Annotated in this window: 96 protein-coding genes and 1 tRNA gene (1 of these 97 running past the window's edge); 50 read left to right on the top strand and 47 right to left on the bottom strand. The window is 56.7% G+C overall.

Annotation, left to right across the window (positions count from 1 at the left end; genetic code table 11):
- Positions 1–35 precede the first annotated feature (35 nt).
- The 6 genes from H6F57_RS20835 to H6F57_RS20860 all read right to left on the bottom strand — a co-directional run bounded on the left by H6F57_RS20835 (position 36) and on the right by H6F57_RS20860 (position 8,199).
- A complete protein-coding gene (locus tag H6F57_RS20835; RefSeq protein ID WP_199289603.1) occupies positions 36–323 on the bottom strand; it encodes an IS1 family transposase in 288 nt (95 codons plus the stop codon).
- A 274-nt stretch (positions 324–597) separates the two neighbouring features.
- Positions 598–1,608, bottom strand: a complete 1,011-nt coding sequence (locus H6F57_RS20840) for a hypothetical protein (RefSeq protein WP_190628200.1) — start codon at positions 1,606–1,608, stop codon at positions 598–600.
- Between the two features lie 67 nt (positions 1,609–1,675).
- A complete protein-coding gene (locus H6F57_RS20845; RefSeq protein ID WP_190628203.1) occupies positions 1,676–3,652 on the bottom strand; it encodes a hypothetical protein in 1,977 nt (658 codons plus the stop codon).
- Between the two features lie 63 nt (positions 3,653–3,715).
- Positions 3,716–6,004, bottom strand: coding sequence for a polysaccharide biosynthesis tyrosine autokinase (locus tag H6F57_RS20850; RefSeq protein WP_190628205.1), 2,289 nt, complete (start codon positions 6,002–6,004; stop codon positions 3,716–3,718).
- Positions 6,005–6,137: 133 nt separating this feature from the next.
- Positions 6,138–7,274, bottom strand: coding sequence for an SLBB domain-containing protein (locus tag H6F57_RS20855; RefSeq protein WP_190628206.1), 1,137 nt, complete (start codon positions 7,272–7,274; stop codon positions 6,138–6,140).
- Between the two features lie 139 nt (positions 7,275–7,413).
- The gene (locus H6F57_RS20860) at positions 7,414–8,199 is read right to left on the bottom strand and encodes a peptidylprolyl isomerase (RefSeq protein ID WP_313933607.1); all 786 of its coding nucleotides are present in this window, start codon (positions 8,197–8,199) and stop codon (positions 7,414–7,416) included.
- A gap of 219 nt (positions 8,200–8,418) precedes the next feature.
- On the opposite strand from H6F57_RS20860, the gene H6F57_RS20865 reads away from it, so the two are divergent.
- On the top strand, positions 8,419–9,351 hold the full coding sequence (locus H6F57_RS20865) for an isopenicillin N synthase family oxygenase (RefSeq protein ID WP_190628209.1): 933 nt from the start codon (positions 8,419–8,421) through the stop codon (positions 9,349–9,351).
- A 78-nt stretch (positions 9,352–9,429) separates the two neighbouring features.
- Here the strand turns inward: H6F57_RS20865 and H6F57_RS20870 are convergent, their stop codons facing one another.
- Entirely contained in the window at positions 9,430–10,911 is a 1,482-nt protein-coding gene (locus tag H6F57_RS20870) for a site-2 protease family protein (protein WP_190628364.1), read from the bottom strand.
- Between the two features lie 249 nt (positions 10,912–11,160).
- Between H6F57_RS20870 and H6F57_RS20875 the strand changes: the two genes are divergently transcribed.
- Positions 11,161–12,456: a pentapeptide repeat-containing protein gene (locus H6F57_RS20875; protein WP_190628211.1), complete on the top strand. Its 1,296-nt coding sequence runs from the start codon at positions 11,161–11,163 to the stop codon at positions 12,454–12,456.
- A gap of 110 nt (positions 12,457–12,566) precedes the next feature.
- On the opposite strand, the gene H6F57_RS20880 is transcribed toward H6F57_RS20875, so the two are convergent.
- The 6 genes from H6F57_RS20880 to tig all read right to left on the bottom strand — a co-directional run bounded on the left by H6F57_RS20880 (position 12,567) and on the right by tig (position 19,579).
- Positions 12,567–13,466: a transglutaminase family protein gene (locus H6F57_RS20880; RefSeq protein ID WP_190628213.1), complete on the bottom strand. Its 900-nt coding sequence runs from the start codon at positions 13,464–13,466 to the stop codon at positions 12,567–12,569.
- Positions 13,467–13,644: 178 nt separating this feature from the next.
- Positions 13,645–14,934 (bottom strand): adenosylmethionine--8-amino-7-oxononanoate transaminase, encoded by a 1,290-nt coding sequence (bioA, locus tag H6F57_RS20885; RefSeq protein WP_190628215.1) that lies wholly within the window; start codon positions 14,932–14,934, stop codon positions 13,645–13,647.
- Positions 14,935–14,998: 64 nt separating this feature from the next.
- Positions 14,999–15,853 carry an alpha/beta hydrolase gene (locus tag H6F57_RS20890; RefSeq protein ID WP_190628218.1) on the bottom strand — a complete coding sequence of 285 codons (855 nt, stop codon included), beginning with the start codon at positions 15,851–15,853 and terminating at the stop codon, positions 14,999–15,001.
- A 2-nt stretch (positions 15,854–15,855) separates the two neighbouring features.
- Entirely contained in the window at positions 15,856–17,196 is a 1,341-nt protein-coding gene (gene clpX / locus H6F57_RS20895; protein ID WP_190628220.1) for an ATP-dependent protease ATP-binding subunit ClpX, read from the bottom strand.
- 12 nt (positions 17,197–17,208) lie between these two features.
- Positions 17,209–17,898 carry an ATP-dependent Clp endopeptidase proteolytic subunit ClpP gene (gene clpP, locus H6F57_RS20900; RefSeq protein WP_190628223.1) on the bottom strand — a complete coding sequence of 230 codons (690 nt, stop codon included), beginning with the start codon at positions 17,896–17,898 and terminating at the stop codon, positions 17,209–17,211.
- Positions 17,899–18,094: 196 nt separating this feature from the next.
- Entirely contained in the window at positions 18,095–19,579 is a 1,485-nt protein-coding gene (gene tig / locus H6F57_RS20905) for a trigger factor (RefSeq protein WP_190628225.1), read from the bottom strand.
- 304 nt (positions 19,580–19,883) lie between these two features.
- Between tig and H6F57_RS20910 the strand changes: the two genes are divergently transcribed.
- The 7 genes from H6F57_RS20910 to H6F57_RS20940 all read left to right on the top strand — a co-directional run bounded on the left by H6F57_RS20910 (position 19,884) and on the right by H6F57_RS20940 (position 29,150).
- Complete coding sequence (locus tag H6F57_RS20910; protein ID WP_190628227.1) at positions 19,884–20,912, top strand: aspartate-semialdehyde dehydrogenase; 1,029 nt, start codon at positions 19,884–19,886, stop codon at positions 20,910–20,912.
- Positions 20,913–21,216: 304 nt separating this feature from the next.
- The gene (gene dapA, locus H6F57_RS20915) at positions 21,217–22,122 is read left to right on the top strand and encodes a 4-hydroxy-tetrahydrodipicolinate synthase (protein ID WP_190628229.1); all 906 of its coding nucleotides are present in this window, start codon (positions 21,217–21,219) and stop codon (positions 22,120–22,122) included.
- A 413-nt stretch (positions 22,123–22,535) separates the two neighbouring features.
- The gene (locus H6F57_RS20920; protein WP_190628231.1) at positions 22,536–24,425 is read left to right on the top strand and encodes a ribonuclease J; all 1,890 of its coding nucleotides are present in this window, start codon (positions 22,536–22,538) and stop codon (positions 24,423–24,425) included.
- Between the two features lie 560 nt (positions 24,426–24,985).
- Positions 24,986–27,139, top strand: a complete 2,154-nt coding sequence (locus H6F57_RS20925; protein ID WP_190628233.1) for an Rne/Rng family ribonuclease — start codon at positions 24,986–24,988, stop codon at positions 27,137–27,139.
- A 3-nt stretch (positions 27,140–27,142) separates the two neighbouring features.
- Complete coding sequence (locus H6F57_RS20930) at positions 27,143–27,739, top strand: ribonuclease HII (protein ID WP_190628235.1); 597 nt, start codon at positions 27,143–27,145, stop codon at positions 27,737–27,739.
- 119 nt (positions 27,740–27,858) lie between these two features.
- Positions 27,859–28,989 (top strand): DUF2235 domain-containing protein, encoded by a 1,131-nt coding sequence (locus H6F57_RS20935; protein ID WP_190628237.1) that lies wholly within the window; start codon positions 27,859–27,861, stop codon positions 28,987–28,989.
- Between the two features lie 79 nt (positions 28,990–29,068).
- A tRNA-Leu gene (locus H6F57_RS20940) sits at positions 29,069–29,150 on the top strand.
- Positions 29,151–29,599: 449 nt separating this feature from the next.
- On the opposite strand, the gene H6F57_RS20945 is transcribed toward H6F57_RS20940, so the two are convergent.
- From H6F57_RS20945 to H6F57_RS20955, 3 genes are read right to left on the bottom strand one after another with little or no spacing between them, the layout of a single operon-like run.
- A complete protein-coding gene (locus H6F57_RS20945; protein WP_190628240.1) occupies positions 29,600–29,872 on the bottom strand; it encodes a DUF3143 domain-containing protein in 273 nt (90 codons plus the stop codon).
- Positions 29,873–29,914: 42 nt separating this feature from the next.
- The gene (locus tag H6F57_RS20950; RefSeq protein ID WP_190628242.1) at positions 29,915–30,523 is read right to left on the bottom strand and encodes a J domain-containing protein; all 609 of its coding nucleotides are present in this window, start codon (positions 30,521–30,523) and stop codon (positions 29,915–29,917) included.
- 47 nt (positions 30,524–30,570) lie between these two features.
- On the bottom strand, positions 30,571–31,422 hold the full coding sequence (locus tag H6F57_RS20955) for a hypothetical protein (protein ID WP_190628245.1): 852 nt from the start codon (positions 31,420–31,422) through the stop codon (positions 30,571–30,573).
- An 85-nt stretch (positions 31,423–31,507) separates the two neighbouring features.
- Here H6F57_RS20955 and H6F57_RS20960 point away from each other — a divergent pair, with 85 nt between their 5' ends.
- The gene (locus H6F57_RS20960; RefSeq protein ID WP_277873727.1) at positions 31,508–32,578 is read left to right on the top strand and encodes an FAD-dependent oxidoreductase; all 1,071 of its coding nucleotides are present in this window, start codon (positions 31,508–31,510) and stop codon (positions 32,576–32,578) included.
- Positions 32,579–32,585: 7 nt separating this feature from the next.
- On the opposite strand, the gene H6F57_RS20965 is transcribed toward H6F57_RS20960, so the two are convergent.
- Both H6F57_RS20965 and gltB read right to left on the bottom strand, forming a co-directional pair.
- Positions 32,586–32,765 (bottom strand): hypothetical protein, encoded by a 180-nt coding sequence (locus tag H6F57_RS20965; protein WP_190628250.1) that lies wholly within the window; start codon positions 32,763–32,765, stop codon positions 32,586–32,588.
- Positions 32,766–33,071: 306 nt separating this feature from the next.
- A complete protein-coding gene (gltB, locus tag H6F57_RS20970; RefSeq protein WP_313933608.1) occupies positions 33,072–37,751 on the bottom strand; it encodes a glutamate synthase large subunit in 4,680 nt (1,559 codons plus the stop codon).
- A gap of 459 nt (positions 37,752–38,210) precedes the next feature.
- Between gltB and H6F57_RS20975 the strand changes: the two genes are divergently transcribed.
- From H6F57_RS20975 to H6F57_RS21015, 9 genes are all read left to right on the top strand, one after another.
- Positions 38,211–40,037, top strand: a complete 1,827-nt coding sequence (locus tag H6F57_RS20975) for a phosphodiester glycosidase family protein (protein WP_190628254.1) — start codon at positions 38,211–38,213, stop codon at positions 40,035–40,037.
- Positions 40,038–40,321: 284 nt separating this feature from the next.
- The gene (locus H6F57_RS20980) at positions 40,322–40,741 is read left to right on the top strand and encodes a cupin domain-containing protein (protein ID WP_190628256.1); all 420 of its coding nucleotides are present in this window, start codon (positions 40,322–40,324) and stop codon (positions 40,739–40,741) included.
- Between the two features lie 92 nt (positions 40,742–40,833).
- Entirely contained in the window at positions 40,834–41,232 is a 399-nt protein-coding gene (locus H6F57_RS20985) for an iron-sulfur cluster assembly accessory protein (RefSeq protein ID WP_190628259.1), read from the top strand.
- A 131-nt stretch (positions 41,233–41,363) separates the two neighbouring features.
- Positions 41,364–41,738: a 30S ribosomal protein S12 gene (rpsL, locus tag H6F57_RS20990; protein WP_073606926.1), complete on the top strand. Its 375-nt coding sequence runs from the start codon at positions 41,364–41,366 to the stop codon at positions 41,736–41,738.
- Positions 41,739–41,929: 191 nt separating this feature from the next.
- Positions 41,930–42,400 carry a 30S ribosomal protein S7 gene (rpsG, locus tag H6F57_RS20995; RefSeq protein WP_190519252.1) on the top strand — a complete coding sequence of 157 codons (471 nt, stop codon included), beginning with the start codon at positions 41,930–41,932 and terminating at the stop codon, positions 42,398–42,400.
- 125 nt (positions 42,401–42,525) lie between these two features.
- Entirely contained in the window at positions 42,526–44,601 is a 2,076-nt protein-coding gene (fusA, locus tag H6F57_RS21000; protein WP_190628261.1) for an elongation factor G, read from the top strand.
- Between the two features lie 23 nt (positions 44,602–44,624).
- The gene (gene tuf / locus H6F57_RS21005; protein ID WP_190628264.1) at positions 44,625–45,854 is read left to right on the top strand and encodes an elongation factor Tu; all 1,230 of its coding nucleotides are present in this window, start codon (positions 44,625–44,627) and stop codon (positions 45,852–45,854) included.
- Between the two features lie 95 nt (positions 45,855–45,949).
- Positions 45,950–46,267: a 30S ribosomal protein S10 gene (rpsJ, locus tag H6F57_RS21010; protein WP_017300626.1), complete on the top strand. Its 318-nt coding sequence runs from the start codon at positions 45,950–45,952 to the stop codon at positions 46,265–46,267.
- Positions 46,268–46,472: 205 nt separating this feature from the next.
- The gene (locus H6F57_RS21015) at positions 46,473–47,114 is read left to right on the top strand and encodes an LON peptidase substrate-binding domain-containing protein (protein ID WP_190628266.1); all 642 of its coding nucleotides are present in this window, start codon (positions 46,473–46,475) and stop codon (positions 47,112–47,114) included.
- Here the strand turns inward: H6F57_RS21015 and pheA are convergent.
- A complete protein-coding gene (gene pheA, locus H6F57_RS21020; protein WP_190628269.1) occupies positions 47,095–48,003 on the bottom strand; it encodes a prephenate dehydratase in 909 nt (302 codons plus the stop codon). The genes H6F57_RS21015 and pheA overlap by 20 nt on opposite strands.
- 198 nt (positions 48,004–48,201) lie before the next feature.
- On the opposite strand from pheA, the gene H6F57_RS21025 reads away from it, so the two are divergent.
- Entirely contained in the window at positions 48,202–50,109 is a 1,908-nt protein-coding gene (locus tag H6F57_RS21025; RefSeq protein WP_190628271.1) for a polysaccharide deacetylase family protein, read from the top strand.
- Positions 50,110–50,323: 214 nt separating this feature from the next.
- On the opposite strand, the gene H6F57_RS21030 is transcribed toward H6F57_RS21025, so the two are convergent.
- Together H6F57_RS21030 and H6F57_RS21035 are read right to left on the bottom strand one after the other, a co-directional pair.
- Positions 50,324–51,064 (bottom strand): TPM domain-containing protein, encoded by a 741-nt coding sequence (locus H6F57_RS21030; RefSeq protein WP_242024920.1) that lies wholly within the window; start codon positions 51,062–51,064, stop codon positions 50,324–50,326.
- 147 nt (positions 51,065–51,211) lie between these two features.
- Positions 51,212–51,484 (bottom strand): Npun_R1517 family heterocyst differentiation transcriptional regulator, encoded by a 273-nt coding sequence (locus H6F57_RS21035; RefSeq protein ID WP_190628273.1) that lies wholly within the window; start codon positions 51,482–51,484, stop codon positions 51,212–51,214.
- Positions 51,485–51,511: 27 nt separating this feature from the next.
- Between H6F57_RS21035 and H6F57_RS21040 the strand changes: the two genes are divergently transcribed.
- The 7 genes from H6F57_RS21040 to hpsU all read left to right on the top strand — a co-directional run bounded on the left by H6F57_RS21040 (position 51,512) and on the right by hpsU (position 59,150).
- Positions 51,512–51,685: a hypothetical protein gene (locus H6F57_RS21040; RefSeq protein WP_190628275.1), complete on the top strand. Its 174-nt coding sequence runs from the start codon at positions 51,512–51,514 to the stop codon at positions 51,683–51,685.
- A 449-nt stretch (positions 51,686–52,134) separates the two neighbouring features.
- A complete protein-coding gene (locus H6F57_RS21045; protein WP_190628277.1) occupies positions 52,135–53,172 on the top strand; it encodes an AEC family transporter in 1,038 nt (345 codons plus the stop codon).
- Between the two features lie 182 nt (positions 53,173–53,354).
- Entirely contained in the window at positions 53,355–54,983 is a 1,629-nt protein-coding gene (locus tag H6F57_RS21050; RefSeq protein ID WP_190628279.1) for an alpha-amylase, read from the top strand.
- Positions 54,984–55,284: 301 nt separating this feature from the next.
- Positions 55,285–56,367 (top strand): fatty acid desaturase, encoded by a 1,083-nt coding sequence (locus H6F57_RS21055; RefSeq protein ID WP_190628282.1) that lies wholly within the window; start codon positions 55,285–55,287, stop codon positions 56,365–56,367.
- A 171-nt stretch (positions 56,368–56,538) separates the two neighbouring features.
- Positions 56,539–57,477 (top strand): glycosyltransferase family 2 protein, encoded by a 939-nt coding sequence (locus tag H6F57_RS21060; protein ID WP_190628284.1) that lies wholly within the window; start codon positions 56,539–56,541, stop codon positions 57,475–57,477.
- Between the two features lie 49 nt (positions 57,478–57,526).
- Complete coding sequence (locus tag H6F57_RS21065) at positions 57,527–58,489, top strand: glycosyltransferase family 2 protein (protein ID WP_190628286.1); 963 nt, start codon at positions 57,527–57,529, stop codon at positions 58,487–58,489.
- A 22-nt stretch (positions 58,490–58,511) separates the two neighbouring features.
- Positions 58,512–59,150, top strand: coding sequence for a hormogonium polysaccharide biosynthesis acetyltransferase HpsU (hpsU, locus tag H6F57_RS21070; RefSeq protein WP_190628289.1), 639 nt, complete (start codon positions 58,512–58,514; stop codon positions 59,148–59,150).
- Positions 59,151–59,226: 76 nt separating this feature from the next.
- On the opposite strand, the gene H6F57_RS21075 is transcribed toward hpsU, so the two are convergent.
- From H6F57_RS21075 to treZ, 5 genes are all read right to left on the bottom strand, one after another.
- Positions 59,227–59,610, bottom strand: a complete 384-nt coding sequence (locus H6F57_RS21075; RefSeq protein ID WP_190628291.1) for a hypothetical protein — start codon at positions 59,608–59,610, stop codon at positions 59,227–59,229.
- A 148-nt stretch (positions 59,611–59,758) separates the two neighbouring features.
- Positions 59,759–60,895 carry a nuclease-related domain-containing protein gene (locus H6F57_RS21080; RefSeq protein WP_190628293.1) on the bottom strand — a complete coding sequence of 379 codons (1,137 nt, stop codon included), beginning with the start codon at positions 60,893–60,895 and terminating at the stop codon, positions 59,759–59,761.
- Between the two features lie 92 nt (positions 60,896–60,987).
- Positions 60,988–62,508 (bottom strand): trehalase family glycosidase, encoded by a 1,521-nt coding sequence (locus H6F57_RS21085; RefSeq protein ID WP_190628295.1) that lies wholly within the window; start codon positions 62,506–62,508, stop codon positions 60,988–60,990.
- A 101-nt stretch (positions 62,509–62,609) separates the two neighbouring features.
- Positions 62,610–65,387, bottom strand: a complete 2,778-nt coding sequence (gene treY / locus H6F57_RS21090) for a malto-oligosyltrehalose synthase (protein ID WP_190628297.1) — start codon at positions 65,385–65,387, stop codon at positions 62,610–62,612.
- 121 nt (positions 65,388–65,508) lie between these two features.
- Positions 65,509–67,344: a malto-oligosyltrehalose trehalohydrolase gene (gene treZ, locus H6F57_RS21095; RefSeq protein ID WP_190628299.1), complete on the bottom strand. Its 1,836-nt coding sequence runs from the start codon at positions 67,342–67,344 to the stop codon at positions 65,509–65,511.
- Positions 67,345–67,530: 186 nt separating this feature from the next.
- Here treZ and H6F57_RS21100 point away from each other — a divergent pair, with 186 nt between their 5' ends.
- Positions 67,531–69,267 carry an RluA family pseudouridine synthase gene (locus H6F57_RS21100; protein WP_206754732.1) on the top strand — a complete coding sequence of 579 codons (1,737 nt, stop codon included), beginning with the start codon at positions 67,531–67,533 and terminating at the stop codon, positions 69,265–69,267.
- 1 nt (position 69,268) lies between these two features.
- Here the strand turns inward: H6F57_RS21100 and H6F57_RS21105 are convergent, their stop codons facing one another.
- Positions 69,269–69,550 (bottom strand): hypothetical protein, encoded by a 282-nt coding sequence (locus tag H6F57_RS21105; RefSeq protein ID WP_190628302.1) that lies wholly within the window; start codon positions 69,548–69,550, stop codon positions 69,269–69,271.
- 261 nt (positions 69,551–69,811) lie between these two features.
- Here H6F57_RS21105 and H6F57_RS21110 point away from each other — a divergent pair, with 261 nt between their 5' ends.
- A complete protein-coding gene (locus H6F57_RS21110) occupies positions 69,812–70,066 on the top strand; it encodes a helix-turn-helix transcriptional regulator (protein WP_190628304.1) in 255 nt (84 codons plus the stop codon).
- Positions 70,020–70,253, top strand: coding sequence for a hypothetical protein (locus tag H6F57_RS21115; protein ID WP_190628384.1), 234 nt, complete (start codon positions 70,020–70,022; stop codon positions 70,251–70,253). The genes H6F57_RS21110 and H6F57_RS21115 overlap by 47 nt, the downstream gene beginning before the upstream one ends.
- A 12-nt stretch (positions 70,254–70,265) precedes the next feature.
- Here the strand turns inward: H6F57_RS21115 and H6F57_RS21120 are convergent, their stop codons facing one another.
- On the bottom strand, positions 70,266–70,592 hold the full coding sequence (locus H6F57_RS21120; protein ID WP_190795042.1) for a hypothetical protein: 327 nt from the start codon (positions 70,590–70,592) through the stop codon (positions 70,266–70,268).
- A gap of 22 nt (positions 70,593–70,614) precedes the next feature.
- On the opposite strand from H6F57_RS21120, the gene H6F57_RS21125 reads away from it, so the two are divergent.
- The 5 genes from H6F57_RS21125 (at position 70,615) to H6F57_RS21140 (ending at position 73,743) form a co-directional block, all read left to right on the top strand.
- Positions 70,615–71,913, top strand: a complete 1,299-nt coding sequence (locus tag H6F57_RS21125) for an NB-ARC domain-containing protein (protein WP_190628306.1) — start codon at positions 70,615–70,617, stop codon at positions 71,911–71,913.
- Positions 71,904–72,470, top strand: coding sequence for a tetratricopeptide repeat protein (locus H6F57_RS27195; protein WP_199294851.1), 567 nt, complete (start codon positions 71,904–71,906; stop codon positions 72,468–72,470). Before H6F57_RS21125 ends, H6F57_RS27195 begins: the two co-directional genes overlap by 10 nt.
- A 12-nt stretch (positions 72,471–72,482) precedes the next feature.
- Entirely contained in the window at positions 72,483–72,737 is a 255-nt protein-coding gene (locus H6F57_RS27200; RefSeq protein ID WP_199294853.1) for a tetratricopeptide repeat protein, read from the top strand.
- 185 nt (positions 72,738–72,922) lie between these two features.
- Entirely contained in the window at positions 72,923–73,141 is a 219-nt protein-coding gene (locus H6F57_RS21135; protein WP_190628307.1) for a DUF2283 domain-containing protein, read from the top strand.
- Between the two features lie 128 nt (positions 73,142–73,269).
- Entirely contained in the window at positions 73,270–73,743 is a 474-nt protein-coding gene (locus H6F57_RS21140) for a hypothetical protein (protein ID WP_190628310.1), read from the top strand.
- A gap of 132 nt (positions 73,744–73,875) precedes the next feature.
- Here the strand turns inward: H6F57_RS21140 and H6F57_RS21145 are convergent, their stop codons facing one another.
- The 3 genes from H6F57_RS21145 to H6F57_RS21155 form a co-directional block, all read right to left on the bottom strand.
- Complete coding sequence (locus H6F57_RS21145) at positions 73,876–74,439, bottom strand: GNAT family protein (protein WP_190628312.1); 564 nt, start codon at positions 74,437–74,439, stop codon at positions 73,876–73,878.
- 98 nt (positions 74,440–74,537) lie between these two features.
- Positions 74,538–76,019, bottom strand: a complete 1,482-nt coding sequence (locus H6F57_RS21150; protein WP_190628314.1) for an MBOAT family protein — start codon at positions 76,017–76,019, stop codon at positions 74,538–74,540.
- Positions 76,016–79,198, bottom strand: a complete 3,183-nt coding sequence (locus H6F57_RS21155) for a DUF1574 domain-containing protein (protein WP_190628316.1) — start codon at positions 79,196–79,198, stop codon at positions 76,016–76,018. Before H6F57_RS21155 ends, H6F57_RS21150 begins: the two co-directional genes overlap by 4 nt.
- Positions 79,199–79,578: 380 nt before the next feature.
- Between H6F57_RS21155 and H6F57_RS21160 the strand changes: the two genes are divergently transcribed.
- The 3 genes from H6F57_RS21160 to H6F57_RS21170 all read left to right on the top strand — a co-directional run bounded on the left by H6F57_RS21160 (position 79,579) and on the right by H6F57_RS21170 (position 83,986).
- Entirely contained in the window at positions 79,579–79,812 is a 234-nt protein-coding gene (locus tag H6F57_RS21160) for a hypothetical protein (RefSeq protein ID WP_199289779.1), read from the top strand.
- 177 nt (positions 79,813–79,989) lie between these two features.
- Entirely contained in the window at positions 79,990–83,100 is a 3,111-nt protein-coding gene (ppc, locus tag H6F57_RS21165; protein ID WP_190628318.1) for a phosphoenolpyruvate carboxylase, read from the top strand.
- Positions 83,101–83,434: 334 nt separating this feature from the next.
- Entirely contained in the window at positions 83,435–83,986 is a 552-nt protein-coding gene (locus H6F57_RS21170) for a GNAT family N-acetyltransferase (RefSeq protein WP_190628371.1), read from the top strand.
- Between the two features lie 168 nt (positions 83,987–84,154).
- Here H6F57_RS21170 and H6F57_RS21175 read toward each other — a convergent pair whose 3' ends face one another.
- A complete protein-coding gene (locus H6F57_RS21175; RefSeq protein ID WP_199289781.1) occupies positions 84,155–84,505 on the bottom strand; it encodes a nucleotidyltransferase domain-containing protein in 351 nt (116 codons plus the stop codon).
- A 199-nt stretch (positions 84,506–84,704) separates the two neighbouring features.
- On the opposite strand from H6F57_RS21175, the gene H6F57_RS21180 reads away from it, so the two are divergent.
- From H6F57_RS21180 to H6F57_RS21190, 3 genes are all read left to right on the top strand, one after another.
- Positions 84,705–85,247, top strand: a complete 543-nt coding sequence (locus H6F57_RS21180) for a hypothetical protein (protein WP_242024921.1) — start codon at positions 84,705–84,707, stop codon at positions 85,245–85,247.
- A 184-nt stretch (positions 85,248–85,431) separates the two neighbouring features.
- Positions 85,432–87,162 carry an ATP-binding protein gene (locus tag H6F57_RS21185; protein ID WP_190628320.1) on the top strand — a complete coding sequence of 577 codons (1,731 nt, stop codon included), beginning with the start codon at positions 85,432–85,434 and terminating at the stop codon, positions 87,160–87,162.
- Between the two features lie 468 nt (positions 87,163–87,630).
- The gene (locus H6F57_RS21190; protein ID WP_190628322.1) at positions 87,631–88,713 is read left to right on the top strand and encodes a serine/threonine-protein kinase; all 1,083 of its coding nucleotides are present in this window, start codon (positions 87,631–87,633) and stop codon (positions 88,711–88,713) included.
- Positions 88,714–88,720: 7 nt separating this feature from the next.
- Here H6F57_RS21190 and H6F57_RS21195 read toward each other — a convergent pair whose 3' ends face one another.
- Positions 88,721–89,662 (bottom strand): alpha/beta fold hydrolase, encoded by a 942-nt coding sequence (locus H6F57_RS21195; protein WP_199289782.1) that lies wholly within the window; start codon positions 89,660–89,662, stop codon positions 88,721–88,723.
- 179 nt (positions 89,663–89,841) lie between these two features.
- On the opposite strand from H6F57_RS21195, the gene rpiA reads away from it, so the two are divergent.
- Positions 89,842–90,549, top strand: a complete 708-nt coding sequence (gene rpiA / locus H6F57_RS21200; protein ID WP_073606954.1) for a ribose-5-phosphate isomerase RpiA — start codon at positions 89,842–89,844, stop codon at positions 90,547–90,549.
- Between the two features lie 502 nt (positions 90,550–91,051).
- Here rpiA and H6F57_RS21205 read toward each other — a convergent pair.
- Positions 91,052–91,906, bottom strand: a complete 855-nt coding sequence (locus tag H6F57_RS21205; RefSeq protein ID WP_190628380.1) for a manganese catalase family protein — start codon at positions 91,904–91,906, stop codon at positions 91,052–91,054.
- Between the two features lie 348 nt (positions 91,907–92,254).
- On the opposite strand from H6F57_RS21205, the gene H6F57_RS21210 reads away from it, so the two are divergent.
- Both H6F57_RS21210 and rpe read left to right on the top strand, forming a co-directional pair.
- Positions 92,255–93,436: an aldo/keto reductase gene (locus H6F57_RS21210; RefSeq protein WP_190628324.1), complete on the top strand. Its 1,182-nt coding sequence runs from the start codon at positions 92,255–92,257 to the stop codon at positions 93,434–93,436.
- Between the two features lie 218 nt (positions 93,437–93,654).
- Complete coding sequence (gene rpe / locus H6F57_RS21215; protein WP_190628327.1) at positions 93,655–94,362, top strand: ribulose-phosphate 3-epimerase; 708 nt, start codon at positions 93,655–93,657, stop codon at positions 94,360–94,362.
- Positions 94,363–94,462: 100 nt separating this feature from the next.
- On the opposite strand, the gene H6F57_RS21220 is transcribed toward rpe, so the two are convergent.
- The 4 genes from H6F57_RS21220 to H6F57_RS21235 all read right to left on the bottom strand — a co-directional run bounded on the left by H6F57_RS21220 (position 94,463) and on the right by H6F57_RS21235 (position 99,667).
- Positions 94,463–96,397 (bottom strand): adenylate/guanylate cyclase domain-containing protein, encoded by a 1,935-nt coding sequence (locus H6F57_RS21220; protein ID WP_190628329.1) that lies wholly within the window; start codon positions 96,395–96,397, stop codon positions 94,463–94,465.
- Positions 96,398–96,511: 114 nt separating this feature from the next.
- Positions 96,512–97,660 (bottom strand): hypothetical protein, encoded by a 1,149-nt coding sequence (locus tag H6F57_RS21225; protein WP_206753721.1) that lies wholly within the window; start codon positions 97,658–97,660, stop codon positions 96,512–96,514.
- A gap of 79 nt (positions 97,661–97,739) precedes the next feature.
- Positions 97,740–98,045 carry a hypothetical protein gene (locus tag H6F57_RS21230; protein ID WP_190628333.1) on the bottom strand — a complete coding sequence of 102 codons (306 nt, stop codon included), beginning with the start codon at positions 98,043–98,045 and terminating at the stop codon, positions 97,740–97,742.
- A gap of 197 nt (positions 98,046–98,242) precedes the next feature.
- On the bottom strand, positions 98,243–99,667 hold the full coding sequence (locus H6F57_RS21235; protein ID WP_190628335.1) for an NAD(P)/FAD-dependent oxidoreductase: 1,425 nt from the start codon (positions 99,665–99,667) through the stop codon (positions 98,243–98,245).
- A gap of 316 nt (positions 99,668–99,983) precedes the next feature.
- Here H6F57_RS21235 and H6F57_RS21240 point away from each other — a divergent pair, with 316 nt between their 5' ends.
- The gene (locus H6F57_RS21240; protein WP_190628337.1) at positions 99,984–101,792 is read left to right on the top strand and encodes an aspartate kinase; all 1,809 of its coding nucleotides are present in this window, start codon (positions 99,984–99,986) and stop codon (positions 101,790–101,792) included.
- 311 nt (positions 101,793–102,103) lie between these two features.
- On the opposite strand, the gene H6F57_RS21245 is transcribed toward H6F57_RS21240, so the two are convergent.
- The 4 genes from H6F57_RS21245 to H6F57_RS21260 form a co-directional block, all read right to left on the bottom strand.
- A complete protein-coding gene (locus H6F57_RS21245; RefSeq protein WP_190628339.1) occupies positions 102,104–102,448 on the bottom strand; it encodes a DUF1815 family protein in 345 nt (114 codons plus the stop codon).
- A 352-nt stretch (positions 102,449–102,800) separates the two neighbouring features.
- Positions 102,801–104,567: an ABC transporter ATP-binding protein/permease gene (locus tag H6F57_RS21250; RefSeq protein ID WP_190628341.1), complete on the bottom strand. Its 1,767-nt coding sequence runs from the start codon at positions 104,565–104,567 to the stop codon at positions 102,801–102,803.
- A gap of 72 nt (positions 104,568–104,639) precedes the next feature.
- Positions 104,640–105,536: a pirin family protein gene (locus H6F57_RS21255; protein ID WP_190628342.1), complete on the bottom strand. Its 897-nt coding sequence runs from the start codon at positions 105,534–105,536 to the stop codon at positions 104,640–104,642.
- Positions 105,537–105,564: 28 nt separating this feature from the next.
- On the bottom strand, positions 105,565–106,137 hold the full coding sequence (locus H6F57_RS21260) for a Uma2 family endonuclease (RefSeq protein WP_190628344.1): 573 nt from the start codon (positions 106,135–106,137) through the stop codon (positions 105,565–105,567).
- A gap of 231 nt (positions 106,138–106,368) precedes the next feature.
- On the opposite strand from H6F57_RS21260, the gene H6F57_RS28435 reads away from it, so the two are divergent.
- The gene (locus H6F57_RS28435) at positions 106,369–106,584 is read left to right on the top strand and encodes a phytochelatin synthase family protein (RefSeq protein WP_347279979.1); all 216 of its coding nucleotides are present in this window, start codon (positions 106,369–106,371) and stop codon (positions 106,582–106,584) included.
- A gap of 12 nt (positions 106,585–106,596) precedes the next feature.
- On the top strand, positions 106,597–107,100 hold the full coding sequence (locus tag H6F57_RS21265; RefSeq protein ID WP_347279980.1) for a phytochelatin synthase family protein: 504 nt from the start codon (positions 106,597–106,599) through the stop codon (positions 107,098–107,100).
- On the opposite strand, the gene H6F57_RS21270 is transcribed toward H6F57_RS21265, so the two are convergent.
- Together H6F57_RS21270 and H6F57_RS21275 are read right to left on the bottom strand one after the other, a co-directional pair.
- Entirely contained in the window at positions 107,097–108,455 is a 1,359-nt protein-coding gene (locus H6F57_RS21270; protein WP_190628346.1) for an 8-oxoguanine deaminase, read from the bottom strand. The two genes, H6F57_RS21265 and H6F57_RS21270, sit on opposite strands and share 4 nt — an antisense overlap.
- Positions 108,456–108,575: 120 nt before the next feature.
- The gene (locus H6F57_RS21275) at positions 108,576–109,964 is read right to left on the bottom strand and encodes an aldehyde dehydrogenase (RefSeq protein ID WP_190628348.1); all 1,389 of its coding nucleotides are present in this window, start codon (positions 109,962–109,964) and stop codon (positions 108,576–108,578) included.
- A gap of 89 nt (positions 109,965–110,053) precedes the next feature.
- On the opposite strand from H6F57_RS21275, the gene H6F57_RS21280 reads away from it, so the two are divergent.
- Positions 110,054–110,590 (top strand): DUF1499 domain-containing protein, encoded by a 537-nt coding sequence (locus H6F57_RS21280; RefSeq protein WP_190628350.1) that lies wholly within the window; start codon positions 110,054–110,056, stop codon positions 110,588–110,590.
- Positions 110,591–110,697: 107 nt separating this feature from the next.
- Here the strand turns inward: H6F57_RS21280 and gmk are convergent, their stop codons facing one another.
- Both gmk and H6F57_RS21290 read right to left on the bottom strand, forming a co-directional pair.
- Positions 110,698–111,330 (bottom strand): guanylate kinase, encoded by a 633-nt coding sequence (gene gmk / locus H6F57_RS21285; RefSeq protein ID WP_190628352.1) that lies wholly within the window; start codon positions 111,328–111,330, stop codon positions 110,698–110,700.
- 76 nt (positions 111,331–111,406) lie between these two features.
- On the bottom strand, positions 111,407–112,132 hold the full coding sequence (locus H6F57_RS21290) for a phycocyanobilin:ferredoxin oxidoreductase (protein ID WP_190628354.1): 726 nt from the start codon (positions 112,130–112,132) through the stop codon (positions 111,407–111,409).
- Positions 112,133–112,268: 136 nt separating this feature from the next.
- Here H6F57_RS21290 and H6F57_RS21295 point away from each other — a divergent pair, with 136 nt between their 5' ends.
- Both H6F57_RS21295 and H6F57_RS21300 read left to right on the top strand, forming a co-directional pair.
- Positions 112,269–113,393, top strand: coding sequence for an AI-2E family transporter (locus H6F57_RS21295; RefSeq protein WP_190628356.1), 1,125 nt, complete (start codon positions 112,269–112,271; stop codon positions 113,391–113,393).
- A 407-nt stretch (positions 113,394–113,800) separates the two neighbouring features.
- The gene (locus H6F57_RS21300; protein WP_190628358.1) at positions 113,801–114,706 is read left to right on the top strand and encodes a glycosyltransferase; all 906 of its coding nucleotides are present in this window, start codon (positions 113,801–113,803) and stop codon (positions 114,704–114,706) included.
- Between the two features lie 67 nt (positions 114,707–114,773).
- Here the strand turns inward: H6F57_RS21300 and H6F57_RS21305 are convergent, their stop codons facing one another.
- A protein-coding gene (locus H6F57_RS21305; protein WP_190628360.1) for a phosphoglycerate kinase crosses the window boundary here: on the bottom strand, positions 114,774–115,343 show its 3' end. The gene runs 651 nt beyond the window's last position; the window shows 570 of its 1,221 coding nt (coding positions 652–1,221); its start codon lies off the right edge, out of view — the gene reads right to left on this strand; its stop codon occupies positions 114,774–114,776.

A 115,343-nucleotide genomic window follows, 5' to 3' on the forward strand; every position in this document is an offset into this window, starting at 1 on the left:
TGGGAGGCGTTGGCGTCTGCTCTAACAGGGCTCGGTTAACCGGCTCCAGATGCCGATGTTTTTTTTAGTTCCTCAATCACGGTCGTCGGACTCACCTTCAGCACCCGAGCGGTGCCCTGAATGCCGCTGCCATTCATGGCCATATCACTGATTTGACGTTTGACCTCAGGCAAGTAGCCTCGGTAGGTGTAGTCGAGAATGAAAGAGGCCCGCGAACACTCGGGGTTGCGGCAGCGATAGCGCTGCTTGCCTTCATCGCTTTTGCCATTTTTGACGACATCAGGGGTGTGACACGTGGGGCAGTAAATGGGTTCGAGAACCATGAGTGGAGAGCGGGTTCGGGACTCTTCGTATTTTGTCCCAATACACAGGTCTAGAACACTACCAAAGAGATGCAGCTAGTCAAATAAGCTGGGGTTGTTTAGCTATTTTTTTGCTCACTCGAACCCAAACCACTGCAATCAAGGCAGCAGTTTAGTGAAGATCTATTCTGAGGAAGTGTAGCTCGATTAAAACTGCTTCCATAACTGAGATTTACTCCTCACAATTTTGAGCGTGGGAATGGATATTTTATGTGCAATTGACGGATTTAAGACACTAACTAACCGCCTCAATGGCAGCCCGCAGCTGTTGCAGCGATCGCCCTAGGGCGACAAAATCGGAGTTTTCGCTCAGGGTTACCAGGGTTTCTGGAGCACTATTATCGACAATGCGGTTGTAGGCCTGGATGGCTTCCTCTAGCTGAGTGGGGTCGATGGCCAAGGCTGTAGAGCGAGGCTGGGGCTGGGGGGGGATTAACCCACTAACGGCGTTGAACAGCAACACTAAATCGCGGTAGTTGCCTCCGACTAGAGCCATTTCGGTGAAGGGAGCCACTTGGTTAGGAGTGAGACCAGTTGCAAAGGCAGCGGCTAAAAAGCCGGTGGTATTAGAAATTTGCGACATGGTGCCCCTCAGGGGTGCCACCATGGGGGTGCCGCCCTGGGCTGTAAATACCGCCGAGGTGACCAGGATAGGATTGCTGCCACTAGCTTGGGCAACGGTTGGGGCGGCAATACCGAGAGTCATTTGACTGCTGGTGAGGGAGACGCTTTCGCCATTGGCGATCGCCGCTGCTGCTGCTGCCGCTAGGTCAGCTACCGTCTCGTAGGCATCTTGGTCCTCACTGGGGCCGCTGGCTCCTACAGGGCTAGGGCTGGTTAAGCTGATTTCTCTGGGTGTGGTCAGGAGAATGGCCAGGACTGGGTTAGTGCCCCTGAGCCCCTGAGCAATCTGATTGGCTGAGGTGTTGAGCGCCTGCTGGGCGGCGACGGTCAGGGTGATATCGCCAGTAACAGGGTCTACTGTGGCGTTGGCAGAGGCCGACTCCAGCCGCTCTTCTTGGCATACGACTGGCTCCACCTCTTGAGCCGCCTCTTGATCCACCTCTTGATAAATGCATAGGGTCGAGGCGCCAATAGGCAACAAATTTGAGCCGCCGACACTGACGCCGCTAGTCAGCCCTGTAGGGACCGAACCACTGTGTCCGGGCAGGGCGATCGCCAAGCCCCCGCCTACCAGAATTAGCATGAGCCATTTTTGCCGCAGCGGGCGCGCCAGTTTGTCCACGAGGATTCTCCTAAAGAGGATGGGGTGCAGTCAATGTCGAAGAAAACGGTAGCAGAATGAAGGAAGCTTAAAATTGGGGGCCGAAGTTAAAACCATAGCCGATGCTTAATACTGCGACGGAACCTGCTCGCGTATTGTTGCCGATGTCGCCGTAGAGCAGATTGAGGGTGAGGGGCAGCGTGGTCACTGGCACAATGGAAGCTCCCACATTTACACCCACACCACTCCAGGCAGTATTGATAGAAAACTGTGGATGCACCTGGAGCCCAACGCCGGCAAACACTCCGACATCGCTACTCTCACCGCTGAAGGCACCACCCCCTAGCCCCAGTGAGGCCGTGATTGGCAACCGGTTGTAGGGGTGTTCTGGCTGGAGGAGATGCGCCGCCGTGACCACACCATAGAGGCTGGATTCGCCGCCGCCGGCATTGGTACCGTAGGACGCAAAATTATTCAGCCCTACGGCCGCTGCCACTTGGGTTTCTTCGCTGCTGTAGACCTGACGATGGACCTTGGCGTCGAAGCCACCGTTCTCGCCAAACCGTCGCACGCTCTGTAGGTTGTAGGCTAGCTCGACCCCCACAGCCCGGCGCGAGTCGCCTAACCCAAAGCCCATGGAGAGGCTGCCATCGGCCTCAGGGCGAATGCGATCGGCTCCAGCTAGCGAGGCGCTAAAAAACACATCTCCCCAGTTGGCTCCAAAGGCGGATGGAATGCCGGCATTAGGCGAGGGAGGAAAGGAACGTGCGGCTTCGGCGGCAGTCGTGAGCGGTGCGACGCGCAGACCGTTCCGTAGTTGGGTTGTATCAGGGGTTGACGGCGTGGTTTGAGCGGTGGTGACAGCCGGAACCGTATCTGCGGAGAGCGGCGCTGCGGCTAGCTCTACCGGTGGCGCGGCGAGGGCGGCCCGCCCCGTCGAGAGGGTGGGCTGGGGGCGCGGCAAGGCTAGAGTGACGTTGGGGCTGCGGTCAGCGAACGACGGTAACTGCGGCTCTGGCCCAACGGTCTGGCGAGCTACCGAGAGGGAAGACAACGGGGCGGCTACGGGAATTTGGTTGGCGACGGTGTTTGCAGCCGCAGCGGTACGGTCAGCTCGCGAGGGCAACGGCGGTAGCTGTGGCCCTCGACTCACGGTTTCAGGTTGGGAGACTTGGCGGGCAGGGGCACTCTGGATCTCTAGGCCGTAGGCGGTACGCAGATCGCGCAGCAAGGCTTGAACCGTTGTTGCCCGCGATCGCAGACCTGCCACATCATCGGTTGCCTGGCGCGGTGCGGCTCCCGATGCCGCGACCCCGGCTGCAGGGGCAGGGTGGGGGGCGATCGCCAAAGTTGAGGTGGCAGCTAAATCCTCTGATGCTGTGGCGGCGATCGCGGCGGGAATTGCGGAGTGGGGTTCTACCTCCGGTAGCTGAAGGGCTTGGGCAGGCTTGCTAGCTGCGGGTTTGGCGCTAATTGCAGTTAAGGTTTCAGCTGGGGTAACGGTTGGTGCGGCCTCGGTGTTGGCATTGAGGTTCTCAGCCACTACCGGGGTAGCAGGTGTGCCGATGGGATGGCTGGCGATCGCAGCCTGGTCACTATCTGCGGTCTCCGCAACCTCTGTCATTTCAGCCTGAATGACCTCTGGCGCAGGCGCAGGGGTTACTGGCAGGGCCAGGGTACTGGCTGGGGGCTCTGGGCTCACCAATGCCGGGTTTGGGGCGACGGCAGGGGCGATCGCGGTGGCCTCTGGCTGAGAGATGTCGACCGTCGCTGCTGCCGTCACCGGTTGCTGGGCAGCAGTCGCCGCCGCTACAACCGGGCGATCTCCATCTGGAGTCCATGCGGGCTGGGGCGCTCCCTGCTCATGGAGCTGGGGTTCAGTGGCCTGGGCCGACGGTTCGGGCACCACCACCGGGTGCGGGTCTACCGCCAGATCCGTGCCTAGACTAGGCTCAGGGACTACCGCTAAGTTCTCAGGGGTGGCCTCAGCCCGCGATGGCAGCAACCCGAGCCCAGCTAGCCCCAATAGTCCGCCGGTGATCAGTGGTCTTGATTTACGCTTCATTACCTATTGCTCCTCACATCCCGTTGTCGTCACCACACCTGCTGTTAACAGGGCAACCACCGGCTAACCATCCTCGATGCCTGCGGTCACTCTGGGGCGACCGTAGTAACCGTAGTAATAGTCGTAGCCACTCTGGCGGCTGTGGGGCACGCCGTTGATTACCAGACCTAGCAGCGGAGCCTGAGCTGTGTTGCCCAGATCGGCCAGCACCCTTTGAATCTCCGTCCGCTCAGACCGGTTGAGCCGCGCCACTAGTAGTAGCCCATCGGCGTGGGCTGCGGCCAGCTTGGCGTCGACCATCCCGCCCGCTAGGGGTGGGGTATCAAAAATCATCAGATCAAAGTGGCGGCGGTACTGCTCAGTAATTTGCTGCATTTTGCGGGATGACAGCAGGCGACCAGGGGCTGGGGGCCGCGCCCCAGCCGTTAGCAAGTGCAGGTTGGGATTGCCCGGTATCACCTGAACCAAATCCATAGGATCATCGAGCGGTTGAGTAATCAGATCGCTCAACCCCTGGCGGTTTGGACGGCCAAAAATTAGGTGCTGACTGGGCTTACGCAGATCGCCATCAATTAACAGCACTCGGCGGCCCATGTTGGCGGCGGCAATGGCTAGGTGGGCACATATGGTTGATTTACCCTCGCCGGGCTCTGAGGATGTCAGCGCTACCACCTGTATAGGGGTATCAGAGCTGAGCATGCGCAGGTTGGCCTCTAGTGAGTAGAATGCCTCGGCAAAGCTGAAGGAAGTGTATAGCTTGTGGGGACTCTGGTTTTGAGTGAGCACATCGGCCATGGTGGCCGATAGGTTGGGCACCATCAGCAGGGGCTGCTTTTGCAGAGCTGGGGCGTTAGGTACCCCAGCCAGGTTGGGCAACTGAGTCGCTTTGACCAGTTCGTCAACGCTGTGAAAAGCTTGGTCGAGGCGATCGCGCAGTAATGCCGCAACCCCTCCCAGCATCAGGCTCAGTACCGTGCTGAGCAGCAGCTTGCGAGGCAGATTGCTGGTTTGGGTAATGCTTGTCTCATTCAGGGGAGAAATCAGCTCCCACGGCGATGCCTGCCGCGCCATCTGAAACCGCAGATCTTGCCGGCTCGCCAAAAGCTGATCGAGGCTAGTCTCCGCTACGGTCAACTCGCGGCTGATCTGTTGATACGATCGAGAGAGATCCGCCAGCCGCTGAATCTCTGCCCGCAGCTGCTGCACAACCTGGCCAATCGCTTGATCTTGAGTTTGCAAGACCTGCATCTGGTTAGCGGTGTCGACCAGCTGCTGCATCAAATCTTGACTTACCGATCCTTGGTAGCCTAGGGTTTCAGCTTCTACTGTCGATCCCACTAGGCGCTGGGCTTCCGCTTCTAGCAGCGGTAAAAGCTGCTGCCGCTGGTCTGTCAGTGCCTCAATCATAGGGGTGTCGGCCTGAAACCGGGCTGACTCGGCGGCAATAGTCTGTTCGATTTCGCGCAAATCTCCCAGCAGCGCTTGGTAGGTCGGTGACTCGTTGAGGTTCGCTACTCGAATGGCGGTATCGGGGTCAAAGCCTACCTGCTCCCGCAGATTTTCGTAGAGGGGGTCTAGGGCACTAAGCTCGACCCGCAGCTGTTCTTGGTCAGCCAGCATCTGGTTAAGCCGTTGGGTAACGCTTTCACTAGTGGCGTTGACATCGACCAAGTCATAGCGCTTTTGAAACTCGCTGAGGTCTCCCTCAATGGCCGCAACTTCCTGCCATTTTTCTTGCAATTGTTCATCTAAAAACGTCAGACCTCGGCGCAGATCTCCCTGACGGTCTTGCACGCTGTAGTTGACAAACCCTTCAACCACCTGGTTTAGAACAAACGCCGCTACTTCTGGGTCAGCGTTGTTGTAGCTGATGCGCAGCACCTTAGATTCGCCTTCTTGAATAATGTTCAGACCACCAAGCAGGGAATTATAGGTAATGTTGGGGTAGCGCTGCTGAATTTTGGCCAAAATGGGATTGATCACCGCTGGGCCGCGCAGCACTCGAATTTGGCTCGTGTAATCAAGCCTAGAAACCGATGGACCCGGCGCTCCGGTAACAGTCTCCAGCCCCGGCGTATTAACGGCAGTAACGGGCTCCACCAGCAAACTAGCACTGCCGCTGTAGGCCGGTGGACGGGTGAGGTTCCAAAGGGTAAACCCTGCCAAGGAGAGGGTTGCCACCCCTAAAAAGACGCCTGCTCGACGCCTAAACACCCCTACGAGCCGGTTAAAGTCTACCTCATCTTTCGGTTCTACCAGGGATGGCGGAGCCATAACAGTCATAAAACCAGGCTTGGCATGGCTATGACCATTGCCATTGGTTTCATGGGTGGAGGAGGGGGGAAAAGGCATAGGGGCTATCTGGGAATGCTCCCAAGAGTTCGTTAACTTATAACTCAAAACTCAAAAATTGACCTAGATTCAAACCTGTTTGAACCTGAACCACAATTTTTTGGGGAGTTGAGACAGTATCCGGGGCGCGAAATTAAAACCCCAGCAGCCTCAAGACAGTAGTCAGAGACGTAAACGGACGCAGAAAGAGTCCTATGGTGTCGCCAGCGGCGGCGGCGATATTGCGATCCACAATCACCACGTCGTTGGGACGCAATATCGGGTTAGTAGTGTCGTTAGCTGCCGCAGATAGATCGACATTCACGGTGCGTTGGTCGACGCTGCCGTCGGGGTTGAGCCGGACTAGTTTTACTGCAGAACTCTGGGCCCGACTACTTTCAAACCCGCCCGCAGCCAGAATGGCTTGGTTGAGGGTGGCGTTGGCGGGCAGCGTCACGCCGCCGGGGCTCGCCACTTCACCCACTACTTGCACCGGTATTTCCGCTGGAGAAAAGTTGGCGCTAGAAATCGCCACTGACTCCTCGGGCACAATCGCTACGGCTTTGGGAATCACAATGGTGTCGCCGTCGCGCAGGCGCACATCTTGGCTAATGTCGCCGGTGCGAATTAGCTCCCACAAACTGGTGGTGAGAACAGCTTCACCCTGGAACTGGGGCCGCCGCACCTGAATATCTTTGATGTTGGCCTGCTGGGTAATGCCCCCCGCTTCCTGAATCACCTGGGTGAGGGTGGGCCACTGGCGACCGGCTCCAGCGCTGCCCCCACTGGCCTCGGCCTCTAGCTCAATGGTGTAGGTGCCAGGGCGGTTAACTTCGCCAGCCACCACCACCCGCACCGGGCGGGCCGACAGCAGCGTAACGGTGAGCTGAGGCGGACGGGTCAGCAATGGGGCATAACTGGCGACTAGGGCCGCTTGGGTTTCGGCTAGGGTTAGCCCTTGCACGGCTACTACCCCAGCCATGGGAAGAGACAGGGTGCCATCGACCAGTACCTCGTGAATACCGTTTTCGGGGCCGCTAAACTCTGGGATGTTAAAAATATCGATGCGGATGCGATCGCCCGGTCCCAGCACATAGGCCTCAGGAAAGCTCCCCTCAGCTGCGCCTAATCCAGGTCGCGGCCTTTGAATAGTTAACGGAGTAGCCTCTTCAGGCTCTGCTGGATTGTTTAGGGGCAGGGTTTCTGCCAGGGCTCTACCAGCTAAACCACTGAAGGTGGCGGTGACCATCAGCACCCCCACTCCCCAGTACATCGGTTGAAAGCGGGCCATCATTGACCTCCTTGGGCTGTCCCGACATATCGTATCAAAATGTTAAGGGTGTACCACGAGTTCATGATGGGCGATCGCCCTAGGTTTGACCTCCGTAGTTCGCAAAGGTTTACCTTCGCCAAGGAAAGATTACGTCGGGCTAGTCGGCTTTTGTTGGCAGAGAATTCGCTACTGAGAGGGCATTGGCCTGAAGCTCCCGCTGCACTTGCTCAGCTAGCCAGGTGTTAAACAGCTCGTCGATCAGACGTTGGCGAGTGGCGTCATCCAGTCGAGCTGGCAAAAATTTCTCCAGGCGCACCACCACAAACCATTCACCGACGCGGGTCGGGGGCCAGAGCTGCTCGGGTTGGCTAATGGAGAGAATCCGGGCCAGGGCGGGATGGGGTACCGATAGCTCTACGGGGCCGATCAGGCCGCCGGTCTGAGCCTCTTGCCCTTCGGAATACTGGCGGGCTAGGTCGGCCAAGGGTTGGCCGTCGTCTTTGATGCGAAAGTAAAGCTCTTGAGCTAGGCCCGCATCGCGGGTGCGAATCAAAGAGTACAGAACTCGATCGAGGTGACCCTTGCGCTGTAAAAAGTGAGACTCGACCTGGTGGCCCCAGGTGTCGAGCTTATACTGCTGAAGCTTTTGAGCCCGCTGAGCTAGCGCTAAAAGATCGCCTTCGGTCAGCCCCCGCTGGGCTAAAAACCCCTGCTGTTGTTCGGGGGTCGTCACCTGATTGGCCTGCAAAAATTGGTCTAGGGCCTGGGCGCTCTGCTCTGAGGTGAGGGCGATCGCCGCGATCGCCTGGTCAATCACCAGTTCTTTGATCAGGGCGGGCAACATGCCGTAACGCTGTAGCCGGGGTACAACATCGGCGGGCGTCAACACTTGGTCGCCGATATGCAGCATTAGACTGGGCTCTTGGTTAGCAGAAGTGTTCACAGGCAATAAAGCGTTAGCAAGCCATGTAGCCCAACTTTATCGCATTATGCCCAGGCATCTCGGGTGATTAAACCGCTTGAGCGTCGAGTTTTGCTAAGTTTGGGGTCGCCATGCGCTGGCAATCGCTCGCTTAGAAACAGCGACTGCGGCCAGCTATTGACCCTTGACTGGGCTGCTACAATCCAGCCAACCTATTTTATCCTCTCCAAGGATCACACCATGACCCGGCCGCCCATTCCTGTGGTGTCTTATGCAGATTTAATTGGCCCTACGGCGGTACGACAGCGGGCGATCGCAACCCTGGGCCAGGCCCTAGAAGAGGTTGGCTTTTTTATTTTGGAACCCCACCCGGTTTCGCCAGAGGTGGTGCGGCGAGCCTACCAAGTGGCTACTGAGTTCTTTGCCCTACCCGATGCCGCCAAAACTCAGTACTCCCTACCCCAGTATCAGGGTGAGGTAGGCTTTTCGAGTTTTGGCAGTGAGCAGGCTAAGGGCCACACCCTACCCGATCTCAAGGAATTTTGGCACGTCAATCGCCACAGCCTCACAGCCACCGACTCGCCCTGGCCCCAGGAGGTGCCCTCCTTTCGCCCGGTGATGACCCGCCTATACGAGCAGCTTATGGCCTGTGCGGAAGTGCTGCTAGCGGCCTGTAGTGACTATCTAGGTCAGCCCAGCGACTGGCTGGTAGCTATGGCCAGCGGTGGCAACACAGTGCTGCGCCTGGCCCACTACCCGCCCGTGGGCCAACCTGCCGCCGGTAGTCTGCGGGCAGCCCCCCACGAAGATATCAATCTCATTACCCTGCTCTGCGAGGCTACCGCCCCAGGACTTGAAATTCTTACCCAGGATGGGCAGTGGCTGCCCGTTAAAACCACCCCCGGCCAGATCGTAGTAGATACCGGCGACATGCTGCAAAATCTCACCAATGGGCTGTTTAGGAGCACTACCCATAGGGTGGTCAATCCCCAACCCAGCAACCAGGCTCGCCTGTCAATGCCGTTTTTTGTGCATCCCCGTCCTGAGATTGACCTGACCCCGGTAGATAGTTTGGTCGATCGCACCGGAGGCATGCCTCAATTTCCCCCAATTACTGCCGCCGCCTACTTGGCTCAGCGGCTGGGGGAGATTCAAGTGGAGCCGGTGGGGTAAGGGCAGGGAGTGGATGGGTGGGTGATGGCCGAACAACCTAAACACTCTTAACCCCCTACCTCCCACTCCCCCACTCCATTACGCTCCAATCCCTAGCCGCCCGGCCAAGCTTGGAGTCAGGGGCAGCAGCACCGTCAGGGCCAAAAACAGGGCCAGCAATCCGAGGGCAGCGCGGGCGTCGTTGGGTTCAGAAATATCGTTCAGGCAGGGGCGCTCTAGGGTGCGCTGCAAGATCACAATTACCCCGGCCCAGTAGAGGGCTAGGGGATTGGCCAACGCCACTAGGGCTAACACCACCAGGGTAAACACCGTCGTGCGGTTGGCGGTTTTGCGGCCATAGATAGCCTGCACCATGCGGCCGCCATCGAGCTGCCCGGCGGGCATCAGGTTGAGGGCGGTGATCACTAGCCCTAGCCAGCCCATGATGGTGAGCGGGTGAATATCCACCAGGGGCTCTTGCAGCGCTGAGCCCAGCACTACCTTGGCCAAGGCCCCGATCAGCACCGACCCCTGAAAGAACCCGGAAGGAATTTGAAAGGCGCTGCCGGGGTGCGACAACAGCAGCCCGCCCACCAGCATTGCTAAGGAAATGATGCCGCCAGCAGCAGGCCCGGCTAGGGAAATGTCAAACAATACGCTGCGGTTGGGCAGCAGTGACTCAAACCGAGTGAGGCTGCCAAAGGCCCCAATCTGCCAGGCGGGGATGAAGAAGGGTGGGCTGAGGCGCACTCCGTAGCGTCGGGCGGCAATCCAGTGACCAGCTTCGTGGCTGAGCAGGATGACTAACAAGGCCACCAAAAAAGGCAGAGCGGCCCGCCAGCGAGAAAAGTCTTGCAGCAGGTCGAAGCCCTGCAAAATCGCCCCGGCTTCTAGGCCAGTGAAAAGGGTGGCGATCGCCAGCACCCCTGCCAGCGCCCATTGAGCCAGGGTGGCTTTGGCCGGATCGGCGGTGGCGGGCAGCACCACCACCGTAGGCTTTTGCTCCAGGTTTTCGACTAAAAACAGGCGGTAGCGATCGCCCAGTCGCTCCTGCAATCGTTCTGCTAGCTTGGTCTGGGTGGCCGCTGGCTCACCCCGCAGGTTACCGCGAAAAATGGCTCCCTGGTCGTAGGGAATCGTCTCGGTACGAAAGTAGGTGTCGAGGCCAAAGATGCCTTCGATCTGCGCCAAATCTTCCGGGGGAAGGGCGATCGCCTCTGGAGTGGTCGGGGCTGGTGTCGGTTGATCGAGGGGCTCCAGGCGATTGGTATTCTCTGGAATAGAGTCCATGTCTGGCACCGCTGCGCGTCGCTGGGTCGAGAGGCTGTCTTGTCCCCGGGCGCGCAACCGTCGCCCCAAATAGATATAGAGACCCGTAGACCCCAGTAACAGCAGCAGCACCCCCGCCAGGTTGATATAGATGCCCAGGGCAAACAGCCCAAAGAACAGCAGCCATGGGGTCATCAGCACCACCGATTGCAGCCAGGCCAAGATGCCCACGGTGCCGTAGGGCAAGGCCCGGCGGTAGCCCCAGACTAAAATCGCGATCGCGGCCAGCAAAATCAACCCAGTAATCACCATAATGCCGCTGCCCCTACCCTCCTCAATATGTGCTGAAACGCCCGTTTTGGCGGGCAAAACCCCCATCAGTCTACCGTCGATGAGCCGGAGCCGCCTAGTCGGGGTTTGCCACCTCGCCCTATCGACGGGGCAAACCCGCCTCAATGGCTGTAGTTCCAAGGTTAAGGTGCTTAAATATAGCCAGGCAATTTGCCCTTTGCCGCTGTGTCCCAGGGGCCTGGTTTTGATCTTGCTCATTGTTGCGCGCCCATGACTCCCCTGTCCCCTGACCCAGCCCAGCCCCCGCTACCCACCTCTACCCCAGACAATGGCACAGATGCTACCCCAGGCCAGATAGTCGTTCGGCCGTACCCTGGCGAAAGCGCAACGGGGGCTGTTCCGGGTGCTACTCGGCTCGATGTCGATCCCTCCGACCCAATGAATGTTGAGCCCCTGCTGGTTGACTCTGCGGTTACCTCAGCCAGCGCAATTACTGTCGTAGCGGTAGCGGTGATCGGCCTAGGGCTGATCGTCGGCAGTTTTTGGCTCACCCTGGCGGGGTCTTTGGTGGCTACCCTGGTGTCGATTCGGCTCATGTGGCCCTTTCTGCAAGAGGTGCTGGGGGAACTCTCTGCCCGGCAGCAGTCGCTACTGATTGCCATCCCTGGGGTGCTGGTGGGATTGGTGGGGCTGATGAATATCACCGGCATTAACCGCGCCATTTTGACCTGGGGGCTGACTCTGCGGTGGGATATTCTGGGGGCCTTAGGAGATTTTTTGGGGGCGATCGGGCAAATTTTCATCGCCTTTTTGGCCCTGTTTGTGGCCTGGCGGCAGTACGTTATCTCCCGCGACCTGACCAAACAGCAAAACCTGATTACCCAGCAGCAAACCATCGACGCCTACTTTCAAGGCATTTCAGAACTGGTGCTCGATGACGAGGGCCTGCTCGAAGACTGGCCCCAGGAGCGCATCATCGCCGAAGCCCGCACCGCCGCCATTCTCAGCAGCGTCGATGCCGGGGGCAAGGCCAAGGTGGTGCGCTTTCTCTCCCGCTCTAAGCTGCTCACGCCCCTGCGCCGCGACAATCGTTTGGGCCGCCCCATCCTAGACGGCCGGGGTGGTTATGAAGAAGACCGGCCCAACGGCACCCGCGTCATCGATCTGGGGGCCATGCTAGCTACCGCCGACCTGACGGGCACCGATTTACGCTGGGCCGACCTCAGCGAAACCAACCTGATTCGCGCCGATCTGCGCCGAGCTGACCTGGTGAGAACCAATTTTGCCCGCTCTATTCTGTACCAGGCCAATCTGTCTGGGGCCGACCTGATGGAGGCGCGGCTCTTTTACGGAGATGCTGCCACCGCCACCCCCCGCACCCGCACTGGCGCACCCGACTACACCACCGGAGCCAACACCGGGGCCGTCGTCGAAGGGGCTAACTTTAGCGGCGTGTACCGCCTGTCTGAGGAACAGCGCCGCTACATCGGGGCCTGGGGCGGTGAGGCTACCCGCGCCACAGTTCCCGGCGGTTGTGCAGATATTCCCAATTTGTTGGGGCGATAGAGGGGGGCACAGGGGGATGGAATAGATTAGTTTTGAATTTTGAGTTCTTAGTTTCGAGGTTTTGCGTGAGGCTTTAATCCAAAACTCAAAATTCAAAACTCAAAACTTTCTCACTTAAACTCTGGCGTCGCCCCCAGCTTGCGCACCGCCACCGAAACCTCCATACCCAAGTAATCGCCCGCATTGCCAAACCATGAGCCGGCGAGGGGAATCGCCTGACCAGGGTGACGGGCGATCGCCACCGCAATCAAATCAAACCCTTCAGTCAGCCGGTTGGTGGGGTCGTACACCAGCCACCCCGCCCCTGGTAGATACACCTGGAGCCAGGCATGGGTGGCTCCCGACCCGGTCATGCCTACGTCGCCGCCATCAAGAGCCGAGTCGTACAGGTAGCCCGACACGAACCGGCAGGCTAGCCCCAGCCGCCGCAGGGTTTCTATCATCAGCCAGGCGTAGTCGCGGCAGGTGCCCGATTTTAGCCGCAGGGTTTCCCCTGGCGGTTGAGTGCCCTCCTCTACCCGCGATCGGTAAGTAATAGTGTCGCGAATCGTGTTCATAATGCGGCTCAGCACCTCACTGGTGCGATCCAGATCGCCCGCTACAAAGTGTTTGGCCCAGGCCGCCACCGAGCCATCGGGGTCTTCGGCATGGGGCCGTAGGTATACCGCCAGGTCAGTCCACTCGTCGGGGGTGTACTGCACCGGCACCTCCTCCGCCCTGGCGTCGAGAGGAAAGTTGTCAATGCCCTTAGTGCCAAAGTGTTCACCGCGAAACCGACAGGTAAAGGTCAGTTCTTGGGCCGGTGCACCAATATCAATCACCGCCACATTGTTCGAAAGGGTATCGCTTATCCAATGCACCTTAGCTGGCACATTCACATCGATGGCATACTCCAACAGCCGCCCGCTGTAGTTCCCCCGAGGCAGAAACATTGCCTTGTGGGGGCCGAAGGTGACTGGCCTAGCGTAGCGGTAGGTAGTAACGTGCTCAACTTCGTAAATCACCGACATGGCGCAGTCCTAGAGCGGAGCTTCGTTCTTTGTGATCTTTGTACAATGGCTGGCCAGTCTAGAATAGGCCCATAGCGGTTCTTTGCCTCTCTGTACCCTCCGCAACCAGCCCAGGGAGAGAGAATTCTATCGCCACGTCCGATCGCTATGAGTCAGACTTCTACACCCAAAACTTCGATTATTCCTGGCTCAGAATTGCATAAATCGCTTGAGTAATCTGCCGCAGCTGCTCTGGCTCAATAATGTAAGGCGGCATCGTGTAGACTAGTCGGCCAAAAGGGCGCAACCACACCCCATGCTGCACAAACTGGGGCTGCACCACCGCCACATCCACCGGCTCATGCAGTTCGACGACGCCGATCGCTCCCAAGACCCGCACATCTTTCACCGCTGGTAGGTCGCGGCAGGGGGTTAGCTCCTGCTTGAGTTGGGTTTCTATAGCGCTTATCCTTGCCACCCAGTCGTAGCTTGCCAGCAGGTTCAAGTTTTCCAACGCCACCGCGCAGGCAAGGGGATTGCCCATAAAAGTGGGGCCGTGCATAAATACTCCGGCCTCACCTTGGGCAAAGGTTTCGCTAATGTGATTGGTGGTCAGCGTTGCCGCTAAGGACATAAATCCGCCCGTGAGGGCTTTGCCGACGCAGAGAATATCCGGCGCGACACCCGTGTATTCGCAGGCAAACAGCTTGCCGGTGCGGCCAAAGCCTGTGGCGATTTCATCGAGAATTAGTAACACACCGTACTGGTCGCACAGTTCCCTGGCCCGCCGCACATACTCTGGGCTATAAAACCGCATGCCCCCTGCCCCCTGCACCACCGGCTCAAAAATCGCGGCGGCAATCTCCCCGTGGTGGCGCTGCAAAATCGCCTCAAAACTTGTTATATCTGCCTCATCCCACACCCCCTCAAAGGGAATTTGAGGCGCATCGGCAAAATACTGCTCCACCAGGCTATGGCGAAACAGATGGTGCATGCCATTCACTGGGTCGCACACCGCCATAGCTGCAAAGGTGTCGCCGTGGTAGCCGTTTCGAATGGTCAGAAAGTGCTGTTTCTGCGGCTCTCCTCGGTTGTGCCAGTACTGGATCGCCAGCTTCATGGCTACTTCTACCGCTACCGAGCCGGAATCGCAGAAAAAAACCTGCTGTAAAGGATCTGGCGTTATTGCCACCAGCTTTTGGGCTAGCTGCACCGCCGGTTGGTGGGTCAGCCCGCCAAACATGACGTGGCTCATGCGGCCCATTTGTTCCTGGGCGGCTTGGTTCAGCCGGGGGTGGTTGTAGCCGTGAATGCAGGTCCACCATGACGACATGCCATCGACCAGGTGCTCCCCGGTTTCTAGCTTTAGATAAACCCCCTGGGCCGATCGCACCGCAAATACCGGGCCAGTATTGGGCATTGGCGCGTAGGGATGCCACACATGGCAGCGATCCAGCGCTATTAGTTCATCAAGTGGCAGCGCATCCATAAGGCTTAGGGTGAATAACGCTAAAGCGAGGCTCTGCCAACGCAACCATTGCAGCTAAGTGAATTTAAGCCAGGAATTCATTGACGTACCCGAGGTAAGTCTCTGGGTCTTCAAGCATGGGAAAATGCCCAGTATTTTTCACCAGAGCGTACTCGATTTTGGGGTTCAAAGCTGCTGCTGTGCGCCCCAGCTCTGCGGGGGTGATTTTGTCGAATTCGCCTGCAACCAGCAACGTCGGCACAGTAATTTTAGCAAACTCGATGGGCATCACCTCCGTCGCTTTCTTGCTGACCGAGGTAAAGATAGTGCCGAGGGCCGTGGCATAGTCTGCATTTAAAAAATCGTCCAAAAAGGCAATCTTTTCAGCGGCAGGGATGGGGCGGCTGAGGAACCGAGCCATAAAGAAGCGTGGGGCCAGGGGAATTTTTCCCAGCCACTTGGGCCGGAAGGCCACCACGTAGCCGCCAAACTTATAAAAGGCCTCAAAGGCAGCTTTGTCGTACTCAAAGATGCCGTTGCAGGTAAGAATGGCGCGATCGCATAGCTCCGGGTACTGATTTAAAAAGTACACTGCCACCGACGCCCCCATAGAGTGGGCGTTGATCGACACCTTGGGTAGGTTCAGAGCCTTTAGCAACTCAGCTAAATCGTCCGCGTAGGTATCTAGCTCGTAGCCTCGCGTCGTAGCCGCCTCCTGTTGATCGGGGGACAGACGCGATCGCCCAAACCCGCGCATGTCGTAGAGCAGGCAGTCATAGCGATCGCTCAATGCCGCTGCCGTGCTCTGCCAATAGCGGGCTGACCCGGCCCAACCGTGGAGAAAGACCATCACCGGCTTCGAAGAACTTGGATCGCGCGGCGTATCGGTGCCTACCCACTCGTAGTAGTGGTTAACCTGGTTGACGTCAATGTAGGGCATGGCTAAGCAGATTCGGGCTTAGGCATAGACGAGGGATGCAGCAGCAGGTCAGCGGTAGACCGCTGCTCCACCATTTCGCGGGTGATCATGCAGCGCTTCAGGTCTTTGCGCGAGGGCAGCTCATACATAATATCGAGCATCAGCTCTTCAATGATGCCGCGTAGGGCACGGGCTCCGGTCTTGCGGCGATAGGCTTCACGGGCGATCGCCCGCAGCGCATCCGGCTTAAACTCAAGCTGCACGTTGTCCATCACCATCAGCTTTTGGAACTGCTTCACCAGCGCGTTCTTCGGCTCAGTCAAAATCGCCATTAGCGACTCTTCATCTAGCGGCTCTAGCACCGAGGTCGCCGGAATGCGGCCAATAAATTCAGGTATTAGGCCAAACTTCACCAGATCGTCAGGCTCCAAGTTACGCAGCACGTCAGCGGTACGCTTTTCGCGAGAGAACTGCCCTTCGCCCGGCTGCACAAAGCCAATTGATTTTTTGCCGATCCGCTGTTCAACAATTTTTTCTAACCCAACGAAAGCACCGCCGCAGATAAACAAAATGTTGCTGGTGTCGATCTGAATGCAGTCTTGGTAAGGGTGCTTGCGCCCTCCCTGAGGCGGCACGTTGGCAACGGTGCCCTCCAGCATCTTCAGCAGTGCCTGCTGCACCCCCTCACCCGACACATCGCGGGTGATGGAAGGATTTTCGCTCTTGCGGGCAATTTTGTCGATCTCGTCGATGTAGATGATGCCGCGCTGGGCTTCTTCCACATCCAAGTCGGCCACCTGGAGCAGCCGCAGCAGAATATTTTCCACATCTTCGCCCACGTAGCCCGCCTCGGTGAGGGTGGTGGCGTCAGCTACGGCAAAGGGCACTTCGAGAATGCGGGCCAGGGTCTGAGCGAGCAGCGTCTTACCGCAGCCTGTAGGGCCAATCAGCAGAATGTTTGACTTTTGTAGCTCAACGACATCGTCGGCTGATTCCCCCTCAGACCCTTGCAGGTAGCTGAGGCGCTTATAGTGGTTATAAACCGCCACCGACAGTACCTTTTTGGCCTCATCTTGGCCAATGACGTGATCGTCGAGGTAATTCTTGATTTCCCGCGGCTTGGGAATTTGGTTGAGGGCGATGGTCGGAGCGGTGCGCGGGCGATCGGCAGCAGGGGTGTCGCGCCGGGGCACGGGCTGGGCGATCGCCGTGCCCGTGTCAAACAGCTCTTCGTCTAAAATTTCGTTGCACAGGTCAACGCACTCGTCACAGATGTAGACCCCCGGCCCCGCAATCAACTTGCGCACCTGCTCCTGAGACTTGCCACAAAACGAGCACTTAAGATGGGAGTCGTACTTAGACATAAAATAATGACCCTAATTTAGTGCAGTCATAGTGGGGGCGGCGGGAAGATATTGCTGCTCAACAACATCGTCGATCAGCCCATAGGCTTTTGATTCAGCGGCAGACATGTAAAAGTCGCGCTCAGTATCAGCCTCAATGCGCTCTATCGGCTGCCCGGTATGGTGAGAAATCAGCTCATTCAGCCGGTTCTTGTGGTAGAGAATCTCTCTCGCCTGGATCTCGATATCTACGGCCTGACCCTGGGCACCCCCTAGGGGCTGGTGAATCATAATCCGCGAGCTGGGCAGGGAGAGGCGCTTGCCCTTAGCGCCGGCACAGAGCAAAAACGCTCCCATGCTGGCTGCTAGCCCAAAGCAAATCGTTACTACGTCGGGGCGAATTTGCTGCATGGTGTCGTAGATCGCCATGCCCGCTGTCACAGAACCGCCTGGAGAGTTGATGTAAAGCTGTACATCCTTCTCGGGGTCTTCAGCATCTAGGTAGAGCAGCTGAGCAACGATAGAGTCAGCCACCTCATCCATCACCGGAGTGCCCAAGAATACAATGCGTTCCCGCAGCAGACGAGAGTAAATGTCAAACGCCCGCTCCCCCCGCCCCGATTGCTCTACAACAACGGGCAGCATGCTGCGAACCTGGTTAGCGCTCAGGGCAGACTGGCTCAAGCTCAAGATAGGGCTACTCAATGGGTTCGATGCAATCATAATGGGTTTGCGCGAGATTTCAAGGGCTTAAGAATATTGCGTTACGGTCAGAGTGCTGGGGGCACCAGACACTGAGCTAGATGTTCAGACTAACAAGCCATCGGTTAGCCTACCCGACATTATGCCCCAAAAAATTAGGTTCACGGGGTGGGCTAACCGATGGCTTGCCGAAATCTATAGGCAAGCGCAAACGGTGCTAGCTGTTCTTAGCCTTGCTGGCCTTGGCCACATCGGCTTCAGCTGCTGCGGCATCGTCGGCCTCAACCTCAGTTGCCTCAACCTCAATGGCGTCATCACCAGAGGCGTCAGCCTCGACTGCGGCTTCAATGGCATCGGCCTCATCGGCGATCGCCGCCTTTTGCAGGGTACCTTCAGGTACTAGCTCAACGGTGTTAGCTTCCTCAAGCCAGGCCAGAATTTTTTCCTGAAGCAGCTCTTCGGTTAGCACCTGTTTGAGGCGATCGGGGTCGACCTGGCTGGGATCTTCAACCTCGGCCATGGCCTCCTTAATCTTTTCTTGCAGGGCCGCTTCTTCAATCTTAATGCCCTCCTGCTTAGCCACTTCGCCCAGGGCCAAGGTGCGATGCAGGCGATCGATCGCCTCCGGACGGGTGCGCTGGCGCATGCCGTCAACCAGCTCGCGGGTCAGCATTTTGTTGACATCAATGCCCTGGCGGCTGAGCTGCATGATGGTTTGGGTGAGCAAAAAGTCCACCTCTTTTTGCACCAACGTGTTAGGGATTTCGGCCTCTAGGTGCTCTACTAATGCTTCGACTAGAGCCGCATCTTTGTTGGCCTTGGTTTTGTCGTCGGCTTCTTCCTGGTAGCGCTCGGTCAGCGACGTGCGTAGGGCTTCGATGGTCTCAAATTCGCTGACTTCTTGAGCAAAGTCATCGTCTAGCTCAGGCAGTTCCTTCTCTTTAATTTCCTTCAGGGTGATAGAGAAGACCGCTGGCTTACCCGCTAGATCGGCTTGAGAGTAGTCGTCGGGGAAAGGAATCTCGACATCTTTAGCCTCTTCTAGGGCCATGCCGATGATGCCTTCCACAAAACCGGGAATGAACCGCCCTTCCTCTAGCTCTACCTGGAAGTCGGTGCCAGAACCGCCCTGGAACTCTTCGAACTCACCACTTTCGGTCTGAACTTTGCCGACAAAGTCAATCACCGCTACATCGCCAGCCTGAGCAGGACGATCTTCAATGGGCACTAGGGTAGCCAAATTGTTTTGGTACTGAGCTAGGGTGCTATCGACCCGCTCGGGGTCAGGAAGAATTTCTTCGGCCTGTACGGATAACCCTTTGTAGGTCTTGAGGGTAACTCGGGGGGGAACGTCTACAGAGGCCTGAACAGTAATGGGCTGACCGGGTTCGTACTGACCAATCAGCTCTTCGAAGGAGCTTTTGAGCTGGTAGTTGCCGATCGCGTCGATTTCTTCTTGCTTAATAGCTTTTTCGACGGCGTTTTGCACCAGTTCTTCAATGACGGCTGCCTTAAACTGAGACACCCCAATACGCTGCAAAAAGACCTGCCGAGGCACTTTGCCCTTGCGAAAACCCGGTACATTGACCGTCCGCATCATCTTATTCAGCACCTGATCGTAGGTCTTTTGAGACAGATCAGCGGGAATCTCGATCTCTAGTCCCACCTGGCTGTCGGGCAGTACTTCCTGAGTAACTTTCATGGGGTCTTTTTGCTAACTAGACGGCGGCTGCGCGCGCTCCAAACCAGTAAGGAACTTTTGGCGCAATTAATAAGCATACTCTATCGCCACAGCCTGGCAGCCATTCCTTGGCTTTAGTCCACAATTCTGAGTCTCCTAGGCCTTAGCCTGAGAGCGTTGACCCCTCAATAACTAGCTTGGTATGTTCGGTGTGTCCTTAATATTTCGGAGGACTGTCTGGTCAGCAGTGGTGCTATTAGTAGGCGAAGGCAAATGTTAGTATCGGCTGATGCAATGCGTTCTGTGAGTAGGTTGAGGTAGCGCTGTGGCGAACGGGCTGAGAGTTGCGATTATGGGGGCCACCGGGGCCGTGGGGGCAGAGTTGCTGGCGCTGCTGGATGAGCGATCGTTTCCCCTTAAAGACCTGACGCTGTTGGCGTCTCCCCGATCGGCAGGCACCACGTTGACCTTTAAGGGCGAAGAGATTCCTGTTCAAGCGCTGAGCGATAGCTCTTTTGACGGCATTGATCTGGTGCTGGCATCGGCAGGCGGCTCAGTATCTGAGGAATGGTTGCCCAAAGCAGTGGCGGCGGGTGCCGTGTGCATCGACAATTCCAGCGCCTACCGAATGGATCCCTCCGTACCCCTGGTGGTGCCTGAAGTGAATCCTGAGGCGGCCCGAACCCATCAAGGCATTATCGCTAACCCCAACTGCACCACCATTCTCATGGCCCTAGCCGTATGGCCGCTACACCAGGTACAGCCCGTGCAGCGCTTGGTCGTTGCTACTTACCAGTCAGCCAGTGGGGCCGGAGCGCGGGCGATGGAAGAGGTGAAGCAGCAGGCCCGCGCCATTTTGGCTGGGGAAGAGCCGGTGGCCGAGGCATTCCCCTATCCCCTGGCGTTTAACCTGTTTCCCCACAACTCGCCCCTCAACGAGCAGGGATATTGCCAAGAAGAAATGAAGATGGTGAACGAGACCCGCAAGATTTTTGGGGCTGACAGTCTGAGAATCTCGGCCACCTGTGTAAGGGTTCCCGTACTGCGGGCCCACTCCGAAGCGGTTAATATTGAGTTTGCGGCACCATTCTCGCCCCAGGAAGCTAAGGCGTTACTGGCCAAGGCTCCCGGAGTTAAAGTGGTTGAAGATTGGGCGCGGAACTACTTTCCCATGCCTATGGAGGCCAGCGGCCAAGATGATGTGCTGGTAGGCCGTATCCGTCAGGACATTTCTAATGCCAACGCCCTAGAACTCTGGCTCAGCGGCGATCAAATTCGCAAAGGGGCAGCCCTAAACGCGGTGCAGATTGCTGAACTGCTGCAAGTTCCCCAAGCTGTTGGAGCCAGTCATTAAGGTAGCGCTCAGCGAAGCCAAAAAGTTTTGGATAATGCTTGAGGCTAGGGCGATCTTAAAGTGGGTGCGGATTGCACTCATTGGCAAGGATCAGTAAGGAGTAGCAGCGGTAGGGCGGATGGTGCTCACATCGGTGGAGCTGTTGGGTAAACCCATTCTCTGGGATGCGATCGTCATTCAATCACCGCCATGGTTCGCCGAACCTGCGGGGTTTCTAGCCTACAATCTTCCCTAGGACCGACCCGTCAGGGGTGAACTTGGTATAATCTCAGGGTCATTAAACTTAGGATTTAAGGCATTTCGGGTGACGTATTTTGGCAGAGTGCTAACGGCAATGGTGACGCCATTTTCTGAAGATGGCTCCGTTGACTACGCCGTGGCTGAGCGCCTGGCCGACTACTTGGTAAACAACGGCAGTGACGGGCTGGTAGTGTGTGGCACTACGGGTGAGTCGCCTACCCTGAGCTGGCAAGAAGAGTATCAGCTCTACAAGACGGTGCGCGAAGCGGTGGCTGGCCGTGCTAAGGTGATCGCGGGTACTGGGTCTAACTCAACCTCTGAGGCCATTGAGGCTACCCGCCATGCCTGTGACCTAGGGCTAGATGGGTCTTTGCAGGTGGTGCCCTACTACAACAAGCCCTCCCAACAGGGGCTTTACCAGCACTTTAGCCAGATTGCGGCAGCGGTGCCCGACCTGCCCATCATGCTGTACAACATTCCGGGACGTACGGGTTGTGCGCTGGCAATTGAAACTACTGCCCGCCTGGCAGAAATATCGAATATAGTAGCTATTAAGGAGGCTAGTGGAAGTTTAGACCAGGCCAGTCAAGTTCGTTATTATACTCCCGCTGAGTTTGGCATCTACTCTGGGGATGACTCATTGACTCTGCCGGTGCTCTCGGTCGGCGGTTGTGGAGTGGTGAGCGTAGCCAGTCACCTAGTTGGCCCTCAGATTCAAGCCATGGTGCAGGCCTACGAAGCCGGAGAGACCCGGTTGGCCACAAAAATACATTTGCAGCTGTTGCCTTTGTTCAAGGTTTTGTTTGTCACCACAAACCCGGTGCCCCTCAAAGTGGCTCTAGCGCAGCAGGGATGGCCAGTAGGGGCAGTGCGATCGCCCCTGTGCATGCCCGATGAATCTGTGTGTGTTGCGATCGCAGAGGTGCTCCAGCAGCTCTCTGACCAGGGTGTTTTAGCCACCAAAGCATAGACCAGTGGGCCTGACGTTGGGCTTTGAGCTTCTGTATTTGGTCCTATACGGCTATCTCCAAACCGGTTTCGGCTTGCCTCTTTGGCAGAAGCTGATTACTGCTTTAGTTTTCTAACAACTGAATAGTCTGTTTATCCTTTATCTCTGTGTGAACCGTATTTATGGCTCTATCCGTACTGTCTATAGCCCTGGCTGTTCTACCTCTCGATGTTGCGACATCGACATGGGCTTCAATCTCTATAGCGTCTGCTACCGGCCGCTAGCGTCTAGCCCCGTGCATTTCGACAAGCGGCTGTATCCGTTCAGGTATGGCGCAGATCGAAAATGCCGATGCGGTCAGGCTCTAGGTGCCGTCAATTCTTTGTGTAACTGTTCAATTTTTCCATCTCAATTGTTTACTGACGAGATTGTTTATGACTTCAAAATCTGCCAATACTGCCCTGAAAATCATCCCGCTGGGAGGGCTGCACGAGATCGGCAAGAATACCTGCGTTTTCGAGATTAATGACGAAATCATGTTGCTCGACGCAGGGCTAGCCTTCCCCACCGACGGTATGCATGGGGTCAATATTGTGCTGCCCGATGTTACTTACCTGCGGGAAAATCGCCACAAGATTAAGGGCATGATTGTCACCCACGGTCACGAAGACCACATTGGTGGCATTGCCTTTCACCTCAAGCAGTTTGACATTCCAGTAATCTACGGCCCTCGTCTGGCGATGGCACTTTTAGAGGGCAAGCTGGAAGAGGCCGGGATGAGCGATCGCACTGAGTTACGCCCCGTGCGCCCTCGCGAAACCGTGCGAGTGGGCAACTCTTTTCTTGTGGAGTACATCCGCAACACCCACTCCATTGCCGACAGCTGCTCGGTGATCATCCACACCCCTGTGGGCATTGTCATCCATACGGGCGACTTTAAGTTTGACCACACCCCTGTCGATGGCGAAACCTTCGACATCCAAAAGCTGGCAGAGGCCGGCGAAAAGGGCGTACTGTGCCTAGTGAGTGACTCCACTAACTCTGAGGTGCCGGGCCATACTCCCTCAGAGCGATCGGTTTTCCCCAATCTTGACCGCGAGTTTGGCAAGGCTCAGGGACGCCTGATGGTGACGACCTTCTCATCGTCAGTCCACCGAGTCAACATGATTTTGGAGCTGGCACAAAAGCACAACCGCAAGGTGTTTGTGGTGGGCCGCTCGATGCTCAATGTGATCGCCCATGCCCGCGACCTGGGCTACATCAAGTGCCCTGAAAGCCTGTTTTTGCCCCTCAAATCCCTGGGCCACACCGCCGATGAGAACGTGTTGATTCTCACAACCGGTTCCCAGGGTGAGCCGCTGGCAGCCCTCACCCGCATCGCTGAAGACTCCCACCGACAGATCAAGATCAAGCCCGGCGATACTGTCGTGTTCTCCGCCAACCCCATTCCCGGCAACACCATTTCGGTAGTCAACACCATCGACAAGCTGATGATGCGCGGGGCCACCGTGGTCTATGGCAAAGACAAAGGCATTCACGTCTCGGGTCACGGTGCCCAGGAAGACCAAAAGCTGATGCTAGCCCTCACCCGGCCCAAATATTTTCTGCCTGTTCACGGTGAGCACCGCATGCTGGTGAAGCACTCTGAAACCGCCCAAAGCATGGGTGTACCCGCCGAAAATATGGTGATTATCAACAACGGCGACATTGTTGAGGTGAATCCCGCTGGCATTCGCATTGCGGGTCAAGTACCCTCGGGCATTGAGCTGGTCGATGCCTCCCGCGTTGGGGTGGTGGGCCGCGACGTGCTCAAGGAGCGGCAGCAACTGGCCGAAGATGGCCTGGTTACAATTGCGGCTACCGTTGGCAGCAACGGCAAACTGGTAGCCGACCCCACCGTGCAAATTCGTGGGGTGGCTCAGTCAATTTCCCAAGAGCGCTTCCAGGGTCAGGTGAAGCAGGTAATCACTCAGGTGCTTTCAAACCGTGGCGCAGAGCTAGTAGTGTCTAACGGCAATGGCAAGTCTGCCCTTGACCTGGATGCGCTCAAAGCTGCCCTCGACCAAGACCTCCGTCGCTTGGTGCGGCGTGAGTTCGACAAGCGCGACCCCATGCTGATCCTGCTGATCCAGGGATCTGGCGTGGCGACTGTGGCTCAGCCTCAGCCTCAGCCTCAAACCCAAGCTGACCCCAAACCCAAGGCTGAGCCCAAGGCTCAGAAAAAATCGCCACCTAAGATTGAGGCCGAACCTCAGCCCGCGCCTCAAAGCGTAGTCACTGAGCGCCGTACCCGGACTCGGACCACAGCGGCTTCGGCTTCCTAGCCAATTTCGTGATCAGAGGGCGGGGCGATCGCAGGCACAATCAGTACCTGCGATCGCCCCGCCCTTTTTATTGCGGCTCAGTGGTGCAAGCCACGTAACTCAAGATTACAAGTGCGAATTTGCTCCACCTGTGGTAGCAAGACAGGCAATATTATGTTGCTGCTGCTGCTTGGCGCTATAATGCACTCAGCAGGAGCTAATGTACCTGAGCAAAGGTGCATAGCAAGTGTCTTAAGCAGCTACACAACCTTAGCGCTAAGTGCTTCTGTCCGAGTTTTTGTTCAGCTTGTGCGGTTTATCCCAAGCAGATCTAGCGCAAACGAGATCCAGTACGAACAAGAATTCTCAGAGTCGCCCAGCGAGTTAGGGGATCTGTGCATGCCCTTAGGAAGCAGAATTCATTGCGGTGTCGCAGTGGATTCTATTGCAAGACCTTTGCAAACGAGTTTTCCGATCGCTCGGTAGCGGTGTTGACGTGGCTGGTGAATGGCCAAATCACCCACTCAGGGCGGGAAAAGCAAACTTTATTCGCCCTGGTGAGCGTCGTATGAGGAATTTGGATGCCGAAGCAGATTGTTATTGCTGAGCAAAACCGGATCGCTGCGGTTTTTTCTGAAGATCAGATTCAAGAGCTAATTGTGGCCACCGGTAGCCATCAAGTTAGCGATATTTACTTGGGCACAGTAGAAAACGTGCTGCCTGGCATCGATGCTGCCTTCGTCAATATTGGCGACAGCGAGCGTAACGGCTTTATGCACGTCACGGACCTGGGTCCTTTAAAGCTGAAGCGCAGCGCTGGCTCCATTACTGAATTGGTTGTGCCCCAGCAAAAAGTGCTGGTGCAGATTATGAAAGAGCCCACTGGCAACAAAGGGCCTCGTCTGACTGGCAACATTAGTTTGCCTGGGCGTTATCTGGTCCTGATGCCCTCAGGTCGGGGGGTCAACCTGTCACGGCGCATTCGCAGCGAGAGCGAGCGCAACCGCCTGCGGGCTCTTGCCATTCTAATTAAACCGGCGGGCATGGGGCTGCTGGTGCGTACCGAAGCCGAGGGCATTAGCGAAAATGCCATCATTGAAGATTTAGAAACTCTGCAAAAGCAGTGGGAAAGCATTCAGCAGCAGGCCTTGAGCACTCGCCCCCCGGCCCTGCTTAATCGCGACGACGACTTTATTCAGCGGGTGCTGCGCGACGCCTACAACGCCGAAGTTAACCGCATTGTGACCGATTCCAGCACCGGCATGAAGCGGGTGAAGCAACACCTGGCCAACTGGAGCGATGGCCAAGTGCCCGCCGGGGTGCTGATCGATCACCACCGCGAGCGCATTCCCATTCTGGAGTATTTTCGAGTCAATGCCGCTATTCGCGAGGCTCTAAAGCCGAGGGTAGACTTGCCCTCCGGTGGCTACATCATCATTGAGCGCACCGAAGCGCTGACGGTGATCGACGTCAACTCTGGCTCCTTTACGCGCTCTGCCACGGCTCGCGAAACCGTGCTATGGACCAACTGCGAAGCCGCCGCTGAGATTGCTCGTCAGCTGCGCCTGCGCAACATTGCCGGGGTGATTGTCGTTGACTTCATCGATATGGACACGCGGCGTGACAAGCTGCAAGTCCTTGAACATTTCACCAAAGCCCTGCGTTCTGATAAAGCTCGGCCCCAGATCTCTCAGCTGTCTGAACTAGGTCTAGTAGAGCTGACCCGTAAACGCCAGGGTCAAAACATTTACGAACTGTTTGGGCGTCCTTGTCCGACCTGCGGTGGTTTAGGCCATCTGGTGCATTTGCCCGGTGAGGTGCCTATAGACAATAACAATGAATTTGCCCCTCGTGCCCTGGTTTCTGGGCCCAGTCCAGCTCCTCAGATAGCGCCAATTCCCCTCAGTGATCCGGGCGACTTTGATAGTCGTCCTGACCTGCAAGAGCTGGATTTGGGCAATCACCCTAGCTATCAAGATAAATCGGGCCGCGGCAACAACCGTCGCCGTCGTCGTCGCGACCCGCTGCCGACCCGAAGCAACGGCAAAGAAGCGCCTGTGGTGAAAGACAGTGGGCCGGACCCAGTTGACCTTAAAGAGCCGATTGAGTCGCTGACACCGCTGGTATCTCCTAAGGCTGAAGACGACAAGGCTGCGCCTCGCGGGCGCGGCCGAACTGGGGGACGAACCGATTCACAAAGCGAGCCGGCTCGGAATCGGAAATCCGTTGTGCCTGCCCAGGTGGTAACCGTCGAAATGACCCCCGATGAGCAGCGCATCTACGCCATGATGGGAATTTCACCCATGGTGCTGTCGACCCAAGAGGTAGCTGATCCTCGCAACGTGATGGTATCGGTGGTGTTGCCAGGGCAGGCTCCGCCCGAGATTGTCTCCCTGACCCCGATGGAAACTCCAGCAGAGGCTGCCGTTGAAGTGCCGCTGGTGGATATGACTGAACCAGCGCCCGCAGCGCCCAAGCCGTCTCCTAGCCGCACTGTGCGCACGCGCTCGGCCCGCGCCCAAGCCCAGGAAGCTGATGTCACTCCTCCTGAAACGATCACCTCAACTCCAGAACCGATCGCCTCAATTCCAGAACCCGCGATCGAACCCGCCCCTGCCGTTGAACTGAGCCCTATAGAGGTCACTCCCGAAGCCGAGCCAGAAGAACCGTCTAGCAGCGTGCGCCGTCGCCGCCGCCGTCGTTCCTCCTCCGCTGGCGACGGTGGTGACGAGTAGGTTTTGACCTCTGAAGTTCGTGAGTATCACCGGGCAGCTAGGATAGCTGGGGTCGATGAGGTGGGGCGAGGGTGTCTATTTGGGCCAGTGGTAGCGGCGGCGGTTGTGCTGTCGCCCCAAGCTTGTTGGCAGCTTCAGTCGCTAGGGGTGACCGATAGCAAGCGCTTGAGCGAAGCCCGTCGCGAAAGCCTGATAGAGCCCATTCAACGGTTGTCCACAGACTATGGCCTGGGCTTAGCCACTATCCACGATATTGAGCGCCTTAATATTCTCTATGCCAGTCTTTTGGCGATGAAACGAGCGCTGCATCGCCTGTCCACTTCGCCGGATCTCTGCCTAGTTGACGGTAACCAGCTCATTCCTCACTTGCACTTGCCCCAGCGAGCGGTGGTGCAGGGCGATCGCATCCACACCGAGATTGCCGCCGCCAGCATCTTGGCCAAAGTATGGCGCGATCGCCTCATTGTGCGCCTTGACCGTCGCTATCCCGGTTACCACCTGGCTCGCAACAAAGGTTACGGCAGTGCTGCCCATCGCCTAGCCCTGCAAACACTAGGACCCACGCCCCAGCACCGCCGTTCCTTTAAGGGGTGTGGCTAGCGCAGGATGGGGCTGTTGTTGCCAGTTCTCAACAGAACCTTACTTTTGATGGCAATGCGTTTGTAGACCAAAAGCCATCAAGATCCGGATTGTCCTAAATCTGCTTCAGAGGAACTGCCATGAAATGTCTTGTGATTTGCTGCGACGGCACGTGGCAAAAAGCTAGCCAAAGGTTTCCTACCAATGTGGTTAAGCTAGCCCAAATTATTCAAACCAACGATAAAAACTTGCAGCAGCCCCAGCTGCTGGAATACAGCCCTGGCATTGGTTCTGGTGGCAAGCTGATCAATCGCCTGGCTGGTGGAGCCTTTGGTTGGGGCATTGACGAAAACATCCAGGCTGCCTACCGCTTTCTCTGCCTCAACTACGACGACGGCGACGAAATCTACCTGTTCGGCTTCAGCCGTGGAGCCTATACCGTGCGCAGCCTAGCCGGGCTCATGCGCATTGCTGGGGGCTTGTTGCCCCGTGCCGAAGTGCTTAAGGTGCCAGCTGTTTACGACATCTACCGCAGTCAAGGCCGCTACATTGACAAACGCCACATCAGCAAAGGTGACTTTAACCGCCGCGAGCTAGAGCGCAAAAAGAAGGCTATGCAGTCCCTTAGCACTAGCGTGCGCTCTGCTAGAGTCACTGTGCTGGGTTGCTGGGAGACAGTAGGTGCTCTTGGTGTGCCACGCACTATTCCACTGCTCAGCCAGCTGCTCAACAAGAAGTATGAATTCCACGACCACCAGCTCAGCAACATCATCGATCACGCCCTCCATGCGGTTGCGATCGATGAAATGCGCAAAGTTTTTGACTTTACCCCCATGCAGCAAAGCCAGAAGAACATTGATGCGGGGCAAACCCTTCAACAAGTTTGGTTCCCGGGCGACCATGGTGCCGTTGGCGGCGGCGAGTTTGCATCCTTACCCCTCGCAGATGGTGCGCTGCTGTGGATGATTGACACCATACAAACCACTCTTGACCTAGGCCTAAAGTTTGACTTAAACCCACTGCAACGTGCTCCAACCTCTTCAAACCCGATTCAGGCACCCACCATTCGTCCAGACCCAACGGCTTTAGTACCCCGAGAACCTATCTCTTGGCTGTTTCGACTGACAGGTCTCCAGCGCCGTAGCATTCCTCCAGATGCAGTTCTTCACCGCAGTGTATTTCAGCGCTGGCAGGCACTAGGTGCTGGTTACCGTCCCAGCAATCTTCCTCCGGAACTGGTGAGCCAGCTCAACTCGTACATCTCGGCCTGAGCCAAAGCATTTAATTTAAAAAGAACGGGTTGAGAGCTTCCCACAGCCGACCGTTGTTTGCTATGCTAAATCACCGAACGCGGATGTGGCGGAATTGGTAGACGCGCTAGATTTAGGTTCTAGTGTCTTCGGACGTGAAGGTTCAAGTCCTTTCATCCGCATTGTTAACGAAGCGGTGTGTGAAGCAATTAGCTGCTTTACACACCGCTTCGCCTGACTGCCTAAATTTTTTACATTTTTAGAGAAATATTGGGTGTTGCTGAATTTAGACGTGAATCTGGGTAGAGGCGTGAGCGCAACTAAACCAGAGGCCTTATGGCTGCTCATCTTGACAAGAGACGTTAAGTTTTTGACTCATACCTGATCCAGCCGCTTTGTTCGCAAGGCATCTTTGCTTTTGTAGCAAAGGTTAGAGATCCCTTCTAAATTTCCGTGAAAAAGGGTTTTGAACTGGCCTCAACTCCCTTTTTCCAAGAGGGCAAAGATATCGGCAGATGTCTAACGCTACGGCAGAACTCTTTGCAAACAACCCATAGAATTGACCCTGACTAGGCGAAACAGGCTAACAGTAATTAATTGAAGGCTGTCATGCTGAGAAGCAAACTTAGCCCTAGGGGCCGGAGAAAATAGCTTCTTCTAAATCTTGTCGGCTTAGAGAGTACTTAAACACGCGCTGAATGTCTTTGTTATCTGACCCGGCGCTGATATAGCGCACCACAATGCAGTCGGTTTCAAGTAGAATCTCAGCTTCCCATCGGGGACGAATCACGTGCCAACAGTGAAGAGCATCGCTGTCTTGGGTACAGCCCCGCTGTCGTAGCCAAGCTTCGATGTCGGGCAGCGGGTAATTATAGAGAGGTGTGGTTGCGGAGGGAAGTGCCATAGCCGTGAGTTACAGAAATAAAGAGTGAATAGCAATACGTAACTACAGCCAAGTGGGTGGTGCAGATGTTAGAAATTTTGGACTAGGCAGCGCTTCCGGTAAAGAAGGTGCCCTTAGAGAGGTATCCCCTGCTGACGGTTTTGGCTCTAGTTGTTGGTCTAGAGTCACTTCAATGTCAGGGCTGGTCTGCGCAGGTAATGTCTCTAGATTGGCGGTATAGTTGCCTCGGGTCAGGCTGACGGTCACCACTAAGGCCAGGCAAGCTACAAAGGTAAGCCCTAAAATAAATAGGGCAAAAATTTCTCCAGCTGATAGGGGGCGATCGGTAGGGTCGAGATACATGTTGGCAGGCTCTCGTCGCTGGGGGGATGCTGGACGACTTAGTGGCTCCAAAGGCTGCATGACTGATATGCGAGAGTAGCCTACTTTCTGGTCGTAAGTCCAACGTCGATCGGGGCTGCTGAGAATGGCGTAGGCTTCGTTGAGCTGTTGAAATTTTTCAGTTGCTTCGGTAGCGGGCAAATCGGTGGTGTCGGGGTGGTAGAGCTTGCTGAGGTCACGAAAGGCACGCCGAATTTGCTGGGGGCTAGCAGTAGGCTTAACCCCTAATTGATCGTAATGGGTTTTAGGTCTTGGGTTTGCGTCAGGCATGGCATCCCACTGGCAGAGCAGTTAGCAGGGGTATAGGCTGTTTGCTCCTATCCCGGAGCTAAGTCCCAATCGTCAAAGGAGCGAGTTAGGCGAATTTGAGCCAGGGTAAATACGACAGGAATGACCCGACCGTGATTGGTTGCGATCGCGCGCCAGCCCAAATCAGCTAAAAACCAGCCCCACAGCGTGGGTCCTAGCACCGAAAACACGGCTCGAGTAGCGCCGTAACGAGCGGCGTTAGTGGCTACCCCTCGGGAGGCCATGCGGAGAGCAACCTGCCGGTGTACTTGGGTCAACATCGTGCCACCCCCTTTAATTACGGCCTGTCGGCTGATTTCGTAGCGGGCCATGTGGAAGGCCATCTGCTGAGCAATGTGCTGAAGCAGCCAGGGCTGTAGGACCGTGCTAATTGCCACGGCACTGCTGCCCTTGGCCAATAGACTGAGGGGGTTGGCTTGCAGGGCCAGGGGCAAGGCTTGAAATTGGGCTGATTCCTGTAGAGACTTTTGAACCGACTGCTGAAGGCGATCGCGCTCTGCTTTTGGCAGCTTCTTTAGGTTGCTGCGCAGCAGGTGCAAAAACACCTCTGCTTCTAAATCGTCGGTAGACCAAGCGGCCAGGTAAGGCACCTTAAGGTAATGGCAAATCTGAATCAGCGCCTGACGATAGCTGACTCGTTGGCTCTGGCCGTTGATCACCGTTAGCCCATCTGCTGCCAAAAACCGAAAGCGTTGCTCTAGGCGATCGAGCCACTGCTGCCGTGTGCCGCTCTGCACCGTCAGTGGATCAGCTTTTTGCAGATAATCTAGCGGGTTGAAGCGAGGCCTAAACAGCATTTCTGTTAGGGCCTCCAGTTCTTCATCTGTTGCTAGCTCCAGGGCAGACCGCAGCTCATCCACTGGGCATCACCATATTTAAAAACTGTCTTACATTTTTACACAATTCCCCAAGATAGGATGTTGAGCAACGGCTACACACCAAAATTTGGAAGAAATGGGTATGGAAGATGTAGTGGTCATTGGAGCGGGTATGAGCGGGCTGACGGCAGCTCGTCAGCTTCAGCAAGTTGGCCACCAGGTAATAGTGCTCGATAAGTCTCGCGGGCTTGGGGGGCGCTTAGCCACTCGTCGCCGTGGTCTTACGGCTATCGATCATGGGTGTCGGTATCTACAGCCTTTTTCTGACCCCACGCTCAGTTGTCTGCCTGCGTTTTTGGAGACTGGTATTCTACAGCCCTGGGAGCCAGAGACGTTTACTCTAGAGGTCGCCGGTGCCCTCAAGGCCATGCCGACGGAGACATTTTATGTAGCCCCTCAGGGCATGAGCGCTGTCGCCAAGACTCTGACTTCAGGGCTGGCTATTCACCGCCACTGGCGCGCTACAGCGCTAACTCCGCTGTCCCAGGGCTGGCGAATTGAAGGAGAAATTTTGAGTGGCGATCGCCAAGAACAACCTATCTCGATAGAAGCTAAGGCTGTGATTATAGCTATTCCTGCCCCACAAGCCGCCGTTTTGGTAGATCGGGCTGCGCCCCAGAACGAAGGCTTGGCCAAACTCATGCACCAGCTTCAGAACGTAGAGTTTGACGCCGTCATTACGGTAATGGCTGGATACAGCCCTGATCAATCTGTCAGCCTTCCGGCTCAAACCTCTCGGGGTGGCTGGATGGCAGTTGGCAACAGACAATCGGTACTACGTTGGGCCGGATTAGACAGCAGCAAGCGCACCGACTCGCAAGAGCCGGTGGTGGTTATACACAGCAGTGCGGCCTTCGCGGCCAGCAACATCGATCGCTCCGATCTAGAGCCCGCTGGCCACGAACTACTAGCTGCGGCAGCAGAGAGTTTGGCGTCTTGGCTCAGCTCTCCAACTTGGATCCAGGTTCACCGCTGGCGCTACGGTTTTGTGCGACAGCCCCTAAGCTCTCCCGTTCTATATTCTCCATCAGTGCCAACTCTAGCGGGTTGTGGCGACTGGTGCAGTGGAGGGAATGTCGAAGGCGCGATCGCCTCAGGTCGCCAAGCCGCTCAGCTGATCGCCACAGCCCTGAAATAGCGCTGGTCTAAGCGTTGTTGTTGGAGTATTCGCTATTCTCTTTATCTTCGGTGTTGTCCTCATCCGTTGCGCCGGTATTGTTGCGGCGGAAGAAGCGCTGATTACCCGCCCGCTTTTTGCGGAATTTGCGGGCATAGGCCTGGTTGCGAAGAGCTTTTTCTTTTTTCGGGTTGCGACGCTTAGACATTCAATAACCTCAGACAACAGGGCAGACGAGATCAGTAAACAAGGACACGGCACCTACAGCAGGGATATAACCCCGATCTCAGGCTTAAGTAGACCCCTAAGGCCCATAAAAATCTCAAGCCGGACGATCTGCCCGCACCGGCATTCGTCAACTTACGACATGCCAAAACTAGAGATTTACTGTAACACAAAGGGATACCAGGGCAGGCCCCTATTTTGATGGGGCTTGGGAAAAGTGGTGAGCGACATTGCTTGAGAGGGAAACGATAGTCAGAGGCAGCCACCGGCCATCGTTTCCCTAATTGCCCTACGACTGGCTGGAACTCAGTACCTTCTCTGCCCCAGCAGTATCAGGGTTAGCCTCTGGAGTGTCGGCTTCAGAGGGCGGCACTACTTGCCAGAACTGAGGCAAGTAGTCGTTCCAGTTGGCCAGAACCGCCTTGGCCTTGGGGCTGCCAGTATGAGCTAGGTGGGCCTCAATCAGCGCTTTGAGCTGGGCTTCCCCAGCGGGGGTAATGACCCGCTGAACTTTGACAATCTCGGGATTGACCCGCACCGGAAAACCGCCGGTTTCATCTAGAAAGTAGGCTAGGCCGCCGGTCATGCCAGCCCCCACGTTACGGCCCACCGGCCCTAACACGACAACTACACCACCGGTCATGTATTCACAGCAGTGATCCCCAGCGCCCTCAATCACCGCTTGCCCTTTGGAATTGCGCACGGCAAAGCGTTCGCCAGCGGTGCCCAAGGCATAGAGAGTACCGCCGGTGGCTCCGTACAGACAGGTGTTGCCAACAATCACGTTGGTCGATGGATCGTAGGTAATGCCAGCGGGGGGCTTGATCACAATCTCGCCGCCGTGCATACCCTTGCCAACGTAGTCGTTAGACTCGCCCACTAGGGTTAGGGTCATGCCCGGTAGATTAAATGCTCCAAAACTCTGACCGGCACTGCCCTCAAAGTTCAGATTAAGCTGCCCTTCAAACCCACTGTTGCCGTACTTTTCGGCGATCGCCCCGGCAACCCGAGCCCCAATTGTGCGATCGGTGGTGACCACACTATAGGTTTTGGTCACCGTGCCCTGGTTGTGAATGGCGTGCTGAATATCAGCGTCGGCCAGCATGTCGTCGTCGAGTACAGGGCCGTTGCTGTGAACGGCTTGGTGGTTCAGCCAGGTGCGATCGCCCCGCCCATCGGGCAGATCCATCAGAGTAGTTAGATCGAGGGCCTTGGTCTTAACCAAGGAGACATCAGTACGAGGTCTAAGCAGATCAGCCCGGCCCACAATGTCGATCAGGGAGCTGTAGCCCAGGCGGGCCAGCAGCGATCGCACCTCTTCGGCAATGTAGAAGAAGAAATTCACTACGTGCTCGGGCACGCCAGTAAACCGCTGGCGCAACTCTTCTTTTTGGGTGGCGACCCCCACCGGACAGTTGTTGGTGTGGCAGACCCGAGCCATAATGCAGCCCTCGGCAATCATGGCGATGGAGCCAAAGCCAAACTCTTCAGCACCCATTAGGGCACCCATGACGACATCCCAGCCGGTTTTTAGGCCGCCATCAACCCGCAGGGTGACGCGATCGCGCAGCTCGTTGTCCATCAGCACCTTGTGCACCTCGGTGAGGCCCAGCTCCCAGGGCACGCCGGCGTGCTTGATGGAACTCAAGGGCGATGCCCCGGTGCCTCCGTCATGGCCCGACACCTGAATCACATCGGCATTGGCCTTAGCAACTCCGGCGGCGATGGTGCCAATGCCCACTTCAGATACCAGCTTCACCGATACTCCGGCCTTGGGGTTGATCTGGTGCAGGTCAAAAATCAGCTGAGCCAGGTCTTCAATGGAGTAGATGTCGTGGTGGGGGGGCGGTGAGATCAGCGCTACTCCAGGCTTTGAGCGGCGCAGCATAGCGATGTAGGGGCTTACCTTTTTGCCGGGTAGTTGACCGCCCTCACCGGGTTTGGCCCCCTGGGCCAGCTTGATCTCAATTTGATCGGCGTGCATCAGGTATTCAGGGGTGACCCCAAACCGTCCTGAGGCCACCTGTTTAATGGCGGAACTGGCTGTGTCGCCGTTTTTCAGACCCCGCAGGTGGGGAAAGGTGGGAGACTTGCCCTCAGCATCCACATCGGAGAGCACCTTGAAGCGCACTGGGTCTTCGCCCCCTTCGCCAGAGTTTGACTTGCCGCCAATGCGGTTCATGGCCACCGCCAACACCTCGTGGGCCTCGCGCGATAGCGCCCCCAGCGACATGCCTCCGGTGCAGAAGCGGCGCATAATTGCCTCGGCCGACTCCACCTGATCGATGGCGATGGGCTGGCGATCGCTCTCAAAAATCAGCAAATCACGCAGGGCACTGAGAGGGCGATTTTCGAGCTGGGCGCGGTACAGCTCGTAGTGGTCGTACTGGCGATCGGCCACCGCTTTGTGCAGCAGCTTCGACATGGCGGGGTTGTTCATGTGATATTCCCCGCTAGGCCGCGACTGCACGAAGCCCATGTTTTGCAGGCGTTTGGCCGATAGCTCAGGAAACGCTCGCTGGTGGAATTGAATCGTTTCTTGGGCCAGATCTACTATGGAGAGCCCGCCCAGCCGAGAAGTGGTGCCCCGGAAGGCCAGATCCAGCAGGTCGGGGCCGATGCCGATGGCTTCAAAAATCTGCGCCCCCCGGTAGCTGGTAATCAGCGAGATGCCCATCTTTGAGAGAATTTTCAGCAGGCCAGCATCCACGGCCTTGCGATAGTTGTCTTGAGCCCCGTTGAGGGTAGACACCGGCAGCTTGCCCGTTTCCATCAGCTTTTGGGTGCGGCTGTCAGCCCACCAGTGGCGCACCGACTCCAGCGCTAGGTAGGGGCACACAGCGCTGGCCCCATAGCCAATTAGGCAAGCAAAGTGGTGGGTGCTCCAGCACTGGGCCGTATCGACCACCAAGGAGGCGCGCATGCGCAGCCCGTCGCGAATCAAATGGTGATGCACCGCGCCCACCGCCAGCAAGGGGGGGATATAGCTAATGTCGGCGCTTAGTGGGGTAGGGTTTCCCTGAATGTCAACGCGATCGCTCAGCACCAAAATGGTTTTACCGGCCTTAACGGCTGCGTCGGCGCGATCGCACAACGCTGCCACAGCTTTTGCCAAACCCGTAGGGCCATCTTCAGTGGCATACAGGGTTGACAGGGTGGCGGTGGCAAAGCCCGACCCATGGATGTGCTCTAGCTCTACTTCATTGATCACCGGGCTTTCTAGCTTGAGCAGGTGGGCGTACTTGGGCTGTTCATCCAGCAGGTTGCCCTGGGCGCCAAGCTGAGTGGCCAGCGACATCACCAACCGCTCGCGTAGGGGGTCAATGGCCGGGTTGGTCACCTGGGCAAAGCGCTGCTTAAAGTAGTCATAGAGCAGGTGGGGCTTCTCGGACAGCACCGCGTGCGGCGTGTCGTCGCCCATACAATAGGTGGGCTCTTTACCCTGGGCCGCCATGTCTTGAATGATCATGTCTACGTCTTCGACGGTGTAGCCAAAGGCGCTTTGCTGGGGCAGCAGGTCGGCGGCGGGGTAGAGGGTCGCCTCCGTAAATAGCTGGGGCTGGATCTCGGCTCGGTTGCCCCTGAGCCACTGGCCGTAGGGATGCCGAGTGGCAACCCGCTGTTTAATAGCCCAGTTTTTGAGAATTTCCTGACTCTGTAGATCGACCGCAATCATCTGGCCAGGGCCTAGACGACCCTTCTCTAAAATGTCTTCGGGGGCCACATCGAGCACCCCTGCTTCCGACGACACCATTAGTAGATCGTCTTTGGTGACTATGTAGCGGGCTGGGCGTAGGCCGTTGCGATCGAGGGTGGCTCCCACCTGGGTGCCATCGCTAAAGACGATCAGCGCTGGGCCATCCCAGGGTTCTTGCAGACCGCTGTAGTACTCGTAGAAATCGGTGATTTCGGGATAAGCGTCTAGCTCGGGCTGGTTGTTGTAGGCCTCGGGCACCATCATCATCAGGGCTTCCTGGGGAGAACGGCCCGATCGCACCAGCAGCTCCATGACGTTGTCGAGGTTAGCGGAGTCGCTGTTTTCGGCGTTGACGATGGGCTTGAGTAGCTCGACGCGATCGCTCCACACCGGATGGTGAAGATCGGTCTGGCGCGCCACCATCCAGTTGATGTTGCCCACCAAGGTATTGATTTCGCCGTTGTGACCCAGCAGCCGCATGGGGTGGGCCAGGGGCCACTTGGGCATCGTATTGGTGCTGAACCGACGGTGGTACACAGCAAACGAGCTGATGTAGTCGGGATTGCGGAGGTCATCGTAGAAGGCTGTCAGCACCGCCGAGCGCACCATACCCTTGTAGACAATCGTGCGGCAGGAGCAGGAGCACACGTAGAACTCCTTTAGATCGGCTACAGAGGCCGCCTGCTCCTCAGAATTGGCGGCCGCCTTGGCGACCAAATGCAGCACCTGACGACGCACCAGGTAAAGCCGACGCTCCAAGTCTTCGCCGGTCTCTGTCGCTGAGGCGATCACCAGCTGCTCAATGCGAGGTTGGTACTGCTTCGCCAAAGGACCCAGCACGTCAGGACGTACAGGCACAGGACGCCATCCCACCACGCTCAGCCCTTCGTCATTGACTACCTGATTAAAGGTGTCGCGCACAAAGGCCGCCGTCTCACTGTGGTTGGGTAGAAAGATCATCGCCACACCAGTGCGATCGCTCTCCAGCGCCCCATATCCCTGCTCCTCTGCCCAGCGGTTTAACACCGACCACGGAATGGCCGTCATTACTCCTGCCCCGTCACCAGAATCCTGGTCGGCGCAGCAGCCCCCCCGGTGCTCCATGCAGTCGAGGGCTGCTAGGGCCTTAGCTACCAGATCGTGGCTGGCGCGATTCTGGCGGTCGGCTAAAAAGCCTACGCCGCAGGCGTCGCGTTCTTCAACTAGCGACTTTGGCCCCCAATTTGGCCATTCAGAACGGGTGTGCTGCCGAGGTTGGTAGGGGTGATTCACAGGTGTACGTCCCATGGAAAAGGAAAACAATTAAGGTGTGGTGAAAGCAGAGCAACGGATTTAGCTGGGAGAACTAGCCTAACAGCACACATCCCACAGCAAGACGGCAGCGCCTTTAAATCGAAGCGCAAGTCGTAGTCTAGAGATCGGGTCAGAACTAGATATCTGATCCCATGTATTCGAGCAACCTCGGGCAGGCTTAGGGGCAATGCCAGCATCTCGGTCGCGGAGGGAACTAGGGGGAATGGCCCTAGTCATAAAGCATTGGCGCACTTAGTGCTTGATTTGTAATTTACAGACTTTATCAGTAGTTTACAAACCTTAGACCTAGCATGTAGCCACAGCTTCTTAGAATTAAGCGGCAGTAACGGTAGCGATTGCTTCAAAACCCTCCTAAATAGCGTTTGATTGCCTCGTGATTTGCCGTTTTACCCCGTCAGCATTGGACCTTATACCGCGATGGTTTCTATGGTTAAATGGCCAGCCTTGACATTACGTTTTCGCTTTTGCCTGGGGCGCCGCTGGGTAGTGGGAGGCTGGATTGGCTGGCTGGGGCTGAGTGCTGTGGCGGCGATCGCCCCCAGTCCCATTCTAGCTGTCCCCCCGGCCTCGCCACCTGCTGAGACAGTCATAGCCGATGCGGCCGCAACCCCTGCCACCCAAGGCCAAACCCTGACCATCAACGGCAGCCCTGCCGCCGTTCCTTGGGTGATAGTCAATGGTCAAATTGGCTTGGCCGACTACGGCTTGACTGCGTATCTGGGGGCCACCCTACTCAACAATAGTGATCCCAGTCGACAGCCTGTGCAGTGGTTTACTGCGCCTAGCAGCGCCGTAGAACTCTCCGCCTGGGTTCAGGGTGGCTATCGGTTTCTTGACATCATGCCCCTGGCGGCCCGCTATGGCTGGCAGGTACAGCCCCAGGGAGGCACTTTGCAAATTACCACTGCTCCAGCTCAGGTAGTAGCGCTGCGCCGCATTGCTCAACCTGGCGGTGAGCGCTTGATCGTAGACCTGTCAGGCCCAGTGCCCGTTGCCCTGGCCGACAGTGCCGACGCCCTGACCCTCACTCTGGGGGCCACTGCCGATAGTCGAGTAGTTGGCGATGCGATCGCAGCTCCCGCCGGATCTTATTTAGGAGCGCTCACCGTTTCCCCTACGAATGGCGGTATCCGCCTCCAGACCAGCACCAGTTATCCGCCCCGTCTGGTTACCCAGGCCAATCCTCACCAGATCGTGATCGACATTCGTGCCGACAACCTTCAGCCCCACAGCATTGCTTGGGCTCCTGGATTGCGCTGGCAGCAGCGGTACATTTCTGTAGCCGGTCAGCCGTTTCCCGTCTATTACTTACAAATCGACCCTACTCAGACCAGCCTGCGTCCCATTTGGACTGACCCCACCACGGCGACGGGCACCGCTCCGTTGACGACCATTGCCCAGCGGTGGCAGGCGGCCGCTGCCATCAACGCCGGGTTCTTCAACCGCAACAACCAATATCCCCTTGGGGCCGTACGGGCCAACAACACCTGGATCTCAGGCCCCATTCTCAGTCGTGGGGTCGTGGGGTGGAACGATCAGGGCCAGGTGCGTATGGAGCGTCTGGCCCTTCAGCAGACTCTTACAACTTCTAGCGGTCAGACTTATCCAGTGCTGACGATCAACAGCGGCTATGTGCAAGCAGGCATCGGCCTCTACACCCCCGCTTGGGGGACAACCTACCGTCCTGTGATCGAAAGCGAAACCGTGGTTACGGTAGTGAATGACGTGGTTACAGCCCAGCAGCCTGCGGCCACTATTGCCCCTGGGGGACTTCCAATCCCTCCCAACGGCTATCTGCTGGCCCTGCGATCCTACGCTACCGCTGCCCAAGCTCTGCCACCGGGGCAGCGGGTGACCATCGCGTCTGATCTCCTACCCGCGACGATGGCTCCCTTTCCCAACTTAATTGGCGGTGGGCCGTTGCTGATTCACGATCGTGCCCTCGTCCTCAATGCCCAGCTAGAGCAGTTCAGCGCCGCTTTTGGCACCCAGGCTGCCCCCCGCAGCGCCATCGGCCTCACCGCCACTGGCGAAATTCTGCTGGTTGCCGTCCACAACAGCCCCCGAGGCCCAGGCCCCACCCTCGATCAGCTGGCTCAAATCATGCTCCAGCTAGGTAGCACCAACGCCCTCAATTTAGACGGCGGTAGCTCCGCCAGCCTCTATCTAGGTGGTCGGCTCGTCAATCGCTCCCCCCGCACGGCAGCTAGGGTAAACAACGGCATCGGCCTGTTTCTCCCCTAGCTTTCGGGGCCGCAGCACTCCATCCTTGCCCCAAATTCTTTAAACCCTCAAAATAGGTATAAAGAATCTGTGTTTTTGTGTCTTGCCCTGCCCAGATACTCCGCTCTGTCGGTGTGCGCTTGTTAGACTGTTGCCTGAAAACCTTGCCCGAGCCTTGTGCATCTGAAACTCTTGGGCCAAAGAAAAAGTCTAATCGCAATGGGCACCATAGGAAAATGCGGTTCCATTGAGTCGCCTATCCTGCCGCAGTCCTATACATTCAGGTTCTAGGAGAATTATTGGGTATGCCAAAATTACAAGAGTCGATTCAGCCCACCGCGTTGGCCCTAGCCACTAGCAATGGCCAAGAAATTACCGAAACCGGGCTGCGTCCCTGGGGTTCTTATACCGTGCTCGAAGAGGGCCGAGGCTACAAAATTAAGCGCATCGAAGTCAAGCCTGGGCATCGCCTTAGCCTACAGATGCACCACCATCGCAGTGAGCACTGGATTGTGGTGTCTGGCACCGCCAAAGTAGTCTGCGGCGAAAACGAAATTCTTCTGTCTACTAACCAGTCAACCTACGTACCACCCTGCACCCAGCACCGTCTAGAGAATGTGGGCGTTATTCCCCTGGTGCTGATTGAAGTTCAAAATGGCGAATACCTCGGCGAAGACGACATTGTTCGTTTCCAGGACGACTATTCTCGGGCCGAAAATCTCTAGGCCATTGTCTTGCTAAATCAGCCCAGCAAAAGACGGCGGTGGTGCTAAGCTCAGCACTACCGCCGTCTTTTAACCATTACTGCCAAGTTCCCATGGTTCAAATTCGTCCCGCCGCTGCCCAAGAACTCAAACGACTGCTGCGTCGGCATACTGCCCACGGAGCCGAATCTTCGTCTCAGTTGTCTCAGATCTACCTCGCCCTTGAGCCGGGCGGCTGTGCCGACTGGACCTACCGCCTGACTGCCGACATCGCTCCCCAGCGATCGCTGGCAACCCTGACCTGCGGTGATATCAGCCTTGCAGTTCCCATCGACCAGGTAGATTTAGTCCAAGACCTCACTATTGACTACGCCGAAGACCTTATGGGCGGCGGGTTTCGCTTTGTTAACCCTTTGGCCCAGCGCACCTGCGGCTGCGGCAATGCCTTTGCTTTAAGCGCTGATACCCCGGTCACCCAAGACTGCACCGCCGCTCATTTACCGACGCCCTAAAGATCTGAATCTCTCAAGCGAGCAACGCTCCCAGTTGTAGAGTGTGGCGTTTGACCAAAGCCTCGTCAGAGTGCTAGCATTAGATCTTGTGAAAACTTGAGTTTTATCAGCCGTAGCAGCAAAAGCATCCTATGCCCACGATTCAGCAACTCATTCGGAGTGAGCGCCAAAAAGCCGACAAAAAGACCAAATCCCCTGCTCTAAAGAGCTGTCCGCAGCGTCGGGGGGTTTGTACCCGTGTCTATACCACCACTCCTAAGAAGCCCAACTCGGCTCTGCGGAAGGTGGCTAGGGTTCGCTTAACCTCTGGGTTTGAGGTCACCGCTTACATTCCTGGCATTGGCCACAACCTTCAAGAACACTCCGTAGTCATGATTCGTGGCGGTCGGGTCAAAGATCTTCCCGGTGTGCGTTACCACATCATTCGTGGCACCCTGGACACCGCTGGCGTAAAAGATCGTCGCCAAGGGCGTTCTAAATACGGGGCCAAGCGTCCTAAATCGTAGAATTGGCCAAGAGCGCTGGGTCAGGCGAGGACTTGTCACAGTCGAATGCATCAGGTTTACAGGTTAAGCCTTTTATTCGTTGCTGCTTTTAAGTGACAAGCTGCTCTGGCCTAGGTCTCATAATCTGCCTTCGCTAAGCATTAAGTTTATTTTGTCCACGCAGCTAGCCTTCAACCACTGGAACTTGAATCATGTCTCGCCGTACCGTTATTCAAAAGCGCCCGATTCCACCCGATTCTGTCTACAACAGCCGCCTCATCACTATGATGAGCCGTCGCTTGATGACCAGCGGCAAAAAGTCTCTGGCTGACAAAATCATTTACAACTCTTTTACGATCATCAAAGAGCGCAGCGGTGGCGATCCCTTGGATGTCTTTGAACGGGCGGTGCGTAATGCTTCTCCTTTGGTAGAAGTCAAGGCCCGTCGCGTGGGTGGTGCAACCTATCAGGTACCCATGGAAGTACGATCTGAACGCAGTGTCGCACTAGCACTGCGCTGGTTGACCCAGTTCGCGCGTCAGCGCCCTGGTAAATCAATGGCCATTAGGCTAGCTAATGAGCTGATGGATGCAGCCAACGAGACGGGTGGTGCAGTTCGCAAGCGTGAAGAAACTCACCGGATGGCAGAAGCGAACAAGGCCTTTGCCCACTATCGGTACTAATCTAAAACGGTGATTGTAGCTCAGAGCTTCTGCTCGATTGGCGATCGCTGTTTCTATTTCCTAGAATAAATTTGTTTGTTCAGGTTTGCCGAAGCGATCGGCTATAGAGCAAGAAGGAGGGAGCTGTGGCACGGACAACGCCCCTAGAGCGGGTTAGAAACATTGGGATTGCGGCGCACATCGACGCTGGCAAAACCACCACCACAGAGCGCATCCTGTTCTACTCGGGCATGGTGCACAAAATTGGTGAGGTTCACGAGGGTACCGCCGTCACCGACTGGATGGAGCAGGAGCGGGAACGGGGGATCACCATCACAGCTGCGGCCATCACTACCAGCTGGCGCGACCACCAGATTAATATCATCGATACCCCCGGTCACGTCGACTTCACCATCGAGGTCGAGCGCTCTATGCGCGTCTTGGACGGAGTGATCGCTGTATTTGACTCGGTGGGAGGGGTGCAGCCTCAATCGGAAACAGTGTGGCGTCAAGCCAATCGCTATAGCGTTCCTCGCATTGCCTTTGTCAACAAGATGGATCGCACTGGGGCCGATTTCTTAAAAGTGTGCGGTCAGTTGCGCGATCGCCTCGGGGCAAATGCTGTGCCGATTCAGATCCCCGTTGGGGCTGAGGGTGACTTCCAGGGCGTTGTCGACCTGGTTGCCATGCGTGCCCGCATCTATCACGACGATCTAGGCCAAAACTTTGACGATACAGAGATACCAGCCGATGTCCAGGATGTGGCAGAGGAGTATCGAGCCAAGCTAGTTGAAGCGGTGGCTGAGACCGACGATGCCCTAATGGAAAAATATTTTGAAGGGCAACCGCTGTCTTCAGCCGAAATCGTCAATGCCCTGCGTAAAGGCACAATCCAGGGCACTATCGTACCGGTTCTGTGTGGCTCTGCCTTCAAAAATAAAGGGGTGCAGCTGCTGTTGGACGCGGTTGTGGACTATCTGCCTTCTCCCCTGGAGGTGCCGCCGATTCAGGGGCATTTGCCCAATGGTGAGCTGGGTGAGCGGCCTGCCAATGACGATGTGCCTCTGGCCGCTTTGGCGTTTAAAATCATGGCCGATCCCTACGGACGGCTCACCTTCGTGCGAGTCTACTCTGGGGTGCTCAAGAAGGGCAGCTATATTTACAACGCTACTAAGGATAAAAAAGAGCGAATCTCTCGCCTCATTGTGTTGAAAGCCGACGATCGCATTGAGGTTGACGAATTACGAGCTGGGGATCTGGGGGCTGCCATTGGCCTCAAAGAAACCTTTACTGGTGACACCATCTGCGATCCTGCGGATCCAATCGTGCTGGAATCGCTCTTCGTGCCCGAGCCGGTCATCTCTGTGGCGGTAGAGCCCAAAACCAAGCAGGACATGGACAAGCTGTCTAAAGCTCTGCAATCCCTATCGGAGGAAGATCCCACCTTCCGAGTCAGCACTAATCCAGAGACTAACCAGACGGTGATTGCCGGTATGGGTGAGCTGCACCTCGATATTCTGGTTGACCGCATGTTACGGGAGTTTAAGGTGGAAGCCAACATTGGCGCTCCCCAAGTAGCTTATCGAGAAACCATTCGCAAGGCTACGAGAGCCGAGGGCAAGTTTATTCGCCAGAGCGGCGGTAAAGGCCAGTATGGTCATGTGGTGGTTGAGGTAGAGCCCTCTGAGGAAAGTAGTGGTTTCGAGTTTGTGTCTAAAATTGTTGGGGGAACTATTCCTAAAGAATATGTCTCCCCAGCTGAACAGGGCATGAAAGAGGCCTGCGAATCTGGTATCCTAGCTGGGTACCCCGTGATTGATTTAAAGGTTACTCTGGTCGATGGGTCTTACCACGATGTAGACTCATCAGAGATGGCCTTTAAAATTGCCGGGTCAATGGCGATGAAGGAAGCCGTCATGCAGGCGTCTCCCGTCCTTCTAGAGCCGATCATGAAGGTCGAGGTTGAAGTTCCAGAAGATTTTCTGGGTGACGTCATGGGAGATTTAAACTCCCGCCGTGGCCAGATCGAGGGTATGGGAACAGAGGTTGACGTTGCAAAGGTTACAGCCCATGTTCCCTTAGCTGAGATGTTTGGTTATGCTACCGACATCCGCTCTAAAACGCAGGGTCGGGGCATTTTTTCGATGGAGTTTAGCCACTATGGCGAGGTTCCTCGGAACGTGGCTGAGGCCATTATCTCTAAAAACACTGGGAACGCTTAGAAAGGAAAGGACACGTAACGTAAATGGCACGCGAAAAGTTTCAACGCAATAAACCCCACGTCAACATCGGCACTATCGGTCACGTTGACCATGGCAAAACCACTCTGACGGCCGCCATCACCATGACCTTGGCGGCGGCTGGGGGCGCAAAGGCTCGTAAGTACGACGAGATCGATGCTGCTCCTGAAGAGAAGGCTCGTGGTATCACCATCAACACGGCCCACGTGGAGTACGAGACTGAGACTCGCCACTACGCCCACGTTGACTGCCCCGGACACGCTGATTATGTCAAGAACATGATCACCGGTGCGGCCCAGATGGATGGTGCCATCTTGGTGTGTTCCGCTGCTGACGGCCCCATGCCTCAAACTCGGGAGCACATTCTGCTGGCAAAGCAGGTTGGCGTACCCAGCATCGTTGTCTTTTTGAACAAGCAAGATCAGGTTGATGACGAAGAGCTGCTAGAGCTAGTCGAGCTAGAAGTGCGTGAGCTACTTAGCTCCTACGACTTCCCCGGTGATGATATTCCCATCACTTCTGGCTCTGCTCTACTGGCTGTGGAAGCGCTGACCGCTACCCCCAAAATTTCCCGTGGTGAAAACGAGTGGGTCGACAAAATCCTAGCGCTGATGGACAGCGTTGATGATTACATTCCCACCCCTGAGCGCGATATCGACAAGCCTTTCCTGATGGCTGTTGAGGACGTGTTCTCGATTACAGGCCGGGGTACTGTAGCCACCGGGCGAATTGAGCGCGGCAAGGTCAAGGTTGGCGAAACCGTTGAGTTGGTCGGTATTCGCGACACCCGTAGCACCACTGTTACTGGGGTTGAGATGTTCAAGAAGAGCCTTGAAGAAGGCATGGCCGGTGACAATGCTGGGTTGTTGCTAAGGGGTCTTCAGAAAGAGGACATCGAGCGCGGCATGGTGTTGGCCAAGCCCGGCAGCATCACCCCTCACACCCAGTTTGAGTCTGAGGTTTACATCCTCAAGAAGGAAGAGGGCGGTCGTCATACCCCCTTCTTTCCTGGCTACAAGCCTCAGTTCTATGTGCGTACCACCGACGTAACCGGTAGCATTATCGCCTTTACCTCTGACGATGGTAGCGATGCTGAAATGGTTATGCCCGGCGATCGCATCAAAATGACCGTCGAACTCATCAACCCCATTGCCATTGAGCAGGGCATGCGCTTTGCAATTCGCGAAGGCGGACGCACTGTTGGAGCCGGTGTGGTTTCTAAAATCCTGAAGTAGTTGTCGAACTATCTTCTTAAAGACAGGAGCAGGCCTCCAAGGTTTTGCTCCTGTCTTTTGTCTCTGTACCTTGACAATTCATTCTCCTAAGATCTATGGCTACTATTCAGCAACAAAAAATTCGCATTCGCCTTAAAGCCTTTGACCGCAGACTGCTCGACACTTCTTGCGAGAAAATTGTGGATACTGCCAATCGCACCAACGCTACAGCTATTGGCCCTATTCCTTTACCAACTAAGCGGCGTATTTATTGCGTCCTGCGTTCTCCCCACGTGGATAAGGACTCTCGGGAGCATTTCGAAAGCCGTACCCATCGCAGAATCATCGATATTTACCAGCCTTCTTCTAAAACCATTGATGCTTTGATGAAACTGGATCTGCCTGCTGGGGTTGATATCGAAGTCAAGCTCTAAATCCTTACATGCTGAACCCGCTAAATGTTTTATATTTGGCGGGTTTTTGCGTTAATTAATTCGTGTTGGTTAATTTGAGCCAAAAAGAGACTATGCCCTAAGCCGCAGCATTTCGCTGGGGAGTTGGGTTAGAATACCCCTATGTAAACAAGTGTTACAGCTGCCGTGCAAGAACGCGGTGTGCTTGAATTCGCAAGAGGCGATAATGTCATTCTCCGAGTCCATATCTGTGCGAGAACTACCGCTTTTCCCGTTGCCTGAGCTGGTTTTATTTCCGGGGAGACATCTGCCGCTTCATGTGTTTGAGCCCCGCTACCGGATCATGATGAACACCATTCTCCAGAGCGATCGCCGCTTTGGCGTATTGATGTTAGACCCCGCTACAGGGCAGCCGGCTAATGTAGGTTGTTGCGCAGAAATTCTCCACTACCAGCGGTTGCCTGACGATCGCCTTAAAATTCTCACCCTGGGCCAGCAGCGGTTTCGGGTGTTGAGTTATGTGCGCGAAAAGCCCTACCGAGTTGGTTTGGTAGAATGGGTCGAAGATAAACCCACCAGCCAAGATCTCAGTCCGCTGGCCTCCGACGTGGATCAGCTGCTGCGGGATGTGGTGCATCTATCGGCTAAGCTGACCAACCAGGATATTGATCTGCCTGATAATATTCCTGATATTCCTATTGAGCTGTCATATTGGGTGGCTAGCAACCTGCACGGGGTAGCCCTTGAGCAGCAAGCACTACTTGAAATGGATGACACCAGCGTACGGCTAGAGCGTGAGGCGGAGATTCTAACCTCTACCCGCAATCACCTGGCAGCTCGAACAGCCCTTAAGGAAGTGCTTGAGTAGACTGAGTTTTAGCCTTAGCGGCGGCTAGGCTAGGATCTGCGGTGACCAGGTTATAGGTGCCAAAATTAACCAGGGATTCGGTGCAGGTTAGGAGATCGTTAAGGGCCTGCTGTCCGGTCTGGCTGTGGGCATCGGTCTCTAAATCGACAAAGAACAGATATTCTCCCAGCGATCGCTTGGTGGGTCGTGATTCGATGCGGCTGAGGTTGATGCCGGAGCGGGCAAATACGTCTAGCGGTTTGAGCAGAGCCCCAGGACTGTTCACCGGTAGGCTAAAGGCCACAGAGGTGTACTGACCTTTGACCGAGTTCACTGCCTGATTGTCGCCCTTAAGCACCCAAAACTTTGTGCAGTTGTCGGAATGGTCGTTAATGTTGTGAACCAAGATTGGTAGGTTGTAGAGCTGGGCGGCCCATTCTGAGGAAATGGCGGCCACTGTGCTGTTGTCGCTCAAATGATCTAGGGCTTCTGTGGTTGAACGGGTGGCGACCAGATTTGCCTGAGGTAGGTTGTGCTCGAGCCACCGCTGACATTGGGACAGCGCTTGGGGGTGGGAAAAAACCGCTTCTATGGCTCTAAGGTCAGTCGCTTGGGATAGCAACCCGTGGCGAATGGGCATGACTACAGCGTGGTGAATTTTGAGTTGCTGGAGCTGCCAAAGAGTATCTAGGGTCGTGGTAACTCCCCCTTCGGTAGAATTTTCGACCGGCACAATGGTCAGGGTCGTCATGCCGTCAGCGGTGGCCTGCATGGCTTTGGGAATGCTTGGAAAGGCCACTAGGTCAACCGGCAGGCTGCCGCTTTGCTGCTCTAGGTTGAGGCTATAGGCTAGGGCCGCGAGCTGGGTATAGGTGCCCTCAGGCCCAAGGTAGGCAATCGTAACGGTCATGAGGACATGCAATGGCGGGTTTGTTCTATAGTAAGCCGAGGCTGCCGCGATCGCGCCCTCTAGCCACCGATCTCTAACCGGCCTAAATTAACAGCTCCTTAACCGAAATGCGGCATACTCTGGGCAAACAAAGTCGACATTGCCCAGTAATATGTAATGGGTCTTAGGCGGGGCCTAACTTGGTGGGGAGTGGCGGTAATGGTCAAGGGCGAAAAGAAGACAGACGGCACTAAGCCGTCTAAGGTGCGAACACTTATTACATTAGGGTCGGGAGCATTTTTGCTTGGGGCCGCTGTACCTCTGGCCGGTGCTCTTAGCACCGGCTTAATCAGCATTGGTGGCGTGGGGCTTGCCGCCCCCGCGGCCGTCGACCAGCCTCAACCCCTCAATGCAGGTTTTCTGGCTCTAGCCGATGCCCCTGGGGTAGATGCGTTTCCTACCGTGGTCAGCAGTGAAAGGCTTTGCCGTCGCCCCGTGGATCTGGATCAGGCTGAGGTCAGCAGCGCTACAGCGGGCGAAAAACTTTTTCTCGGTTCTAGTCTAGCTAGCACTACCGTAACTCAAGCCGTTGAGGCGATCGCACAGCTTGGGGCCGCACCTTGGCCCAGTATTCATCCCCTAGCAGCCGAAGCTCGTGTTCCAGTGTTGATGTACCACGATGTTCTCGAGCCACCAGAGGTGTTTTTTGATCTTACCCCCGCCGATTTTGAGGCTCACCTAAAAACCATACTGGATAATGGCCTAACGCCAATCAGCCCCGACCAGCTGGTGCAGCACCTGCGTACCGGTGTAGCACTGCCCGAAAAACCGGTGCTAATTACCTTTGATGATGGCTATGTGGGCCACTATGAGCATGTTTACCCCCTGCTGCAAAAGTATCAGGTACCGGCCACCTTCTTTGTTTTCCCCGGTAAGGTAGATGGTACTGTCGCTGGGCGCTCAACCCTCACCTGGGATCAGCTCAAGACTATGGCTGCTGACCCATTGGTAACCATTGCATCCCATAGCGTGACCCACCCCCCTGACCTGCGAACCCTCAGCGATGAGGAGCTAGTTTACGAAGTGGTTGAGTCGAAGCGGCAGCTAGAGGCCCAACTGGGTATCCCTATTCAGTACTTTAGCTATCCCACCGGGCACTACGATGAGCGGGTTGCCCAGGCCGTAGCCGATGCCGGTTATCTGGCCGGGTTTACGATGCGTGAGAGTGACGAACAATTCGCCGGGGCCTCAGAGTCGCTGCTAGCCATCGAGCGGTTTGGTCAATCCAATCTTCAGGCGCTGCTTGAGGTGGCCTGGGGTGGCCCTACTGCGGCTGGGATGATGCCCGTCGTCGCTGATTCTGCGTTTAATTTTGCTACCCCCGTCGCTGTGCAAAAGATCGACCGGGCGGAACAGTCGTTTTCGTTGATCAGCGGTGGGCAACCGGTTACCATCCACGCCAACAGTCGTTACCAGTTGCCCGAGATGCTAGCGGGTAGCAACATTGCCGGAGCCGTTGACGGGGGCTTTTTCTCACTCAAATACCTAGACTCCAACGTCATGATTGGCCCGGTTTTGAGCCAAAGCACGCGGCAGTTTGTGCCAGGCTATGCGGGTGAAACGCCGAAGCTCAACGGCCGCCCCCTAGTGCTAATTGCTCCTAATGAAGTTCAGTTTGTGCCCTTTGATGCTGACCGTCACAATACGCTGGCAGGTTTAGCTCAGCAGCTGCCTGGAGTAACAGATGCCTTTGTGGCGGCTGGTTGGCTAGTTAAGGATGGTCTACCCCAGCCCGCTAGCAGTTTTGGCACCCTGTTTGACTACGATGCCCGCCGCCATCGGGCTTTTTGGGGTATTAATACTGCCGGGCAACCGGTGGTTGGCGTGACTCACACCATGGTTGATTCGGTACAGCTTGGCGAACTGCTACAGCAGGAAGGTTTGCGTGATGCTGTCATGCTCGACTCTGGGGCCAGCACTTCGCTCGCCTATCAGGGAGATTCCCTCGTGGGCTATATTCCGCGCCCGGTTCCCCACCTGTTAGGACTGGTGCCTCCCGAAGCCAACGATGGTAGTCCCTGTCCTTTGGTGCTCGATCGAGAAAACCCAACTACCACTAAGCGATAGAACGCTTGAAGTTTTGAGCCTAGAAGGCTGGTCTAGGCTCAAAATCAATTAATTCAAATTTTTCTGTAGAGCTACATTTGGACTTCAATCAACATCCATTGGCTAGCGAATTCGTTTTCAGATCAAACATTTAAATTGTGCGGTCTGCACTGAGCGGGAACTCAAGCCGCTTACCTATCTCAAACTCAGGTCTTTGCAGCAGGTGTTGCTTAGTTTAGTTGCCGAAGCCAACGTACCAAAAATAGGTGGCCATTGGGATGACGGTGGCTAGTACTAGCAAAACGACCAAAACCACCGTGCTATTACCGCGGTTCTCGGCAGTTTCTTCGGCGGAGGCGAAGGTACTTTCGCTGTCAAAGGAGTCGTCAAAGTTGGGCGGTCCGGGATCTGCTTGGCCGCCTAGTACTGCCCCAAGGCGATCGCTGGCAGCCAAAAACGACTGGTTGTATTTGTCACCCTCTAGTAGGGGAAACAGCACAGTCTCCTGGGCGACGCTAGTAGCGATGTCGTCGGTGAGCAGGGTCGCCGCCTGATCGCCAACGCGAATGCCCACGGTTTTGGTAACTTCGTCAAGGACCAGCAAGGTTTGGTTGGCTTGCTCTTCTGGGGTGGAGTACCAGCGCTCAAACAGCTTATCGGTGAAGCTTTGAATGGTATCGCCGTAGTCAAAGTGGTGGATAGTTACAAGGCGTACCTCGTTGCCAGTAGCAGCCGCTAGGTCGCTGAAACGACTTGAAATTTTGTTTTCATTAATGCGGCTGATGATGTTGGCTTCGTCAACCACCCAGGTAGACTCGCCCGCCGCTACAGAGGGAACTTGGAATACGGCTACGGCCTCAGCAGGCTCAGTGGACAATCCCAACACTAAAAACAGGGGTAAAACCAGGCCCAAGAGAGCGCTCCAGGAGGCCTGAATCCAGCGGCTATGCATTCGTTGGTAGGGGTAACTATTCATAGGCCTCAGCTACAGCAATGACTGAGCCAGAGGGAACTCACCGGGTTCTGCCCTGGCCTATTAATCAATATACGGGGCTGAGAGCCCTGAGGGAACTAGCTCGTTTTGTTTGCCCCTTGAAGTTCAGCAAACTGGAGGGTTTATTCCTCAAGCTGAGGGTGAGTTGCGCAGTCGAATGAGTTGCCGCCGCATCAGTGGCGATGCCTGGAGTTCGGCAACCTCGGCAACTTCTACCTGGGCGTCGAGCTGCTCTACAAACTCGTCGCTGCCGTAGGAAAAGGCATCGATCAGCTGTTCCAGTAGGTGCTCACGATCGGCCATGACGTGGCTTTCTTCTAAAATGCGAAACTTGAGAGTGATGGCGCACTCATAGACGCCAACCTGAGGCTCAACCGGCGGACGGGGTGCAGACGTAGCCATAGTCAAATGTGTACTCCCTAACTAAGCATGAAAGGAGTCATCAAAGGAGACTGGGGGCTAGGGTGGTTTGTCCTGCTGAGGGCTGGCAGGGGCATCGAAGCGGTATGGGCTGTGGAGGATGATCTACAGTCGGTAGCGGTGATGCAAACCCTATTGATGACGATGAGGTGGCTTTGGGCTGGAGCCGCTGCCTGTTGCTAGGCAGCGATCGCGCAGATTTAACTACCTGATGCCATCAAACCAAAAAAACTAGCCAATATTGGTTTTTATAGCCTGTTTTTACAGGATTGATACAGTTTTGTGAGGCCAAGATTAATAGTATTGAAACTCATCCGTACATTTTCAGAAGAGGATCATTTTTTTATACTTTAAGGCCATCTTGGTGTTGTGATCAGGTGTATTTGAATGATCTCTTTGGAACCAAGTTTCCGTCTAAGAGTCTGCTGTAGGGCCACTTCAGCTTCCTTTAAAACAGGCGAGAATCTAAGATCTAGTGACTCAATGATGCTATTTGAAAACATGATGGGCGGTCAGCGATTGGCACTAAAGTCATATCTACGGCTAGGGATGCGATCGCACCAAATAAGCATCAGCATGACCAAAACTCCGTAGACTACTGAGTGGGGTAAGTGCCATAGCGAACTGCCAAAATGCGTAATTCTCTGATTCAAGCCTATCTGCCACTGATTATTTGGGTGGGGCTGGGGGCTGGGCCGGGCCGATTTTTGCCAGCGGCGTTACCGCGATTAATGGGTCGAGGGTTGTACTGGGTGGGCATTCCCCTCGAAATTTTTGCCCTAGCGCGTCAGACCCACTTTGCTGAAGATACAGGGCTAGCACCGCTGTATACCGTTGTGTCGCTAGGGCTGGGACTGGGGCTGGGTTTAGCGGGGCTGGCGGTGGTGCGATCGCTAACCGCTCCCACCCCAGTTGAGGCCACCGCTACCGAAGTAGGGGTTGTCCTAGGGCTAGAGGTGCTGTCTCCGCAGGCGGTGGATCTGCCGCTGTGGCCTGACACTGCCACGATGACTTGGGCTGATAAACCCCGCCAGGGCAGCTTTGTGCTGGCCGCTATGCTGGGCAATACAGGCTTTGTTGGCTTGGCCATTGTGCCTACCTTGGTCAGTGGCCCTTACCTGGGCTGGGCTGTGTTCTACAGCGTGACCCAAAACGTGGTCGGCACCTATGGGCTGGGAGTGTTTCTCGCCAGCTGGTTTGGGCGCGGTACCCACGCTCAATCACGTTGGCAGCAATTGCGTGACGTGGTGACTGTGCCTTCACTATGGGCCTTTGGGTTGGGCTCAATCTCCCAGGCTTGGGCCTGGCCGCCCCAGATTGAAGATGCTTTGCATCAGTCGGTGTGGCTGGTGATTCCGGTGGCGCTGGTGCTTATGGGGCTGCGGCTGAGCCAGCTGCAGGGGTGGAGTAGTCTACAGCCAGCGCTGATACCCGCGATGCTCAAGGTGCTAGTGCTGCCTGCGATGGTAGGGGCTGTGGCTTTGGGCGCAGGACTGCCCAGGGATGCCGTGCTAGTGCTGGTGCTGATGTCGGGTATGCCGAGCGCATTCGCTGGACTAATTTTGGCTGAAGAGTACGACCTTGACCGGGAACTGGCAGCAGCCAGTATTGCCCTGTCTACGGGGGGACTGCTGCTCACTATTCCGCTGTGGCTCCTGGTTTTTGGCTAGGAATACGGTGGCTTCCAAACTTCACTTCATATGCTTAATTTCTGGGGGGTTAAGAGCCAGGGGGATGAGGTTTTAGGAATTTGCTTAGGGAAACGGGAGTTTTCCGAAGTGGAGCCCTAACTTTTACCAAACTCTTAAGATTTGCTCCTATTCTGGTGGAAAACTACGCCTCTGGGGTCGCTATGTCTAATCCCTTTCAGCAGCTCAAGGATACGTTTAAGGCGATTGGCTCTAAACCCACTACTCCTGAAGGGTCGGCAACCGCTAAAGCGTCTCTACAGGAATGGCTGGAGGCTAACGCCGACGCATTGCGGAGTCGGCGCAAGCAGAGTGAGGTTAACGGCACCATGATGCAGTACTTTCACTGGTATACTGCCGCCGACGGTGGCCACTGGAACCGGGTCAAGGAGGAGGCCGAGGCCCTTGCCAGTGCTGGCATTACTGCTCTATGGCTGCCGCCTGCTTACAAAGGCATTGGCGGGGGTTGCGATGTCGGCTATGGAGTCTACGACCTGTTTGACTTAGGGGAATTTGACCAACAGGGCACAGTGCGGACGAAGTACGGCACTAAGGATGAGTATGTGGCGGCGGTCAAAGCCTGTCGCGATTTAGGGATTAACATCTACGCCGATGTGGTGTTCAACCACAAAATGGCGGCCGATAGTGAAGAGGAATTTAACGCGATTCCGATGGATCCGGGTAATCGCCACTGTTCCCTGGGAGATATGCGCAAGATTAAATCGTGGACAGGGTTTACCTTTCCTGGGCGGGGCGAGAAATACTCGAGCATGAAGTGGCATTGGTACCACTTTGACGGCGTTGACTACAACAGCTATGAACCCAACTACAAAGCCGTATGGCTGATTGAGGGCAAGTCTTTTGAAGACAAGGTGAGTTGGGAGCTCGGCAGCTTTGACTACCTGATGGGCTGTGATCTGGATATTGATCACCCTGAGGTGAGCGGCGAGTTGAAGTACTGGGGCGAGTGGATGCTGGACCACGTTGGGGTAGACGGGTTTCGCATAGACGCTATCAAACACATCTGTGGTGACTTCTTTGTGGATTGGCTGGCCCACCTGGAAAATTATGCCCAGCGCGAGCTATTTTGCGTGGGCGAATATTGGACCTATGACCTGGGAGCGCTGAGCTGGTATGCCGGCAACTCTGGCGGGCAGCTCGACCTATTTGACGCGCCGCTACACCACAACTTTTATAAGGCCAGTAGGTCCGGCAACAACTATGACCTGCGCACCATCTTTGACAACACCGTGGTTAAAGAGATGCCGCTGCTGGCTGTCACCCTGGTTGAAAATCACGACACTCAGCCCCTGCAAGCCCTGGAGTCTGTGGTAGAGGCCTGGTTCAAGCCCCTAGCCTACGCCATGATTTTGCTGCGAAGCGAAGGCTATCCCTGTATTTTCTACTGCGACTATTACGGCGCCCACTATGTAGATAAGGGCCGCGACGGCAACGAGTACGAAATCTGGATGGACTCCCATCGGGAGATTTTGGACCGGCTGCTGATCGGCCGCAAGCACTTTGCTTACGGCCCCCAGTATGACTATTTTGACCATCCCAATGTGGTGGGCTGGACCCGCCTTGGCTCTGAGGGTCACCCCCATGCCATGGCGGTGCTGCTGAGCAACGGGTCAGAGGGCATCAAATGGATGGAGGTGGATAAGCCCAACACGACGTTCTACGACCTGACTGGGCATGTTTCCCAAACTATCACTACTAATGGCGACGGCTGGGCTGAGTTTCGCTGCAATGGTGGGTCGGTGTCGGTGTGGGTAGAGGAGCACCCATGCTGAGTTCTCGATAAGGACTGCTGCCGGGTTAAGAGCGGCGATCGCCCTTTATAGAAACCCTAAGCACAGCACTCGCTTCGCGATCGTGTTGGACAAAGCCCATCTGTTGTCCTAAGAGACACGCTCAGAGCCCCCGTCTTACCCTTTCTTCTCCGACTGAGCAAAAAGATTGCTTTAAATTACTGACTGTGCTCCTCCACCGCGGCATAGAATTTTATGCCGCGAAAAGTTAAGCTGTGTAACGCCCGCTCATTTTTTTTGGAAGCAGCTGGGCGTTCGTCTCTATGGTTAAATTGGTACTTTCGTGCAAGTAGATCGTGTTCCTCCAGGAGCTACAGACGCAGAATTTTCGGCCTACGTTCGCTCAGCCCAGGAGCTAGACTTTACCCTTCAAGATCTCAAAGCGGCGATTCCGGCTCATTGTTTTCAGCCTTCCGTGCTTAAGTCGCTGGCCTATTTCTTCCTAGATCTAGGCATTATTGCAGCGCTATACGCCATTGCCCACGCGGTCAACTCTTGGCTGTTTTTCCCAGTATTTTGGCTCGCTCAGGGCACCATGTTCTGGGCTCTTTTTGTGGTCGGCCACGACTGTGGCCACGGCTCGTTTTCTCGCTACAAGTGGCTCAACAACCTGGTCGGTCACCTGTCCCACACGCCCATTCTGGTGCCTTACCACGGCTGGCGCATTAGCCACCGCACCCATCACGCCAACACCGGCAACATCGACACTGACGAAAGCTGGTATCCAATAGATGAGTCAACCTATCAAGCGATGCCCAAAGCGCAAAAGATGGTGCGTTTCTACGGAGCGTTGTTTGCCTATCCGTTCTATCTATTCTTTCGGTCGTCGGGGCGTAGCGGCTCTCACTTCATGCCCAACAGTCCGCTGTTTCGTCCCTCGGAGCGGCGTGATGTGCTGGTGAGCACTCTCTGTTGGTCGGCCATGATCGTGTTTTTGGCCTGGGTAGGGTTGACCCAGGGGCTATTGTTTTTGGCGACCTACTACATAGCTCCCTACTTGGTGTTTATCGTGTGGCTTGATCTGGTGACGTTTTTGCACCACACCGAGCCCGATATTCCCTGGTATCGAGGGGACGAGTGGTACTTTCTCAAGGGAGCGCTGTCGACCATTGATCGTGACTATGGGTTTATCAACCCCATTCACCACAATATTGGCACCCATGTGGCTCACCACGTTTTCTTGGGCATTCCCCACTATCACCTGAAGACGGCAACAGAGGCCATTAAGCCAATTTTGGGCGATTATTACCGTCGCTCTGAGGAACCGGTGTGGAAAAGCTTTGCCCGATCGTTTTGGGCCTGCCACTATGTGGCGGACCAAGGAACGAAGGTCTATTACCAACCTCACCCTAACTACCGCCAGTAGCCTTTTAGCGATGTCCGTCGCATCACAGACGGGAAGCTTCGGTAGTCTATAGACTGAAATGGGCAGTTTAGAATCAGCGCGGTTCTAGGCTGCCCATTGTGGTGTTTGGGGTTGGTGTTTGGACAAGGCGAAAGATATTGGTTTAACAGCCCTACGGCAATAGTGTTGGTGATGACTCAGCCCCTGATTTCAGCCATTATTTGTACCCACAACCGGGCTCGCTACTTGGGGGCGGCGATCGCTAGCCTGCTAGCGCAAACCTATGCTACCTACGAAATTATTGTGGTGGACAACGCTTCGACGGATAACACCAGGGCCGTGGTAGAAACCTACTTGCCCGATCCCAAGTTAACCTACGTGTACGAGAGCACTCTGGGGTTGTCAGCGGCGCGCAATCGGGGTGCGGCGATCGCCCAGGGCACCATTCTTGCTTACCTTGACGACGATGCTGAGGCCTCTCCCCACTGGCTAGTCGCCCTAGCGGCGGCCTTTGAGCAGTACCCTAATGCGGCGATCGCGGGCGGCTACGTTAGCCTGATATGGCCGCAGAATATGACCCCGCCTCGCTGGCTGTCGTCCACGCTTTCTGAGAGCCTAGGGGCCTACGATTTAGGGACAACGACGCGACTCATTACTAACCCAGGTCAGACCCCTCGGGGGCTCAACTACGGCGTCAAAAAAAGCTTTCTAGAGGCTGTGGGTGGCTTTGACCCGCAGCTCGGTCGAGTGGGCAAAAACCTGCTCTCGAACGAAGAACTGCACCTGACTCAGCTGGCCCTGGCCGCTGAGCATGAGGTCTTGTTTGTGCCCCAGGCGCAGGTGGCTCACAACGTGGCTCCCGAACGGCTGCGTCGGAGCTGGTTTTTGCGCCGCAGCTGGTGGCAGGGCATCAGCGAATGCTATCGCGAGCAGCTGAGTCACACCCTAACTCTAGAGCGGGTACGAGTGCGAAGCTTAGGTCTGCTGCGAGGGGTGGTTAAGGCTGGGCGCTACTGGTCTGATCCAGCGCTGCGGTTTGAAAATTTAGTTTACGCCTACGGGCAGTTGGGCTATGTGGTGAGCGGTTTGCGCCACCTATTGTCTCGCCCTAGAGCGAAGGTCTGCCCCTAAGCACCGCCCGGCGTTTGTTGAGTATCTCCCTTGTGTAATGGAATTCACCATGGTTAAGACGACTCCTAAAGTCCCCATCTCTGTGCTGATTCCGGCTAAGGATGAGGAGCAAAATCTGCCCGCCTGTCTGGCTAGCCTGGAGCGGGCGGCGGAGATTTTTGTAGTAGATTCGCAGAGCAGCGATCGCAGCATCGAGATCGCCACCGCTGCTGGGGCTAAGGTGGTGCAGTTTGACTTCAACGGCCACTGGCCCAAAAAGAAAAACTGGGCTTTAGACAACTTGCCCTTTAGCCACGAGTGGGTGCTCATTGTCGACTGTGACGAGCGCATTACCCCAGAGCTGTGGGACGAGATTGCTACCGCCATTCAGCGGAGCGATTTTGACGGTTACTACCTGAACCGCCGAGTATTCTTTCTCGGCACCTGGATTCGCCATGGTGGTAAATACCCCGACTGGAACCTGCGCCTGTTTCGCCACCAAAAGGGCCGCTACGAAAATCTGCAAACTGCCGATATTCCCAACACGGGCGATAACGAAGTGCATGAGCACGTGATGATTGAGGGGGCCATCGGCTACCTGAAGCACGACATGCTCCACGAAGACTTTCGCGACCTGTATCACTGGCTAGCCCGCCACAACCGCTACTCGAATTGGGAGGCCCAGGTCTACTACAACCTGCTCACCGGCATGGGCGATGGCGGCACCATCGGCGCAAACTTGTTTGGCGATGCGGTGCAGCGCAAGCGGTTTCTCAAGAAAATTTGGGTGCGGCTGCCCCTTAAACCGCTGCTGCGGTTTGTGCTGTTTTATGTGCTGCGGCTCGGCTTTTTAGACGGGCGGGCGGGCTACATCTATGGGCGACTGCTGAGCCAGTATGAGTACCAGATTGGGGTGAAACTGTTCGAGCTGCGACAGTTTGGTGGGCAGCTCAATGTCACTCCCAAAAAAAATGCGACCCCGCTACAGCCAGCGGTTCAGCCATCCGTTATTTCGGTAGAATCAGCCCCTTAAGACCTCTTGATAGCGGCTGAGTATGACGGTTCCCCCTGATTTTAATTCCAGCTTAGATAGCGGCGGCGATCGCCCTCTAGAGCCCGCCGTTGACTCTCGCTCCTGGGTGCGGCTCGATGCCTACGACCAGTCGTGGTACAAACCGGGGCGATCGAAGGTTGTGATTCTACTGTGGTGGCTGTTGCAGGCGGTGGTGTTTCCCCTCACGCCCCACGCCTCCCACGGGCCGAGGCGCTGGCTGCTGCGCCGGTTTGGGGCCACTATTGGACAGGGCGTGGTGATTCGCCCCACCGCTCGGTTCACCTACCCTTGGAATGTGAGCATCGGCGACCACAGCTGGATTGGGGATGATGTGGTGCTCTATAGCCTGGCGCAGATTACTCTTGGCCAGCACTGCGTCATTTCGCAAAAAAGCTACCTATGCACCGGCAGTCACGACATTCATGACCCTCGCTTCGGCTTGATAGTTGCGCCAGTGACCGTTGAGAACGGCGCTTGGGTGGCGACTGACTGCTTTGTGGCCCCTGGGGTGACGGTGGGGGCCAATAGCGTAGTCGGGGCACGCAGCAGCGTTTTGAAGTCGCTGCCGGCGGGGCAAATTTGCTACGGTAACCCCTGCCGCGCCGTAGCGCCGCGTCGGATGGTGAATAACATAGGCTGAATTCGCGATCGCTCAATCAATTTAAGTTCTAATCGATGAGGCTCCTGTGGAATGTCGGTTCAGTGGGTTTGCCAACTCACTCTGACATGTGCTTAAGCACTCGCTTGTCAGTGGCCGATAACACATCCTCCCCAGACGACTCTGCTTGTCGGGCGCGATCGCTCAGTTCCTTCATTTTTTGGCTGGCGGCGTCTCGGCCACGCTCGATAGCTTGGTTGCGGGGTTCAGTCTTGCCAATCATCTTCTTAGTAGTATCAAGCCCGCCGTAGACATCTTCTGAGAGGTCCTCTGCTTGGTTGGCGGCCTGTTCGAGCTGAATGGGTGCTGGCTCAGGCTGGACAGCCTTGGCCTGGCTGGCTGGGGATAGGGCTGTGCTCCAAAGAATTAACCCAATGGCGATAGTGACAATACCAGCGCCGATCGCAGAACTCAGTATAAATATCCGCTTGCGAACGCCCATAATGCCTCCCATACAATGCCTTTAGCTTAGGTAGGGGGCCTGACCTTGCCATCCTTCTGGGGGGAGACACCTGTGTGGCGATCGCTAGGTGCTAAGTAGCTGATTCCAAGTATCATTGCGCTGCGTATTGGTTATGCGCCTTGCCCATTCAAGTTTCGGGATTGACGTAAAAAAGCTGAGGTTCTGGTGTGTCTTGGCACACTAAATAAAACTCCCGCCCTCGCTTGGAAATTTTGGCCTTTTCGCCGTTGGCACAGGTCACCTTAATCGGTGTGTTGCCCTCACAATCGGCGCACTTGAAATAGTAGCCATATTTGCCGTAGACAATGATTAAGTGGCTGCTGCCACAGGCGCGACAGGCGGGAGCCAAAGCGGCCTCAACGGATGATGGAACAGCTTGTGCTGGGGTTGCCTGTGGTTGAGGTGAAGGATCTGGCCGCGTCTGGGGTTTGATGGTAGTCGGGGCAGAGCCCTTGAGGGTAACTGGAGCCGGTGCCGCTTGAGGTCGGGGTAAGGGTGGCCGCTCAGGCTGCGGTTTGGCGACAGGAAGAACAACCTGCTTAGATCTCGAAATAGAGGGTGGTTCTACAGAGTTGGGCAGAACTGTAAGAACCTCTAGAGGGGGCAGCTGGGATTGAGGACTGTGCTGTTGTAGCAAAAACTCCGCCAGGTTGGTTACTTTCCTGTCGCCAAATTCGGCCCCAACATCCCTTACGTTGAGGGAGAATAAATTGCTAGCCCGACGATAGGCAGCATGCATTTCCTGAATTCGTTTGGTGATTTGATCGGCTTTGAGCACCTGTTGAATGGCAAAACCGGGAGGGCGCTGAATCACCCCGATGTCAGAAATAGCCACCAGCCCATCAAAGGGAACTGAGGCAAAGGTGAACTGGAGCGTGAGCACCTTGCGGAAGAACTGATCAACGTGGTCGTTCAGCAAAGCCTTGAGCAACTCTGCCTGGCGCTCAACTTGCAGTAGGGGAGATGGCATGCCTTGCCAAACTGACCCTACCTGGCGCGACCACTCCCCCTGCTCATTGACCCGAATTTGCGTGGTGACGCTCTTACTCTCGATCAGAATAAAGCCGTGGGTGCTAATCAGCAGGTGGTCAATTTGGGCCACCTCTCCCCAGCGCTCTAGCCGCAATCCATTTAGTACCTTGATCTTGGGATCTTCGCCGAATGCTCGGCGCAGGTAAAACGCCATTTGTTCTTCTGCCCTGTGCCCCGCCTGCACCTGCTTACTGGCATTAAGGGCAATAGGATCCAGCTCTTTAGCGATCATGACTAGTAGGCCTAGGACTTTAGCCTTAATACAGTGCCCAGTTTCTAGCCTTTAGTTGCGTGAGTAACCGGAATGGCTTCACTACGTCAGTGCTACTCTTGTGCCAAAACGGCCAGTAGTTCTAAAAAGACGCCGTTGGTCCAGCCGAAGCCGACTTCGTTGGTGCTGTAGCCAAACTTAATGTCGTCAGATACTTCGCCTGTGCAGGTTTCGATATTGTATTTTTCGAGCAGCACGCCGCAGCGCTCAAAGTCTTTGACTAGCAGGGAAACAAACTTTTCGGCCAGACGCAGGGCCTCGGCTTTGTAGCCATAGCGCAGCAGACCTTTCACCACAAAGTATTGAAAGGGCGCCCAGCCAAAGGGAGCATCCCACTGGTTGCCGGAGACAACATTGCTGGTTTTAAAGCCCCCAGCGGCTTCAAATTTAGGCAGATTGTCCACTAAACGCTGGGCTTGCTCTGGAGAAGCCACACCGCTCCACAGCGGGTAGAAGGCGGTGGCGTATTCGTAGCGGCAGTGGCAGCGTTCTCGAAAGTTGTAGTCGAGGTAAAAGCCGGTGTTTTCGCTCCACAGGTAGCGGTCAATTAGGTTTCTACGGTGGTCGGCGCGATCGCACCACTGCTGAGCTAGCGCAGAGTGCCCCAAAATATTGTGAATCTGAGCCAGATCTTGCTCCATCTGGTGCAGCAGCACGTTGAGACAGACCGGCGCGTAGTGAATCACATCAACGCTGAAGGGGCCAAAGCGGTTGGTGGGGTCGAGACCCGACTCGCGCATGGCGCGATCGCCCTTGTAAAACAGATCGGTCAGCTCGTCGGCCTCAGGGTCGTAGTAGAGCGAGACATCGTAGTCGGTGACGTCATGGTCGCGGTAGTAGGCTTTGACCCGGTCAAAGTGGCTGCGGCCATGCTCGTCAACCTCTGAGTACAAGACCTCGGGGGCGGGGCCACTGACTACAGAAAAGTAGCGCGATAGCCCGGTGGCCTGGTTGAGGTGGGGCGGCACCACCCAGTAGTAGTAGTAGCTTTCGAGCTGGGGCAGGGTGCTGAGCAGCCAGTCGGTATCTTGGCAGTGCTCGTACCAGGCCAGCACCATGGGCGACAGCAGCGGCGGCTGCGATCGGTTGAGGTAGTAGGTGCGGTTGGCGTTGAGTACGGTGCCGTAGTGCTTGACCTCGTAGAGCAGTTGCTCGAGCAGGCTCTGGGCTAAGGCATACTTTTGATCTCGCATCAGGCCGAGCAATATAAAGTAGCTATCCCAGCCGTAGAGTTCGTTGAACCGTCCGCCCGGTACCACGTAGTCTCCTGGCAAGTAGAGCAGGCCGTGGCCCTCAATTTGCTCACACTCTAGGGGCAGATTTCTAACCTCAATCTTCTCCATATCTTCTGGCGGCACCGATTGCTTCAGGTGCTTCACCACCTGATCAAGATCCTCTTGGCCTGAGATATAGACCAGCCAGGAATCTTTATTCTCATGCTCAATTTTTTCGTCGTAGGCGGCATCGAGCAGATGGTCGTGGGAACGAGTCAAAACCTGCCACTGATCTCGAATGTAGGTTTTAATCGCAGCGACAGTGGGAGATTTGAGAATCGGTGAAGTCTGCAAGAGCATGGCAAGTGCCTGGGTTTGGTTAAACAGCGTCAAGACCAAGCAGCCCCGGGAGGAATAGGGGCTGCCGGGGCAGAGTCGTGGCGGAGACCGCCGCCGCTGGGCTACTCAGCTATCAAGATGGCTAGCGGAAACGTGGCCAACAGCTCCGACAACTTGGCATCCTCGGCGGCGGTAAAGGTATCGCCGGTAATCCAGTTCTTCCACTGAGAGGCGTTCCCCGGCAGGGCCAGGGTGGTATCGCCCCATACTTGGCCAATGGGATACTCTCCCGGCTCTGCAAGGCTGGTGAGGAAGCGGGGGGCGATCGCCACCACCCACTGATCGCCCCACTGACGGGCAAAGGCCAAAATGTGCTCTTCTGCGTCACCGCGCGCAAACAGCGGCTGGTAGTCGCCCTGCTCAAATAGATCGGGGTAGGCCTGCCGCACCGCCAGCCCGCAGTGGGTGACCCACAGCTTAATGCGTCCGTCTTGGCGATACTCCAGCAGGTTTTTTAGCAGGGCAGAGCGATCGCCCCATTGCTGCAATTCCTGGAGCCAGTGACGGCGCAGGTTGTAGTCGACGGGGCGGCGATTGTCGGGGTCAACCAGGCTAAAATCCCACAGTTCTTGGCCCTGGTAAACATCGGGCACCCCCGGTAGCGTCAGCTTGAGCACCACCTGGGAAAGCGAGTTGTAGATGCCGTATTCGGCAATGCGCTGCTGAAACTTGCGAAACTCTGGCAGAAAATTGTTCTTGTCGCCGGGGGTCAAAATGGCGCGGGCAAAGTCCACATAGCCGTCTTCGTAATCGGCGTCGGGGCGCAGCCAGGCGGTGTGCACCTTGGCTTCGCGCACGGCTTTGACCACGTAGTCGGCAACGCGATCGCTAAAGCTAGCCAGCTCGCTATCCTCAAACGGAAACGCCCCCACCAGGGTTTGGTAGAGAAAATATTCGTCGTTGGCGTCGGGCACCACCTGGTCGCGCACCACCCTCTTGTGGCTGCCGTTGAGGCTGCGCCAGAGGTTGACTGCCGTCTCCCATTCACTGGGCATTTCAGACAGCACATTGAGCCGGGCGCGCACGTCTTCGCTGCGCTTGGTGTCGTGGGTTGAGCTGGCGTTCATGGCGTGGGGCCACTGCTGCTGTCGCTGGTGCTGCCGCTGGTGAAACTGCCGCATGGAAAGGCCAAAATGCCCTGGCGTGCCGCCCACCTCATTTAAACTAATAAAGCGGTTGTAGCCGTAGAACAGGGTGTCTTCTAGGCCTTTGGCCATCAGCGGGCCGGTAAACTGCTGCAAGCGCATGACGAAGTGCAGCCACTGGGCCTTTTCTTCCTCGGGCAGCGAGCCTTCAAAGTTGAGCGATAGAAATCGTTCGATTAGATTTAGCTCGTTGATCAGTTGGGGAATGCGCTTGCGGGCGGCCTCAATGGCCTCCTGCACATAGGCCAGGTCGCGCTCAGAGATTTTCTCCTGGTTGACGTAGGTGCAATAGATCGGGAAGGCAATCAGCACCTCTTCGATGGCGGTGCGGAGGCCGTAGAGGGTGAGGTCGCGCCCGTAGCGATATTGCTGACAGACGCGCTTGAGAAACCGTGCCAGGTTGTTGATGTCGCCGACTAGGTTGGTCTCGGCAATCAGCCGCTTTTTGGCGGCCACTAGCTCTGGGTAGGGGGTGTTTTCGCCGGTTAGCTGTTGATAAATGTGGGTAAAGGCGTCTTGGTTGTCTTGCTGGCAAAAAACGCCGTTTAGCTGAATTAGCGAGTCGTAACCAGAGGTACCTTCAATCGGCCATTCAGGGGGCAGGGTTTCCTCATCTTCAAGGATTTTTTCGATAACGATGTAGGTGTCGCCTAGGCGCTGGCGCAGCCGCTCTAAATAGCGGGTGGGGTCGTAAAGCCCGTCGATGTGGTCAATTCTGACGCCGTTGAACTGGTCGTTTTTGACCAGCTTGCAAATCAGATCGTGGGTTTGCTCAAAGACCTCTTCGTTGTCGATTTTGAGGCAGATCAGCTCGTTGACGGTGAAGAAGCGGCGGTAGTTGAGTTCCTCGGCCCCCACTTTCCAAAAGGACAGGCGGTAAAACTGCTCTGAGAGGAGTTCGTCGAGGAGATCAAAGCTGCTGGGCTGGTCGGGGGTGCCGTTAAAGATCACCAGGTTTTGGTCGATGAATTCGCGGACGGCGTCGCTTTCCTGGTAGACATCCCACAGCAGGCCTTTGGCAAACTGGGCCTGGTCGCGATATTCACGGCCCTTGAGATCGACGATCGCATTTTTGACTAGGTAGAGAATGCCCGAGATCTTGACGAAGGTGCGATCGCTGGTGTCTAGCTGCTGCGCTAGCCGCCCCGACTGATAGCTCAAAAACCGCCCGTAGGACTCGATGCGTACCGGAAACTGCAGACCGTAGTAGTTAACGCTCAGCCCAGTTTCGTCGTAGCTGAGCTGAATCTCGCCCCGCTCTAGGCAGCGATCGTAAAAATCCCCCAGCATGGGGGCCAAGACTCGACCGCCCAGTTCCTCTGGCCCTTCCCACTCAATGTCGAAGAAGTTGAAATATTCTGACTCGGGGCCATACTCCATGATGCTCATGAGGTACGGGTTTTGGCCGTCGTAGGCCATGTGGTTGGGCACAATGTCTTGCAGCCAGCCCAAACCGTGGTGGTGCACCGTATCAATCAGCGGCTGAAACCCCGCTTCGCCCCCCAGCTCGGGGTTGAGCTGGGTGGGGTCAACCACATCGTAGCCGTGGGTACTGCCCTTGCGCGCTTTGAAAATCGGCGAGGCGTAGATATCTGAAACCCCAAGGTTTTTGAGATACTCCACAATATCTTGGGCCGCAGCAAACCCAAACCCTGAGTTGAACTGAAGCCGGTAGGTCGCGATAGGGATACGCATAGCGAACTCAGAAAAGATGAAGGATTAAATAACCTGTGTCCGGCTGGAATTGCCGTTGGGATAACCCATAGCTCTCTAAACGCCCTGGTTAATACCAGGGCGTTTAGAGAGACAACCATTCTTACGTCGTTGTATAGAGGGTAAACCCAAGGGGGGGCAGTTCTAGGGACTGGGCCTCAGTAATTTTTTCGGGGAGGGATGATCCTGGGCCGGCCCACTCGGCGGCGGCGGAGTCAAAGGTCACCACCCAGGGCTGTTGGGGCGACGCCAGGTCGATGACGCTGACGTTTTGGTTGAAGTTCATCAGGCACATCAGCTGCCCATCGGCGATCGCTCGGCGATAGACAATCACCTTGGTGTCTTCGTCGCTGCTAATCTCCATGTCCTTAGAATAGGACGGCGCATTGAGCTGGAGCTGTCGCCGCAGCTCCAGCAGGCGTTGGTAGTAGTTCAACAGCGTTTTGTGCTTGCCTTCGCCGCGCAGATGCCAGTTCAATTTTGACGCTTCGTAGGTGGCCACCTCGTGGGCGGGGGCGGGTTCACCAAAGCCGTGGGCTTCTTTGAATTCGCGCTTGCGCCCTTCGAAAACGGCCTTAATTAGATCAGGATCACTGTGGTCAATGAAATAGTTAAAGGGGGCTTCCTCACCATATTCTTCGCCCATAAAAATCAGGGGAATGTAGGGCGAGGTCAGCAGCACCCCTGCCGTCAGCTTGAGGGCATCAAAGGGCACCAGCTTAGTAAGGCGATCGCAGCCTTTGGCATTGCCAATTTGGTCGTGGTTTTGGGCACAAACAATGAATTGATCGGAGGGCAAATTGGTGGCTGAATTGCCGTGTCGTCGATGCCGAAAAGGCGAATAGGTGCCGCTATAGACAAAGCGATCGCGGATTGCCGTCGCTAGGGCCTCGCAGGTGCCAAAATCTTGGTAATAGCCGTAGCGTTCGCCGGTAATTAGCGTGTGCAGCGCGTGGTGAAAATCGTCGCTCCACTGGGCGCGCAGGGCATGGCCCCCCTGCTCAGCGGGGCGAATAACGCGGGTGTCGTTGAGGTCGCTTTCAGCGGTGACATACAGCGGCTTGCCCACTTGCTCAGACAGCTCCGCCACGGCCTCGGCCATCTCGGCCAGCAGGTGCTTGGCGCTAAAGTCGTAGATGGCGTGAATGGCATCGAGCCGCAGCCCGTCAATGTGAAACTCGCCCAGCCAGTAGAGCGCATTTTGAATGCAGTAGTGCCGCACCCCGTCAGACCAGGTGTCGTCAAAGTTGATCGCATTGCCCCAGGGCGTGGTGTATTTATCGGTGGTGTAGGGACCGTAACTGCCGGTGTAGTTGCCCTCTGGCCCCAAGTGGTTGTAGACCACGTCGAGGATTACTGCCAGCCCTTCGCGGTGGCAGGCATCGACCAGGCGCTTGAGCCCGTTGGGGCCACCGTAAGAGTTTTGGGTGGCGTAGGGAAACACGCCGTCGTAGCCCCAGTTGCGCTCGCCGGGGAACTGCGACACTGGCAAAATTTCGACGGCGGTGATGCCCAAAGCTTTGAGGTCAGCTAGCTGGGCGATCGCTGAGTCAAAGGTGCCTTCGGCGGTAAAGGTGCCGACATGCAGTTCGTAGATAACGTAGTCTGACCAGGGAATATTTTTCCAGGCCTCGTCGCCCCATTTGTAAGTAGTGAGGTCGACCACCGCTGAGGGGCCATGCACCCCTTCTGGCTGATAAAACGAAGCCGGGTCGGGCCGCACATCGGCCTCGTTTATGCAGTATTGATACTGTGTGCCTTCGGCTACATCATCAACCCAAATTGTCCAATAGCCTTCCTCACTTTTCTGCATAGGAAAAGAGGCTTTTTTAGGCGAGAGAAGCCGCAGCTCGACGGAGTCTAGCTCAGGCCCCCAAAGTGTAAAATGGCACTGTCCATTGTCTTGGAGAATGGCTCCAACTTTGAGGTCTGATCTCATGGGGAATTATCTTTGGTTAGGCGAAGGTAGAGGGTAATGCCTAAGCGAAGCATCACGCTCCGTTACTTTATCAGCGCCAAACTGATCCCCAATCTCCTCTTAGATAGATCTTGATCTTTACTTAGACAGAAATCATGGTGTTAACCGAAAGTCCTGCAGTCGGAAGTATTGGAACCTTTTCTGACCGTGCCTGACCTACTCTTTCATGCTCTTGACGCCTTTTTAGGCCAGGTGCCGCTGGCTGACCCAGGGGCGGCTGACTACTATTACCAGGGCTACTGCCCCCGCTCTGGGCAGCATTACCGGTTGCCCCGCACGGTGCTAGCTCGGGTGATCGCCCAGGCACTCATGGCCCAGCTTGGCGACGCCCACGCAACCGAGGGCAAGATGTTTGGGGTGCTGGTGGTGCAATCGCCAGACGGGGAGATTGGGGTACTTAAGGCGTTTTCGGGGCTGTGGCAGGGGCAAGCGCGGGTGCCCAACTGGGTGCCGCCAATACCGGGAAGGCATGAGGTAACGCTGCAAGAGGCCCGCACCCTCAATGCGCTGGAGGTGATTAAAGACCGCCTGCTGGTGTTGCAGCAGTTGCCTGAGCGGAAGACCTACGCTCGGTTGCAGGAAAAGCAGGCTTGCGATCGCACCTTACTCAACCAGCGGCACCGCGATCGCAAACAGACCCGCGACCTTCAGCGCCAAACCTTGGTTAGCACCCTCACCGGAGATGCACTTGCGGACGCTCTAGCGGTCTTGGAGCAGGAGAGCCGGGGTGATAAGGCTGAGCTACGACAGTTTAAACAGCGGTGGGGCGATTGCCTCGCCGATCCAGAAGCCACCGTCCAATCTGCCGACGCCGAAGTTGCCGCTCTTAGGCAACAGCGCCGCGCTCTATCCCGCCAGCTCCAAGCTGAGATGCACGCTGCCTATACGCTCACTAACTTTGCAGGCGAATCCCTTGCCATTGAGAATTTAGCGGGGCAGGGCAATCTGCCTACGGGTACCGGCGACTGTTGTGCCCCCAAGCTGCTGCACGCGGCGGCTCAGCATGGCCTGGTGCCCCTGGCTATGGCCGAGTTTTGGTGGGGATCGGCTCAGGGCGACAAGCAGCCCGGCGAATTTTATGAGGCCTGCACCGATCGCTGCCAGCCAATTATGGGGTTTTTGTTGTCAGGATTGTCGGCCCAGGTTTTGCAGATGGCAGACATCCCCGTAGGGGCGCAGCATGCTGCGCCCCTACAACCCCCGCAAACGGGGAGCATTCAACCAGGGTTTGAGATTACTGTTCTATATCAAGACTCGTGGCTGATCGCGGTGGATAAACCGGCGGGGCTGCTGTCAGTGCCGGGGCGCTACAGCGATCGCCAAGACAGCGTGCTCACCCGCCTGCGATTGGCCCTGCCCAAGGGATCGTTTCTGCAACCTGTGCATCGGCTCGACCAAGACACCTCTGGGGTGCTGGTGCTGGCACTCGATGCCGAAACTCACCGCCAGCTCGGCCAGCAGTTTGAGCAGCGCCAGGTGCAGAAGACCTACCAGGCGATCGTGGTGGGGGATGTTGGTGGATCATCGGGGATCATTGACCTGCCGCTCTGGGGCGACCCGACGCAGCGGCCCCGGCAACAGGTGAATTGGCAGCACGGCAAACCCAGCCAAACCAAGTTTGAGGTGCTGGGCCGTGAGGGAGCGCTAACGCGAATCGCCTTTTACCCGCTGACGGGGCGCACTCACCAGTTGCGGGTGCATGCGGCCCATCCCCAGGGGTTGGATGCGCCGATTTGGGGCGATCGCCTCTATGGTCAGAGTGAACCGGGGCAGCGGCTGCACCTGCACGCTCAATCGCTGCAATTTGTTCATCCTCATAAGAAGGATGCGATTCCCCTTGGGATCGCTTCGCGAATCGCCCTAGACTCTGCTGTGCCGTTTTAGCTTAGGTGGTGGGGCGGTCGCGTTGGCTGTAGCGCAACACATCGCCAGCATCGGGGCGAATGATCAGGCCGTTTTCGGGAATGTCGATCGCATGGCTCCAGCTGACGCGCTCCAGGTAGCCGAGCAGGTGCAGGCGATCGATGGCGTGCTGGGTGTCGTCGGGGGAGCCGACTAGGTAGTGCCGCAGGCGGCGGTGCGGCACCACAGCTATAGGAATTGTATGCAGCGGAGTCTGTGCCGCCATACACAGGTAGGGCGGCAAAAAAGATTGAGTTTGCAGCATTTAGAAAGTCCTCAACAGCAGAACGAAGCGTAGGGTGGGCACTGCCCACTACCTAGGGTCAAAGCCTTTTAGCAGATCGCGTGGGCAGCAAAAACTAGCCCCCGCGATCGCAGATGGCAAAAGAACATGATGGGTAACGGTAGAATGGGGCACGACAGCAGGAACGTCCCTATAGGTAGGGCTGGTGCTGCCATCGACTTACATACGCCATTATGACGTGCCAATCATCAATACGTCAATATGGCGTGTCATCTGTGTTAAATGAAAAAAGATCGGCGTCCCCAGGAAAGTGATTCCCCTATTGAAGAACTTAGGATTCAGCGGACGAATTTGTCCCAAGCTGAATTCGCTGTTCACTGTGGGATTCCGCTGCGGACGTATCAACGATGGATTGCCGGGGCAACTGAGGCAAAGTTAACGCCCCAGCAGTGGAAAGCGTTGATGAGTGTTTTGAACGTTCAATCGGTCGATGAAATCCCCAACGATTTTGCTGGTAGTGAAGGGGTGCCTTTGTAGCCTGGGCAAAGCGGCTCTTTCAAGGTGGCTGTTTGAGGCGGGGTTGGATGGTGGGCGGTGCCCTTACCAACGCTGGATTGCGGGCAAGACCGAAGCGAAGTTGAGCCTTGCCCAGCTCAAAGCGCTCAGCCGCGAACTGGGACTTGAGCGAATAGAAGATATTCCCGACGATTTTTCGGCTAGGTAGGGACGATCGCCGCTACTTTTGGCCTGTTTCAACAAAAAGACTTGATCTTTCGAGCAAATCACTCGGCGTTTCGAGCAGATGACTCGGCGCTTCGAGTAAATTGCTCGGCATGTGGAGCAAATCACTCGGTATTCCGAGAAAAAGACTCGGCGTTCCGAGTAAGTCGCTTGGCGTTTGAAGCAAATCACTCGACGTTCCGAGTAAATTACTCCAAACTTGGAGTAAACCTCTCGAAATCTTGCCTTCTTGAGCAAAGAGTCTTGCCTGTGCCCATTGAAGTTGAGAAAGTGGGGTTGATGGGCACGCTACAGGCTGGTTGCAAAGGCTAATAACCAACATGGCGGCAGAAAATTGATTTGCATTGTTTGATAGCCTGAGCAATCTAACACCCCAGGAGTTTGAAAAGCTGGTATTTGCCCTCCAGCCGCCCGCAGGCATTGTGCCAGGGCTGGTAGCACCCCAAGGCGATCGCGTGGCTGCTTTGCTGAATTGGGCAGAAAGCTCTACCGGCAGAGGGCTGGATAAAGTTAGAAGACTACTCGGTCAATTAGACAGGTTGCTGTCGCCGCTAAAGGCTTACCCCAGCAACTTACCCCGCAGCGGTGCAGTCAACTTTGTGGGCCGCGAAACAAACCTGGACAACCTCCACACCCAGCTTCATCAACCAGATCGCATTGCCATCACCGCCCTGCGCGGCATGGGGGGCATTGGCAAAACCGAGCTGGCTTTGCAATATGCCCAGCACCACCGCGATCAGGGCACCTACCCCGGCGGCATCTGCTGGCTGCAAGCCAGAGATCAAGATGTTGCCAGCCAGATTGTCCGATTTGCAGAAACCGTGGGGATGTCAACCCCCGAGGGTGAATTGGCCGACCAGGTAGCCTACGTATGGACACATTGGCCCCTGACGCCCTCAGCCATGCTGGTCATTTACGACGATGTGGCCGAATTTGCCAACATTCAGCCCTATTTGCCCCCCGATACAGAGCAATTTCGAGTGTTGCTGACCACGCGGCAGCGCTTCTCAGGCATAAACAGCCTAGAGATCGATGTGCTTAGCCTAGACGCCGCCCTCGACTTGATGCGCTCTATTGGGGGACTAGACCGCATCAATGCTCAGTTGACCGAGGCAGCAGCCCTTTGTGCGCGATTAGGTCACTTGCCCCTAGCGCTGGAACTGGTGAGTCGCTACCTAGAGCTAGATGAAGATTTGACCATTTTAGAGGTGCAGGCAGAGCTGGATGAAATGCGTACCTATGCTTACGCCCTGCTAAAAGACGAGTCTGCGGCTACTATGACGGCAAAGCTAGGGGTAGCCGAAGCCTTTGAACTTAGCCTGCAAAGACTAAACGAGGCCAGCCAAACCCTGCTCACGCTACTGAGCCTTTTTGCCGCAACGCCCATAGACTGGCAGTGGGTGCAGACCTGTTTAGGTGATGTGCCAACGCCTATTCTGCGACAGCAGCGCAATAAACTGCTGCAAAACAGTCTGCTTCAACGAGTTGGCACAGAAACCTATCAACTCCATCCGCTGATTCAAGAATTTTTGCGGGTGCGATTTGCCACCTTAGACGGCACTGCGCCGTTGCAACAGAGCTATTGCAAGGAGCTGCTAACCAAATTGGTCAAACTCAAACTCAGGACAACATCTTGCGACTAACGCCACTCATTCCCCACGTGGAAGAGGCTGCAACTACCTGGCAGCGATTTTTGACCGATGAGGATTTTATCAACCCTGCTACTAGAGTTGGAATGTTTTATTACAGCCAAGGGGCCTTTCGGCAGGCCGAGCCGTGGTGGGAGATGGCGTTGAATAGCGGGCGCGATCGCCTCGGCTCGGCCCATCCCGATATCGCCCACAGCCTGAACAATCTCGCGGCCTTATACGAATCACAGGGGCGCTATAGCGAGGCGGAACCGCCCTTGCAAGAGGCGCTGGCGTTGAGGAAACAGCTGCTCGGTGAGGCCCATCCCGCTGTGGCCACTAGCCTGAACAATCTTGCGGTCTTATACAAATCACAGGGGCGCTACAGCGAGGCCGAACCGCTCCACCAAGAGGCGCTGGCGCTGAGGAAACAGCTGCTCGGCGAGGCCCATCCCGATGTCGCCCACAGCCTGAACAATCTCGCGGCCTTATACGAATCACAGGGGCGCTACAGCGAAGCCGAACCGTTCTATCAAGAGGCCCTGGCACTGATGAAACAGCTCCTCGGCTAGGCCCATCCCTCTGTGGCAACCAGCCTGAACAATCTCGCGGTACTGTATCGATCGCAGGGGCGCTACAGCGAGGCGGAACCGCTTTACCTGGCCGCAATAGCAATTGTTTATCAACGGCTAGGAGAAAATCATCCCAATACGCAAACTATTCTCGGTAACTTTGTCGTCCTCCTGCAAGCAGTTGTTGCCGCCGGGCAAGCCCACATTCTCTCCGATCACCCCCTCACCCAAGACCTGTTGCGCCAGGTTCAAGAGCAATCCCCATAGGCCACACCGCACCGGTCACCCATATCGAGTTTCCCTCCATAGGTCAGCGGTGCATCCAGGCCACCGCCACCGGGCTAACCCCTGATGCATAGCGACAATGCACCCTACGCTAGAAAAGGTTTCCAGATCAACAACAACTCGCTGTGCAAATTCTTGTCGATCAAACTGAAGCAGGGAGAGCAACTATGGCCCAATCTGTAAAAATCTGGTTTGACCCCGAAGCCGACTTCCTCGAAGTACTCTTCTCAGATGCCCCCGGCTACCTGCGCGAAACCGACCACGACGCCATCATGGAACGGGTAGATGACCAGGGCAACATCCTAGGTTTTTCTGTACTCAGCGTTAGCAAACTCTCCAAAGAGAAGCCCATCTACGCTCAGCTAATAGCACCCAATGCGGCATAGACAGCACTTAGTGCATTCACGTAACAACGCACTACGGGTAAGGCGCGGGAGAAAAATCGAATCCTTATAAAGATCTTGTATTTGCGGCTGGGAATCTTGAGAAAACCATCCTGAGAGGCACCTACCTTATGACCAGCAACTACATCAGCGCCACCCTTTCCCCCCAAGCCCGCGACGAAATCATGAGCGCGATCGCCACTATTCGCGACCAGCTCCCCTTCATCCTCGATGTCGCCCCCAAAGTCAAACGCTCCATGCCCAAAATGGGCGACAAAAGCCGCGCCTTTGTGCAAAAAGCCCTCGATGTCGCCATCCAGCACCCCGACTTTTTGCCCCGCTCCTTCGACATCGCCGAACTCCAGCGCGACGTCCACCTGTTTGAGACCATCTATCCCCTGGCCATGGCGATCGCCCAGCTCCAGGCCGACCTCGACGACACCCTCGCCGCCGTCGGCAGCGACGCCTTTACCGCCGCCCTTCAGGTCTACCGCCACGCCAAAGCCCACGGCGACGGCAGCGGCCTCGACACCCTAGTCGAAGATTTGGGCCAGCGCTTCGATCGTCAGCCCCGCAAAAAAGCCCCCGCCGAAGCCACAAAGTAGTGGCAAATCCACCAACCCCATTTGATTCGTCAACCACCACTCCGTAGGGGCAAACGGCGTTTGCCCCACCCAGTCTAGGGCCGTCAAACCAGATCCCCCGCAGGGCGCATGCCATGCGCCCCTACATTGGCGTCAACCCTCCCTACCTTTTTCCCAGTCCTCACGCAGCAGACCGTAGAGGGCCACATCGCGATACACCCCCCACTTCGGCGTTTGCCGCCGCCGATAGCCCTCCTGCGCCATACCCAGCTTTTCTAGCACCCGGCCCGAGGCAAGGTTGTCGCCAAAACGTATAGCATTAACGCGGTTCAGCCCCAGCGTGCTAAACCCAAAGTCCACAACAGCAGCCCCGGCTTCGGTTGCATAGCCCTGACCCCAGTAAGGCTGCCCTATCCAATAGCCCAGCTCTGCCATGTTGTAAGCCGGATACAAGGCCAGCCCCACCGAACCGCAGAGATTTCCGTCAGGCAGCGTAATGGCGTAGTTAATGGCTTTCTTCTCAGTCCAAGCCGCTAGCCGTTGGTTAATCCACTCCTCTGCCTCGGTTTCGCTGTAGGGATGGGGAATCGAGAGGGTGTATTCAGCAACGGCGCGATCGCCCGCCAGCGCCACCACCGCCGCCACATCCACCAGCACAAACGGCCGCAGCACCAACCGCAACGTACATAGAATTGGCTGCTCAGTAGGTAAATCCATAGGCTCTAGGCGGGACGGTTTCGCTCTCACTCAACACCAACGGGTAGCGTTAACTCCGCCCCCAGTCCCCACCCCCTCACTCCCCACTCCCAGCCTACTTAGAAGTCGAAATAAATATACGGCAACGTCTCCGCCGGGGCCAGCAGCCAGGCCAACACGCTAAACAACGGTACCAGCAGCAGCTTCACCGGCCAGCTCAGCTCTAGCTTGAGTCCCCGCTTGACCACGTAGGCCCCGGCCATCAGCCCCACCACGCCACAGAGCAGCAGCAGCAGTTGCGTAAAGGTAAACCCCAGCGATTCTAGGTAGACCAGCTGGCTAAACTGCGCATCCGACGGGGTGCCCCAGAGCCGCTGTAGGGCCAGGGTGTAGCGATCGGGCTCAGGCAGCCGAAAGAACAGCCAGGTAGCAAACACCAGCGCCTGGGTCAACAGCCAGCCCACCAGCGTACCCGGCAGCGTGCCCCAAAACGCCTTCAGTTTGGGCACCGCTTTGCCCCACGATTGGGTGAGGCGATGCACCACCAGCCCCGCCCCGTGAATGGCACCCCAGATCAAAAAGCCCCAGTTGTTGCCGTGCCAGACCCCTGCGATCAGCATCACCGCCATCAGGTTGATGCAAGTGCGCACCACCCCCCGCCGCGATCCCCCCAGCGGAAAGTAGAGATAGTTGCGCAGCCAGTCGCCCAAGGTGATGTGCCAGCGCCGCCAAAAGTCAGCCAGGCTGGTGGTGAAATAGGGGGCGTCGAAGTTTTGGGGCAGGTTAATGCCCATCAACAAGGCGCTGCCTCGGGCAATGTTCACATAGGCGCTGAAGTCGAGGTAGAGCTGAAGGCCGTAGGCAAAGGTGGCCAGCCAAATGTCAGCGCTGCCTGCCCGCTCCAGGTTGTCGAAGCTGAGGTTGACCAAAATGGCAATGTGGTCGGCAATCAGCAGCTTCTTCATTGCGCCGTAGGCGATTAGCCACAGCCCCTCGACGGCGGTGTTGAGGCCCGGCGGCTTTTGCTGCTCGACCTGGTCGATAAACGGGTGAAACCGAGTGATAGGGCCAGAAATGAGTTTCGGGAAGTAGAGCTTGTAGGCAGCAAAGTCAGAGAAGTTGAGCGCCGCTGGCGACCCCCGATACACATCCACCAGGTAGGCGATGCACTCAAAGACAAAAAAGCTCAGCCCCAATGGCATGATGATGCGGGTGAGGGTGTCGTTGGGGGCGGTGCCCAGCTCGATCCCCAGCCAGCGAAACAGCCCTTCGGCATACTTAAACCCCAGCAGCAGGGCCACGTTGATGCCCACGCCCAGCCACAGCAGGCGAGTGCGGCGCTGATTCCAGCCCCGTTCAGCTAGCTGCCAACGGGGGTTGGGGATGCGCCAGTCGAGGGGGGCAGCGATCGCATTGCCGACAAAAAACGTCACGATCAGCACCGCCACCATCAGCAGCAGATACTGCACCTGAATCGAGGCGTAGAAGATTAAGCTAGCCACCACCAGCAGCCACAGCCGCGCCTGCAACGACTCCAGCGTCCAAAACACGCCGACAACGCTGAGCAAAAACAGGGCATAGACCAGGGAGGGCAGGGTCATGGCAGGGCGGGGGGAGCAGGGGGAGCGGCGGGGCGGGGCCAGGCAATCAGCGGGTCTTGCCCCAGCTGGCTAGAAACCTGGTAAGCGCCGTAGCGGTTCAGGTGGCTGGGGTCTGAGAAGTAGTCGTAGCGATCGGGCCAGAGCTGGGCAAAGTCGCGAAAGAGAAACCCGGTTTCGGTGGTGGAGAGCTTGAGCATGTGCTGCAAGAACTCGGCCTCAGCATCTCGCCGGTAGTCGTCGAGGTATTCATCGGTGAGGGGGGTGTTGATGAACACGATGGGAATGTCCTGCTCCTGGGTAAAGCTGAGCAGATTGGCAAAGGCTTCCACCTGCTGGCCCTCTAGGCGAAAGCTATCGTAGTCGCCGTCGTAGCGACCCGAAACCCGGGCAAAGTCTTGGTAGTAGGTGGCTGGATTAAACCGCACCGAGAGAGCCAAAAAGCCGTCGAAGTCGATGGTGCTGCCCTCGGGCATGGCAGCGTCGAGGCCCTCTTCGCTAGAGCCGGTGGGGGTGGGGGTGGCAACCATCAGCCGCTGCTGAAACCAGCCCTTGAGCCGATCGCGATCGCTATACACTGCCGAGACAGTGGCCAGCCGACCGCTAAGCCACTCATCCATCGCGGCGTAGCTCTTGGGCAGCGACCCGGTAGGCGTCTCGGAGCCACCTAAGGCCGTAGGGTCGTCGGGGGTGGCAATGGCCTCGACGGCCTCGGCGCGGCGGCTGGCCACCTCGAGGTAGCCAGGGGAGGCCGCAATGGCGTTATAGGTGGCATCAACTCGGCCGCTGTTGAAGGCCCGCGCCCCGTCGGCCCAGATAATTAGCTGAGGCAGCTGGTCGGGCTCTAGCACCTGGCGAATCACCAGGTCAACTACCTGGGCGGTGGCCCCGTTGATGCCAAAGTTGAAGATGCTGACATTGTCGTAGCCGATGGTGGCTAGCTCTTGACGCAGGGCCGCCGGGTCAACCCCCCGCAGGGCGCGGGAGCTGCCTACAATCATCACGTCAGGGGGGCCAGACTGCTCTAAGTGCTGGTAGTAAAGGGCCAGCTTTTCGTTCATCTGGTCGCTGTTAAAGCTGGAGAACGAAGCCTGCTCGACTAGGGCATCGATGGCGACGATGGGCTGGCTGGGGCTGGTGTCGAGGGATTGTGCCCCGATGGTGTCGCCGTTGGAATCGCTGGTAAAGCCACCCTCGCCCCAGCCGTTGTCGCTGCTTTGGGAACCGGGCCAGTCAAGCTCGGCCAAGTCCTCGGCGAGGGGATCGCTAGGCTCAGGGGGTTCGGCTAGGGGAGGAGCGATGTCTTCGGCCTTGGCCTGCTGGCTCAGCGGGGTCATGATCTGCCCCAGCAGCCAGTCCACCTGAAGAGCGACGAGGATGCCGACCGCTGCCCACACTACGGCAATTTTGAACCCGTCGGAGCGGCCCAGGTCGTTTAGGCTCTCGACGCCGTCGCCCCGGTCAGGGGTGGCGCTGGTCAGTAGCTGCGATCGCAGCAGCAGCTGGCGTCCCTGGGTGAGCACGTCTTGCACCCACTGGCTGAGGGCAACGTCTTCCTCTAGCTCGGCTTCGATCTCAGCAGCGGTGACGGGGCCATCGGGCCGCACCAGCAGCTCGTTGACGTAGGAGTCGGAGGCGGTGAACTCGGGGGTGGCCTCGGGCACCAGGCGGCGACGGGCCAAAAAGTCTTGGCCGAAGGTCCAGGCGGGCTGCGACTGCCCCGATCGCCGCCCGTAAACCCGCACTCCCTCGATGCCCATGGGGCTGAGGGCCAGCAAATAGTCGTTGATGGGCGGGGCCACCAAGCGGCGGCGGGGGGCCACCGGGCCGTCGACCATAACGTGCAGCAGCCCGTCGCGGCGCAACAGCTGCACCCGCTGGCCGCCTGTGGCCAGGCGGTCGTCGAGGCTGGGGTTGAGCAGCCGGGTGAGCAGGAAGGCGATCGCGGGCAGGTCGCCAGTCTGGCCCAGGTACTCGGGGGTGTCGGCTAGGGCGCTGTGCTCGGCTGCAGGCAGGTCGAGGTAATGTACCCAGGCGGGGGTGGCGTTGGCTCCAGCTTGACCATAGATGACCGCCCGGGGAATGCCCTGGGGAGCGAGGTCGTTGAGGGGAGTCGTCAGGGCTTCGAGCACGGCCTCCTGGGCGGCTAGCCCTTCGGCCTGCTGAGTGTCGTGGTCGCCGCTCTGGGGTGAGCAGATCAGGTGCAGGGTGCCGTTGGTCAGCTCGGCGGTGACACCCAGATGCCAGCTGGCTACCGCCGCTGAGAGCAGTCGGGCGATCGCATCGGTATCGCCCCAGCGGCCCCACTCCCGCAGCATTTCCTCGGGTGGGGTGAGGTCAATGCGCAGGCTCCAGTCGGGCTTGGTTTCGCCCCGCACCTGGAGCAGCAGCACCGCATCTTTAAACTGGGTAAGCTGAAGCTGCCGCAGTCGCTCTGCCGTGGGGCGGGCAATTAGTGAGGGGTCAGGGCTATAGGTGGCCTCGCAGAGAATCCACAGCCGCGAGATAGTCGTATCGGTGCCCGCCGGGTCGTCGTCCGTGGTTTCGCCATCGTCGCCGGCGATTCGCGACGCCAGCCCGACGGGAATCGCCATCCGGTGCAGGTGGGCGGTGCCGGGGATGGCCTTAATGCTGACCCACACGCCGACATCGAGGCTGCTGAGGGTTTCACTCAGGTACCAGGCGATCGCCTCGGGGTCTCCCTTGCGGGCCAGGCTCAGGTTCGACATCACGATCGCCCCGCTGCCGCCCTCGGCCCCCCGGACCGACTGGCCCTGGTTATATTTCTCCAGCAGCGACTGGGTGGCCTTGATGTCGGCCTCATCTTGGTTTTCGAGCACCAGCTGGGCCAGGTGGCGCTCTAGCCGGTTGAGATAGATCGGGGCCGTCCAGCCGGGGGTGGGGTTGCCCTCTAGCCGGCTGTAGACGTAGAGCTGATACACCTGGGGGTAGTGCTGGCGCACCAGGTTGTCGCCGCCTTCGATCAGCGATCGCACCAGCTTGAGCAGCACCGCTGACTGATCTAGCGTCGCCGGCGTCTCGCAGAGCACGTGGAGAATGTTGCCCCGCAGCTTGATGTGTAGCTCTGCCGTGGGCAACCCCATGGCCTGCTTCAGCCAGCCCAGCACAGTGTCTGCTGGTGAGTTGGGGCTAAGGGTGGGGTTGGATAAAGACACAGGCATAGGGGGTCAGGGTAACGGCTAGGCTAAGGCCACACTCCCGAATTGTGAGACAACGCCTGGCCATGGCGCAGTCGGTTTAATTTATACCAACTCCAGCGCCAATCAGCCGATTTCTTTTGGGGCAATTTCAAAACTGGGTCAGCTCAGGTCGTGCCCAGCTGTTGACTCTATCCTACTTGCTCGACAATACAGAGATGATAGGAATCCCTGGCCAAGGCCACCTGGTCAGGCGCAAGGCCCCTTGTCTAATATATTAGTGATCAATTGCGCCGACGGTACGCCTGGGCGATCGCTCCTTGGAACCCTTCCAGCGGTGCTTCCAGCATTGGCCCCGACCCTAGATTCTCCCCTCATTTGTGCCCCCAACTTGTGATCATCTTATGACTTCGTCGCACCCGTCTGCTTCTGCCCCGATCAACCGCCAATCTGCCGAGGTGGCGGTGGGGCTGTTGGTGCCCCCAGTGCTGCTCGGTATTTTGGTGACCCGTGCCCTAGCCGATGGGCTCACCCAGCTGGGGCTGGTCAGCGAGCAAATCTTCTCGGGCGATCGCCTGCCCAACTTAAATATGCCGCCGGTTGCGCCCGAGATTGCGGACTCTGCACCAGAGGTTTAGGTTGATTTGACAAGGGTTTTCTCTTTTCTGAAAACCTTGCTAGAAGGGGGTTTGACGGATTTGGTAAGCGCTTATCAAGCTTGACGCTTTCAATTTGTTGATCTAGATAAACTTCTTCCGGTCAGGGTAATCCTATAGAATCTTTGCGATATCCCCGTTCTCTCTGCTGTCATACCCATGAGTTCAACGCTCCACTCCTCCGGGGATGCCCGGCCCGCAGCTCAGACTGACCCGGCTAGCCTGCCCGCAGCGGTGGATGATCAGTCCTCCTGGCAAGATTTGCTGCTACGCCACCGGCTGCGAGTGGTCGAAGACCTGTGGGAAAACGTGCTGGAGCATGCTTGTGGACCTGAACTCCTAAAGCTGCTCCAACAGCTGCGGCGCATGTGTTCCCCCGAGGGACAGGCCCCCACCGCTGCCGAGGCTCGGGTTAAAGCCGTAGTCGACGTGGTCGAAGCCCTCGATCTCGAAGACGCTATTCGGGCTTCGCGGGCTTTTGCCCTCTACTTTCAGCTGATTAACATCGTCGAGCAGCATTACGAGCAGCGCGATCAGCAGCAGCAGTACCGGGCCGCCTACGAAACCTCGGAGCTGGCCCAGCGCATCGGTCAATCGATTTTTGGCAATAGCAGCGACAGCGAGTCGAGCAACCTCTTCCAGGCCGACCTGCTGACCCGCAGCATTGCCGCCCCCCCCAGCAGCCGCAAAGAGGCGGGCACGTTCCACTGGCTGTTCCCCACTCTCAAGCGGTTGAACGTGCCGCCCCAGGTGATCCAAAATCTGATCGATCAGCTGGATGTGCGGCTGGTGTTTACCGCCCACCCCACCGAGATTGTGCGCCACACCATCCGCGACAAGCAGCGGCGCATCGCCAGCATTTTGCGCCAGATGGATCAAGCTGAAGAAAGTGCCCAAACCCTCGGCCTGACCTCTTCCTGGGAAATCGAAGAACTCAAAGAACAGCTCACCGAAGAAATTCGCCTCTGGTGGCGCACCGACGAGCTGCACCAGTTTAAGCCCTCGGTGCTCGACGAAGTTGACTACACCCTGCACTACTTCAATGTGGTGCTGTTTGACGCACTGCCCCAGCTCTATCAGCGGTTTGAGCGGGCGATCGCCACCACCTTCCCCGAGCTCGACCCTCCCCGCCACCGCTTTTGCCGATTTGGCTCCTGGGTAGGCTCCGATCGCGACGGCAACCCCTCTGTCACCCCCGAAGTCACTTGGAAGACTGCCTGCTACCAGCGCAACATGGTGCTCACCAAGTACATGGCCTCCGTCGATCGCCTGGTCGATCTGCTTAGCCTCTCCCTCCACTGGAGCGAGGTGCTGCCTGAGCTGCTCGAATCGCTGGAGCAGGATCAGGTCAAAATGGCCGACATCTACGACGAGCTGGCTATTCGCTACCGCCAAGAGCCCTACCGCCTCAAGCTGGCCTACATCAAGCAGCGGCTCAAGAATAGCTGCGATCGTAGCCAGCGCCTTTACCAGAGCGATCCCTTCGCCGATCACTCCAATGACCCCAGCGGCTTGCCCATCTACCGCTACGGCCACGAGTTTTTGGCCGAGCTGCGGCTGATTCAGCGCAACCTAGAGGCCACTGGCCTCAACTGCCAAGACCTCAACACCCTGATCTGCCAGGTCGAAATCTTTGGCTTTAACCTGGCCCAGCTTGACCTGCGGCAAGAGAGCACCCGCCACTCCGACGCCCTCGACGAGATCGCCGAGTACCTGCAAGTTTTGCCCCAGCCCTACAGTGAGCTGCCTGAGGCTGACAAAATTGCCTGGCTGGTCAGCGAACTCACTACCCGCCGCCCCCTCACCCCTCGCGAGCTGCCCTTCTCCGACAAAACCCGCGAGACCATCGCCACTCTGCACATGGTGCGCCAGCTTCACCAGGAGTTTGGCCCTGACATCTGCGGCAGCTATGTGATCAGCATGAGCCACACCGTCAGCGACCTGCTAGAGGTGCTGCTGTTGGCCAAAGAGGCGGGCCTCTACGACCCCACTGCCGAGCTCAGCAGTCTTCAGCCGGTACCCCTGTTTGAAACCGTCGAAGACCTCCAGCGCGCCCCAGCAGTAATGGAAGAGCTGTTTCAGCTGCCGCTGTATCGCAACCTGCTAGAAGGTCAGGCCAACCAGCCTGTCGACCAAGGCCCTGGCAGCGTGGCTACGCCTCGGGCGGTGCCCCTGCAAGAGGTGATGCTGGGCTACTCCGACAGCAACAAAGACTCCGGCTTTCTCAGCAGCAACTGGGAAATTCATAAGGCTCAGCAGGCGCTCCAGACCACTGCCGATCGCTACGGCGTCTCCCTGCGCATCTTCCACGGGCGCGGCGGCTCGGTGGGGCGCGGCGGTGGCCCCGCCTACGAGGCGATTTTGGCTCAGCCGGGCCGCAGTATTAAAGGCCGTATCAAAATCACTGAGCAGGGGGAAGTGCTGGCCTCTAAGTACAATCTCTCTGACCTGGCCCTCTACAACCTGGAAACGGTGACCACCGCCGTCATTCAGGCCAGCTTGCTGAGCAATAGCGTTGACGATATTCAGCCCTGGAAGGAGACCATGGAGGAGCTGGCCACCCGCTCCCGCAGTCACTACCGCCAGCTGATCTATGAACAACCCGACCTGGTCAACTTTTTCCACCAGGTCACCCCCATTCAGGAAATTAGCCAGCTGCAGATTAGCTCGCGCCCGTCGCGGCGGGGCGGCAAAAAAGACCTCGGCAGTCTGCGGGCGATTCCCTGGGTGTTTAGCTGGACCCAGGCTCGGTTTTTGTTGCCTTCCTGGTACGGGGTGGGCACCGCGCTGCAAGAGTTTGTAGACGAAGCGCCAGAAGAACACCTCAAGGTGCTGCGCTACTTCTACAGCAAGTGGCCCTTCTTTAAGATGGTGATCTCAAAAGTTGAGATGACCTTGGCTAAGGTCGATCTGCAAATTGCTGAGCACTACGTGCGCGAGCTCACTACCCCTGAAGATAAAGAGCGGTTTTTGGCGCTGTTCGACACTATTTCCCAGGAGTTTTACCTGACCCGCGACATGGTGCTGCAGATTACTGATTGCGAGCGCCTGCTCGATGGTGACCCCGACTTGCAGCGATCGGTCTATCTGCGCAACGGCACCATTGTGCCCTTGGGCTTTTTGCAGGTGGCCCTGCTCAAGCGCCTGCGCCAGTACAAGGACCAGGCCGCGACAGGGGTAATTCGCTCGCGCTACAGCCAAGGCGAGCTGCTGCGAGGGGCGCTGCTCACCATCAATGGCATCGCAGCGGGGATGCGAAATACGGGCTAAATGCGATCGCTCAATTTGTAATGAATAGGACGTTTTGTTCTGAGGCTGAAATGCTTGAGGAGAATAGTCTGCTTAGCCTGATCAAGCGATCGCAACAGCTAGTGTGCTGAAGTAGATTGCTGCTGAATAATGCCGACACAACGGGTATTGTTCAGCACATTTGACTGATGAGCACCTTGCTCTTCGGGCTTAACCAGCAGATCTGATACTCTGATACTTAATATACAGTTAGACTGCTCCAGTTGTTGATTAGAAGGTAGTTGAGAAACCACTGTTGACGAGCGCAGTTATGCTTAGCTGCACCCTGAAAAGCACCGGAATTTTAGTTGATTCTATGAGTCGGCAAACTTACTTGAAAGTGCCTTTTGTTTGGGAAGAGCCTAAACCGCTGGTTGAGGTTCCTTCTCGATTGGAGTTCAAAGCTGCTAAAACGCTGGGCCATGAGGTATTACTTTCAATAGTTGCTCAGGTTATGAAATCGTCGCTTGATGCCAGCGATCGAAAACAAGTTATGGAACAGGGTTCTAGCCAAGCTGCCGAGCAGTTGCTAGCCGAGTCGAAAGACGGGTTCTCGTATCAAGATGAATGGTGGCAGATAGGGGTTAGTAGCGATGATAGAATCATTGGGTTTGTTTTCCCTGTGATTTACCAAGGTGGTGCTAAAAGTGGCCTGGAAGAAGCAACCATTTATTACATAGGGGTTTTGCCAGAACATCGTGGGCAAGGCTTTGCAACCGATTTGCTGTTAAAAGGGACGAGGGTACTCCAAGATGTAGGAATTTGGAGAGTGTTCTGTGATACAGACGTGAATAGTATCCCGATGATTGCTACTTTTGAACGAGCTGGATATCAGCAGTACAGTGAGCCTTGGCAACGTCCTCTATAAGGATGCAACATATACAGCACAACAACGCTTGTGCACACCGATCGCTGAGAGGTTATTTATGAGTATCAAAAGGTATCTGCGGCGAGTGGTGGGCAGCGTTAGCCTAAGGCTTGAGTAAAAAAACAGCCTACAAGATGATGGTAAAACTCGACGTCATCTACGCTGCTTTCAAACATCCTTGTGGTAAATAGATATGCCCTTTTTGTCGATGTGTTGCTTCAAGGTCTCGTGGGTGACGGTGCCGTAGGCCACGAAGTCAAAGAAGTATGGCAGGTAGGTGTCTTCTTCGATGTCAAATTTGAGCCGAGCTGCCAACGCTGAGTTCACCCCGTCGCCCTTGATAGCAATATCCACATCGGAAGCGGGTTTGTGGGTGCCGATCGCGCGGGAGCCAAACAAAATTGCCTCTTCTACCTCAGGGTAGGCAGCGATGAACTCGATGATTTCCTCAAGCTGCTGATCCGATAATCCGTAGCTTATTGTTTTGTGTTGCGATCGCCCTCCCCAACCAGCCCCCACCCTCGCCTCAGATTTCTCCCCAACAATCTTACCGACTGGAAAAATTCGGTGTGTCGAAATCTGACCGATGCAGTAAGCTTATCGGCAGACTAAGGGTATAAGGGCCAAAATTGCCCTACAACGATGGGTTCGGGTCGGCATCGGTAAGCCCGCACAGTCAGCCAACACAAAATCGTTTGAAGGGTTGAGGAGTAACTCCATGAAAAGCTTAGGGCGTTGGATGGGGCGTACGGCAGGGGCTGCTCTGCTAGCAGTGGCTGCCACCGCTACGGGTGCGGCGATCGCCCCAGAGGCCGCTGAGGCCCAGGTAGCCTACGGTAGCTATGTCGGCATTGGGGCCGGCCTCGGCCTGACCAGCGACGCGGCTACGGGGCGTGGTGGCGGCGTGCAGGGCGTGATTTCGGGGCGCTATCGCCTGTTGCAATACCCGGTTTCGCTGCGAGCCCAGGGCTTTGTTTTTGGCGGCGATTTTGCGTTTGTGCCAACCGTCTCTTACGACGTGCCGCTGAACTGGAATACCGACGTGTATGTAGGGGCTGGAGCCTCGTTTGTCGGCGGCGGCAGCGATGATCCCTCCATTGTGGGCGACAAGACTTCCTTTGTAATTCAGCCGGGCATTGACCACCTATTCCCTAACAGCAACTTGGTCGCCTTTGGTAACGCTATTTTTGCCTTCGATGCCTACCGCCAGGGGAACAATATGGCTGTTTCAGTGCAGGGCGGCGTCGGCATTCAGTTCTAGCGATTGGGTCTAGCCCCTCGCCAACGGTTTTGATTGAGCGGTTGAGTTCTGAGCTATCCAACGAACTGGATAGCTCAGAACTCTTTTTTTGTGCTTGGGCAAGTCAGAACAAATGTATTAAAATTGGCTGAACTGAAGGGGACGATCGCGGCCTGCTGTCTAGAGTTCACACAGAGGATTATCCATGGGGATGAGTCAGCCGCTGGGGTCAGTCATCCAGGGTTCGCTGAGCCAGGGGCTAGAGGTGCGCCTGCACCCCGATATCTCAGTAGAAGATATGCGGGTGGGCAAGTTTTTGGTGGTGCAGGGGCGGCGATCGCAGTTTTTCTGCATGCTCACCGATGTCACCTTGGGCACTGGCAGCCAGCGCATTTTGGCCCATCCGCCGGAGCCATCGAACCTGTTTTTGCAGGAGGTGCTGGCCGGGACGGGCACCTACGGCACGATCAACCTGACGCCGATGCTGATGTTCACTCAAGAGAGTGACGGGGCAGGGAGTGATGGCTTAGGGGGTAGGGAGAAATCAAAGAAAAGAGCTGACAGCACCTACGGCTCGATGGAAGTGCAGAGTAGCGCTGACGTGGAGCTGCTGCCGGTGAAGACGATTCCGGCGCACTTTAGTCAGGTGTACGACGCCAGCGATCGCGACTTCCGCATTATTTTCGGCTGGGAAGATGACCCCCATCGACGCAACTTTGCGATCGGTCAGCCCATCGATATGGAGGTGCCAGTGTGTCTCGATCTCGATCGCTTTGTAGAGCGCAGCAACGGCATTTTTGGCAAGTCGGGCACGGGCAAATCGTTCCTCACCCGGCTGCTGCTGGCGGGGGTAATTCAGCGCCAGGCGGCGGTGAACTTAATTTTCGACATGCACTCTGAGTATGGCTGGGAGGCCGTTAGCGAGGGCAAGCAGTTTAGCACCGTCAAAGGGCTGAGGCAGCTATTTCCTGGTCAGGTGCAGATGTTTACCCTGGACCCTGAGGCCACCCAGCGGCGGGGGGTGCGCGACGCTCAGGAGCTTTACATTAGCTTCGACCAGATCGATGTGGAAGACCTGAACTTGGTGAGGGGCGAACTCAACCTGTCGGAGGCCAGCTTAGAGAACGCGATCATTCTGCGCAACGAGTTTGGCAAGGCCTGGATCAACCGCCTGCTGACCATGACCAATGAGGAGATTCAGGAGTTTTGTGAGACCAAGATGGGCAGCAAGTCTTCCATCATGGCCCTCCAGCGCAAGCTGACCCGGCTAGCCGATATCAAATATATGAAGGCAGCCAGCGGCACCAACTACATCACCCAGATTCTCGCGGCGATCGACGAGGGCAAGCATGTGGTGGTGGAATTTGGTTCCCAGTCGAACATGCTGGCCTACATGCTGGCCACCAACGTAATCGCCCGGCGCATCCATGCCAGCTACGTCAAAAAGGCCGATCGCTTCTTGCAGACCAAAAATGTGGTCGATCGCCCCCGTCAGCTGATGATTACCATTGAAGAGGCCCACCGCTTTCTCGACCCGGCCACGGCGCGGCAGACCATCTTTGGCACCATCGCTCGCGAAATGCGCAAGTACTTCGTCACTCTGCTGGTGGTCGATCAGCGGCCCTCGGGCATCGACAACGAGGTGATGTCGCAGATTGGCACCCGCATTACCGCCCTGCTCAACGACGAAAAAGATATTGATGCCATCTTTACCGGCGTGTCGGGGGGGCAAAGTTTGCGATCAGTTCTCGCTAAGCTCGACTCCAAGCAGCAGGCGCTGGTGCTGGGCCACGCGGTGCCCATGCCTGTAGTCGTGCGCACCCGCCCCTACGACAGCACTTTTTATACTCAGGTGGGAGCTACTGCCTGGGAAGAGCTGCCGGACGAGGTGGTGTTTAAAGCCTCAGAAATGGCCCGCGCCGATCTGGGGTTCTAGAAAGATTTTAGAGGCTAGGCACGAGAGTGAAGCGGTTGTCGTCACCCCTCTGCGATCGCTCTAACGGTTATGGCGAGACCGCTTTGGGGAATCCTGTCTAGGGGCACTTCACAAAAAAACGTTCTGGCAATCGCCCCTTCAGAAGAGGAACCAAAAACCTTCCGGATAAAAAATCTGCCTCTGGACAGAGATCAAATCTACAGACGAGTAGAGCTAGCCTGTCGTGATACCCTAATGGCTATCGTCGCTACGAATGTAGTATTGCTGCCCCTTCAATATTAAGTTTTTAAGTATTGTTGGGAGACTTGCTAAGGTAGTGGATAGTTCTGCACCCCTGTTAGTTTTGAATGTACTAGCGTTTTGTGTTCCTGCGCATTTTCGACTGCCATAGAGCTACGGCCCGGTTGGCTCCACTATTAAACTGGGAAACAGGCATCTTCCCCTCTTTTGAGGCCAGGACAAACAAATATGGTCAATTCACTGAGTCAACCCCTCGACCGGGCGGCCAATTCTGAAATTCGTCACTATTACCAGTCGCATCGGCTGTTTCGCGATCGCTACCGCGTGCTCAAAAAGCTGGGTCAGGGCGGCTTTGGTGTCACCTACCTAGCCCAAAATGCCACCCTGCCGGGGGAACCCTACTGCGTGATTAAGCAGCTCTGCCCCAAGGCGGGCAGCGAGCTGTCGCTAGAGCGCGCCAAGGTGCGGTTTCGTCGCGAGGCTCGAGCCTTGGCCAGTTTGGGCAGTCATTCGCAGATTCCGCAGCTGCTTGACTACTTCACTACCGGGGGCGAATTTTACCTGGTGCAGGAGTATGTACATGGTGAAACCCTGGCCCAGGAGGTGCGTCGCGCCGGACGGCTGACCGAGGCCCAGGTCAAATATTTTCTGCGCGAAATTATTCCGGTGGTGCGGTTCATTCACCGCAATCGCATGATTCACCGTGACATCAAGCCCCCCAATATTATTCGCAGCGAGCGCGATCGCCGCCTGGTGCTGATTGACTTTGGGGCTGTGCGCGAGTTCCTCTCCGATGTGGATGACAACGGCTCGATGCAGGCTCCGGCCACCCAGTTTGTCGGCACCCCTGGCTTTGCCCCGCCCGAGCAACTGGCCCTGCGCCCCTGCTACGCCAGCGACGTCTACGCCCTGGGCATGACCTGTCTGTATCTGCTCACCGCCCGCACTCCCATCGAGTTTGACCAAGATCCCCACAGCGGGGTGATTCGCTGGCACCACACCGTTACCGTCGGCCCCCACATGACTATGGTGCTCGATCGCATGCTGCTGCCCGACTCCCAAGACCGCTACACCACCATCGACGAGCTGGAGCGTGCCCTGGAGCTAGAGCCCCACCTCGACGTGCTGGCCGGCTGCATGAATACGCGTCAGCACCCACCTAGCGAGTTTGGCGCGCCCACTGATTTACCCAGCGATGCCTACCTGACCCCCATTCAGCGGGAGGCTCAGGCGATTCGTAAGTGGCGGACAAAGCGATCGCAGCCCCAAGGGCAGGGGCGTTCGGCAGGGCCGGTGTCGCGGCCCTACTAGGGCTAACTTAGGACGGCTGCAAGGCTGGGCTTGTGCCCCTCAGCCAGGCCTCTATGCGGGCGTTGAAGTCGGCGTCGGTTTCGTCGTAGAGGCAGTGGCCAGCATCGGGCACCACCTCTAGGGAAAGCTGCTGGCTCAGGGTCGTTAACCCTGCGGCCAGCCCCACGGGAACCACGCGGTCTTGGTCGCCCCAAAGCAGCAGTGTGGGTACCGCCAGTGTGGCCAGCATATCTTTAACCGAGGGGCTAAAACTGGGATCGGTGCGCGATCGCACTAGATAGCACAGCGTTCGGGCCGCACCGCGATCGCAGGGGGGCAGCGCAAACGAATTTACTAAGTCATCGTCTACCCGTTCCGCCACCGTGTAGATGCCTACCAGCGCTCGCCGCAAAATGCTGGGGCGACGCACCAGGGCAAAGAGCGATCGCATCAGCAGCGGGTTGGCCACCAGACTTTCGATCCGCAGCGCCAGGGCCGCCACCCAGCCCGCCACCAGGTCTTCGCGGTTGGCTTCCAGCGGCAGCGTAATTAGCGCCAGCTGCTTGACCCAATCGGGATGGTTGTGAGTGGCCAGCAACGCCACCAGCGCCCCAAGGGAATGGCCGACCAGCGCCACTGGCTGACCAATCACCTGACAAATGAAATCTGCCACCTGTGCCGCCCACAACTCTGCGCCGTAGAGCGTTGCCGCCTTCTCAGAATCGCCAAAACCCAGCAGGTCAATGGCATAGACCGGAGCCGCCCGACTCAGGGCCGGCAGGTTGTGCCGCCACTGGTTGAGGTTGGCCCCAAACCCGTGAATCAGTAGCACTGGCGGCACCGCTGCATCCCCCGGCCCGGGGTGAAACCAGTAGCGAATGCGCCAGCCCCGCCAGTGCCAAAAGCGCTGGTAGCCCGCCTGGCTGAGGCCAGAAGACAGGCTGCTGAGTAACGTCGGAGGTTGAGGCACAGCAAAAAGCCGAGTAGGAATGATGGGTAGTGCCCACCCTACAATGTTAGCGCTCCTACCATCCACCCCTCACTCCCCTATCTCCCCCACTTCCCCATCTCCCCCACTCTCTATGCAGCCGCCCCGCTTTAGGTCATGCTAGATCCCGAAAACGCAGTGATTTACAAGGAAGTAAAGCCATGACCGAGATGGATCCTGTCAAATTGATGAAGCAGGAAGTGGGTCGCCAGGCGGCGGCGCGGGTGCAGTCAAACACCGTGGTGGGCCTGGGCACCGGGTCGACCACCGCCTATGCCATTCAGTTCATTGGCGAACGGTTGGCCAGTGGCGAAATTAGTAACATCAAGGGTGTGCCCACTTCCTTTCAGGCATCGGTGCTGGCTAAGCAGTACGGCATTCCCCTCACAACGCTGGATGAAGGCGACGAGATTGCTTTGGCTATTGATGGGGCCGATGAAGTTGATCCTCAAATGAATCTGGTGAAGGGTGGCGGTGCTGCCCACACCCGCGAGAAGATTGTCGATTCCCTCGCTAAAGAATTCATTGTTGTTGTGGACAGCTCCAAGCTAGTTGACAAGCTTGGCACCACCTTTGCTCTGCCGGTGGAAGTTATGCCTTTGGCCGTCACCCCTGTCACCAAGGCGCTGGAAGCTCTGGGCGGCAAGCCCGACCTGCGTATGGGCATCAAAAAAGACGGCCCCGTCATCACCGACCAAGGCAACATGATTTTGGATGTAAAATTTGATGCGATCGACGACCCTGCTGGGCTAGAAAAAACCATTAACAACATCCCTGGCGTGCTCGACAATGGCCTGTTTGTGGGCGTGGCCACCGAAGTGCTAGTGGGCGAAGTCAAAGACGGCCAGGCTAGCGTTCGCAAGCTGTAGAGCGAGGCTAAGGTTGATTGACTGTAGGTTCAGAGAAAGGGTAGGGGATGGTGGGCGATCGCCCACTATCCCCTTCTATGTGAAAAGACGATCAAATTCGAAAGATCGATGCCAAGGTTCACAATGTTTGAGCAGCAGTGCCCCAATATCCATCGCTTTGTTGAGGAAATCGGATGGATTGAGGTGGGCCAACATGAAATGATTTCTGCTAGTGTCAGTCCTCAATAGCTTGCTGGGTTTCTTCGCCTTGTTACAGAAAATGGAGTGGCAGCGCTTAGTTTTTCAGTCCCTCTTGCCAGTGGCGTTTGACCAAATTTTGGGGAGCTAAGGCTGCGCACACAGCCTTAGCATTGCAATTTGTCTCGTCTGCTAACGGACGCAAGTAGATATTGCTATGGCCTCTCAATTACGCTAGCTGACAGCGTAGTTGAGTTGGAGCAACGCTTTGACGCGCTGCAGGGTGTGACGTTTAGCAATACTTACTCCTGACCGTTGAGAACCCCTACTTTTTAGGAGTGGAGTAGAGTTTGGGATTGGGAAGCGGAGCTTCGCCCTCAGGACCCAGGGGTTCTGGATTTTCCAGGTATTCAAACTCGCCTTTGCCATCAGGGCTGGGGCCTTTTGCCCAACGACCCTGATTACTGTCGGTGCCTTCTGACAAATTCCAGAACTGGTAAGAGGCATCCTGTTTCTCCTGCGATTGGGGGAATCGGCTGGGCACCGGCATTTCTTCTAACCCATCGGCCTTGAGTTCTTCGATCGCCGCCAACCACTGATTTTGGTGCATGGTATCGCGGGCAATCATGTAGCTCAGGGTGTCTTTTACGCCGGGGTCGGTAGACATTTCGTACAGACGGATGGCCTGTAAACGACCTTGGGCCTCGGCCTGCACGTTGGAGTAAAAGTCGGCCATCAGGTTGCCCGAAGCCACAACGTAGTTACCGTTCCAGGGATAGCCCGTGCTATCGGCAGGCAGCGCACCACCACCAGTTACTACAGCGTGTTTAGGGTTCATGCTGGACATGATGATGTCTTCAGTTTTCATGCCGCCCATCACCCCTTCCACAATGGGGTCTAGAGCGGATTTTTCTTGAACATCTGCAGGGGCTTTGTCAACCAAATGAGCAATCATATTGGCCAACATCTCAACGTGGCCAATTTCCTCAGTGCCAATGTCGAGCATCATATCTTTGTATTTTGCAGGACCCCGGCAATTCCAGCCCTGAAGGAGGTACTGCATCATTACAGTCATCTCGCCGAAAGGCCCGCCAATCAGCTCTTGTAGCTGTTTTGCGTAAACCGGATCGGGCTTGTCAGGCTTAGTGAAATATTGCAGGCGCTTCTTGTGGTAAAACATGAATTTTTTCTGGTGAACAGCATTGGAAAGAGCATTAGAAATCTGCTCCTCTATTGCCTTCATGGTTGCGAAATGAAAACGGTTTCCTATCTCTCAAAGGGGTCATAGAAGCGTGCTTTTGATCAATCTTCTCCTATAGCTAGATAGGGGCTCCTGCTAAAGGTCTACCTACCTCTCTGGCTTAGTTAGTAGAGCGCTTCAGTCGCCATGGGTGTCGTGGCGTTCAGCGGGCTGAGCAGTTTTACAATCTGCGATCATCTCACCACTGCCCTAGGCGCACCTTTACAACCAACAATCCCTTGACTACCGTGAGGGATAGCCCTTTGCTCTTTTGTGAATTGATCTCCTATGCAGTACCGCCGCTTTGGTCGCACTGAGCTTCAGATGCCCGTATTTTCTTGCGGTGGCATGCGGTATCAGCACTCGTGGAAAGACGTACCCTCAAAGGATATTCCTCGCCAGAATCAGGAGAATCTAGAGGCCACGATTCGCCGGGCGTTAGATGTAGGCATTAACCATATCGAAACCGCGCGGGGCTACGGCACATCCGAAATTCAGCTGGGGCAGATTTTGCCGAGATTAGATCGAGAGAGCCTGATTGTGCAAACCAAGGTCTCTCCCACCGCCGACCCCGCTGAGTTTCGCCAGAACCTAACTCAATCACTGGCCAACCTGAGGTTAGACACTGTTGACCTGCTCGGTCTCCACGGCATTAACACCGCCGAAATTTTAGACTGGACTCTGCGCCCGGGTGGCTGTATGGAGGTGGCAAGAGAGTTTCAGCGGCAGGGGCGGGTGCGATTCATTGGCTTTTCAACCCATGCACCGACGGCGGTGATTCAGCAGGCGATCGCCTCCGATGCCTTCGACTACGTCAACCTGCACTGGTACTACGTCAATCAAGATAATTGGGCTGCGATCGACACCGCCCAGCGCCACGATGTGGGCGTCTTCATCATCAGCCCGTCCGATAAAGGGGGGCATCTGTATAGCCCCCCCGCTAAGCTGGTAGACCTGTGCGACCCGCTCAGCCCCATGGTGTTTAACGACCTGTTCTGCCTCAGCCACCCCCAAGTGCATACCCTCAGCATTGGGGCGGCGCGGCCTACCGATTTTGATGAGCACCTCAAGACGTTGCCCCTGCTGGAAGACGCTGACCTGCACCTCAAACCTGTGCTCGATCGCCTGCACCACCATGCCCAGACCGTGCTGGGCGAAGACTGGCTCCGCACTTGGAAAATTGGCCTGCCCAGCCCCAATGAAACCCCTGGCAACATCAACATCCCCGCCATTTTGCGGCTGCGCAACCTGCTGCTCGCCTTCGATATGGAAGACTACGCCAAGGCCCGCTACAACATGCTGGGCAACGCGGGTCACTGGTTCCCCGGCGAGAAGGCCGAGAACTTGAGCCAGGTAGATCTATCCGAATGCCTGCGCCGCAGCCCCCACGCCGAGAAAATTCCGCATCTGCTGGCCGAGACCCACGCCGCGCTGGCCGGTCAAGCGATGGCTCGACTGTCGAATGCCTAATGGTCTGTCCAAGTTGAATATGTAGGTTGAGTTCCGCAGATGCTCCACCCAATCTGTGAGAGTGCTACCTTTTCAACTTGACGAAGCCCCTGCTCTTTAGTCGATCCCAGGGCTTCATCATATATTGTTGGAGAATCCTCTCAAATTCAGAACTTTTGTGAGAAGAGATTTTAAGACTTTGTTACGATAAACACAAACGCACAGGAGAACCATTCCCCATGCCTCACACCTCTTCTCACAAGTCCGTCGTTATCTCTCCCTCCATTCTCTCGGCCGATTTTAGCCGTCTTGGTGAAGAGATCAAGGCCGCTGACGAAGCCGGTGCCGACTGGATTCATGTGGACGTGATGGATGGTCGCTTTGTGCCCAATATCACCATTGGCCCCCTGATCGTCGAGGCGATTCGCCCCGTCACCCAAAAGCCCCTCGACGTGCACCTGATGATCGTTGAGCCGGAAAAATATGTCGCCGATTTTGCTAAGGCTGGGGCTGACATTATCACTGTTCATTGCGAGCACAACGCCTCACCCCACCTGCACCGCACCCTGGGCCAGATCAAAGAGCTGGGCAAAGAGGCGGGCGTGGTGCTCAACCCCGGCACCCCGCTGTCGCTGATCGAGAACGTGCTCGACCTCTGCGATCTGGTGCTGATTATGAGTGTTAACCCCGGCTTCGGCGGCCAGAGCTTCATCCCCACCATGGTCGACAAGATTCGCGCCTTGCGCGCCATGTGCGACGAGCGCGGTCTAGATCCCTGGATTGAAGTGGATGGTGGTCTAAAGGCCAACAACACCTGGCAGGTGCTAGAAGCTGGAGCCAACGCGATCGTGGCTGGTTCAGCGGTGTTCAATGCGCCCGACTATGCGGCGGCGATCGAAGGCATTCGCCACAGCAAGCGCCCCGCCCCCGAACTAGCTGCCGTCTAGTTAGAAAAATTGGGAGCCATTAGCAATGGCTTCTCTGTTGGAACCAATCTGAATCGGTTTGCAAGAGGGATGAGTTCGCTGAAACGCCGGACTCATCCCTTTAACTTTTCGTGGCGCGAGGAAACTGGTCTAGGTGGTGGCCCAGGTCTTTTTGCACCTGGTGGTATAGCTCGTCGCTCTTGCCCTTGAGGCTAACTACGCCATAGACCTGCACCGCTTCGTGCTCACGCCCGGCCAAAAAGTGCGTGCCCTGGTCGACGGCGATGATGTGCTCCTTCACCAGGTCATAGCAAGGCTGAGTAATCAAGATATCGGTGCCAACCATTTTGGTCAGTCCCTCGATGCGGCTGGCCACGTTCACAGTGTCGCCAATGGCGGTGTATTCTAGCCGCAGCACCGACCCCACATTGCCCACCACCAGCTCGCCATAGCTGATGCCGATGCCATTGTAGAGCGGCGGCAGCCCTTTCTCTTTGAGAGAGATGCGCAAGGTGGCGAGCGCCTTTCGCATGGCCAGAGCGGCGGAGACGGCCCCTAGGGCATCCTGCTCTGGCCCTAGGGATTTGGGTGCGCCAAACTCGGCCATCACTGCGTCGCCAATGAATTTGTCGATGGTGCCCCGGTGCTCCAAAATGGCGTCCACCATCACATCTAGGTAGGAATTGAGCAGGCTGACGGTTTCGATCGCCCCTAGCTGATACGAAATGCGGCTAAACCCGCGAATATCCGAAAATAGCACCGCCGCCTGAAATTTTTGCCCCACAGTGAGACTGGTGAAGTCTTCGGGCTGGTTGAGAATTTCTTGGGCTACCGATGGGGCCACGTAGCGCTCTAGGGTGCGGCGCAGGCGCTGTTCTTCGAGCCGGTTGCTGACGGCCCCGGTGGCTATGTAGGTGACACCGCCCATGCCTAAACAGGCGACGGGGATGGCGACAGGCATGAGGCGATCGCCATGCACCATCAGCAGGTACGCGATCGCTCCCCAGGCGACGATCGCGCCCAAAAAGCCCACCAGCCTGGGCACGGGCTGAGTGAAGCGGTAGCCGAGGCCCAAGCCGATGGCCCCAATGGCGATCGCCGTCAGCAAGCCCTGGGCTAGGGGGTTGGCGATCGCGACGTTAACCACCCGATCTTCCATCAGCACGGCTAGGGCGTGGGCATGGATTTCGACCCCTGGCATGGCGTCGTCGATGGGGGTGCGCTTGCGGTCTTGAAACGACGTGGCCATGGGGCCAATCAGCACGATTTTGCCTTCAAACTGATTGGCGATTAGGGGCCAGTTGATGGGGTCAAGCAGTTGCACAAACGACACCACCGGGAAGCTGCCCGCCGGGCCGTAAAAGAAGAGTTGTTGGCTCTGGCGCTCTGGGCTGGGGTAGTTAGCTGCTGCCAGGGTGGCCCCTGCCAGAGACGGTAAATTATCTGAGAATTGGTGGGTCTGCCGCAGGGTTTCAATGCCGCGATCGGGAAAGGCGCGATGCTTGCCGTCGGCATCGACCTCTAGGTTAATGAGGCCCACCTGGGTCTGGCTGCTATAGACGGGCTGTAACAGGTTGGTAAATAGACCAAAGTCGCTGCTTGACACGTCGTAGGCGGCGGCTAAAGCCACGCGATTGCCCCACCGAGCGAGGGTTGCTTCTAAAGCCGCATCATCGTCGGGACCGTAGCCGCTGGGGTCAACCAGCAGCACGTCAAGGGCCACCGCCTTGGCTCCAGCAGCCATCAGCTGCTCAATCGCTTGGGCATAGGCCTGGCGCTGCCAGGGCCAGATCGCTAGGGGCTCCAAAAACGGATAGCGATCTGGCTCGGCCTGGTACAGGTCGCCCTGGGTCAGCGAGTATTCGTCAATGCCCACAATCACAATTTCCTCGGGTGGGGGCACCGGCCCCCGCAGCCGCAGCAAAAATGACTGAGCCTGGCCCTCAATTAGCACAATCCACGGGTGCTGGGAGGTCAGGGCGATCGCCCCAAACACCGCCCAGCTCACCATCAGCCCGTGCCCCAGCTGAAAGATACGTCGATAGGATCTAACCACAGCAACCGCTCCCCAAGACGCCAACGCTGAACAAGTGGCTCTGGCACAGCTCAGAGCCTGGCAGCACCCCTATTCCCTACCATCTGCAAGCCTCCCATGATGGAAGCTTAACCTTTAGAACGGAAAGGGAAATCGGATTGGCGGAGTGGGAATGGAGGGCACCCAATAGTAGGGCAACGGCACCCCTGGAAACAGCTGCTCGAAGGAGCGGCGCAGGTTAGCCATGCCAGGTATTTCGACCGCAAACCCGTCAATCAGTGGACCTTCTAGCAGGTCAATAAAATCTTCCGCACTCAGGGACGAAATCACTGCCTCGTCGTCCTCGGCAGCAACGATGACCTGCTGCCCCTCCGCCACGGTAATGGAATCTTCTGGAGTAAAGTCTACGGTTTCCGCTTGGGTCGCGTCAGCCGGTATTGGTTTAGAGTCTTCCCCATCGATCGGTGAAGAGCTGTTTTGCTTCGGCGCGGTGAAAAAACCAAGCGGTTCAGTGAGCGTCCCGGTCGGCGTAGTCGGTTCAGGGATGCCAGCAGGTTCAGGAGTGACGGCAGGCTCAGGGATGACGGCAGGCTCAGGGGTGACAGCAGGTTCAGGGGCGACGACGGGGTCAGGGGAGCCTACAGGTGATGGCTCCGTCGTCGGAGAGGACGGCATAGGGTTAATGAAAGGAACCACTGGGTCGGTATTAGGCACCCTTGGATCTAGGGATGGATCAATCGGGTCAAAGTCGCCTGCCATTGGATCAACGGGCTCGGGGTTGGCATGGCGCTCCACCACTACTTCCCCTTCAAATACCTGAACAATGGTTTCCCCAGTTTCCGTGACTTCGATGGTATAAATTGTGCCTCTCACTCCAGCGACGACTGAGGTCGAGCAGCCGTTTAGGTTACCGTTGACTAGCAGCGTGCCCCGGTTGAGCTGGGCACACTGCCCCACTACCAAACTAGAGTTGTGGGCCAGGCGCGCCACGGCCCCAGTGTTGAAGCGCAGCGATGCCCGAGCATCCCTTGTTCTGACCTGCTGGCGCTGCTGGGCCACGCTGTTCACCTGGGCTGCGCGATTTTGAATGTAGACCTGGTTGCTGTCTAAAATTTCGGTCACGGTAGCAGCCGAGATCGACTGGCCCTGGGCCCGCTGCCCCGGTATGGCCAGCAGGCTACTGCCCACCAGCGCCGCCCCCATGAGTCGCGCAAACCGTCCCCAGCTTGTGCTGGACTGTAGTCTAAGCCCCGATAACCAAAAAGACGCCATCATAAATTCCACTGAGTTGCCTTGATAGGATCTATACACAGACAACCCTCAAAATTCGGCTATAGATTGCGAAACTTAACCCACTAAAAAGCTAGCTAAACACATCGGGCTGCTCGGGGTCATGTACCTGGCTCAGGTTGGGTAGCAGAGCGCTGACATCATCGGGTGACTCAGCAATCATCGTCAGTAAGTCGTAGGCATCCATTGGCTTGCCGGTTTGTGCCGATAGTCGATGGGCGTAGTAACGCAACTGGGCCATAATGCGCGGTTCAGCCTGGCGCAGGTACATGCACAAGCAGGCCCGCGCCTGGGCCTCTGAATCGCGCCCCAAAAAGTAAGCTAGGGCCGCCAGCAGATCGCGCTCATAGTCGGGCAGGGTTTGGGGATCGATGGGCATAGTGATGTGAATAGGAATGGCCTAAGACACGAACCGCTGAGGGTTAGTGTTGGCCTTCGATACTACCTGTTCACCCGTGAAGCGGTCTAGACGGCGATCGCCTCGCTGTAACCCAATCCCTTTAGAATAAGTCGCTGCAAAAAAGCACCAGACAAACTGCCTGATGCTTTTTTGCATAACTCGCTAGCCACTGGCCACTAGCCAGGGGTGGCTGGGGCGCGGGCCTCGCCTTTTTCGAACACTTTCTCGGTAATCAGGCGTGACCCCTGCTTGCGGGTGAGGTAGTTGGCTACCCACTGGGTCATCACCATGAGCTTGTTGTCAAACTCAATCAAGTAAAAGATGTGCACAAACAGCCACACAAACCAGGCAAAAAAGCCAGTGAGCTTGGCCCAGGGTAGGTTGACGACGGCGGCGTGACGACCAATCACTGCCAGGCTGCCGGTGTCTTTGTACTCAAAGGGAGGCAGGGTGTTGTTTTTAAGCTGTTTTTGAATCAGTCGGGCCACATATTTGCCCTCCTGCATGGCGACGGGGGCTACTCCTGGCAAGGGGCGATTCCCCTCTGGGGAGGCTGCGCCATCGCCCTGATGGGCAAAGTGGGCCAGGTCGCCGACCACAAAAATATTCGGGTGGGTTGGCAGGCTGAGGTCGTTGTTAACGATGACTCGGCCTGAGCGATCGCGCTCTGCCCCGGTGCTCTCAGCCAAAATGCCGCCCATGCCGGGGTCACGCACGCCGGCCGCCCAGAGCACGGTGCCCGCCTGTAGGGTGGTGACTTCATCCCCCTGCTTCAGGGTGATCTGATGACCCGAAATATCCGTTACCAAAGACTGGGTCAGCACCTCGACACCCATTTTCTCAAGGTCGGCATTGGCGCGGGTCGACAGATCAGCCGGGAAGGGCGGCAGCACCCGATCCATACCCTCGACCAATAGAATGCGGCTATCGGTGGTGTCAATGTGACGAAAGTCGTTGGGCAGGGTGTGGAAAGCCAGCTCAGCCAGCGCTCCGGCCAGCTCTACTCCAGTGGGGCCACCGCCCACAATCACAAAGGTGAGTAGGGTTTGTCTGAGCTCGGGATCAGCAGTGTTCTCAGCTTTTTCAAAAGCGGCAAAGATGCGTCGCCGCATTTCTAGGGCGTCTTCTACGGTTTTGAGACCGGGGGCGACCTCGGCCCAGTCGTCGCGGCCAAAGTAGAAGTGGCTCATGCCGGTGGCCACAATCAGGCTGTCGTAGGGCACAATGCGGCCATCGGCGAGGCTGACCGCTTGCGGGGCAGGGTCAACATTGGTGACTTCACCCATCAACACCCGAGTATTCTTTTGGGCGCTGAGAATGCCGCGCAGAGGAGAGGCAATGTCGCCGGGGGAGAGGCCGCCGGTGGCCACCTGGTAGAGCAGCGGCTGAAACAGATGGAAATTGCGCTTGTCGATCAGGGTGACTTCCACATCGGCGCGACCGAGCTGCTGGGCGGCGTAGAGACCGCCAAAGCCGCCCCCAATAATCACCACCTGATGCTTGCCGGGGGTCACGGGCGGCACCTCAACGGTAGGGGAAGCGTTTTCGTGGGCTGTGTCTTGGGCCCTAGCGGCTTGGTCGGGACGGGAGACAGTCTGCATGGCAATACCAGGGAAGCAGGTTGTTACTTTTCGTTATAAAGCAGGATACCGCTAAATACTGTGCGCTGTGCTATATCCGTGCAGTTCCATGCAGCCTGCCGAAGATAGTGACAAGTTGAGTCTGAGGGGTTTCAATCGCAGGGGTTGGGCTGATAGATTAAAAGATCTGGTTTTTGTCAGCCCTACTCGATCAATTGTGGGCAATGTCGCGTTTGGGCTGCGGTAAGGGGGCTAGAATTTGGGGAGCTTTTCTGCGCCTCGGCGACGGGGTGGGAGGGGCCTACCTCGCGATCGCAGGGAGACAAGAAATACGGCTATGACGCTGATCGTACAGAAATATGGTGGCACCTCCGTGGGCACCGTGGAGCGCATTCAGGCAGTGGCCCAGCGAGTTAAAGCCACCGTAGAGGCTGGGCATTCGGTAGTAGTGGTGGTGTCGGCCATGGGCAAAACCACCGACGGCCTGGTAAAGCTCGCCAACGATATTACCGATCAGCCCAGCCGCCGCGAGATGGATATGCTGCTCTCCACTGGCGAGCAGGTGACGATTGCTTTGCTGACCATGGCCCTGCACGCCCTGGAGCAAGACGCCATTTCCCTCACGGGAGCCCAGGTGGGCATTGTCACCGAGGCCGAGCACACCCGCGCCCGCATTCTAAAAATTAAAACCGATCGCCTCAAGCGCCACATTGACGAAGGCAAGGTGATTGTAGTCGCAGGCTTTCAGGGCATTAGCCAAACCTCAGATCTAGAGATCACCACCCTGGGGCGGGGTGGGTCTGACACTTCGGCGGTGGCCCTGGCGGCGGCCCTGGGGGCCGAAAAGTGCGAAATCTATACCGATGTGCCGGGCATTCTCACCACCGACCCGCGCCTAGTGCCCGAGGCCCAGCTGATGGATGAGATCACCAGCGACGAAATGCTGGAGCTGGCCAGTCTGGGGGCTAAGGTGCTGCACCCCCGAGCGGTGGAGATCGCCCGCAACTACGGTGTCACCCTGGTAGTGCGATCGAGCTGGACCGATGAGCCAGGCACCCGCGTAGTTTCTCCTCGGCCACAACCTCGCCCCCTAGAGGGGCTAGAGCTGGCCCAGCCGGTGGATGCTGTGGAGTTTGACACCGACCAGGCCAAGGTGGCGCTGCTGCGGATTCCCGATCGCCCCGGCATTGCCGCCCGCCTGTTTGGCGAACTAGCCACCCAGGCGCTGAATGTCGATTTGATCATTCAGTCCATCCATGAGGGCAACACTAACGACATTGCTTTCACCATGGTCAGGGCAAATCTCAACCGGGCCTCGGCCACCGCCGAGGCCATTGCCCCAGCGTTGCGCAGCAACCCCACCGACACCACCCAGGCGGAGGTGATGATTGACCAGCGCATGGCCAAAATCAGCATCGCCGGGGCGGGCATGATTGGTCGTCCTGGGGTGGCCGCTAAGATGTTTTCCTCCCTAGCAGCGGCGGGCATCAACATTCAGCTAATTTCGACGTCAGAGGTAAAGGTTAGCTGCACCATTGACGTGGAAGACTGCGATCGCGCCATCGAGATCCTCTGCGGTGCCTTTGAGGTCACCTCATCCCCCATGCCCCAGGGTGCATCGCCCACGGCCGCCGAAGCCCCAGTGGTGCGCGGCGCGGCCCTAGACACCAAGCAAGCTCGGGTAGCCATTCGCCATGTGCCCGATCGCCCCGGTATGGCGGCCCACATCTTTCAGCTGCTGGCCACCCACGGGGTCAGCGTAGACATGATCATTCAGTCGCAGCGCTGCCGTCTAGTGCATGGCCAGGCCACCCGCGACATTGCCTTCACTGTGGCCCAGGGTGATGCCCAGACCGCTAAGGCGGTGGTGGAGTCGGCTACTACCGAGCTGGGCCTAGGGGATGTAGCGGTGGATGAGGCGATCGCCAAGGTGAGCGTCGTCGGCACTGGCATGATCTATGCCCCCGGCGTGGCCGCGCGCATGTTTAAAGCGCTCTCAGAGCAGGGCATTAACCTGCAAATGATTGCCACCTCAGAAATCAAAATTAGCTGCGTAGTGGCTGAAGATGAGGGCGTTACGGCCCTGCGGGCTGTGCACAACGCGTTTGGCTTAGCGGGGCTAGAGCGCACGGTGGTGCCCGCCTGAGAATGTTGACTTTATCCCAGTCGTCCACGCTGTTTTGGCAGCACCCTTTAAGTTACAGATGGGGGGCTAGGTGGTAGTTTCTCTGGGCGCAGGCTTCGATGCGCCTGTAAAGCGGGGCTTTGCAGGCAGCGTCTCCCAAAGAAAAGTCCTTGCTCCGGAATGTTCCTACAGCAAAGCTAGCAACGCCTTTCAGGAGTTACTAGGGCTGTAGCTCGGCTTAAATACTAAAAAACACCGTGCTTACAGCGGTGCTAGTCCCCTAAAGGGGAGAAATATAGCTTTCACAAAAGGCTCGGCACGACTGAGGGGTGCTAAACCTTGCTAGGAACCACTTTCTTAGCACCGACAGGCTGAATGCGGAACTTGACCAGATTGGCCAACTCTTGCAGTTGGTGAATGGCCTCAGCCCCTTCCAGCTTCATCAGCTCGCGGTCATCGCGCATTTCGGTCCAGGTGATGCCATAGTCGGACACCAAGAAGCGAATCAGGTGGTCATCGCCCAGGCTTACCATAAAGGAAGCACTGTTCATTTGGCCGCCACAGGTGTAGCAGGAGGCTAAATAGCCCATTTCCTCAAGCACGGTGGCCAGTGCTTGCAGGTTCATAACCAGGTCTCTAACAAATTGACGGTGCTGCTCGGCTAGTCTGACAAACATAACGACACTCCTCGTTACCCATAGAAATTGTAGCCCAAAAATTAATTAATTCTTAAGATACTAAATATGATGCTTACTTTCTGGTTAAGCAATCTATCCATCTTAGCTACCCTGACACGGATCTGCCTGCAATTAACGCTAGATTGACTTCCGTTGGTTGTCATATACCCACAGAAGCAAGCTGCGAAAGCATCTTGTAGATTGTGAAAACTTGAGAACTTGTACGTTCTAGCGTGAAGGCAGGCCTTAGCGGGGCCTAGAAATGCACTTTGCATAGGTTAGACAGTAAATTGAGACCCCACGGTAGCTATCGCAACTAAATGGCGGTTTCTGACGACAATGTCATGCAACGTTATAAATCTGCCGTGGCCAAGCTTGAGGGTTTGATGACCCAGGTGTGGTCTTCTGCCAACGCTAGGGTGGTTTGGTGATAGTCGACTAACGATTCGCGGTGGCCCACGCTGACGAAAGTGGTGCCAGTGTGATGCAGGTGGTCATAAAGCTTAGCCTCGTTGGCCAGATCGAGGGCACTGGTGGCCTCGTCGAGAATGGCAAATTCGGGCTGGCTGACCAAAATTCGGGCAAAGGTGAGCCGCTGCTGTTCGCCTAGGGAGAGCACATCACCCCATTCTTCTACAGCATCAAAGCCGCCAAAGCGCTCGGCTAAATTCGCCAAATTGACCTTCTCTAGGGCAGTTTGAAGGTCGGCATCGCCAACCGCTTGGCTGGTGTTGGGGTAGAGCAGCTGCTCTCGCAGGGTGCCGAGAATCATGTAGGGCTTTTGGGGCAAAAAGAGAATGTTGTCTAGCTCGGGGCGGTAAATGGTGCCGCTACCGGAATGCCACAAGCCTGCGATCGCCCGTAACAACGAACTCTTGCCGCAGCCGCTCGGCCCCACAATCAGCAGCCCGGTTTTGTCGGGGATATCTATAGAGAGATTTTCGACCAAAGTGCGCTGGTAGTTGGGGGTTTGCAGAGTGAACTGCTTCAGCGCCAGGGAAGCGGAGGTTTCAATGGCGATCGTGGTATGGTCTGAGGAGTCGGGAGAGACTTCCGCCGTGGGATGGTCTACGGTTGCTGAGGAGTCTTCCACCGCTGCGGCCTCAGGTTCTAAATGGTTGAGGGCTTCGGCAAAGCTGTAGAGACGGTCGATGCCCGCCCCAAAGGAGGTCAGTTCTGAGAACCGGGCCACCACGACGTTGAGGGAAAAGAACACCCGCACGAAAGCTCCCTGGGCTTCGGAGACCTTGCCTACTTCAAGATCGCCGGAAAACACCGCCGGGGCCACCACGATCGCCGGCAGCACAAAGGGAATGAACTCGTAGGCGTTAGTCAGGGCGTTGAGGTTGAGTTCCCAGACAATCAGCTTTTTGAAATTGTCGAAGGCGGCCATAAAGCGGTTATTCACCTGGCTGGCCTCTTGGGCTTCGCCTCGGTAAAAGGCGATCGCCTCGGCATTTTCACGAATCCGCACCAGGCTAAAGCGAAAGTTGGCCTCCCGTTTGAGCTGCTCAAAGTTAAGCCGCACGAGGGGCTGGCCAAAGATCACCACCGTTACCAGGGTGCCCAGCAGGGCGTAGAGCACCAGAAACCCCACCAGGTTTTTGGAAATGCCCCACAGCACGCCGCTAAAGGCGATTACCTGCAAGACAGAGCTAACGACGACTAACAGCAGCGCCAGAGACTGCTGGGTGAAGTTCCTCACATCCTCGGCAATGCGCTGGTCGGGGTTATCGATGTCGGGGTGGAACTGCTGAATGTCGTAGAAGGCGCGATCGCCAAAGTAGTCAGCCACAAACCGCCCGGTTAGCCAGCGCCGCCACTCTAACCCCAGGCGCTTTTGCAGGTAGTCGTAGCCGGCCATCAGCGGCGCGTAGGCTATCAGCACGCCAACAAACACCAGCACTGTCTCCCAAAAGCGGGCTTCGTCTTTGGCTGACAGCGCCGAGATCAGCACACCGCGCTTGTTGTTGAGCACCACGCTGAGGCCGGTATAACCCAGCAGAAACACCGCAATCAGCAGCAGCAGGCCCCCGGCTTTCCACTTTTCGTCGCCAAACCAGTAGGACTTGGCGATCGCCCAAAACCGTCTGAACCCTTTCAGGTTAAATCGTTCCATGCCGGTGCAAAGTCTCCCGCTGCGCGAAGGGTGCTTTGGGGATCTTACAAAACTTAAACCTGTCGTGCCGGGTTACTGGGGCGTCAGAGCTCCCATTTTGCCGCTCTGGTAGTCGGTTACGGCCTGGTAGATTTCCGCAGAAGTGTTCATCACAAAGGGGCCGTGGCCAACAATGGGCTCGTCGATGGGCTGGCCGCAGAGTAGCAGGGCGGTGGTGTCTTGCTGGCTGTCGAGGGTGAGGGTGGTGCCAGCAGGGTTGCAGATGCCAATCTCTGCTTCTGCGATCGGCTCTGATCCACCGATGCCTATAGCTCCCTTCAACACAACCAGAATCGTGGTGTAGCCCTCAGGCAAGTCCAGACTGATCTGCTTGCCCTCAGCCAGCCGTAGATCCCAAAGATGGATGGGGGTGAAGGTTTGGGCTGGCCCTTTAGCTCCCTGAAACTCTCCGGCGATTACCCGTAGGCTACCCCGACCATCGGGCAACTCTACGGTGGGGATGCGATCGGCAGTAATGCCCTGGTAACGGGGCGTAGACATTTTGTCTTTAGCGGGTAGATTCACCCACAGCTGCACCATCTCAAAGGGGCCGCCATGCTTAGCGAAGTTCGGTCCGTGGAATTCTTCGTGGACCAGACCCGCCGCTGCCGTCATCCACTGCACATCCCCAGGGCCAATGATGCCGCCGCCGCCAGCCGAGTCGCGATGCTCGACTTCGCCGTCGTAGACAATGGTGACGGTCTCAAAACCCCGGTGGGGGTGTTCGCCCACGCCGCGCCGCGCAGTGGTCGGCGAAAAATTTGCTGGCCCGGCATAGTCAAGCAGCAAGAAGGGGCTGATGGTTTGTCCCAGCCCGTTATAGGCCATCAGCGTGCGTACTGGAAAGCCATCGCCTACCCAATGGCGACTTTGGGTGCGCTGAATGCTGTGCAGGGTTTTGGCGGTGCTGGGCTGGTTGAGGGTCGGCATAGTGGTGGCCTAGCTGGTTGGTTAACAATCACAGGAGCTGGCTGAGATTTTCGTAGAGGGTTGCGATCTCACAGGTAAATTCAATGCTGGAAAATTCAACAATGCTTCCTATTTGATAATTGTAGGGACTCCACAGGTTGTCTGACTTACGCTGAAATCGCTCGACCAACACCTGCTTTTGGCGAATGAGAACGTACTCTTCAAAGGTGAGATTTGATTTGTAGTCAGCAAATTTATCTCCCCGATCAAAGGCCTCCGTTGAATCTGACAAAACTTCGATAATGAGCTTGGGATGCACAACGAAGTCTTCATTGGAGCGGAGGTCGCGATCATCGCAGGTAACCGCTAAGTCAGGATAGTAGAACACACTTAGAGCGGGCAGCCTCACCTTCATAGCTGTGGCATAGGCAATGCAAGCGGTGCCGCGCAGGTGATTGACCAGTAGTGCCGAGACATTGCCCGTAATGATGACATGCGCTTTGCTAGCGCCAGCCATTGCCACCATCTGGCCCTGAAGGTATTCGTGTTTGATAGGGCTGATGTGCTCAAGCTGAAGGTATTCTTCAGCGGTAAAGTAGGCGTGGCTTTTGCTAACGGTCATAGTTGAGGCTTATATCACTAGCGGCAGGCGTTCTATGACAACTCTTTTGTATTGATGATAGCGACGTTCTGTATTCTATATTTTTGACCAGCTTCTGGAACCTGTGGGCTGGTTACTATCCCCATGGGATCTTTAGCGTTGAGATAAAACTATCTGTCCATGATTTACATTGGTTTTAATCATGGGCTAAACCCATGACAGCAATGTCTCTTGCAAAACTCGCTATTACCAATGCTGACGATCGCTCGCCGCCAATCCAAAATCATTGTTTTGCTGACGGCGCTGGGGTTAACTCTCATCGCCAAGCCGTTGGCTTCTCAAACGTTGCCCCTGCCCGAGCACCTAGTTCCGTTGATCTCGGCAGAGGGGCAGAGGCTGTTGCGAGACAGTGAGGCTTTGGCGGATTATGTGCCGCTGACGAGTCAGTTTGTGACTCAAGTTAACTAGGCCTTTTGCGGGGTGGCGAGCACGGTGATGGTGCTCAATGCGCTGGGGGTTCCGGTCCCGCTAGCCCCGGAGTGGGAGCGGAATTACTTCACTCAGGAGAATGTGTTTAACGAGCAGACCGAGGCGATTATTGCTAGGGATGCGATCGCCCGTCAAGGCCTCACTTTGGCAGAGCTTGCAGGGATTCTCGAAACCTATCCAGTGCAGGCCGAAATTCACCACGGCAGCGATGTGAGTTTGGATGAGTTTCGCCAGCTAATTCGCGCCAATCTGGAAACCCCTGACAGCTACGTGCTGATCAACTACTTACGCCGGGCGATCGGCCAAGAAAGCGGTGGCCATATTTCGCCCGTTGCCGCCTACGATGCCGATACCGACCAATTCTTGATTTTGGATGTGTCGCGCTACAAATATCCTCCCGTATGGGTGCAGGCTGAAACTCTGTGGGAGTCTACCAACACAGTAGATTCGGTGTCGGGCAAGACACGGGGATTTTTGTTGATTGGGGCGCGCTAGGCGGCGAGCGATCGCGCCACCGCCCCATGCTTCTCCAGCACCACTGGCAGATCCAGCGTTAGTAATCCCTCGGGGTTCAGCACCTCTCTGCCGTGGATGAAGCTGTAGTCGACGCGATCGATGATGCAGAAAATTAGGGCGGCGACCGGGTCATAGGCGGTGCCCGATAGCCCCAGGCGATCGAGATTCACAGTGATGAAATCTGCCGCCATGCCGGGGGCCAAATACCCAATGTCGGTGCGACCCAGCACTTTAGCGCCGCCGCGAGTAGCGAGTTCTAACGCTTCCCGGGCGGTCAGCGCCCCGGCATCTTCTTCGCGCACGCGGGCCATGAGAAAGGCTTGGCGGGCTTCAGCTAGCAGGTGGCTGCCGTCGTTAGAGGCTGACCCGTCAACCCCCAGGCCCACGGGCACATTGTGGTCGAGCAGCTGACGAAGGGGGGCCATGCCGCTGGCTAGGCGCATGTTGCTACAGGGGCAGTGGGCCACCCCAGTACCCGTCTGGCCAAAGCTGTGGATAGCTTTGTCGTCGAGCTTGACGCAGTGGGCGTGCCAGACATCTTCCCCCAGCCAGCCCACGGCGGCGGCATAGTCGTCGGGGGTGAGGCCAAAGGTGTCGAGGCTGTAGGTGACATCAGAGTTGTTTTCGGCCAGGTGAGTGTGCAGCCGCACGCCGGGGTAACTGCGGGCCAGGGCAGCGGATTCGCGCATCAGGTCCGTCGAGACGCTAAAGGGTGAGCAAGGGGCCAGGGTGATGCGTATCAAAGCGTAGGGGTCGTTGTCGTGGTACTGCTCAATCAGCCGCTGGGAGTCTTTGAGAATGTCGGCTTCGGCTTCCACGATCGAGTCGGGGGGCAGGCCGCCCTTGCTTTCGCCCACGCTCATGCTGCCTCGGCTGGCATGGAACCGCAGGCCGGTTTGGCGCACCGCTTCGATTTCGTCATCCAAGGTGCAGTCATTGGGGAAGAGGTAGAGGTGATCGCTGGCGGTGGTGCAGCCCGAGTAGATCAGCTCGGCGGCGGCCACCTGGGCGCTGAGGGCGATCGCCTCAGGAGTGAGCCGCTGCCACAGCGGGTAGAGGGCGCTGAGCCAGTTAAATAGTGACGAGTTTTGCGCACCTGGCACTACTCGGGTGAGGGTCTGAAAAAAGTGGTGGTGGGTGTTAACCAAGCCGGGCAGCACTAGGTGGCGATCGCCCAAATCCAGCACCCGATCTGCCGTCTGGGGAAGTTCTTCAGTAGTGCCCACCTGCTCAACCACGTGATCGCGAATGAACAGCGCCCCTGAGCGAATCTCCTGCCGCTGGTCATCCATAGTGACCAGGGTGTGAACGTTCTTGACCAGAAGAGTTGGCACCCTGGGCACCCTCGCAACGCATTGTGGCATCGAACTGTACCAGACCGTTCGCTAAGGCTAATGTTTTCCTTTATGCAAAATTAGATTTTGAACTGTTGTAGCCGGATCGACGGCCCCCGCCTAAGACAGCCCGATAAATTTCTGAAATAGCTTTACTTTGTTGCCATAGGGGGGGTAGCGCCAGTCCATATCCATCCAGAAGGGCTTTTTGAGCACGCTCTTGAGGTGGGAGAACGTATTGAAACTGTGCTGGCCGTGGTAGCTGCCGACGCCGCTGCTGCCGACGCCGCCAAAGGGTAAATCCCAAATAGCGATCTGCAAAATTACGTCGTTGATGCACACCGAGCCAGCGGTAGTGCGATCGAGCACCTGTTCCTGCACCTGGCGATCGCGCGTAAACAGGTACAGCGCCAGGGGTTTGGATCGCTGGTTGACAGCGGCGATCGCATCCCCCAAATCCTTATAAGTGAGAATTGGCAGAATGGGGCCAAAGATCTCTTCCTGCATGAGTGAAGCATCCCGGCCGATGCCGTCGATGAGGGTAGGGGCAATGTAGCGAGCGCCCCGGTCATGCTGGCCCCCTGCCAGGATGTTGCCCTGGCTTAGCAGGCCCACCAGGCGGTCGAATTGGCGATCGTTAATCACCCGCGAGAGGTCAGGGCTGGTGGCAGGGTCATCCCCATAGCAGGCCTGAATACGCTGCTGGAGCGCTGCCACCAGACCATCTTTAACCCGCTCATCGACCAGCAGATAGTCGGGAGCCACGCAGGTTTGCCCCGCATTGAGAAACTTGCCCCAAACAATGCGCCGGGCCGCGACCTCCAGGTTGACATCGACATCGACGATGCAGGGGCTTTTGCCGCCTAGCTCTAGGGTGACTGGTGTGAGATGCTGGGCCGCAGCCTGCATCACGATCTTGCCGATTCGCTCGCCGCCGGTAAAAAAGATGTGGTCAAATTTTTCGGCTAGCAGCTCTTGGGCGGTGTCGATGCCGCCTTCCACCAGGGCTACGTAGGCTGGGTCAAAGGTGTCTGCTATCAGCCGAGCCAGCACCTTAGATGTGGCCGGGGCCAGCTCCGAGGGTTTGAGCATGGCGCAGTTGCCGGCGGCGATCGCTCCCATCAGCGGCGACACAATCAGCTGAAACGGGTAGTTCCAGGGGCCAATAATCAGCGCCACCCCCAGAGGTTCGGGCTGCACCCAGGCCGAACCGGGCAGCTGGCTCAGAGGCAGCGAGGCCTTGCGAGGTTTGACCCAGCGGGGCAGATGCTTAATCACGTGATCAAGCTCGCTGATGGTGGCAACCTCGAAGTAGCCCTCAAACTCAGGGCGTCCTAGGTCTTGCCTGACCGCATCAATAATGTCTGCCTGATACTTAACGATCGCCGCCCGAAGCGCTTTGAGTTGGGCAAGACGAAAGTCGAGGCCGCGAGTGGCCCCGGTGGCCCAGTAGGCCCGCTGGCGCTGTAGCAGGTCGGCGACGGGAGTGGTAGCGGCAACGGTAGTCATAGTTAACCTCTGGCAGGGGGGCTGGTCTCGGAGCTAACTCATCTGCTCTATCCTACTAGAGAGCCACCTAAGGATTTGAACGTTTCATCATGCTGAGATCAGTTTTTCGCCTTGTCTTTGGGGTCGCTCTGGTTATGATGACTTTGCTGGGCAATGCGTACCCCAGCGCTGCTGTTTCTTTGGATGATGGCCCGATGGGAGTACTACCGTTTATGGGCGGTCTGGCAGGTAAGCGCCCCACGAACCTGGGCGTCAAAGACGGTAAGTTGTCCCCCTGCCCCGACACCCCCAACTGTGTGATCAGCGAGAGCGATGCCAATCCAGAACATGCGATCGCACCCCTGGCTTACAGTGGCGACCCTGCCCAGGCCATGGCTCTGCTAGAGGCCGTGGTCAACGCTATGTCTCGTACTGAAATTATTGAGAAAACCGATCGCTACCTCTACGCCGAGTTCACTAGCAAGCTGATGGGCTTTGTGGACGATGTGGAGTTTTATCTCGACCCATCTACGCCCGTCATTCAGGTGCGATCGGCGTCGCGCCTCGGCCAGTCTGATGGAGGGACGAATCGCAAGCGCATAGAAGCCATTCGCCAAGCCCTAGCCTCAGCGTCGGTCGTTGAATAGACCTCCGCTCTAACCGCTTGCAAAAGAAGCGATTCCCCTGGCCTAGGTAAGGCCAAGGGAATCTTTTAGCTATATCTTCCAGACTGGAGAACTAGGGAAGACCGAATTTAGTCCTTAAAGATCGCGTTCTCAAGCTGCTGAAGGGCTACTTCTAGATCGTCATTGACGATTTGCTCATCAAACTCTGAGGCAGCATCAATCTCAACCAGTGCCCGCTGGAGCCGCCGCTGAATGGCATCATCGGCATCCTTCCCCCGCAGGCGAATGCGGCTTTCTAGCTCTTCTAACGAGGGGGGCAGCACAAACAGCTGTAGCGCATGGGGAAACGTTCTGCGCACCTGGCGAGCACCCTCTAACTCAATTTCTAAAATCACCCACTGGCCAGCTTCAATCTCTTTGATCACCGGAGTCTTGGGGGTGCCGTAGAGGTTGCCAGCAAACTCGGCCCACTCCAGCAGTTCCCCTTGCTCAACCATGGCGCGAAATTCGTCGCGGCTGACGAAGTAGTAGTCTTGGCCGTTGACCTCACCGGGGCGCGGCGATCGCGTGGTGGCCGATACCGACAGCTTGAGCGCCGGATAGCGGTGGCGCAGCGCCCGCAGCAGCGTGCCTTTGCCCACCCCGCTGGGGCCAGTGAACACGATCAGCCGACCCCGGCGAGGGGCGAGTTCGGTCTCAGTGGTTAGGCTAAGGGCCTCTGGGCTGAGGGTTTCTAAGGGTGCTGGGGTGCTGACGGTCATGGCGACGGTTTTATGGCTAAGATTTCTTATTCTAGTCAACCCAGAGCCTGAGGAAAGGCTAAATTTCAGATGGACTTCATACCGTCGGTAGATCAAACAGCACGGTGGTCATATAGCGTTCGGCCCAGACGTCGCCAAAAGCTTTTTCGAGTACTCGCCGGGTTTTGTCGTTCTTTTGCTGCTGCTCGCAGTAGTGGCGCTGACCGGCCACAATGCTCTCTAGCTGGGCCGGAGTCGCTGGAGTGGCGATCGCCTGCTGACAGTGCAGAGCTAGGTAGGTGGCAATCAGATCGATAAAAGCCGTTTCTTCGGCGGGGCTGGTCGGGCGAATAAATCGGCAGTAGGGCGAAAAAATGGTGCCCCAACCTGGCAGGTCGCGCTCCTCGCTAAAGCTTTGAGCCGGCAATGCCTCCAAAACAGCAGAGTAGCCCGTCGGTAGGACATTGCCCACGGGCGACAGATCGACAATGGCGGCGCTAATCTGCCCGCGCCCGCCCACCAGGTCACAGCCAAACATGGGCAGGGCGTACTCGGGTCGGGGAAACATTACGCAGTGCAAAATGTCTAGATTGTTGCCCACACGGGCCAGCTCCAGGTGCAGCTTGCGAAACTGGGGGGTCTGATAGCACTGGTTTTCAATGGTCAGTCGTTCGCCCTCCAGGCGGCCCTCAATGTAGCCCAGATCCTCCGGCAGGTTGTAGGGCGATAGGTCGAGATACTGCCGCCAGGTGGCTTCAATGCGATCGGCTAAGCCCCGAATCATCGGGTGCTGCTGGTCGCGCAGGGAGATTGGAGCTACCATAACACCCGAAAAAACAGCGATAGGTTGCGATTAGTATTCAGCATACCAGTCGGGGTCAGGATACTAGAGCTCTCTGTTCCTATAGCCAGCTACAATTTGGCCACGGGCGTCGTTAACTGCATAAGGTGCCATTGCCGTGAAGCTCATCGACTGGATCAACCTGATTGCTCTGGGTATTGCCCTCGTCATTATTTGGCAGTTTCGCCAGATCGTTTTACTGATGTTTGCGGCGGTGGTGATTACCATTGCGCTCAATAGCCTGGTGCGATTTTTCTCGCGGGTGTATGGCTGGCGGCGCGATCGCGCCGTGCTGGTCACTGGGGCATTGGTGCTGTTGGGCGGCGTGGTTTTTTTGGGTTTAGTGCTGCCTCTGTTTATCAACCAGTTTCAAGAACTGCTACTGCTGACGCCTAAGGGGTTTGAGCAACTGGGGGGGTGGTTTGATGCCTTCCAAGAGAACCCGCCCGAATGGTTTCCTGAGCAAGATTTGCGGGTGCTGCCGCCCCTACCCGACCTGCTGCGTCAGGTGGCTTCCATCGGCTCAACGGTGTTTGGCAACTTTCTAACGTTTTTCTCTAGCTCTGTGGCAATTGTGCTTCAGTTGCTGCTGCTGGCAGTGCTGACGCTGATGATGTTGGCTAACCCCCAGGCCTACCGCAGACTGCTGCTGCGCCTATTTCCGTCGAGCTACCGTCGCCGCGCCGACGAAATTTTGACTAAGTGCGAGCGATCGCTGATGTTCTGGCTAGGTGGTGTGGCGCTGAGCTCAATCTTTGTGGCCACGATTAGCTTCACCGGGCTGGTGCTGCTAGGGGTGCCCTACGCCTTTGCCCACGCCGTGCTAGCCGGGTTGTTTAACTTTGTCCCCAACTTGGGGCCGACCCTAAGCGCGGTGTTTCCAGTATTCGTGGCGCTATTGCAGTCGCCGGGCAAGGCTCTAGCGGTGATTGTGCTCTACGTGCTGATTCAAAACGTCGAGAGCTACGGGTTTTCGCCCATGGTGATGCAGAAGCAGGTGTCGCTGCTGCCCGCCGCCACTCTAGTGTCCCAAATCTTTTTTGCCACCTTTCTTGGCCCCGTGGGGCTGGTTTTAGCCCTGCCCCTGGCGGTGGTCTGCAAAACCTGGATTGAAGAAGCTTGGATTATCGACGTGCTTGATCGCCCCAGAAGCCATGCGATCGATCCTCTGTCTGGGACACCTGAAGGTCTAGAACCAACTGCGGAACCGCGAGAGACTGCTTTGACTTCAGAGGATGTATAGGCCAGCTAACCCAGCTTAAGTTGAGCTGGGGTTCAGCCAGGCGTCTTGATAAACCATTCTCGTTCGCCTGATGACAGGTTTGAATATTCACACCACTTACATTGAAACCATGGCCATTGGGCTGTGCCTCTTTCACAGAGCGAACTGGCGTTTTCAGATCTGTCACTCTAGACGAATCTTCTTAGGGCTGTTAAGGAGGCCACAGTCGTAAGGCAAAGTATAATTTAAGACATTCTTTACCGATCGCCTGCTGTCGAGAATGCTGGAGACTTGCCATTCCAATGGGATCTCCATAGACTGACTAGGAGCTGCTACGTAGCAACCTACGTCTTTTCGTTGATGACACACGTAGGTCGCAAGGCAAATTTTATAGCGATATCCTTCTCTCTTTTTATATTGATGGCCCTATGCTAAGCGTTATTCTTCCGGCCTACAACGCTGCAACCACGATCGCAGACCAGCTAGATGCCCTATCTCAACAAACCTTTGCTGGGCCTTGGGAGATTGTGGTTGGCGATAATGGCTCTACTGACGGCACCCTAGACGTCGTACGTCGCTACCAGCAGACGATGCCCCACTTAAAGGTAGTGGATGCCTCGGCTCGCCGGGGGGCCGCCCACGCCCGCAACATGGCCTGTGCTCAGGCCCAGGGTGATGCGCTACTGTTCTGTGATGCCGATGATGCGGTCGCCCCCGGCTGGCTGGCAGCCATGGCCGCCGCCCTGGAGAACTACGATTTGGTCTGCGGTCGGCGAGAGATGTCTCAGCTCAACGATCGCAACGAGTTTTCAGCGGCGCTGACCAGCATTGAGGGCACCGGGAAGATCTACCACCCGTTTCGGCCCTTTGGGTCAGCCAGCAACCTGGCGGTTAAGCGGATGCACCACGAGGCGGTGGGCGGGTTTGACGGGCAGTTTTTGGCCCTGCAAGACATTGACTACTGCTGGCGCATTCAGGCGCTGGGGGTAACGCTGCACGAAGTCAAAGATGCGGTGGTCAATTTTCGCTTCCGGGGCGATGTCAGGTCTAACTTTCGGCGACTGAAAAAGTTTGGCTACTATTCTGCCCGGCTATACCGCAAGCACTGGGCCCATGGCTTTCCTAAAAAGATGCTGTTCAAGTGTTTTCTGTCGCTGCCGCTGGTGCCAGTGAAGTTTGTGGTGCGGGTGCGCGATCGCCCCACTCTTTTCCTTTGGTTTCTTAACCTGGGCTGGGCCTTAGGCTACTGGCATGCCTGGCTCGACATGGCGAAGGAGGCGGTGGTGGCTCGGCTGAACGGCGGCAAGGCCGATCCAGAACTGTCGGTGAGTTAGGAATAGTTTTCAACACAAAGGGATTGGGGTGCGACAACATCCCAATCCCTTTTCGGTTAGACCATAGCTATCGCTCTAGCGACCAGGCGTCATCTAGCGCGGCGATGCCAGGCAGCTCTTTGCCTTCGAGCAGCTCTAGGCTAGCGCCGCCGCCGGTGGAGATGTGGCTCATTTTCTCGGCCACACCTACCTTCTCAACCGCCGCCACCGAGTCGCCGCCGCCAATGATGGTGGTGACGCCTTGGCCCGTGAGTTCGGCTAGAGTGTGGGCGATCGCCTCGGTACCCGCCGCAAACTTGTCAAACTCAAACACACCCATGGGACCGTTCCAGATCACCGACTTGCACTGCTTCAGCGCGTCTTGGAACACCTTGATTGAGTCAGGGCCAATGTCGAGACCCATCCAGCCGTCAGGAATCGCGTCAACGCTGACGGTTTGGGCATTGGCGTCGGGGGCAAAGTTGTCGGCCAGCACCACGTCGGTAGGCAGCAGCAGGTCAACGCCTTTTTCCTTAGCCTTGGCTTCGAGGGCTTTGGCCAGCTCCAGCTTGTCTTCTTCCACCAGAGATTTGCCCACGTTGAGGCCCCGAGCCTTGTAAAAGGTGAAGATCATGCCGCCGCCGATCAGCAGTTTGTC

This window comes from Leptolyngbya sp. FACHB-60, assembly GCF_014695775.1.
GTDB lineage: Bacteria > Cyanobacteriota > Cyanobacteriia > Phormidesmidales > Phormidesmidaceae > Nodosilinea.

What these genes read in the sequence shown, in the direction of transcription:
- H6F57_RS20835 (WP_199289603.1), bottom strand. Translation starts at nt 323, where the DNA reads ATGGTTCTCGAACCCATTTACTGCCCCACGTGTCACACCCCTGATGTC.
- H6F57_RS20845 (WP_190628203.1), bottom strand. Translation starts at nt 3,652, where the DNA reads ATGAAGCGTAAATCAAGACCACTGATCACCGGCGGACTATTGGGGCTA.
- H6F57_RS20850 (WP_190628205.1), bottom strand. Translation starts at nt 6,004, where the DNA reads ATGCCTTTTCCCCCCTCCTCCACCCATGAAACCAATGGCAATGGTCAT.
- H6F57_RS20855 (WP_190628206.1), bottom strand. Translation starts at nt 7,274, where the DNA reads ATGGCCCGCTTTCAACCGATGTACTGGGGAGTGGGGGTGCTGATGGTC.
- H6F57_RS20865 (WP_190628209.1), top strand. Translation starts at nt 8,419, where the DNA reads ATGACCCGGCCGCCCATTCCTGTGGTGTCTTATGCAGATTTAATTGGC.
- H6F57_RS20870 (WP_190628364.1), bottom strand. Translation starts at nt 10,911, where the DNA reads ATGGTGATTACTGGGTTGATTTTGCTGGCCGCGATCGCGATTTTAGTC.
- H6F57_RS20875 (WP_190628211.1), top strand. Translation starts at nt 11,161, where the DNA reads ATGACTCCCCTGTCCCCTGACCCAGCCCAGCCCCCGCTACCCACCTCT.
- H6F57_RS20880 (WP_190628213.1), bottom strand. Translation starts at nt 13,466, where the DNA reads ATGTCGGTGATTTACGAAGTTGAGCACGTTACTACCTACCGCTACGCT.
- bioA (WP_190628215.1), bottom strand. Translation starts at nt 14,934, where the DNA reads ATGGATGCGCTGCCACTTGATGAACTAATAGCGCTGGATCGCTGCCAT.
- H6F57_RS20890 (WP_190628218.1), bottom strand. Translation starts at nt 15,853, where the DNA reads ATGCCCTACATTGACGTCAACCAGGTTAACCACTACTACGAGTGGGTA.
- clpX (WP_190628220.1), bottom strand. Translation starts at nt 17,196, where the DNA reads ATGTCTAAGTACGACTCCCATCTTAAGTGCTCGTTTTGTGGCAAGTCT.
- clpP (WP_190628223.1), bottom strand. Translation starts at nt 17,898, where the DNA reads ATGATTGCATCGAACCCATTGAGTAGCCCTATCTTGAGCTTGAGCCAG.
- tig (WP_190628225.1), bottom strand. Translation starts at nt 19,579, where the DNA reads ATGAAAGTTACTCAGGAAGTACTGCCCGACAGCCAGGTGGGACTAGAG.
- H6F57_RS20920 (WP_190628231.1), top strand. Translation starts at nt 22,536, where the DNA reads ATGACTTCAAAATCTGCCAATACTGCCCTGAAAATCATCCCGCTGGGA.
- H6F57_RS20925 (WP_190628233.1), top strand. Translation starts at nt 24,986, where the DNA reads ATGCCGAAGCAGATTGTTATTGCTGAGCAAAACCGGATCGCTGCGGTT.
- H6F57_RS20935 (WP_190628237.1), top strand. Translation starts at nt 27,859, where the DNA reads ATGAAATGTCTTGTGATTTGCTGCGACGGCACGTGGCAAAAAGCTAGC.
- H6F57_RS20945 (WP_190628240.1), bottom strand. Translation starts at nt 29,872, where the DNA reads ATGGCACTTCCCTCCGCAACCACACCTCTCTATAATTACCCGCTGCCC.
- H6F57_RS20950 (WP_190628242.1), bottom strand. Translation starts at nt 30,523, where the DNA reads ATGCCTGACGCAAACCCAAGACCTAAAACCCATTACGATCAATTAGGG.
- H6F57_RS20965 (WP_190628250.1), bottom strand. Translation starts at nt 32,765, where the DNA reads ATGTCTAAGCGTCGCAACCCGAAAAAAGAAAAAGCTCTTCGCAACCAG.
- H6F57_RS20975 (WP_190628254.1), top strand. Translation starts at nt 38,211, where the DNA reads ATGGTTTCTATGGTTAAATGGCCAGCCTTGACATTACGTTTTCGCTTT.
- H6F57_RS20980 (WP_190628256.1), top strand. Translation starts at nt 40,322, where the DNA reads ATGCCAAAATTACAAGAGTCGATTCAGCCCACCGCGTTGGCCCTAGCC.
- H6F57_RS20985 (WP_190628259.1), top strand. Translation starts at nt 40,834, where the DNA reads ATGGTTCAAATTCGTCCCGCCGCTGCCCAAGAACTCAAACGACTGCTG.
- rpsL (WP_073606926.1), top strand. Translation starts at nt 41,364, where the DNA reads ATGCCCACGATTCAGCAACTCATTCGGAGTGAGCGCCAAAAAGCCGAC.
- rpsG (WP_190519252.1), top strand. Translation starts at nt 41,930, where the DNA reads ATGTCTCGCCGTACCGTTATTCAAAAGCGCCCGATTCCACCCGATTCT.
- tuf (WP_190628264.1), top strand. Translation starts at nt 44,625, where the DNA reads ATGGCACGCGAAAAGTTTCAACGCAATAAACCCCACGTCAACATCGGC.
- rpsJ (WP_017300626.1), top strand. Translation starts at nt 45,950, where the DNA reads ATGGCTACTATTCAGCAACAAAAAATTCGCATTCGCCTTAAAGCCTTT.
- H6F57_RS21015 (WP_190628266.1), top strand. Translation starts at nt 46,473, where the DNA reads ATGTCATTCTCCGAGTCCATATCTGTGCGAGAACTACCGCTTTTCCCG.
- pheA (WP_190628269.1), bottom strand. Translation starts at nt 48,003, where the DNA reads ATGACCGTTACGATTGCCTACCTTGGGCCTGAGGGCACCTATACCCAG.
- H6F57_RS21025 (WP_190628271.1), top strand. Translation starts at nt 48,202, where the DNA reads ATGGTCAAGGGCGAAAAGAAGACAGACGGCACTAAGCCGTCTAAGGTG.
- H6F57_RS21030 (WP_242024920.1), bottom strand. Translation starts at nt 51,064, where the DNA reads ATGAATAGTTACCCCTACCAACGAATGCATAGCCGCTGGATTCAGGCC.
- H6F57_RS21035 (WP_190628273.1), bottom strand. Translation starts at nt 51,484, where the DNA reads ATGGCTACGTCTGCACCCCGTCCGCCGGTTGAGCCTCAGGTTGGCGTC.
- H6F57_RS21040 (WP_190628275.1), top strand. Translation starts at nt 51,512, where the DNA reads ATGAAAGGAGTCATCAAAGGAGACTGGGGGCTAGGGTGGTTTGTCCTG.
- H6F57_RS21045 (WP_190628277.1), top strand. Translation starts at nt 52,135, where the DNA reads ATGCGTAATTCTCTGATTCAAGCCTATCTGCCACTGATTATTTGGGTG.
- H6F57_RS21050 (WP_190628279.1), top strand. Translation starts at nt 53,355, where the DNA reads ATGTCTAATCCCTTTCAGCAGCTCAAGGATACGTTTAAGGCGATTGGC.
- H6F57_RS21060 (WP_190628284.1), top strand. Translation starts at nt 56,539, where the DNA reads ATGACTCAGCCCCTGATTTCAGCCATTATTTGTACCCACAACCGGGCT.
- H6F57_RS21065 (WP_190628286.1), top strand. Translation starts at nt 57,527, where the DNA reads ATGGTTAAGACGACTCCTAAAGTCCCCATCTCTGTGCTGATTCCGGCT.
- hpsU (WP_190628289.1), top strand. Translation starts at nt 58,512, where the DNA reads ATGACGGTTCCCCCTGATTTTAATTCCAGCTTAGATAGCGGCGGCGAT.
- H6F57_RS21075 (WP_190628291.1), bottom strand. Translation starts at nt 59,610, where the DNA reads ATGGGCGTTCGCAAGCGGATATTTATACTGAGTTCTGCGATCGGCGCT.
- H6F57_RS21080 (WP_190628293.1), bottom strand. Translation starts at nt 60,895, where the DNA reads ATGATCGCTAAAGAGCTGGATCCTATTGCCCTTAATGCCAGTAAGCAG.
- H6F57_RS21085 (WP_190628295.1), bottom strand. Translation starts at nt 62,508, where the DNA reads ATGCTCTTGCAGACTTCACCGATTCTCAAATCTCCCACTGTCGCTGCG.
- treY (WP_190628297.1), bottom strand. Translation starts at nt 65,387, where the DNA reads ATGCGTATCCCTATCGCGACCTACCGGCTTCAGTTCAACTCAGGGTTT.
- treZ (WP_190628299.1), bottom strand. Translation starts at nt 67,344, where the DNA reads ATGAGATCAGACCTCAAAGTTGGAGCCATTCTCCAAGACAATGGACAG.
- H6F57_RS21105 (WP_190628302.1), bottom strand. Translation starts at nt 69,550, where the DNA reads ATGCTGCAAACTCAATCTTTTTTGCCGCCCTACCTGTGTATGGCGGCA.
- H6F57_RS21110 (WP_190628304.1), top strand. Translation starts at nt 69,812, where the DNA reads ATGAAAAAAGATCGGCGTCCCCAGGAAAGTGATTCCCCTATTGAAGAA.
- H6F57_RS21115 (WP_190628384.1), top strand. Translation starts at nt 70,020, where the DNA reads ATGAAATCCCCAACGATTTTGCTGGTAGTGAAGGGGTGCCTTTGTAGC.
- H6F57_RS21120 (WP_190795042.1), bottom strand. Translation starts at nt 70,592, where the DNA reads ATGTTGGTTATTAGCCTTTGCAACCAGCCTGTAGCGTGCCCATCAACC.
- H6F57_RS21135 (WP_190628307.1), top strand. Translation starts at nt 72,923, where the DNA reads ATGGCCCAATCTGTAAAAATCTGGTTTGACCCCGAAGCCGACTTCCTC.
- H6F57_RS21140 (WP_190628310.1), top strand. Translation starts at nt 73,270, where the DNA reads ATGACCAGCAACTACATCAGCGCCACCCTTTCCCCCCAAGCCCGCGAC.
- H6F57_RS21145 (WP_190628312.1), bottom strand. Translation starts at nt 74,439, where the DNA reads ATGGATTTACCTACTGAGCAGCCAATTCTATGTACGTTGCGGTTGGTG.
- H6F57_RS21150 (WP_190628314.1), bottom strand. Translation starts at nt 76,019, where the DNA reads ATGACCCTGCCCTCCCTGGTCTATGCCCTGTTTTTGCTCAGCGTTGTC.
- H6F57_RS21155 (WP_190628316.1), bottom strand. Translation starts at nt 79,198, where the DNA reads ATGCCTGTGTCTTTATCCAACCCCACCCTTAGCCCCAACTCACCAGCA.
- H6F57_RS21160 (WP_199289779.1), top strand. Translation starts at nt 79,579, where the DNA reads ATGACTTCGTCGCACCCGTCTGCTTCTGCCCCGATCAACCGCCAATCT.
- ppc (WP_190628318.1), top strand. Translation starts at nt 79,990, where the DNA reads ATGAGTTCAACGCTCCACTCCTCCGGGGATGCCCGGCCCGCAGCTCAG.
- H6F57_RS21170 (WP_190628371.1), top strand. Translation starts at nt 83,435, where the DNA reads ATGAGTCGGCAAACTTACTTGAAAGTGCCTTTTGTTTGGGAAGAGCCT.
- H6F57_RS21180 (WP_242024921.1), top strand. Translation starts at nt 84,705, where the DNA reads ATGAAAAGCTTAGGGCGTTGGATGGGGCGTACGGCAGGGGCTGCTCTG.
- H6F57_RS21185 (WP_190628320.1), top strand. Translation starts at nt 85,432, where the DNA reads ATGGGGATGAGTCAGCCGCTGGGGTCAGTCATCCAGGGTTCGCTGAGC.
- H6F57_RS21190 (WP_190628322.1), top strand. Translation starts at nt 87,631, where the DNA reads ATGGTCAATTCACTGAGTCAACCCCTCGACCGGGCGGCCAATTCTGAA.
- rpiA (WP_073606954.1), top strand. Translation starts at nt 89,842, where the DNA reads ATGACCGAGATGGATCCTGTCAAATTGATGAAGCAGGAAGTGGGTCGC.
- H6F57_RS21205 (WP_190628380.1), bottom strand. Translation starts at nt 91,906, where the DNA reads ATGTTTTACCACAAGAAGCGCCTGCAATATTTCACTAAGCCTGACAAG.
- H6F57_RS21210 (WP_190628324.1), top strand. Translation starts at nt 92,255, where the DNA reads ATGCAGTACCGCCGCTTTGGTCGCACTGAGCTTCAGATGCCCGTATTT.
- rpe (WP_190628327.1), top strand. Translation starts at nt 93,655, where the DNA reads ATGCCTCACACCTCTTCTCACAAGTCCGTCGTTATCTCTCCCTCCATT.
- H6F57_RS21230 (WP_190628333.1), bottom strand. Translation starts at nt 98,045, where the DNA reads ATGCCCATCGATCCCCAAACCCTGCCCGACTATGAGCGCGATCTGCTG.
- H6F57_RS21235 (WP_190628335.1), bottom strand. Translation starts at nt 99,667, where the DNA reads ATGCAGACTGTCTCCCGTCCCGACCAAGCCGCTAGGGCCCAAGACACA.
- H6F57_RS21240 (WP_190628337.1), top strand. Translation starts at nt 99,984, where the DNA reads ATGACGCTGATCGTACAGAAATATGGTGGCACCTCCGTGGGCACCGTG.
- H6F57_RS21245 (WP_190628339.1), bottom strand. Translation starts at nt 102,448, where the DNA reads ATGTTTGTCAGACTAGCCGAGCAGCACCGTCAATTTGTTAGAGACCTG.
- H6F57_RS21250 (WP_190628341.1), bottom strand. Translation starts at nt 104,567, where the DNA reads ATGGAACGATTTAACCTGAAAGGGTTCAGACGGTTTTGGGCGATCGCC.
- H6F57_RS21255 (WP_190628342.1), bottom strand. Translation starts at nt 105,536, where the DNA reads ATGCCGACCCTCAACCAGCCCAGCACCGCCAAAACCCTGCACAGCATT.
- H6F57_RS21260 (WP_190628344.1), bottom strand. Translation starts at nt 106,137, where the DNA reads ATGACCGTTAGCAAAAGCCACGCCTACTTTACCGCTGAAGAATACCTT.
- H6F57_RS28435 (WP_347279979.1), top strand. Translation starts at nt 106,369, where the DNA reads ATGCTGACGATCGCTCGCCGCCAATCCAAAATCATTGTTTTGCTGACG.
- H6F57_RS21275 (WP_190628348.1), bottom strand. Translation starts at nt 109,964, where the DNA reads ATGACTACCGTTGCCGCTACCACTCCCGTCGCCGACCTGCTACAGCGC.
- H6F57_RS21280 (WP_190628350.1), top strand. Translation starts at nt 110,054, where the DNA reads ATGCTGAGATCAGTTTTTCGCCTTGTCTTTGGGGTCGCTCTGGTTATG.
- gmk (WP_190628352.1), bottom strand. Translation starts at nt 111,330, where the DNA reads ATGACCGTCAGCACCCCAGCACCCTTAGAAACCCTCAGCCCAGAGGCC.
- H6F57_RS21290 (WP_190628354.1), bottom strand. Translation starts at nt 112,132, where the DNA reads ATGGTAGCTCCAATCTCCCTGCGCGACCAGCAGCACCCGATGATTCGG.
- H6F57_RS21300 (WP_190628358.1), top strand. Translation starts at nt 113,801, where the DNA reads ATGCTAAGCGTTATTCTTCCGGCCTACAACGCTGCAACCACGATCGCA.